Below are 115,343 nucleotides of genomic sequence, written 5' to 3'. Positions count from 1 at the left end.
AACCGAATATTCGGGCACCAAGGGGCCTAAAATTGTGTTTAAATCAATATGCTTTAATTGCGGTTGCATCGCGCCTTGTTCCATTTTCGCAATCGAAAGTAGGGCCGAGAGCAGGTGTTCAGTAGAATCAAGCGCATTATCAACTTTGTGCAGCAAGCCTTGATTCCTTGGCCCAAGCGTTTGTTGATCAACGGCAGAAAGGTATAAGCGAGCGGCGTTTAGTGGTTGCAGTATATCGTGGCTAGCCAACGCCAAAAAACGGGTTTTACTGGCATTGGCAAATTCTGCTTCGCCTTTTGCGGCTTGCAATGCGACTTCGATTTCACGGCGGCGCTCAATTTCTTCGGTAAGCTCGCGATTAATTTCACGTACTTCATCAGTGCGGCTACGAATCCGCGCTTCTAGATCAATATTCGCGTCTTCTAAGGCTTGTTGGGTTTCAATATGTTCGGTGACATCCGTAAAGCTGGTAACAAAGCCACCATTGGGTAACGGGTTCCCAATCATTTCAATTACCCGACCATCAGAACGGCGGCGTATAAAACGGTGTGCCGAACCTTGTTGCATGTAGCGTAAGCGTTTTTCTACGAGCTCATCAACGTCACCCACACCGCATTCGCCACGTTCGGCGTTATAGCGAATGAGATCGGCGATAGGTCTTCCAGGTTGCACCATGCCATCGGGGTATTCGAAAAGTTCGAGATAACGCCGGTTCCATACGACCAAGCGTAAATGTTTATCAACCACCGAAATCCCCTGAGCTAGGTTTTCCAGCGAGCTGAACATAATCGATTGTTGGTCTTGTAAGGCTTGGGTGGTGTCATCGAAAAAATGCACTACTTCTTCTAGATTGAGTTGCCGATTTTCTAGTGCTGCATTCACCAAAGAGCGCGCAGTAGCTGCGCCAAGCACGCCGCTAATGGCGCGTTCGGCGTAATCGGTAAACTGGATGTCGGCAACACCTTGGCGGTTTAACGGTTGGTGGCGCTCGTAGGCTTTTACAAGTTCTTCGCAGCGCTCATTCCCGAGGAACGTTTCCATCAGCAATACCAAATCCGCCACACGTGTTTCTTGAAGGTTGGTATTCGCGGAAACCGGTTCGCCATTTTTGCGTGGTTTTACAAATGCAGTTGCTTGAATTTTATCTACCAACGCAGGAACGGCGAGGTAACTAAACAGTGTATAAGCTGCTACGTTTAGCGCCACGCTAATCACGGTTCCACGGGTAATAATTTGCTCAGCGAGCGCAACTTCCGATTGGGATAAGGGCAGAAGTACCGCAAATAACCAGCCGAGTAGGCCAGCGATAAGGCCCATATACACGCCTTGAGCATGGCCTTTTCGCCAATACATGCCACCGATGATCGCCGGCAGCAATTGCAATACTAAGGAGAACGCCAGTAATCCAATACTCACTAAGTTTAACTGCGCCATCCAGAGGTGGTAACACGCCCAACCGAGCATCAACACAGCGATAATCGCTTGCCGGCGCACGCGAATTAATCGCCGTGAGAAGCGATGCGGTTGCGGCATTTGCCGACCTTCACGGGTGAGCCAAACTGGCATTACCACATCATTACTAATCATTGTGCTCAGGGTAAGCGTGGCAATAATAACCATAGCGGTGGCCGCAGATATACCACCGATATAGACCAGAATGGCTAACCACGTTTGTCCATACAGAAACGGGATCAGGAGAGGGTAAACCGAGCCATCACCAGCCAAGCCACTATTATTTCCCAGTAAACCAACGCCACTTATCGCTATTGCAGCGATCGCCAGCGAGGTAAGGAGAAGATAAAGCGGAAATAACCAACGTGCTGTTTTTAAATGTTTAATATCTACGTTATCAACAACACTGACATGGAACTGGCGTGGCAAACATAAAATGGCTCCGGCGGCCATGGCGAGTTGAATGAAAAATTCTGGGGTCATCGCGCCTTTGAAATGCCAGCCAGAATCGAGATCCAAGCTTTGGATATGATTAGCGAAACTAACATCGGAACCACTTCGAAAAATTATCCACGCGAAAATTGCGGTACCGCATAGGGCCACTAGCTTTACCGTGGATTCAAACGCGATGGCTAACATCATACCGCTGCGATATTCGGTTACTTCTAGGCGGCGGGTACCAAACACAATCGCAAATGCCGCCATAAGAATGGCGATGCCAAGCTCTTTATAGGAGTTGCTACTTGCTTCAGGGCTTAATTGGCTGAGCACATTAAAGCTAATACCAACGGCCTTCAACTGCAGAGCAATGTAGGGAATAACCGCTGCGGCTGCAATGATCGTTACGACTAGCGCCATCTTGTGGCTTTTGCCATAACGAGAGGCAATGAAATCAGCAATCGACGTAGTATTTTGTTGCTTGCTAATCGCCACTAACTTGCGCACCACGGGCATACCAAACATGTAAAGAAGAATTGGCCCGAGTAATATAGGTAAGAAGCTCCAGCCGCTATCAATCGCATTCCCAACCGCGCCGTAATATGTCCAGGTGGTGCAGTAAATCGCTAACGAGAGGCCATACACCCAAGGGTGCAAGCTTATTTTGTAACCCACACTATTTTTCTTTTCGCCCCACAATGCGATAAGAAATAAAAGCGCAATGTAGCCAACGGCGGAGATGATTAAAATCCAAGTCATGTTTTATTCTTCTTCTCGAATTGATGTATTCAGAGTACTTGTTTCTGCGCTTTTAGTTAAGCCTTGCTTTTGTGAAGGCGGTTGCGGCGTATCTTCTGCCACAGAAGCAAGTAAAGCACAGCGGCAAAATTCCGGTATTAGACTAATGTCCAATTTCGCAAAACCCCATCTTCTACGATGCTTGTTTCCGTACATTGGAAAGAACCACCTGCATATTAAAAATAATTGGGTGGCACCCATAACAACAACTGGAGGACACACGCATGGCATTTGAATCGCAAGATCATGCCAAAGCCTATTGGAAAGAGAACTTAGGGTTAATGCTCAAGCTATTAACCGTCTGGTTCGTGGTTTCTTTTGGGTTCGGTATCATATTGGTGGATGTGCTCAATAACATCACCTTCTTCGGCTTTAAGTTGGGCTTTTGGTTTGCACAACAGGGCGCAATTTATACCTTCATCGTATTGATCTTTGTTTATATCAGACAAATGAACAAGCTCGATAGAAAATACAAGGTTGAAGAGGAATAAACCATGGATATTAAAACACTTACATTTATCGTGGTTGGTGCAACTTTTGCCTTGTATATCGGTATTGCGATTTGGGCACGAGCAGGTTCTACCAACGATTTCTACGTAGCAGGCGGTGGTGTTCCTCCGGTTGCAAATGGTATGGCAACAGCAGCTGATTGGATGTCTGCGGCCTCCTTTATTTCAATGGCAGGTTTAATCTCGATACTTGGCTATGATGGTAGCGTTTACCTCATGGGCTGGACCGGTGGTTATGTTCTCCTTGCCCTTTGTTTAGCACCTTACTTGCGTAAGTTTGGTAAGTTTACGGTTCCCGACTTCATTGGTGATCGGTATTACTCACAAACTGCGCGTACGGTAGCTGTTATTTGTGCAATCTTGGTATCGTTCACTTACATCGCTGGGCAAATGCGTGGTGTTGGTGTGGTATTTAGCCGTTTCTTAGAGGTTGATATCACTACGGGCGTGCTTATCGGTATGGCGTTAGTATATTTCTATACTCTGTTAGGGGGTATGAAAGGGATCACCTATACGCAGGTAGCGCAATACTGTGTGTTAGCCTTCGCTTACACGGTACCTGCTGTGTTTATTACGATGCAAATGACAGGCCACATCTTGCCGCAAACAGGCTTCGGTGCAACATTAGCCGATGGCTCAGGGCTGTATTTGTTAGAGCGGCTTGATGGTTTATCTACCCAGCTTGGTTTTGCCGAATACACAGAAGGCACGAAATCCGGCATCGATGTATTTGCCATTACTATGGCATTAATGGTGGGTACGGCTGGTTTACCACACGTAATTATTCGCTTTTTCACCGTGCCAAAAGTAAGTGATGCGCGCCGTTCAGGCGGCTGGGCATTGGTATTTATTGCGGTCGTTTACACAACAGCGCCGGCTATTGCGTCGATTACCAAAGTGAATATCTTAAACACGCTAAATGGGCCAGATCAGCAAGGGGTACTCTATGAGAATGCGCCGAGCTGGGTGAATAACTGGGAGCAAACGGGCCTTATCGAGTGGAACGATAACAATGAAGATGGCCGTATGTTCTTCTCGAATGACGAGCGCAATGAAATGCGCGTTGATGCGGACATTATCGTGTTAGCGAGCCCGGAAATTGCAAGCCTTCCGAATTGGGTTGTGGCGTTGATTGCTGCCGGTGGTGTTGCCGCGGCGTTATCAACTTCAGCTGGCTTACTCTTGGTTATTTCGAGTTCGGTTTCTCACGATTTACTGAAACGAACCTTGATGCCTAATATTACGGATAGGCAAGAATTGCTCTACGCGCGAATTGCTGCGGGGGTAGCGGTATTAATCGGTGCATGGTTTGGTATTAACCCACCCGGATTCGTGGCGCAGGTGGTCGCCTTCGCGTTCGGTCTGGCGGCATCCTCGTTCTTCCCTGCGATTATTATGGGTATCTTCCATAAACGCATGAATAGCGCAGGTGCTGTAGCGGGTATGGTAGTTGGTATTGTGTTCACCTTGAGCTACATTATCTACTTCCGCTTCGTGAACCCAGCCGCCGATAATCCTGAAAACTGGTTGTTTGGAATTTCACCTGAGGGTATTGGTACAGTAGGTATGATTCTGAACTTTATCGTAGCTCTCGTCGTGTTGAAATTTACGAAAGATGCGCCAGAAGATATTCAGGAAATGGTTGAATCAATCCGTTATCCGAAAGGAGCCGGTGCGGCAACTAGCCATTAAGCCGACGCGTTAAAACATGTAATATGTTTTGTAGTAACCAAGCCCCGGCATCGCCGGGGCTTTTTTTCACGTAAACTGTAGGGAAAAGTTCCAGAGAAGATGGTGTCTGACACCACTTTCTATGGCACTTACATAAGGGGTACGAGAAAATGGTGTCAGACACCAACTTCTATGGCTCCCAAGGGGGGTTCGGTATGGCAAGTATAAGTGCAGATACACGCGAGTTTTTGGCGAACACGCCGCCGTTTGATAGTTTGAGCGCTGAGTTGTTGCAATATGCGGCTGAACAAATGCAGGCGATGTACGTGTGCCACGATAATCGCCAAGACATCATGCAGCCCGATTCACACCAGTTATACTTGGTGCGCTCAGGGGCCTATGATCTCGTGGATAAAGAAAACCAACATCTCGATCGTTTAGAGCCCGGTGATCTATTTGGCTTTCCTTCATTGTTAACCGGCAGAAAAATTACCAATAAACTGCAAGTAATCGCCGATGGTATTATTTGGATATGGCCGGAAGGCGCGTTCAACGAACTTCGCCGGCAAAGCCAAGCGTTTGAGCGTTATTTTGTGAATGCTCATGGTCAGCGGTTATTAGCTGAGCAAGGTAAAACGCAAGGTGCGGATTGGAGCGAGAAAAAAATAGCATCGGTAATTGATCGCAAACCCATTCAAATTAGCAGCACCGCCAGTATTCAAAGCGCCGCACAATTGATGTCGGCGGAGCGCGTATCTTGCTTGTTGGTTGTGGATGATCAGCAATTACGCGGTATTTTAACTGACCGTGATTTACGTAACCGCGTCGTAGCCGTGGGCGTAAGCTTCGATGTTTCAGTAGCGGCAGTAATGACGCCAATGCCGGCTATCATCTATGCCCGAGATAGCCTGTTCGATGCGCTTACGGTAATGGGGCAAGCGAATATTCATCACCTTCCCGTGCTCGATGATAATGAAATACCCATCGGCGTTCTCACTAACACGGATTTGATGCAACAACAACGCAGTGAACCTGTGCTACTCATTAACGCGTTGTTCAAAGCCAACAGCCGAGAAGCGCTGGTTGCGGAAGCAGCTAAAATTCCAGATTATCTGCGCAGTTTTGCAAGCCGGGTAAAAGATATCGGTATTGTTGGTAGGTTACTGACATCGCTTACTGATGGCATTACCCGCAAACTTATTCGCCTTTATGAACAAGAACAAGGTAGTGCACCATGTACTTATGTGTGGCTCGCGTTCGGTTCCCAGGCGCGCGGCGATCAAACCTTAGGTTCGGATCAGGATAACGCCTTGCTGTTGCCCGATGAAATTACTGATGGCCAGCGCCAATGGTTCGCGGAAGTGTCGGTTTATGTCTGTGAAGGTTTGGCGGATTGCGGTATTCGCTTATGCCCGGGCAATATCATGGCAATGAACCCCGATTTACAGAAGAATCGCCTTGAATGGCGTGAAAAATTCTTAAAGTGGATTCGTTCACCCACACCGAAAGCGATTATGCATTGCATGATCTTCTTTGATAGCCGCCCAGTTGCGGGAAGCCATCAGCTGTATCGGCAGCACCGCGAAGAAATCGCAAAGTTAGCGAAACAAGATATGTTTCTAGCGAATATCGCACGCCATATTGGTGAGCTGAATGTGCCTCTGGGCTTATTTAATCACTTTCGAACCAAAAGTGAAGGCGATTTCGAGTACATTGATATCAAAAAGCAGGCAGTAGCAATTCTTAACGATATTGTGCGTTTGTATAGTTTGGCTGCGGGGGTAACCGTGCCTTCAACGCCCGCTCGCTTGGAGCAGTTAAAGAGTGCAAGCTCCTTAAGCGATAAGGATAACCAAAACCTGCTCGAGGCTTGGCAGTTTCTTACCGGGTTACGTTTAACCGCACAGATGTACCGGAATGAAGATTCAAAGATACCTTCGAACTCGGTAGACCCCGAAACCTTAAGCACCATGCAGCGGCGACAATTAAAGGCGGCTTTTAAAGTAATTAAAGATGCCCAGCATGGTGTTGCATTTAAATTCGGGCGGAATATGTAATGTTCGAAAAAGTGGCGAGTTGGCATCATTTAAGAGCCCCTTGGCGAGAAGCAAAGTGGTTAGCTATCGATATTGAAACCAATGGCTTGGATGCCAAAGGCGATGCCATGCTGGCGCTGGCTTGGGTGCGCATCGCGCCGCCACGTATACTGCAGAATCAAGCAGAATATCGGGTAGTGAACACCAATTTAGAATTAACTCAAAGTGCAGTTATTCATCAGTTATCATTAAGTGATATTGCCGCTGGGTTGCCTTTGGAAGAGGTGCTGGCTGAATTTGTTAAGGCTGCGGAAGGTGCAATTATCGTGGCCCACAACGCACAATTCGATACCGTGGTATTACAACAAGCGCTAAAACAAACGGGCATGAAATGGCAACCTGATGGTGTTTATTGCACACTGCGCGCCGAACGCCGCCGATTAGAACGCCAATCGCAAACTCTAAAACCCGATTCCCTCACGCTCGCAGCTTGCCGAGAACGCTACGGCTTCGATGCATTCAGTGGCCACCACGCCCTAAACGATGCCATCGCCTGCGCTGAACTTTTTCTAGCGCAAGCCTTCCGCTTCAGTTCCGGCCACCATCCCAACGCTCGCTCGCTTCTTAAAGAAGGGCGCTAAACCCGAAAGCTAACGTTCTGAGCGCCGCTCCAACCCGCCCGGGGGGCCAAGCGGGGAAGCCGCAAATCAACATCGGCGCTTACCCCAGCTTCCGCCGATCCCATCTTGCCAATGCAGAACCGCTGCGAGCACATCCATGTGCGCTATGTTCCGCGCCATCCTTGGCGCGGACATTTCTGCATTGGCAAGATGGCGTCGGCTCGCGCTGGGGTAGTCGAGTATGCAGTTTTTGCGGCTTCCGAGCTTGGCCCCCGGGCGGGTTGGGGCGGCGCTCAGGGCTTCTCCGGAGCGTACCCAGTTAGCCTCGGACAAATTAGCTTGGGGCATCAGGCATAATTATTTATTTCACAGAAAATCAGGCTGTTCTGGTTATTAACTCGCAAAAATCTAGCGTTTTTCCGGAAATTTGCTGCAAATACATACAAAATCAGTATACTTGCACCATAATTTATACATAACTATAACAAATTTGTTACTAGGTGAGCCGAAAGAGGGCGTTGTGACCATTCGTGACTATCAATTAGAGGCACTCATCCGTGATGTAATGGATGAAGTTGCTGCCGAAACTGGCCGTGAAGAGCTAGGTGTAATCGAACAAAATACGGTACTGAGCGAGAGTGGTTTAGATTCGCTAAGTTTCGCTATTGTAGTTGCTCGGTTGGAAGAGCGACTTGGTTATGATCCGTTCTCGCGATTACCCAAAGATCAGTTTCCGCATACATTTTCGGAGTTGGTTGCCACTTATCGGCGCGAATTGTAGTAAAACATGAATTTTAGATACAAAAAAACCGCCATCGGCGGTTTTTTTCGTTTCAACTCAACAAAAAGTTGTGTGCTTAAGCGATGCTTATGCAGCTAACGATTTGATTTGAGCAGATAAACGGCTCTTATGACGAGCAGCTTTATTCTTGTGAATTAAGCCTTTGGCCGCGTAGCGGTCCATAACAGGAACAAGTGCAGCGAAAGTTTGCTGTGCCTGAGCCTGATCACCCGCAGCAATAGCTGCTTGTACTTTTTTAAGATAAGTGCGCATCATTGAGCGACGGCTGGCATTGTGGCGACGATTGTTTTCCGCTGTAACCGCGCGCTTTTTCGCAGACTTGATGTTAGCCAAGGTTAAACTCCTGATAATTCGTAAACTGTGCCGGACTTTTTAAGGCCGAGGATTTTCCCTCTTTTGCGTTTAAAAGTCAACGGATTCGATAAAAGATTGTGCGCGCATACTACGGATCTAGGCGCCATTACGCAACCACTATTTCGTATATTTTCGCTAATCTACTGACTTTGCGATTCCTTTGCTTCCGCGTAAGGTTGAGCTCGTGCTAATCTTTGCTTAAATACAGTTGATAAAAGCTGCCAACAAGGATTTCCAGCACTGTGAACAACGAACCTTCCGGTGGGCCACCGAAAAAATCGCCTGCACACGAACCTTCGCCAGAAGTAAAAGGCGCAGCAGGCGTGCCGCAGGCGCCGCGATTATTGCGTTCGGGCATGATCGTAAGCGTAATGACATTCCTTTCTCGTGTGATGGGTTTGGTGCGTGATATCGCGATTGCGGCGTTGATGGGTGCTGGCGCGGCGGCTGACGTGTTTTTGTTTGCCAATAAAATTCCAAACTTTCTCCGTCGTTTATTTGCCGAAGGTGCGTTTGCACAAGCATTTGTACCGGTGCTTACCGAATATCACCGTGGTAAATCATTAGATGAAACGCGGCTGTTACTCGCGCGCGTTTCCGGCACCTTGGGCACGCTCGTGGGTGTAATTACCTTGCTTGCCGTTATCCTTTCTCCGGTTGTTGCTGCACTTTTCGGTATGGGCTGGTTTAAAGAATGGTTGCAAGGTGGGCCCGACGGCGAAAAATTTGAAATGGCCAGTTTGTTGCTGCGCATCACCTTCCCGTATTTGTTTTTTATTACCCTAACGGCGTTATCGGGCGCTGCGTTGAATGTAATGGGGCGTTTTGGTGTGGCGGCGTTTACGCCGGTGCTGTTAAATGTTTCGATTATCGCGGCGGCTATTTGGTTAGCGCCGAATTTGGCGAATCCAGAAATCGGTTTGGCGATCGGCGTTTTCGTTGGTGGGGTCGTGCAGTTCTTGTTCCAGATTCCATTTTTGAAACAAGCAGGGCTACTGGTCATGCCGAAGTGGGGTTGGCGAGATCCGGGTGTGGTGAAAATCCGCACGCTGATGATTCCGGCTCTGTTTGGGGTATCGGTAAGCCAAATTAACTTGTTGCTGGATACGGTTATTGCCAGCTTTTTGGGCACCGGCCCTATTAGTTGGTTGTATTACGCTGATCGCATGTTGGAATTCCCTCTCGGTTTATTTGGTATTGCCATTGCTACGGTAATTTTACCGGCGTTATCGGCACGCCACGTGGATAAATCATTAGAGCACTTTCGTACCACACTAGATTGGGGGGTGCGCATGGTTGTGATGCTCGGGCTGCCCGCGATGGCGGGGCTTTTCGTGTTGGCCGAGCCTCTGATACTCGTGTTATTTCAACGCGGTTCGTTTACCCCAAATGCTGCGTTGCAATCGTCCTTTGCGCTGATGGCCTATGCCAGTGGCTTGCTTAGTTTCATGTTGGTCAAGGTGTTAGCAGCCGGTTTCTTCTCGCGCCAAGATACTAAACGCCCAGTGAAATACGGCATTATTGCCATGGCGGCGAACATGGTTTTAAACCTTATTCTAGTAATCCCATTTGGCTTCGTAGGCTTGGCGTTGGCTACGGCACTTTCAGGAACGATAAATGCTCTACTGCTGGGTGTTGTGCTTTACCGCGAGGGTGTATTGGTATTATCGCCGGAAACGCGGCGTTTCCTGTTGCAAGTAACCTTAGCCACCGGAGTCATGATTGCACTGTTATTATGGCTAGATCCGAGCCGTAGCGCTTGGGTTGCTTCTGGCCTTGGTGAACGCGTTCTTTGGTTATCCGGGCTTATTGCCGCAGGCGGTGGTGCGTTTATCGTGAGTTGGTTTGTGTTTGGTGGTCGACCACGGCAATTGCGAGCTCATTAGAGGCCATTTTTTATTTGGTGTGTTCAAACTACAGCATTATTGGTGTATAGCTCGCCAACGGGTAGTTACTCGATCGGTTACGTATTTTAGATCTGAATATTCAGTGGAGACCCCCCAATGCTTCGCAGACCGACAGTATTGTGCGCTTTTGCAGCTTTGTTCCTTGGATTAATATGGCTTTTCTATATTGAAATATTCTCTTTCGAATCTCCTCCAGAAAACGTTGAAGAAAATACCCTTTCTTTGCCAGATGTGCGCTTAGATGCTGTATCCCGAGAACGCTCATCAACGGAATTAGATCGTTTAGACCTCGTTGATAGTAACAATGTCGAAATTAATCTTGAGCAATTTAGAGGGCTTAGGAAAGGGGAACTCATGAAAAAACTAATCGAAACGAATAGCGTCACAACGGAGGTTCTAATCGGATTAGTTGAGAATGGTTTTATCGACATCAATGAAATACTAAGAGACGACCATCCGCAAGGGTCTGATCATTATACACCCTTGTATGCAGCACTTGTTGCAGGCACATCGACTGAAGAGCAATTAGAGCTGTTTTTGGACTATGGGGCACATATAGATCCATCACTAGAAGCTTGGCACTATATTATTTCCAAGCAAGAAGGGCCCACTGCAGATCTGTTGATTCGTAATGCCTATTATGATCACAAACAAATATGGCGTATTGCTGAACTTGCTTATGATTTTGGAAATATGGATCTGTTTACTCATCTACTTACTGATGACGTGTTACCAGCTGAAAAAATTGATTCGTTAATTGAATTAACCTTAGCAGATGTCAAAAGAAATCAAGCATTAGGTGCACCTTCGAGTCAAACTCTCAATCAAATACAGCATTTAAAAGCGCTGACATTGCTAAACTCGGAACAGTATTTAATGTTGCTTTCCCTTGAAGAGCAAATTATACAAGAACATAAGAGAGAATGACGGCTAGCGATATTCTTGTCTAAGTAAGAAGCATATTTTTAGTTGAACCGGAATTTTACATACCTCTAAAATCTTCATTCAAGCGATGCAGCTTGCTTCGCTTTAGCGTATAATCGCGCGTCTATGGAATTAATTCGTGGTTTACATAATATAGCAGCGCGGCATCGTGGCTGTGTGCTCACAATCGGCAACTTTGATGGCGTACATTTGGGCCATCAAGCTGTGTTGGCGCGTGTGCGCGAACAAGCCGAACGTTTGCGCGTGCCCGCGGCTGTAATGATTTTTGAACCGCAGCCGTTAGAATTATTTGCCCCGCATCGAGCACCCGCGCGCTTGAGCCGGTGGCAAGATAAGTGGCAAATGTTCTGCCAGTGCGGCATGGATAGAATGCTGCTCACACAATTCAATCAGCGTTTCGCGAGCTTAACCGCCGAGGCGTTTATTGAGCAGGTGTTAGTAGCACAACTTGGTGTGAAGCTATTGGTAGTGGGCGATGATTTTCGCTTTGGCAAAGGCCGCAGCGGCGATTTTGCTTTACTGCAAGATGCTGGTAAGCGTTTAGGTTTTAGCGTAATTGACACTAGAAGCTACCGCACCGAAGATATTCGTGTTTCTAGCACCGCGATTCGTAGTGCCTTAGAAACCACTGATTTTGCCGCAGCCGAGCGCATGCTGGGGCGGCCATTTTCGTTTACCGGCCGTGTTCGCCACGGTGCTAAACGAGGCCGCACTATAGGCTTTCCAACTGCGAATATCGCGTTGCAGAGGCAGCAATCACCGCTAAAGGGCGTGTTCGCGGTTACGGTTAATGTAAATAGCAAAATTTATGGTGGCGTAGCAAATATCGGCCGAAAGCCAACGGTAAATGGCGAACGGGAATTACTGGAAGTTCATTTGTTTGATTTTCAGCCAACCCCAGAGCTGCCCGACCTTTACGGCAAGGCCCTCACCGTGACACCATTAGTGTGGTTACGAGATGAGCACAAATTTAACTCGTTCCCGGAGTTACAGAAACAAATACAGCAAGATGCAGAAGCGGCGCGTGCTTACTTGGCAGCGAACGCAACCAATTTAACGAATAATGATGTAACCGAAGAGTGGACCTGACCGCATGAGTGATTATAAGCATACCTTAAACCTCCCGGACACGGCCTTCCCAATGCGTGGCAACTTAGCCCAACGCGAGCCGGAAATGCTGAAGAATTGGTATCAAGATAACCTTTACGGAAAAATTCGTGAAGCGCGCGCAGGCCGTGAAAAATTTATTCTGCACGATGGCCCTCCGTATGCGAACGGTTCGATTCACATTGGCCATGCGGTAAACAAAATTATTAAAGATATGGTGGTGAAATCGAAAACCTTAAGCGGTTTTGATTCGCCCTATGTTCCTGGTTGGGATTGCCACGGCCTTCCGATTGAGCTTGTGGTTGAAAAGAAATATGGCAAACCTGGCAAAAAATTAAACGACGCTGAGTTTCGGCAAAAATGCCGTGAATACGCGCTTACTCAAGTTGATGGCCAGCGTGAAGATTTCAAACGCCTAGGTGTATTTGGTGATTGGGATAACCCTTATCTCACCATGAACTTTGCCCAAGAAGCGAACATTATTCGTGCGTTGGGCGCTATCATTGAACGTGGCCATTTGCAGCAAGGCTTTAAGCCGGTGCATTGGTGTACTGATTGTGGCTCGGCACTAGCGGAAGCGGAAGTAGAATATAAAGACAAAGCTTCGCCTGCGATTGATGTGCGTTTCCCGGTAATTGATACCGATAAGGTAGCCGATATATTTGCGCATCCGGAAGGGCATGCGGGCAAAGGCCCTATCAGTATGCTGATTTGGACTACCACGCCGTGGACAATTCCGGCAAGCCAAGCGGTTACACTTGAACCGACGATCGAATATGCATTAGTACAGGTAGAAGGCGATAATCCAGAGCGGCTCATTCTAGCCACAGAGCTGGTTACCGAAGCTATGGAGCGTTATGGCGTTAACAAATACCATAAGCTGGGTTTCTGTACCGGTAAAGCGTTAGAGTTGGTTGCCTTAAAACACCCGCTGTATGAGCGCCAAGTGCCTGTGATTTTAGGTGATCACGTTACCACCGAATCGGGTACCGGTTGTGTGCACACAGCACCGGGCCATGGTGTTGACGATTTTAACGTTGGCCTTCAGTATAACCTTGAAGTATATAACCCAGTGAATGATCACGGGGTATATAAAGAAGATACACCGCTGTTCGCAGGCCAACACGTTTTTAAAGCGAATCCGGTTATTGTTGATGCGCTGCGTGATGCGGGCACACTAATGCATCACGAAAGTTTTGATCACAGCTATCCGCATTGCTGGCGCCATAAAACCCCTATTATTTTCCGAGCTACCCCACAGTGGTTTATTAGCATGGAAAAACAAGGGTTGCGTGCACAAGCATTGAGCGAAATTAAGCAAGTGCGTTGGGTTCCAGAGTGGGGCGAAAACCGCATTGCTGGTATGATCGATGGCCGCCCAGATTGGTGTATTTCTCGTCAACGTACGTGGGGTGTGCCGTTAACCTTATTTATTCACACCGAAACTGCCGAGCCGCACCCGAATTCGCTTGCGTTACTTGAACAAGTAGCGAAAAAAGTGGAAGCAGAAGGTATTCAGGCTTGGTTTGATTTAGAGGCTAGTGAATTACTCGGCGATGATGCCAAGCACTACCGCAAGCTCACCGATACTCTGGATGTGTGGTTTGATTCTGGTGTAACCCACCACTGTGTATTAGCGCAAGATGAGAAGCTACAGTGGCCGGCAGATTTGTATTTAGAAGGTTCAGATCAGCATCGTGGTTGGTTCCAATCATCATTGCTTACTGGTGTTGCGATTCGCGGGCAAGCGCCTTATAAACAAGTACTTACGCACGGATTTACGGTTGATCAGCACGGCCGCAAGATGTCGAAATCGCTGGGCAACGTAGTATCACCGCAAGATGTCATGAACAAACTCGGTGGTGATATTCTACGTTTGTGGGTGGCGAGTAACGATTACACCGCGGAAATGACCGTATCGGATGAAATTTTAAAACGTTCGGCTGATGCTTATCGCCGCATTCGCAATACTGCGCGCTTCTTGCTAGCGAATATTAACGGCTTTGAGCCAACCCAGCACCAAGTGCCAGTAGCGGAAATGGTTGAGCTGGATCGCTGGATCGTAGCTCGCGCAGAAGTGCTGCAAAACGAGATTCGCGAAGCGTATGATAACTACCAGTTCTTAGCTGTAGTGCAAAAACTTATGCATTTCTGCTCGATTGAATTAGGTAGTTTCTACCTCGATATCATTAAAGATCGTCAATACACCGCGAAGGCGAATAGTGTGGCGCATCGTTCATGTCAAACTGCGTTGTGGCATATCTCCGAGGCACTCGTGCGTTGGATTGCACCCATTTGTAGTTTTACTGCGCAAGAGCTTTGGGAGTTAATGCCAGCGCCAGTAAACGGTGAACGTGAAAAATATGTGTTTACTGCAGAGTGGTATGGCAATTGGCCAGCTCGTGCTGAAGGTAAAATAAGCGACAACCAATGGCAGCAACTTTTAGAAGTTCGTGATGCTGTAAATGGCGCCCTTGAGCAAGCGCGCCGTGATGAAATTATTGGTGGCGCGCTGCAAGCAGAAGTAACTCTGTTTGTTGATGAGGCGTTGCAAAGCACGCTAAATGTATTGGGTAATGAACTGCGGTTTGTATTACTAACTTCGGGTGTGCGTTTAGCACCGTTGAGCGAAGCGGGTGATGCGCGCGGAACGGAACTTGCGAACTTGAAAGTTGCCGTAGAACGTACAAGCCATAGTAAATGTGGCCGCTGTTGGCACCACACGGCAGATGTTGGCGCAGATGCGAATCATCCAGAGCTGTGTGGCCGCTGCGTAACGAACGTTGATGGCGCCGGTGAAACACGGGAATTTGCATAATGTCGGCCGCTGGTAATAAATCATCCATTCCGCAGCAGTGGCAACAAAGTGGTTGGCACTGGTGGTGGCTGGTGGCGTTACTGATTGTGGCTGATCAATTTAGCAAATGGCTTATTCTCGAAAATATGCCGTTGTATAGCCGTATTAATGTACTGCCCTTTTTTGACCTGGTGTACGTACGCAATTACGGCGCTGCATTTAGCTTCTTAAGTGATCAAAGTGGCTGGCAACGCTGGTTCTTTACTGCTATCGCTGTAGTAATCAGCGTTGTACTGATTGTGATGTTGCGGCGGCAGCCGAAATCAATGAAGGCCGCTAACCTTGGTTTTGGGCTTATTGTTGCTGGAGCTATTGGTAATGTTATTGACCGTATTAACTATGGTTATGTGGTTGATTTTCTCGATGTCTACGTAGGCACTTACCATTGGCCTGCATTTAATGTAGCCGATAGCTGCATTGTGATAGGCGCGGGTTTAATTATTTTCGATGGGTTCTTTAGTAATCGGCCTGATAAGTAGATATAAGCCTATTAATTGCCTTAAGAACTTAGGCAAGCAATAGCTAAAAACGTATTTTATATAAGAGTAGTAGTGTATGAGCGAGCAAGCGGTAGCAATAGGCCCAGGTAGCCATGTGGTGTTACATTTTTCCATCAAATTGGAAGATGGCTCTGCGGCGGATAGCACAAAAGTTCACGGCAAACCTGCACGCCTCACTATTGGCGATGGTAACCTAACGCAAAATTTTGAGAACTGCTTGCTAGGGCTTAAGGCTGGCGATAATGAAGAGTTTACCCTAGAGCCGGAAGATGCTTTTGGTAAACCGCTACCCGAAAACATTTATCATATTGAGCGGGTGCGCTTTTCTGGCGAAACACCCGCTGAAGTAGGCGCAATTATATCGTTTAGCCAACCGAACGGTCGTGAAATCCCCGGTATTGTGCGGGAAGTAACGGCTGATGTTGTTACGGTAGATTTCAATCACCCTTTAGCTGGGCAACGGGTAACCTTTGCGGTTGAAGTGCTCAGCGTGGAGGCTCCATGAAAATCATTCTAGCCAACCCAAGAGGATTTTGCGCTGGCGTAGATCGCGCAATTACCATTGTGGAACAGGCATTAGCCATGTTTTCACCACCTATTTATGTTCGACATGAAGTAGTGCATAACAAACACGTGGTTGATGGTTTACGCGAACGTGGTGCGGTATTTGTTGAAGAGCTTGATCAAGTGCCCGACGATAGCATTGTTATTTTTAGCGCCCACGGTGTTTCTCGAGCCGTGCGGGATACCGCTACCGCGCGTGGATTGAAAGTATTTGATGCAACGTGTCCGCTGGTAACCAAAGTGCATATGGAAGTCACAAGGGCAAGCCGCCGCCATCATGAATGTGTGTTGATTGGCCATGCTGGGCACCCAGAAGTAGAAGGCACCATGGGCCAATATAGTAGTGCCGAAGGTGGTATTTATTTAGTGGAATCGGTAGCGGATGTGGCTACACTCGCTGTGAAAAATCCAGATGAACTGCATTACATGAGCCAAACGACGTTATCAGTAGATGATACCGCCGATATTATTGATGCCTTGCGGGAACGCTTTCCAAACATTAACGGCCCGCGCAAAGACGATATTTGTTACGCCACGCAAAACCGTCAGGATGCAGTTCGTGATCTTGCCGATGAAGTGGATGTGCTGCTCGTAGTGGGCGCACGCAATAGCTCGAACTCGAATCGCTTGGCCGAGCTAGCAGAGAAAATGGGTACGCAGGCTTATCTGATTGATGACGCGAGTTGCATTGATGCGCAATGGTTAGCAGGTGCAGCAACCGTTGGCGTTACCGCTGGCGCTTCGGCACCCGAAGTGCTGGTGAAAAATGTGGTTGAATGGTTGCGAGCACACGGCGGTGAAGCCGATGTAGAAGAACGCTCTGGCCGTGAAGAGAACGTAACATTTTCAATTCCTCCTGAATTGCGCGTGGTTGAAGTCTAACTTCACCGCCGTAAAGTATACCGTTAAGCTGTAAGCAATAGCGGAGATTATTGGTAAGCCTCGCTTATAACGCCACACTAAAGGCATGTTCTTGGAATATGTGAAGGGGCGTTATGCGGGGCTTTTCTTTAATTGAAGTTATGCTGGTAACACTGTTGTTAACCGTACTTGGCGCTATGGGTTGGCCAGCGTTACAACGCAATTTGTGGCAGCAGCAATTGTATAGCAGCGCCGAGCAAATCTATGCCGCGATTCGTGATGCGCGGTTGCAGGCTATTGCCAGCGGTGAAGATCAATGGTTTGGCTTCAGCAAAAGCGGCGAATTATGTTTTTGGCAAACTGAGCGACCACCACAAAGCTGTGCGCCTGAGCATTTTGCCAGCGGTACCGCTTCTCAGCGTGTTATCCAACAGCCCCCAGAATTAATCAATATCGCAACAAACTTCAGCCCGATACCCGCCGTGCGTTTTAGTGCCTTAAATGGCATGGCGGGTTTTAGCGCGGGGCGCTTTCAAATTAGCCATTCAGAGCTCAGTGATCAAAGTATTCGCGTCATTATTTCAACGCTTGGGCGTATTCGCATTTGTATCGCGGGAACACATAACCACAGGTTTGCGAAATGTTAGGGTATCGGCTCGTGCAAACTACGTATCGGGCGCAACAAGGCTTCACCTTGCTTGAGCTATTGCTGGTTATCATGCTTACTGGCCCCATTATTTATGCGGGCCTGAGTACCCACAGTTATATTTGGGGGCAATCGTGGCAGGGCCAGCTAGCAGCTCGAGAAGCGCAAAATTTCTATGCATTAGGACATTGGCTCGCGAGAGATATCCGCCAAGAACTAGGTAAAGATAGTACAGTTTGGCAATGGCAGGAACAAAGCCAATGCTTGTTATTCGCTGATAAAGGGGTGCGTATACGCAACCAGCAACTGCAATGGAAGCCAACGGAAGGTAATTGTACGAGCAATGGTTGGCTCGGTTTGCATGATGCGAACGGCTTTAAAATAACGGATTTAACGATCACTGAAATAGCTGCCGGATACCGTCAACTTTGCCTAGTTGGCCGTGTCAGTAAAAATCAAAAGAGTGCTTCGGAATCGCTTAACTGGTGTTACGCCTGGCATGTACCGATTTATTCCGCGGTTTACTCGAAGGTTATTCAGGAGTTTGTCGTGTGATTGCCGTTGTTTTAGTGTTGATAAATCTTACTACCGCTATCTTGTTAAGTGGCATTGAAGATGGGATGCAAACCTGGCGTTTAAGCCAGCATGATGTACAACTTGCCCGTGCTCGGCGCGCGGCGGATAGCACTCAGTTCATGGCGTTGGCTCAGTTTCAGCAAGGTCTAGCAATCCCTGAAACTCTAAATTTACCGGCCAAACTCCAAGCCACGTTGCAGAAAACGCCACTAAATTGCTCAGAGATACCAAGTTTTGTGCCCAGAACTACCAGTGATACCTCAGCTGGGGCCAACTGCTGGCGCTTGCTTATCGAAGTTTCGCAAGCGGCTCATAATTTGCGTATACAGCAAACATTTTGGTTAATCGAATATGCGAATGGGGAGCGCGTATGGCAACACGAATGAATGGCTTTACCTTGCCTGAAACCATGATTTGCTTACTCATTCTTACACTGAGCTTACCGGCCGCGATGCATTTGCTTGCGCATTCAGCCACGTTTTGGCAACGCGCAAACGATGCTTATTTAGAAGATATGCAACTGCAAAACTGGCTTACCGATTGGCAGATGAAAAACGCAGCAGCCACCGGAACCGGCCAGTTTAGCGATGGCCGCAATTGGCGTATAGAAAACCATGGTGCCTTGCGTTATTGGTGGGTAGAAGCGTCTAACGTGAGTCCAGAAGAATACGGTTGGTATTTACCTCAGCCAGATTCTTGATATAGCGCAAATCCCCCCGCAGCAAGCCGCCGATTCATGCCTGAAAGTATCGCTTGCAAACCCATTTTTGTGTTAGCATAAGTGCAATTTATCGATGGGCAATAAGGTAGCTGTGCCGGTGCTTTTAGAAGCGAACGAACTAATGTCGATACGCGGTGAGCGGACGCTGTTTAGCGATTTGCAGCTTAGTGTAAAGGCAGGCGAAATTTGGCAAATAGAAGGGCCTAACGGTGCTGGGAAATCTAGCCTGTTGCGTATTCTTGCTGGCTTATTGGCGCCACAAGCCGGTTCCGTATGCTTCCAACATCAACCTATCAGCGAAGATCGCGAAAACTATTATCAGAGTTTATTATTTATTGGCCATAAAGCAGGTGTGAAACCGGAGCTAACGGCGATTGAAAACCTTGAGTTTTATGCCGCGGTTCAAGGCGTTGAGCTTGAAGAAGCACCTTATGCCTTATTGGCAAAAGTAGGCCTTGTAGGGCTCGAAGATATTCCGGCGCAAGGTTTATCAGCAGGGCAGCAGCGGCGCATTGCGCTCGCCCGACTATGGCTTACCCAAGCGCCACTTTGGATTCTAGATGAACCATTTACGGCGCTCGATGTTGAAGGTATTGCACTCCTACATGCGCGTTTCTCTGAACATTTAAAGGCCGGTGGCGCCATTATTCTTACTTCACATCAAGAGCTAATTACTGAGTTTTATCAGGTGCAAGCATTACGTTTGAGGTATCAACACTGATGTTGCAGGCAAACCCAGTATCCGCATGGAAAGTATTTAAACAGCTCATACGGCGTGATATTCGTGTGGCTTCGCGGCAACGCAGCGATTTGCTAAACCCACTGATATTTTTACTCATTGTGGTAACGCTTTTCCCTTTGGGTGTGGGGCCGGGGCCAGATATTCTGAGCCGCATTGCGCCGGGCGTTATTTGGGTATCGGCCCTGTTATCCAGTATGCTCGGGCTTGAGCGTCTGTTCCGCGATGATTTTCGCGATGGTGCACTCGAACAAATGTTGTTACTTCCGGTACCGATAGAAATTAGTGTTTTGGCGAAAATAGTAGTGCATTGGCTACTGACCGCTGTACCGGTGTTAGTGATTACGCCGTTGTTGGCTTTATTAATGAATTTGCCGATTCAAGCTTGGGGCGTTTTATGGCTGACCCTTTTACTCGGAACGCCCGTATTAAGTGCTGCAGGCGCAATAGGTGTAGCGCTAACGGTAAGCCTGAATAAAGGTGGCGCATTGTTGAGTTTGTTATTATTACCCCTGCTAATTCCGCTGCTGATTTTTGCAACAGCAGCTGTCGAAGCCGCGGTTGTTGGTGTGTCATCAGCAGGCCCGTTGGCGTTAATTGGAGCGTTCATGGTGATCAGCATCACCTTAGCCCCGTTCGCGGTGAAAGCCGGATTACGAGTGAGTGTAAATTAATATGTGGCGTTGGTTACACCCTTATGCAAAACCTGAAGCAACTTTTGCCTTAACGCAAAAGTTAATCCCTTGGTTCGCGGTGCCAGGCTTAGTGCTCGTGATCGTGAGTTTAGTTTGGGGCCTCGCATTCGCACCACCGGATTATCAACAAGGTGAAAGCTACCGGATAATCTTTGTGCATGTGCCTTCGGCTATGTGGGCGATGGGCTTTTATGTAGGGATGGCGATAGCAGGTGTGATTGCACTGGTGTGGCAAATTCGCACCGCCGAACTCGCGATATTGGCGATTGCGCCAGTGGGCGCCATGCTTACGTTTATTTCGCTATTTACCGGCGCTATTTGGGGCCAACCCATGTGGGGCACTTGGTGGGTGTGGGATGCGCGGTTAACGGCCCAGCTCATTTTATTGTTTTTGTATTTAGGCGTGATGGCGCTTTATGTTGCTTTTGAAGATGAAAGAGCAGGCGCAAAAGCCGCAAGTATTTTGGCGATTGTTGGGGTTATCAATATCCCAATCATTCATTACTCAGTTTATTGGTGGAACACCTTGCACCAGAAATCCACGGTAACTCGGGCGATTACTCGGTTAGAAGCACCCAGTATCGCGCCGGAAATGTTGTGGCCCTTGCTGGTGAGTATTTTGGCTATGTTGTTGGTATGCGCTGCGTTGGTGCTTATGCGCTTAAATAATGAAATTTTACGCCGCGAAATTCATCGGCCCTGGGCGTTGCAACATCTAGGTATTCACTTTGCTACTGCCGATAATAAGAAAGAGAAAGGAGATGCCGATGCAGTTTGATAGTTGGCAAGCATTCATCAATATGGGCGGCTACGGTATATACGTATGGTCGTCATTTGCTGGCACCTTCCTTTGCCTCGGATTGCTGGCATTAGAAGCCTCTTGGCGTCGCTCGGTATTGGCACGCGAAGCTACTAAGCAAGCGGCGCGCGCGGAACGTATTTTGCGTGCTAGAGCGGCTAAAAAACGAGCCGCAAAAGAAGAACCGAATTAAAGAAACTGAGAGATAGAATCAATGAATCCAAGACGTAAAAAGCGATTAATAATGACCAGTAGTATCCTGGTTGGCGCAGCATTTGCCACCGGATTGGTACTCTATGCACTCTCACAAAATATCGATTTGTTTTATACGCCTACTGAAATTGTTCAGGGTAAAGGTGATAACGAAGTAAAACCTGAGGTAGGGCAGCGCTTGCGAGTTGGTGGCTTGGTTGTACCGGGCTCCGTGCGCCGCGAGGGTTCGGGCTTAACCGTAGCCTTTAATCTTATTGATGTTGGCCCCGCTGAAATTACGGTGGAATACGAAGGTATTCTGCCGGATCTTTTCCGTGAAGGGCAAGGCATTGTAGCGCAAGGTATTTTGGTAGCGCCAAACCGTTTACAAGCGAGTGAAGTTTTAGCGCGGCACGATGAAGAATATATGCCGCCGGGCCTTGCTGAAGCCTTGAAAGGTATTGAGCACGTGCCGCCTTCGCAGCAAAACTATAACCAGAACAACGATAACCAGAGCAACGATAAAAACAACGGAGCCGAAGAAGAAGGCTCAGGTGGTGGATATGATCGGTGAAGTAGGCCATTTCGCACTCGCATTAGCATTTGCATTTTCTGCTTTACTGGCGGTTATTCCATTAATTGGTGTTGCCCGTAGCCACGGTGGCCAGATGGCCATTGCCCGGCCGCTAACCTATGGCATGTTCATATTTACCCTAATTTCATTTATCGCTTTGGTATGGGGCTTCCTTGCGAATGATTTTAGTATCGCTTATGTCGCGAATAACTCGAATACAGCTTTACCGGCCATTTACCGGTTCACCGCGGTTTGGGGCTCGCATGAAGGTTCCTTCTTGTTATGGATGTTGGTACAAGCTTCTTGGGCTGCTGCATTAGCAGTATTCTCAAAACGCTTACCTTTGGTGTTTGCAGCACGAGTGTTAGCGGTAATGGGTATGATTGGCGTAGGCTTTTACCTCTTCATGTTGCTCACTTCAAATCCATTTGAACGCACCATTCCGCTGATACCGGTTGATGGCCGCGATTTGAACCCACTGTTGCAAGACCCTGGCATGATTATTCACCCTCCGCTGCTTTATATGGGCTATGTAGGTATGTCGGTGGCGTTTGCTTTTGCCATTGCCGCTTTACTCGGTGGCCGCTTAGATTCAGCATGGGCGCGCTGGTCGCGGCCATGGACAATAGCCGCGTGGGTGTTTTTAACGCTCGGTATTATGGTTGGTAGTTGGTGGGCCTATTATGAGCTTGGCTGGGGTGGTTGGTGGTTCTGGGATCCAGTAGAAAACGCCAGTTTCTTGCCATGGCTCGCCGGTACGGCGTTAATGCACTCACTAGCCGTTACCGAAAAGCGTGGCACCTTTAAATCGTGGACAGTGCTGCTGGCTATTTCAGCGTTTAGTTTGAGTTTACTCGGAACCTTCCTAGTGCGCTCAGGCGTATTGGTGTCGGTACATGCCTTTGCTTCCGATCCTACTCGAGGCATGTTCCTGCTCAGTTTCCTGGGTGTGGTGATCGCGGGCTCATTATTACTGTATGCGATTCGGGCTGCCAAAGTACAAAGCCATAGCCGTTATGATTTGTTTTCTCGCGAAGTGTTGTTGTTAGGAAACAACTTATTATTGGTTACCGCAACTATGGTGGTATTGGTAGGTACTTTGTTGCCGCTCGTACACCAACAGTTAGGCCTAGGTAACATATCGATCGGTGAACCCTTCTTCGATGAAGTATTTATGTGGCTTACCATTCCATTCGCTATTTTGCTTGGTTTTGGTCCACTTACCCGTTGGAAGCGCCAGAAATTTGCAGAACTGCGCAATAGCTTATTGTTGGCAATGGCGTTAGCCGTCGGTATTGGTTTTGCATTGCCATGGATTTTCGCGGATGTTATCAGCGGTTTAGCGGTACTTGGCCTTATTTTGGCACTCTGGATTGTATTTACTACAGTGGCAGAATTACGCCTGCGTGTAGCTAGCCGTGAACATAAGTGGCCGGCGCTAGTAAAACTAGGGCGTAGCCATTGGGGGATGGTGCTTGGTCATCTTGGCTTTGCGGTAATGATTATTGGTATTGCTGTTGTTCAGAACTATGAAATTGAGCGTACCGTTCGCATGGGTGCCGGTGATACGGCAAACGTAGGTGGATACCAATTCCATTTCCGCGATATGCAAGAACGGCAAGGCCCTAACTTCATTAGCGATAGCGCCACTTTTGTGATTAGCCGTGAGAATGGTAAACATGTTGCCGACGTTGTAGCGGAAAAGCGTTTTTATACTGTAACGCGGCAAATTCAAACGCAAACAGCGCTGCAAGTGAACCCATTCCGTGATTTATACATTGCATTGGGTGAAGAGCTTGACGATGGTAGTTGGGCGGTGCGAATTCATGTGAAGCCATTTGTTCGCTGGATTTGGGCGGGTGCGATTTTAATGGCGATTGGCGGTGTATGTTCACTTACCGATAAGCGGTATCGCTTGCGCCGGCGGGAAGAAAAGAAAGCCCGTAAGCAAAATGCAGCGGAGGCCTCATGAGTGTTAAAACGCGCACGTTAGTGTTGTTAACGCCTTTGGTGTTGTTTCTATTGCTGGCGATATTTTTATTCAAAGGTCTCTTTTCCGATCCAACCAAGCTCGATTCAGCGTTGATAGGGCGAGAAGTACCGAGCTTTGAATTGCCGGATCTGTATCAACCCGACGTTACTCACAATCAAGAGATCGTGGGTGGACGACCAATGCTTATTAATGTTTGGGCTACTTGGTGCCCAACATGTTATGCCGAACATACATTTTTAAACCAGCTTTTAGCAGAAGAAGATGTATACATCATTGGCTTGAACTACAAAGATGATTCGCGCGGTGCCGCGGTGCGTTGGTTGCAAGACCTCGGTGACCCCTACGCGATTAATTTGTTCGATTTCACTGGGCTGTTAGCACTTGATTTAGGTGTTTACGGCGCACCAGAAACCTTTGTCGTTGATGCCGAGGGCATTATTCGTTATCGCCACGTCGGAGATTTAAACGAAAGGGTTTGGCGCACAGAAGTGGGGCCGGTCTATTATCGTGCGATGCAAGAATCAGGGTTAGAAATTCCAGAACATCGTATGGAGCTAGTTGAATGAGTAGCCGATTCGTCACCACTTTACTAGCCGTTAGCATATTTAGCTTTATGTTGGGCATGAATGCATGGGCAGACAACGAATTCTATGAATTCGAAACTGCGGCGCAAGAACGCCAGTTCAACACATTAGCTGGGGAGCTAAGGTGTCCAAAATGCCAAAACCAAACCATAGCTGATTCCGATGCGCCGTTAGCTCAAGATATGCGCGAGCGGGTGTATCAAATGATTATGGAAGGTAAGAGCAACGCCGAGATCATCGATTTTATGAAAGTGCGTTACGGTGATTTTGTGCACTACCGTCCTCCTATTAATAAGAGTACGCTTATTCTTTGGTTAGCTCCTTTAGCGGTCATTATTATTGGTGCTCTGGCTGTATGGTTCAATGTAAGGCATCAGCGTAGTGCCTCAGCAGAACTTACGCCAGAAGAAGAAGCGCGGATGGATGAAATGTTTGCGAAAACAGATAAAGCAGAGGAGCGAGACAAATAATGTGGTATGCAATGATCGCCCTTTTATTGGTGCTAGCTATATTCTTGCTTTGGTTGGCGCGTCGGCAGATATGGGAAAGCTGGACGTTAGAACAAGCGAACAAAGAGATTTATGAAAGCCGTTTGCTCGAGTTAGAGGAAGATTTGGGGCAGGGCCTGATCTCTGAAAAAGAGCTGATGCTCGCGAAGAAGGAATTGAAGAAAACCTTTGTAACTGATGTGCACGACCCCGATTCAGCAGTATCGATAAAACCCGTTGGGTTTATTGTTCCTTCTATTTTAATCGCTGTCTTGGCGGTAGGAATCTATGTATACGATGGTTCTTGGGTGCAGCAGCAACGTTCAGATGAAGCAACAGAAATATTACCGAAGTTAAGTGAATGGTTGCTCGGTGATATGGAAGCAGCGCCGGAAACCCGCGATGATATGTGGACCTATGCGCTAGGCTTGCGCCAACGCTTAATGGATAATCCGGACGCAAACGCATGGAGCCTTTACGGCCGCATGATGATGCAATTGGAACAGCTTGAGCAAGCGCTGGACGCGTTTTCTAAATCATACGAAATGGAACCGAATAACTACAGTAACTTGATGTCGTACAGCCAGGCTCTGATTGTTTCTGGGACGGATCAAGAGCTCAACAGAGCCGCACGTTTCTTGGGTAATGTATTACAAGAGAATCCACAGAACCCAGAAGCGCTGGGGTTACTCGGGATTGTAAATTTTGAGCGTGCTGATTTTGAACGCGCGGCGCAAGCATGGGAAATGGCATTAATGCTGATGGACGAAAATGATAGCCGTTATTCGTCTATTCAGAACTCGCTTGAGCAAGCCCGTGAACGCGCTGATGGTAGCGTGATGACATTAGTGGTCACCATTGATATCAGTGAAACCATGCGAAATGAACTAGCACCGGTAAACAATGTGTTTCTATTTGTGCGCGATCCAGATGGTGGTTCGGCACCGATTGCGGTAACGCGTCAGCGGGTAACTGATTTCCCGATAACCATCACGCTTACCGATTCTGATGCTATGCTAGATAATGTGAACTTATCGTCTGCGGAAAGCTGGTTAGTGCAGGCAAGGGTAACCACGGGCGATACTATGGATCGCCGTAGTGGTGATATGGAAGCACGCCCAGTGTTAGTTGAGAAAGAATCTGGGCGGCAAATGCGGATTGTAATTACTGAGATGATACCGTGAGATATGGATTTTTACATGGCTTAAAATTAAGTGTGGCGGCCGCCGCGCTTGCGCTTCTGGTTGCTTGTTCACAAACTCCGGAAGCAAGCGCAACACCACCGCCAAACGAAACGGCACCGGTGCAAGAAAATGAATTTGATTTTTCTGATCCTCGTGACCCGTTAGAAGATTTAAACCGGCAATCGTGGCAGCTAACGCGCGATGTTTTGGATCCCTATATTATTTCGCCGGCGGCTTCAGCCTACGGCACTACGCCAAAGCCAGTGCGCCGTGGCTTATATAATGTTACCGAAAACATCACAGAGCCGGCCTCAATCGTAAATAATTTACTGCAACGTAAACCCAAAGCTGCGGCAATTAGCGCTGGCCGCTTTGTTATGAATAGCACCTTCGGCGTTTTTGGTTTCTTCGATGTGGCTACTAAAATGGGTGTCGTGCAGGAAAAAGAAAGCTTCGGTGAAACACTGGCAGTGTATGGTGTGCCAGATGGCCCCTTCATCATGTTACCGGGTATTGGCCCTACGGTAATCATCGACCGCGGTGGCGATACCGTTGATGATTTAATATGGGTAGCTCGATTATTTAGTTTGCCAATGAGCGTTGCGCAATTAACGATTCGGGGATTGGAGCATCGGTTAGAGTTACGAGAACTTGAACCCATGCTTGAAAATAGTATCGATGAGTATGCGTTTGTTCGCGAAGCCTACTTCTCGTATTGGCTTGATAAAGTTTACGATGGTAACCCTCCGCTTGATTATCAATACGACGACTTAGATGATTGGGATGATGACTGGGATGACGGTTGGGACAACAATTCCGAACCCGCAGAAGACACCACAGAATCTGAAATTATTGAGTAAAGGAGTTGACGAATTGAGGATTGTGAACAATCCTCAATATTCGATGTAAGTTGGAGTAACCCTTGTGAGTAGACGAATACTCATCATTGAAGACGACCCTATTTATTCATCATTGCTTAGCAATTACCTTCTTGATCGGGGCTTTGATGTATTCAGTGCCGCAACTGGAAAAGAAGCGGTGGAAGGTTTAAGTAAAATTAAGCCAAACGTTGTCTTGTGCGATTTAGAGCTCCCTGACATTTCTGGCCTCACTATTCTTGAAAATATCTTGGCATCAGTAGATGCCGTTCCAGTTATTGTGATTTCTGCTTCTGATAACCTCCGCGATATACGCGCCGCTGTGCGCCTTGGTGCTGTGGATTACTTGGTAAAGCCGGTACAACAGCTTGATGTTCTTGAATACGCAATTGAAAACTGCCTCACCCGCAAAGATTTAGAAATAAGCTACGAACAAGAACGCTGGGAACTCGAAGATCATCTTGATGTTATCTTTCAGGATCATTCAATGGTATCGCGCTTGGCACAAGATTTGGCACCACACGAACACTTGCGTGCAGGGGCGGTGCTGGTTGACCATGAGCTTGGTTTAAATGACGGCGAGAAAGTTTGGATTGATTACTACCGTTTAGCGGATAACCAGATCATCATGTTGCTTGCCAGAGCACAAGCGATGACTGGTCAAGACGTAGTGGCGCTGCTGGTTTTGAAAACTTTGTTTAACCCAATTTTGCGCAGTGGCCTCTCGGGCAACATGCAGCTTTTGAGCAACCCTAACTTGCTGTTAACGCGCTTAAATAACGAACTATGTCACTCGCGCATTCGTGCGGCATTTGACGTGGTATGCGCTTCGATTAACACGAAAACAAAAGAAATTCGATGGAGCCAGGCGGGCGATAAAATTATGCTCAGCCATGAAGGCCACCCGGATCTCGCTATGGGCATCTGGGCAAAAGCCACCTACCGCTGCCATACCACCAAACTCGATCGCGCCGGCTTCTACATCGCCTGCGACAACACTTGGCTCCGGGCCAGCCTAAACTGAGCGCTATCCCAGCTTCCGTTGCCTGAGTACAACTCCTGCTTCCACTGATCCCCTTGTGCCGATTGAGAACCGCTGCTAACACATCCATGTGCGCTGTGTACCACGCCATCCTTGGCGTGGACACTTCTCCATCGGCCAGCCTAAACCGAGCGCTATCCCAGCTTCCGTTGCCTGAGTACAACTCTTGCTTCCACTGATCCCCTTGTGCCGATTGAGAACCGCTGCTAGCACATCCATGTGCGCTGTGTACCACGCCATCCTTGGCGTGGACACTTCTCAATCGGCACAAGGGGATCAGCTCGCGCAGGAGCCGCACTCAGGCGCAAATTGCATAGGGATAGCGCTCAGTTAAGGCTGGCGCTTTTAAGCTGGTTAATACGTTAGCCGGAAAAATCGCCACGTATCTCAATGCGGTAACTTGAGGCCTGCGCGAGTCGGAGCGTACTAGGCAATGGAGAGTTGTCCGCGCCATGGATGGCGCGGATCAAAGCGTCACATGGATGTGCTCGAGCGTCTCTTCATTGCCTAGTACGCTCCGGCGGAAGCAGGAATCAAGTTACCCGCCGCGCCGAACGTGGTTATTTCAGGCTCTCTTTTAGCCAAGCGGTGAATTCTTTGCCGAGATCGGGGTGGCGGCGGGCGTAGGTTACGAAGGTTTGTAGATAGCCCAATTTGTTGCCGCAATCGTGGCTTTGGCCTTGCATGTAGTAGGCGTTAACGGGCTCTTGTTCGAGCAGCATCGCGATGGCATCCGTTAATTGGATTTCGTTACCAGCGCCCACTGGTGTTTTTTGTAGCAACGGCCAAATGTTTTGCGAGAACACGTAGCGCCCAACTACAGCTAAATCAGAAGGGGCATCATTTACCGGTGGTTTTTCTACCAGTGCTTTAATTGGGGCCTGTTCGCGTGGCGCTAAATCGACGCCACCGATATCGGCAACCCCGTATTGATCCACCATGGCTTTTGGCACCTTTTCTACCATTACCTGGCTGGTGCCCGTAGCGGCGTAGTTCGCTACCATTTCCGCCATATTCTCAGTTTTGCTGTTGTAACTCACGTCGTCCATAAGTACATCGGGAAGTACAACGGCGAACGGTGCGTTACCAATCAATGATTTCGCACACAGTACTGCGTGGCCTAAACCTTTTGCCGCGCCTTGGCGCACATGCATGATAGTAACGCCTTTCGGGCAAATCGCTTGTACTTCATCAAGCAACTGGCGTTTTACGCGTTTTTCTAAAATAGATTCAAGCTCAAAACTGGTATCAAAGTGATTCTCAATCGAATTCTTACTGGAATGGGTTACTAGAATAATTTCTGCCAGGCCGGCGGCCGCACATTCATTCACAATGTATTGAATAAGCGGTTTATCAACCAAAGGTAGCATTTCCTTTGGAATTGCCTTGGTTGCCGGCAGCATCCGTGTGCCCAAGCCTGCAACAGGAATAATTACTTTGGTAACGGCTTGTCCTGATGTTGTCATGTGAAATCCTTGATTTTATTTTACGGTATTGTTTGCGCCAGGGGCGCTTATAAATATTTATGTTGCCAGTGTACAATAGGTTGCGGACAAACAGAAAGTATCTGCTGTGTTACAATGTTGTGAAGCAAATAATTAAAGGTAAGAAAGATGATTTACTTTTCCCCTCGAAATATTCCGGCGTTGCGCTCGTATTCTGCACTTGAGCGTATTCACATTGTATCGAATGCAGCGAAACTGATGCCTTTTGGCCGCAAAGCTGTGGCGAATGTTTTGAAATTGATATTGTTAATCGCGCTTTTTTGGTCGGTATTGTATGTGCAGGGTATCGCGCTGAAACTGATTACCTTGTTAGCTATTGGTTTGTTGTATCCATTGGTTTTACAGCCCATCACGATTTCGTTAGCCGTGCCTTATATTCCAGATGCGGTGCGCGAATTTGAACGCAGCCAAGCGTATGCAAAGAATGAACCTGGAAGTGATGCTGAGGATGAAGAAAGCCCTGAGTAATGATTTCAAAGTAGGCAGCATTATGCTACCTACTTTATCACGTGTTTTATTTCCGCTCGGCGATGATTACGGCGCGTTTTGGGGCCGGGTAGCCTTCAATAGTTTTGCTGCGATCGTTGGTGTCGAGAAAGTCAGCCAGCGATTGATTTTCCATCCAAGCGGTGGCTCGCTGCTCTTCTAAACTCGTTACGCACTCATCGACTACGCGTACGTTCACCATACCTAATCGTTCGAGCCAATGCACTAATGCAGCTGATGAAGGAATAAACCAAACATTTGGCATTTGCGCATAACGTTCACCCGGAACTAACACAGTATTAATACCACCATCCACCACTAAAGTTTCGAGCACGAGCTCACCGCCGGGGCGAAGTTGATCAATGCACTGCTGTAAGAAATCGATGGGGGAACGGCGGTGGTAGAGTACACCCATGCTAAATACGGTATCGAAAGCACTGAGCTTTGGCATTTGCTCAATGCCAAGGGGTAACAATTCAATATTCTGGGCTAATGTTTCCGGTACAAAACGACGAATAGCGCGAAATTGGCTGACAAACAATTGCCCCGGATCAATACCCACCGCTAATTCTGCTCCAGCACCTAACATGCGCCACAGGTGATAGCCACTTCCGCAACCGATATCCAGCACACTACGGCCTTGTAAATTGGCAAGGTGCGGGGCAACACGATCCCATTTCCAATCCGAGCGCCACTCGGTGTCGATATCTAAGCCGAACAACGAAAACGGCCCTTTTCGCCATGGCATCAGTTGCTTCAGTAATCCGTTCATGCGGGCACGATCGTTATCACTAGCTTCATCGATGGTGCCAATACGAACGGCGTTGGTAATATCAATATCGTTAGCGGTAAGCTCTGGCAGCAAAGCAATGGTGCGTTGCCATTTTTTAAAATCGCCGTGTTGGCTTTGCTGCTCCCATTCCCGCATTGCAGCCGGCAAAGTTTCCAGCCAATGAGATAATTTGGTTTGTGTTAAGCGGGCATAAAAGTTGTTGTAATCACTTACCGCCATTAGGTTTTCGCCTCGTCGTTTTTGATGGCAATCCACGAGGTAAAATTAAAGCAGCGGAACCATTCCTGAACGCTAGTAAAGCCGGCCTGGGTAAGGCGTTGAATATGTTCTTCAGGCGTGTTTAAACGCATTACATTTTCTAACGCGGCTCGCTTCTGGCTGATCTCCAAATCGCTGTAGCCGTTGTTGCGCTTAAATTCGTGATACAAATCGATAAGTAAGCTATCGGCTACAGGGTCCTGATGTTTTACTTTTTCAGAAATGACCAGCAACCCTCCGGGCATTAATTGATCATAGATTTTCTGGATGATTGCCTGGCGTTGTTCTTGAGGTACAAACTGCAGCGTGAAATTTAACACCACCATACTGCATGGCTGCATACTCAGCTCCGCAATATCAGCACATTGCACCTGCACAGGTATATCGCCACGGTAAGCATTTACATAGTTCTGGCAGCGCTCTACCATAGCCTCCGAATTGTCTACGGCGTAAATTTCAACGCCCTCGGCGCGGCAATGTTGCTTGATAGATAAACTCGCAGCACCCAAGGAACAGCCTAAGTCGTAAACCCGGCTATTTGGTTTAACATATCGTGTAGCAAGGCGGCCTATGGTATCAATGATAGTGGCATATCCGGGGATAGAGCGGCTGATCATATCAGGGAACACATCGGCTACTTTGGTATCAAACGCGAAATCACTTACTTTATTTAGTGGTTGCGCGTATACAGAATCACGCTGCGAAGATTGATTTGGTTTCATTTGTATTTTCTTACATTAAATGTGTGCTTTACCAGCTACACTAAGGGTGTAGAAATAACTGAGAATAATTAAATTGTACCTGAAACTGAAGTTTGCAACCATAGCCATCATCACTGGCCTCAGCTTGTTGAGTGCCAGCGCTTTTGCTACCAGTGTTTTGAGCTTCGAGCGCATATTCCTTGCTAGTTCTGTTAGTGGGTTGCAGCAGCCTAATCTATCTGCGATCACACAATCTTCGCCACTGCTCGCCGATACTACGGTTGAGCAACTTTGTTTAGCCGACCATTTACCCGCCTCGGAAGAGGCATTATCGGGTTTTGTGATCGGCGTTCCCGATAACACAACGCGATTTCGTTTATTACGGGCTTACCCGGAGTTAACTTTTCGAGTTTTTAGCACCGAGCAAGGCCTTATTGGTCGTTCATTGGCCGACATGATAGCCGCTGAGGCTATTTTTGTATGGTGGTGTAACGGCGAGCAAGCACTGCAGCATGCACAACAAAGCAAACCGGTATTGCAGCTTTCACGGCCTATCGTTAAATCGGTGGATGTGAGTGGCGAAACTTTAGATGATTACTTTTATTCGAATGCCGATCTAATTTCATTACGGCCAGAAGAACTTGAGCGCTTAGCTGCAGTAGGCACGATACGAATCGGCCTGCCTGATGATTCTTCGCCTATTATTTCAAGAAACCGAAGCGGTAATCCGGTTGGTCTTGATAATGATTTTATTACACTTATTTCCCGCCGGTTAAACCTTCAGGTCGAATGGACCGAATGTGGAAATTGGCAAGAGTGTGTGCAAGCGCTTGAGCATCGCAGTATAGATGCGTTGAGCTTTATGTCGCCAACGCCCAGCCGATTACTGTACACCGAATTTACCGTGCCCTATTGGGAAGTTGATTGGGCACTGATGAGTTTGGAATCAAGGCCTATTCGGCTCAATGACTTTACGACCGATAAAAAAGTAACCATTGCGGTTGTTACCAGCTACAGCATTTTAGAAACCGCAGAAAATGCTGAAAATATAACGGTATTGCCGGTAATGTCGCCGGAAGAAGGTTTAAATGCCGTGTTGGAAGGTGAAGCGGACGCCTATTTAGATAGTTTACCTTTATTAATGAACCGCGTGCGCGAGCTGAACCTCACTGGCGCTGTTGTGCATATTGCTCGAGATTTACCCGGCGATGAAGTGAGTATTGGTGTGCGCTCGGATTGGGAATCTATTGTGCCATTGCTGGATCGTGCAATTCTCGCAACCACCGATGGCGATGTACAAAAAATTGAAGAACGTTGGTTTGACCCTGAGCTGCTGCGCGAGGGCTTAGATCGCGATGCGGTGCAACGGTGGGCATTCATTGTGGCAATTTCAGTGCTGCTGTTACTTGCCGCTATATTAGCTTGGATGGCGCATTTACGCCGTGAAATTGAACGGCAGAAAGTCCTCGAAGCGGAAATCAGCTATAAAGCGTATCACGACGAATTAACCGGTTTGCCGAATCGTATGAATATCATTGAAAAAGCGCAGAAAGCGATCATCACGCACACCCAAAATCAGCGAAAATGCGCACTTTTATTCATCGATCTTGATGGCTTCAAAGCGATCAACGATAACGATGGGCATGATGCCGGCGATGAGTTATTGGTTGCGGTTTCTCAGCGGTTGCACCGAGTGGTTAGAAAAAACGATACCGTGGCACGTTATGGCGGTGATGAGTTCCTTATTCTGGTAACGAATTTAACTGAGGTACAGCAAGCACGAGCAATCGCAGAAAAAGTGCTCAGTAGGGTATCGATGCCTTACCGAATTGCTACGGGCGAAGCAAAAATTGGTGCCAGTATCGGTGTGGCCGTATTCCCCGATCATGGTAGCGAATACGATACACTGCTTACCGCCGCTGATGACGCAATGTACGCGGTAAAAGAATCGGGAAAAAACGGCGTTGTGTTAGCTGATGCTAAATCAGCGGATTAACTTCCAGCTAATAGCTTACGGCGGGTGACTTTACCTGCCGCTCTCCTTTATACTTACCGATTAAATAGACAATGCCCAAAACGCAAATTCTTGAATAACGGAAGTGGATAAACATGCGCAGTCATTATTGTGAGCAGGTAAACGAACAAGAGCTTGGAAACCAAGTAACCGTAGCCGGTTGGATTCATAAACGGCGTGATCTCGGCGGCCTAATTTTCGCCGATGTGCGTGATCGCACGGGTTTATTGCAAGTGGTGTTCGATCCTGATTTACAGGAAATGTTTGCCGAAGCTAATAAATTGCGCCAAGAATTTTGTGTGCAAATTAAAGGTGAAGTGCGGGCGCGTCCGGAAGGGCAGATTAATGAGCGCATGGCTACCGGTAAAGTTGAAATGCTGGCCAAAGAAATTACCATTCTGAATCGTTCTGCACCGCTTCCTATTGATTACAACCAGCAGGTAAGTGAAGAGCAACGCCTGCGTTATCGTTATCTTGATCTTCGTCGTCCAGAAATGAATGAAAAAATTCAGTTTCGGGCGCGAGTAGCGAGTGCTGTTCGCCGTTATATGGATAGCCGCGGCTTCCTCGATATTGAAACCCCCATGTTAACGCGCGCAACCCCCGAAGGCGCACGCGATTACCTAGTGCCAAGCCGCACGCATAAAGGCAAGTTCTTTGCGTTGCCACAATCGCCACAGTTGTTTAAGCAATTACTGATGATGTCGGGCTTCGATCGGTATTACCAAATCGTAAAATGCTTCCGTGATGAAGATTTACGTGCTGATCGGCAACCAGAATTTACCCAAATCGATATTGAAACCACCTTTATGTCGGCGAACGATGTGCGTGCGCTTACCGAAGATATGGTACGCAACTTGTTCCAAGAAATGCTGGATGTTGATTTAGGCGATTTCCCAATCATGCCATATAGCGAGGCTATGAGCCGCTATGGTAGTGATAAACCCGATCTACGTAACCCATTAGAGTTGGTTGATATTGCTGATCTGGTAAAAGATATTGAATTTAAAGTGTTCTCTGGCCCAGCCAATGATAGCAAAGGCCGCGTAGCCGTCATTAAAGTACCAGGTGGCGCGAGCTTGAGCCGTAAGCAAATCGATGAATACACCAACTTTGTAGGTATTTATGGTGCGAAAGGCCTGGCATGGATGAAAGTGAACGAACGCGCGAAAGGTATCGAAGGCTTGCAATCACCGGTATTGAAGTTCTTTCCAGAAAATGTGGTGAACGAGCTTTTGGCCCGGGTTGATGCTGCGGATGGCGATATTTTATTGTTCGGCGCTGATTCGCAAACTGTGGTAACCGAAGCGTTAGGCGCACTGCGCTTGAAGCTTGGCCAAGATTTCGATTTAGTAGAAGATAGCTGGAAACCGTTATGGGTAGTTGATTTCCCAATGTTTGAAGAAACCGAAGAAGGCTTCTTTGCATTGCATCACCCGTTCACGGCACCCATAGGTGTAACCGCTGAAGAACTTAAAGCGGACCCAGCAACCGCGCTTTCAAATGCCTACGATATGGTATTGAACGGTTGTGAAGTGGGCGGCGGTTCGGTGCGTATTCACGATAACGCTATGCAACAAGCCGTGTTTGGTATTTTGGGTATTGATGAAGCAGAAGCCCAAGAGAAGTTCGGCTTTTTACTCGAAGCATTAAAATACGGTGCGCCACCGCATGCAGGTTTGGCTTTTGGCCTTGATCGCTTGGTTATGCTGATGGTAGGTGCAAGTTCAATTCGTGATGTAATTGCGTTCCCGAAAACTACTACCGCGCAATGCCCACTAACGGACGCGCCAGGGTATGCGAACCCGGCTGCCTTAGCCGAGTTGGGCGTGGCGCTCGCTGAGCGAGAAGCAACGTCAACAGCGAAGGAGTAGCGCCCGCGGCGAGAAGGAACAGCCCGCAGCGAAGGAGGAGAAACTAAATGGCCGGTCATTCAAAATGGGCGAACATTAAACACCGCAAAGCCGCGCAAGATGCTAAGCGCGGCAAGATATTCACTAAACTCATTCGAGAAATAACAGTATCGGCCCGTGAAGGCGGCGCCGATGCTGATAGTAACCCACGCTTGCGTGCGGCTATTGATAAAGCGTTATCGAACAATATGAAGCGCGATACCGTTGATACCGCGATCAAACGCGGTGCCGGTGAGCTGGATGGTGATAACGTTGAAGAGATCACCTATGAAGGTTATGGCCCAAGCGGTGTTGCGGTAATGGTTGAATGCATGTCGGATAACCGTAACCGCACCGTTGCGGAAGTGCGCTTTGCGTTTTCCAAATGCAATGGCAACTTGGGCACCGATGGCAGTGTAGCGTTTATGTTTAATAAACGCGGCGTATTAAGTTTTGCCGCTACCGAAGAAGAACCTGCCCCGGAAGAAGATGCTCTTATGGAAGCAGCGCTCGAAGCTGGCGCGGAAGATGTGCTGGTGAACGATGATGGTAGCTTCGATGTGTATACCACACCCGCTGATTTTGGTGCGGTACTTGATGCTATGCGCGCCGCGGGTTTTAACCCAGTGAATGCCGAAGTAACCCAAGTTCCTGATAATTACAGCGCGGTTGATGAAGATACAGCGAAACAAGTAGTGAAGCTGATTGATATGTTGGAAGATTCTGATGATGTACAGAACGTCTATCATAACGCAGAACTACCTGAATCAGCCTGGGATTAATACATGACGCGAATTGTGCTTGGCATCGACCCCGGTTCGCGAATTACTGGCTATGGTGTGGTGCAATTGCACGCTGGTAAACTTACGTATTTGGGCAGTGGTTGTATAAAATTAGCCCGTGCAGGCGGTTCAACGGATATACCCTTAGCCAGCCGCCTGAAAATGATTCACGATGGTGTACAAGAGTTGGTGCAGCAATTTGAGCCTACTGAATTTGCCATCGAACAAGTATTTATATCGCGCAACCCTGATTCAGCGTTGAAGCTTGGGCAAGCCCGAGGCGCAGCAATTGTCGCCGCGGCTATCGCGGAGCTTCCCGTTCACGAATATGCCGCTCGAGCAATAAAGCAAGCAGTGGTGGGAACCGGTGGCGCAGCAAAAGAACAAGTGCAACACATGGTAAAGCATATATTGAAATTACCACGCATGCCGCAAGCCGATGCCGCCGATGCGTTGGCCGTAGCGATTTGCCATTTGAATACAAATCTACTTCTAACCAAACGCTAAGCTAAAGGCAATTCCATGATCGGACGATTACAAGGCACATTAATAGCAAAACAAGCTCCGGAACTTCTGATTGATGTTCATGGTGTTGGCTATGAAGTGCAAATGCCCATGACCTGCTTTTATGAACTTCCGGAAATTGGCCAACCTGCAACTTTATGGGTGCATTTTGTAGTACGCGAAGATGCGCAATTGCTGTTCGGTTTTAACACCCTAGATGAGCGAGCTTTGTTCCGCTTGCTTATTAAAGCGCAGGGCGTTGGTCCGAAAATGGCGCTTGGGATTATGTCGGGCATGAGTGCTCCGCAATTTATTCAAAGTGTGCGAACCGGTGATTTATCTACGTTGGTAAAAATTCCGGGGGTGGGTAAAAAAACAGCGGAACGTTTATTGGTAGAAATGCGCGATCGCTTAAAAGATTTCCGCGGGGCGGAGATGGACACCGGTTTACCGGGTTCGGCGGCGGCTGCGCCGTTGGACTACGCGGAGATGCCACCCTCCGCCCGAGAAGAAGCATTAAGCGCGTTATTGGCATTAGGGTATAAAGAAAATCAGGCCCAGCCGGTATTGAAAAAAGTTTTTGTTGAGGGTATGAACTCAGAAGAGTTGATTCGTGCCGCGCTAAAAGCAATGATGTAGTTATAAGCATTGCATTAATTCTTAACATGAACCATTAACTCGAAGAACTAAAATATTATGCATGGTGTGAATAATGATTGAAGCAGATTCGATGATGCCAGAACGGCCGGTACAGCCTAAAGCTACTGGCGATGATGAGATCATTGATCGCGCCATACGGCCAAAGCGGTTAGCTGATTACACAGGCCAAAAGCACGTTGTTGAGCAACTTAGTATCTACATTGAGGCAGCACGTGGCCGCAGTGACGCACTCGATCATGTGCTTATTTTTGGGCCTCCCGGCCTTGGTAAAACTACATTGGCGAATATTATCGCCAATGAAATGGGCGTTGGGATTAAAACCACTTCTGGCCCCGTGCTCGAGAAAGCGGGTGATTTAGCGGCGCTACTTACTAATTTAGAACCTCACGATGTATTGTTCATCGATGAAATTCATCGCTTAAGCCCAGTAGTTGAAGAAGTTTTATATCCTGCCTTGGAAGATTATCAACTCGACATCATGATTGGTGAAGGCCCGGCAGCGCGTTCAATTAAGCTCGATCTTCCACCCTTTACGCTTGTTGGCGCTACCACTCGAGCTGGCGCGTTAACGTCGCCGTTGCGTGATCGCTTTGGTATTGTGCAACGCCTAGAGTTTTATTCTATTCCTGAACTTACCTCAATTGTGCAGCGTTCGGCTGGCTTTTTAGAAATGGATTTAGTGCTTGATGCTGCCAAAGAAGTAGCGATGCGTTCGCGCGGCACACCGCGTATTGCGAATAGGTTGTTGCGCCGCGTGCGCGATTACGCGCAAGTGAAATCAAGTGGGCCAATTACCGCCGATGTAGCCTCGGCAGCACTTGATATGATTGATGTGGATAAAGCAGGCTTTGATTACATGGACCGTAAATTGCTGAAAGCTATTATCGAGAAATTCATGGGTGGCCCAGTAGGTTTAGAAAACCTTGCTGCGGCAATCGGCGAAGAAAAAGATACCATTGAAGATGTGTTGGAACCCTACCTGATTCAGCAAGGCTATATTCAACGTACACCGCGTGGCCGCATAGCAACGAATCATGCGTATACTCACTTTGGCTTAAGTAAAACCTAATTGTTGTTCTCTTTTTGTCTGCGGTATTGATATTGAACGCCAGGCAAAAAAAAGCCCACTCTAAAAAGAGTGGGCAAAGGTTGTAACAACAACAAGGAGGAAATCTTACATCAGGGAACTACTTTGAAACGTTTGCGTAAGTTTTCACTTACACGATAAGGGTCGCGACAATCGAACCTTAAATTTGGTTGCCAAGGGTTTGCCTTGAACACGAGGCGTATTATAAGGCTTATCCGACCACTATCAAACGAGAAAAACTATAGGTTCACATTAATATTTTTAATGTGTTAAAGGATTGTAACGGCTATTTTTACGCCAACATATTCATAACAATTGCATTAATTCCTTTTATAACAGCAACTTGCTAATGTCGGTTGTTTTTTGAGCGATAAGAAAAACTCTTGTGAAGTGAAATTGAAAAAAGTGAGCGAAGGCAAAACGCTTGGCGTCACGAAAATTATTTAAAATTACTTTACCTTAATTGCGCTTGGCTTAATTTCCGTTCATGGGTGAGGTATAGTACCTTTCAGCTTCGCCAAGCGTTAAAAATGTAATTGATAGCACTAAGTAGATCTTAATAAGGGCGAAAATGGCAGCAGAGAATGAGTTAGCGAGCGCGCAAATATTTTCTTGGCCTGTGCGCGTGTATTATGAAGATACAGATGCTGGCGGTATTGTTTATTACGCCAACTATTTGAAATTCAGTGAGCGCGCCCGTACTGAATGGTTGCGGTCGCTGGGCATTGATCAAGATGTGTGGCTGGATCTACAAATAGGTTTTGTTGTTCGCCATGTAGCACTTGATTTACGAGCGCCAGCTCGCTTTAATGATGCCTTATCGGTAACCGTTGAACCGCAGCGTATTCGCAAAGCTTCGCTTGAATGTGTGCAGAAAATTTTTAATCAGCAAGGCGAATTATTGTGTGTTGCCGAAGTCAAAGCAGCATGCGTGAATTTAGGTACTATGAAACCGGTAGCAATTCCCGGTCCAATATTAGAGGTAATCCGGCGTGGAAGCTGATATGTCCTTCATTGGCTTGTTTTTAGAAGCCAGCTTAGTTGTAAAAGCAGTAATGATCTTATTGGTTTTGATGTCTATTCTTTCGTGGGCACTCATTATTCAACGTCGAAAAATTTTAAACGGTGCGCAGCAAGATGCGTTGGAATTTGAAGAGCGTTTCTGGTCCGGTGTTGATCTTGCCAAACTGTATAAAGAAGTAAGCGCACGCGGCGGTAAAGCCACGGGTACCGAACATTTATTCCAATCTGGCTTTCGTGAGTTTGCTCGGTTACGGCAAGTGCGCAGCATGGATGCCGTTAGCGTTATGTCGGGTACTCAGCGGGCCATGCGCGTAGCACATAGTCGGGAAGTGGATAATCTCGAGAAGAACCTTTCTGTGTTAGCCACGGTTGGTTCAATTAGCCCATATATCGGCTTGTTCGGCACGGTTTGGGGCATCATGAATTCATTTATCGCCCTTGGCAGTGTACAACAAGCTACGCTGCAAATGGTTGCGCCGGGTATCGCCGAAGCGCTTATCGCCACAGCAATGGGCTTATTCGCGGCAATTCCAGCGGTAATTGCGTACAACAAATTTTCCAATCAAGTAGCCACTATCGATGGCAACTACATCAATTTTGCCGAAGAGTTCACGGGGATTCTGCAACGCCAAGCCGCTACGGCTGTAGGCCAAACTTCTGCGCGTGAGCAGGGTGCAACGCGGGAACAGGAGGCCTAATTATGGAAGCCTTCATTCCGCGCAAACGGCGTAAGCCGGTATCGGAAATAAACGTTGTGCCCTACATTGATGTTATGTTGGTGCTTCTTATTATCTTTATGGTAACCGCGCCCTTGATTACCCAAGGCGTAGAGGTTGATTTACCGCAAGCGCAATCGGAAGCGATTAGCGATGATAGCCGTCCACCTATTGTGGCTTCTGTTGATCGCGATGGTAATTACTTTTTGAACGTAGGTGGCAACGCAGAAGAAGCGATGTCGGCGGTTGATTTGGCAACCCTGGTAGCGGCTGAGTTAGTGGTTGACCCAGAGCGGCCTGTGGTTGTTCGTGGTGATGGTGCTGTTGCATACAATCAAGTGATTCAGTTAATGGTGTTATTGCAGCGTGCTGGTGCCACTCAGGTTGGCCTCATGACACGCCCGCCGGAGTAACCCAATGGTGAATTCTACAGAGAATGTAACTACAAATAAGGCACAAAAGCCGACGCGTAAGCCAGGTAATAAAGGCATTGGTAGTGATTTGCCGTGGCGGCCGATTGGTGTTTCTTTGCTGTTGCATTTGTTTTTAGGCACAGCCATTGTGATGAGTATGGAATATACGCCAACATTGCCGGAAGTGCAGGATCAACCCAGTATACAAAGTGCCGTTGATGATTCAGAATCAGCACCACCGCAAGAAATTGTAAATGCAGTGGCGGTAGATCAAGCGCAGGTTGAAGCGCAAGTGCAACGTATTCAAGAGCAACGCGCTGAGCAGCAACGCGCTGAAGAACAGCGCATAGCTGATTTAGAACGCCGTGCCCGCGAGGCTGAACAACAACGGCAACGAGAAGAACAAAGAGCGCGGCAAGTGGCTGCAGAACGTGAACAGGCTGCTGAGCGTACACGGCGTGCACGCGAAGAAGCGCAACAGGCCGAACGGGAACGCGCCGAAGCTGAGCAGCAACGCCAGCAAGCGGCAGAGCGTTTACGCCAACAACAAGAAGCGGAAGAACGCGCAGCTGCTGAGCGACAACGGCTCGAAGAAGAACGCCGAGCGCAAGAACAAGCGGCTCGGGAACGAGCAGAGCGAGAACGGCAATTACAAGAACGCTTAGAACGTGAGCAGGAACAACGAAATCGAGCGCGGCAACAGCGGGTGCTTACCGAGGTTGAGCGTTACCAAGCGCTGATTCGAGGGGCCATACAGCGTAACTGGTTAACCGATTCGAGCATGCGTGGGAAAACCTGTGTACTCACCATTAGCTTAGCCCGTGATGGCTTTGTAACCAACGTACAGATAGGCGAAGGTGATAGAGCAGTATGTGAATCAGCGCGCGCTGCAGTTTTACGAGCCGGGAACTTACCCGTATCTGATGATGCTGATGTTTATGAGCAGTTAAGAAATTTCCGATTGCGGGTAGAACCGCAAATTGATTAAGTGGAGAGGCAATGAAACGCGTACTGATTGGAATTTTAATAATTTGGGCATCAATAAGCGCCGCTTCTGCGCAAAGCACCCTCGAGATTGTGATTACGGAAGGGCAAAATAGCGCGCGGCCGGTAGCTATTGTACCGTTTCAGTGGCTTGGTGAAGGTGAAGCGCCTTATAACTTCGCAGAGATCGTGATGGCAGATTTACGCCGTAGCGGCCGTTTCAATCCCATTGATTCTGCACAGATGCCAGGCCAGCCAGGTAAAGATCTCGACGTTGAGGATTATGCCGCATGGGGGCGTTTGGGCGTGGAAGCTATGCTGGTAGGCGAAGTTAGCCCACTTTCGGGTAACCGCTTTCAAGTCACTTACGAGCTTATTGATCCGCTGCGCGGACAAATAACCGGCGGTACTGCGCAAGCTTTAGTCGATGGCGCTCTGATTAATAGTAACGATCATGTTATTGATGGCCGTAGTTCAGTGGTGAGCCCGAACCAGTTCCGCCAGTATTCGCATCGTATTTCTGATGTTGTTTACGAAGCCTTAACAGGGGAGCGGGGGGCATTTTTAACTAGAATCGCCTATATTTATGTAGATTTCGATGAAGAAAACCCGTATCACTTGATGGTGAGTGATTATGATGGCTACAACGAGCGTGTATTGTTGCGCTCTCCAGAGCCTTTGATGTCGCCAAGCTGGTCTCCAGAAGGGAATCGTTTGGCGTACGTAAGCTTTGAAAATGGCCGCCCGGAAATTTTTATTCAAGACATTTATACCACTCAGCGCGAAAAGTTAACGTCGTTTAGTGGGATTAACGGTTCGCCATCGTGGTCGCCTGATGGCACGAAAATGGCTATGGTGCTGTCAAAGAATGGCGCGCCGGATATTTACGTAATGGATATTGCCAGCCGGAATGTTGAGCAAATAACCGACCATTGGCGTATCGATACGGAACCCTACTGGACGCCAGATGGGAAATCGTTAACATTTACTTCCGAACGTGGCGGTCGGGCGCAAATTTATCGAGTTGATTTAGATTCAAAACGTATTCGCCGCGTTACCTTTGAAGGTGAAGCCAACTTAGGTGGCGTGGTAACTCCCGATGGTAAGGGAATGGTGGTAGTACACCGAGACAATGGGCAATTTCACATTGGTCGGCAGGATTACCCCAACGGGAATTTTCAAGTGCTTACGCAAACGACCTTGGATGAATCGCCAAGTGTGGCACCAAATGGCAGTATGATTATTTACAGCACCACGCACAACGGTAAACAAGTGCTGGCTCTGGTATCAATGGATGGACGTTTCCGAGCTCGCTTACCTTCCCGTGATGGCGAAGTTAAAGCACCGGCTTGGTCACCGTTCCTCTAACTTAAAAAACGTGATATTTTTAATTTGATGATTCACCTTCAACTTTGAGCAGGTTCGCAAAATGCAGTTAAATAAATTTTTAAAAACATTCGCAATTGTAGTATCAATCGCCACGTTGGCGGCATGTTCTAGTTCACCAGATGAAGATATGGATAGCTCTAGCTCAGGCACAACCGGCAGCGAACAAACTACCGATGGAAGCCGTGGTGGTGTAACAACGGGCTCTGCAGAACGTATGCAAACGCCTGAAGAGCAACGTCAAGAACGTTACGCGGAGTTACGCCAAGAACACATCATTTACTTTGATTTTGATGAGTCAACAGTGCGTGGTGAGTTCGCGGAATTACTAACTGCGCATGCTGATTACTTATCTCGGAACCCATCAGTAACGGTAGTTATTGAAGGCCATACCGATGAGCGCGGCACGCCAGAGTACAATATTGCACTAGGCGAGCGCCGGGGTAACGCCGTAGCTACTTACTTGCGTAATTTAGGTGTGCTTTCTTCGCAAATCGAAGTTGTATCATTCGGTGAAGAGAAGCCATTAGCGCGTGGCAGCAGTGAACGTGCTTGGTCACAAAATCGTCGTGCGGTTTTAGTTTACTAATTTTAGTAGATTTAAAACGGCTGTTACGATTAAAAAGCTACACGCCCGGTAAGCAGAGTTAAAGCTGCTTACCGGCATGTATAGGAAGATTAGAAAATATGCTGATGAAACTCTCAGGCTTAGTGATTGCATTTAGTTTTAGCACCATGGTGTTTGCCCAAGGTGCGCCCGTGGTCAATGCGGCAAATGCGCAAGGCAATGAAACAGTTCAAGAGCGTTTAGATCGACTTGAGCGGTTGTTGGCTGGGCGGAGCCAAGGCCAAGGCGAAATGCTCGAGCAATTGGGGCGGTTACAACGCGAGCTTAGTGAGCTACGCGGAGCTTCTGAAGAGCATGCGCATCAGCTTGAACAAATATTGCAGCGTCAACGTGATATTTACCAGGAGCTCGATAGGCTCTCGCAACAAATTCGGCAATCGGCGGAAACACCGGTAGCAACCTTACCGAATACTAATGTGAGTTTCTCAGAGAATGAAAGTGAGAATGAAGCTTATGATCGTGCGGTGGCGCTGGTGTTACAAGAGCGTCAGTACGAACGTGCGATACCGCAGTTCCAAGCATTTTTAGAGAACTACCCGGGTTCTTCTTACACCAATAATGCCCACTATTGGCTTGGCCAATTATTTTACGCGCAAGAAAACTACACGGAAGCGAAGAAGCACTTTTCTACCGTGGTGCGCGATTTTCCTGATTCCAATAAACGTGCTGATTGCTTACTTAAATTAGGCATGATCGCCGCAGCTGAGAATAATAGTAGCGAAGCACAACGTTACTTTAATCAGGTGCGTTCAGAATATGCTGATTCTACTGAGGCTGAAATGGCTGGCCGTCAGTTGGAGAATTTGTAATCAGCGGAAAGTTAAAGAAAAGTTAGAAAATCTACGTTTCGATTATAAATCGAGCGAAAGGGCCGTTAATTGCAAAAAAATGCAGATTAACGGCCGATTCTTTCTTGCATCACAGCGATATTTCAGTAAACTATGCCGCCGTTGCCACAGCAAAGTATAAACACTTTATATTTCGTTTTGGTGATGGAAAAGTTTGTAAGTGGGTCGTTAGCTCAGTTGGTAGAGCAGTTGACTTTTAATCAATTGGTCGCAGGTTCGAATCCTGCACGACCCACCACTTTTTCCACCCGCAGTTTGTGTAGCATCACGTGAAACATTCAAGCTCTGAATGTGCAACATCGATATACATCACCGCAAAGCTCCAGATGGGTCGTTAGCTCAGTTGGTAGAGCAGTTGACTTTTAATCAATTGGTCGCAGGTTCGAATCCTGCACGACCCACCATCTTTGATCTCCTATTGCACCAAATACGTAAATCTCTGCACACCGTTTTCAGATTTTGAACCGGAACATCTAGCTCACGATATGTAATCAATTTCGCGCCTTTGCCGTGAACAAAATCCGTACATGCGTTATAATAACGGCCCGGCAATTAGAGTATTGGTAGAGTATTAGCAGTACATTGGCTAAGTACAAATGGAACAAATATGACCCAAGCACAAGTGTTAGCGCCGTTGGAGTTTGATTTCCCAGCGAAGCCTAAACCGCTAAGTGAAGCGGAAAAAAATGCACACCGCGATCGCATCAAAGCATTGTTAAAAGCTAAGAATGCTGTGCTCGTGGCGCACTATTATACGGATCCTGAAATCCAAGCATTAGCGGAAGAAACCGGCGGCTGCGTGGCAGATTCACTAGAAATGGCCCGCTTCGGTGCGGAACATCCAGCCGATACTTTGATTGTGGCTGGTGTCCGTTTTATGGGTGAAACCGCGAAAATTCTTACCCCCGAGAAAACGGTTCTGATGCCAACACTTGAAGCTACTTGCTCACTCGATTTAGGTTGCCCCATCGAAGAGTTTTCAGCATTTTGCGATCAGTATCCAGATCATACCGTAGTGGTGTATGCCAACACGTCAGCTGCGGTAAAAGCGCGTGCTGATTGGGTGGTAACGTCGTCTATTGCAGTGGATTTGATTGAGCATCTCGATAGTGCTGGCGAACAAATATTATGGGCTCCAGATCGCCATTTAGGTGGTTATTTAGCGAAAAAAACCGGCGCCGATATGGTGCTATGGCAAGGTGCGTGCATTGTTCACGATGAATTTAAAGCCAACTCTTTGCGTCAGTTAAAACAACAGTATCCCGATGCCGCTATTTTAGTACACCCAGAGTCGCCCGATGCAATCGTTGAACTCGCTGACGCCGTAGGCTCAACATCACAGCTCATTAAAGCGAGCCAAGAATTACCTAATAAACGTTTTATCGTGGCTACTGATAAAGGCATTTTTTATAAAATGCAGCAGCTTTCGCCAGAAAAAGTGTTTATCGAAGCGCCAACAGGCGGTGAAGGTGCTACATGCCGAAGCTGCGCACATTGCCCATGGATGGCGATGAATGGCTTGGCCGCAATCGAAAATGCGCTGGAAAATAGTGGTGCCATGCATGAAATTCATGTTGATGCCGCGCTTGGCGAACGTGCTATGCAACCACTGAATCGCATGCTCGATTTTGCACGCTCGTTGCGTTAAACCAGCAACGTTCGATGAAACAAATAATCTAAGGGCTGAGATTTCTCGGCCCTTATTGTATGAGGTATACCATGGCGAATAATGATACACACGATGCGCATGATCATAACGACCATCATGAGCATGGCCCTGATTGCGGCCATGAACATGGGGAAATAACGGAAGCTGATGAACAGCCGCGGGCGTTGTTGATTGGCTATGGTGATATCGCCAGCCGCTTAGCACCGATGTTAATTGATATTGGTTTTGCCGTAACGGGGATTCGCCGCCGCCCTAATGATGCGAACGAAAATGATGGCATTCAGGTACGAGCAGGTGATGTGAGCCAAGCTGGTACGTGGGCTAAACTCATGCAGGAACCTTGGGATCTTATTGTAGTAACCCTAACACCTACGGAATATAGCGCTGAAGGCTACCATCAGGGCTATGTAGTGCCCATGCAGCATCTTGTGCAGCAGCTACCGGTAGAGAGCGATACACTGGTTTTGTATGTTTCCAGTACGAGTGTTTACGGGCAACGAAATGGCGAGTGGGTTGATGAAAGCTCAACTACCGAGCCGAGCTTAGCTACCGGCGAACAGTTGCTTGTTGCTGAGAACACACTGCGCGATGGTTTGCTGGCGAAAAAAGCACACGTAGCCATTGTGCGTGCGGCAGGTATTTATGGCCCGGGTCGTGAACGCATGTATCGAGCTATTCAAGAAGGCACGTACACCATTACTCCAGTGTGGCATAACCGTATTCACGCCGATGATTTAGCGGGCGCGCTTGAGCACTTAGCCTTGCAGCACTTTATGGGGGCTACACTTGATGAGGTGTATATCGCGTGTGAAGATGAGCCGCTGTTCGGTGAAGATTATGTGCGCCACGTAGCCGCCCAAATTGGCCTGGATGCCGCCGAAGTAATAGCGAAAGCACCCAAAAGTAATGACGTAGGTGCCCGAGGCAACAAGCGCCTGAGTAACAAGCGCCTACGCGAATCTGGTTGGCAATTACTGAGTGATTAAAGCGCTACTAGCCGTTTTTCTTCACTTTATAAATGAAGTAAATGGCGTAGAAAATGCAAATACCCAGCACAGTTGCTAAGCCAGTAAATGAAAAGAAAATCACTGGATCCCGAAAAAATTCTTGTAGTAAGTTCATGGCAAATGCTCCGCATTTATTGATATGGGGTTAGTATAGGAACTCCTTCGTTAGCTGAAGATGATGCAGATCAATAGTTCGCGCGATGATTTCCCGAATGTTTGTGGTTAGAATGCGGTATTGATTGAAGAAACAGCCTAAAAACGCATCAAGGAAGCTCATGGTAAATGAAGCAGTGAAAAAATGGCGGGTAGCACCTAGCCATATTATTCTCGGTCCGCTGATCGCTGTTATTGTTTTGGGCGCGGTAATGATGGCTGGAATGCCAACACCGGCAGCCTGGACACTTGCTGTAGTGGTTTGGGTAGCGTGGTGGTGGATAACCGAAGCATTACCATTGCCGGTAACATCGTTGCTGCCGTTTGTATTGTTGCCTATAGGCGGCATTTTGAGCTTTCAAGAATCGAGCCGAGCGCTTGGCGATCCCGTTATTATTTTATTCATGGGTGCCTTCATGCTCGCCAAAGCCGTTGAGGTAAGCGGCGTACACCGGCGTATGGCGCTAAATTTAGTGTCTTTTGTAGGTGCTTCCGATGGCCGCCGCTTGGTGCTCTCGTTTATGTTGGCCTCGGCGATTTTATCGATGTGGATATCCAATACCGCCGCTGTATTAGCGCTGTTGCCAGTGGCACTAGCACTTGCCGAAGCCAGCGATGATCATCGGTTTCAACGGGCATTACTATTAGGGTTGGCCTATTCCGCATCATTGGGTGGCGTAGCTACTTTAATTGGCACCCCGCCTAATCTAATCTTCGCTTCTATTTATGAACAAGTTTCTGGTGAATCTTTTGGCTTTGCCCGCTGGATGGGTATTGGCGTGCCTATGGTATTGCTCGGTTTACCGGTCATTGGCCTTTGGTTAACACGCGGCTTAACACTGAAAGTACCATTAGAACTTCCTAAGCTCGGCAGCATTAGTGCCTATGAAAAACGCGTACTCATGGTATTCGGCGCGGTTATTTTCTTGTGGGTTTTTCGCACCGAACCGTTTGGCGGCTGGACAGGCCTCACTGGCGCAACGTTGGTGGGTGATTCCACTATTGCGCTTGCCGGTGTAGTAGCCATGTTTATGGTCAGTAATGGCCGCGAAGGGCGCTTGTTAACCTGGGAGCAAGCGGTTGATATTCCTTGGGGGATTTTATTGTTATTCGCTGGTGGTATTTGTTTAGCCGCAGGCATTATGCAAAGTGGCTTGGGCGAAATCATCGGCAGCACGTTAGGTAACTTTGGTGGCATGCCAATTTGGCTGTTCGTGTTTATCCTCACGATCAGTGTATCGTTTTTAACCGAGGTAACCTCGAATACCGCTACCGCTACGTTGCTGATGCCAATATTAGCCGCTACCGCCATGGCAACGGGGTTACCCATTGAAGTGCTCATGATACCCGCCGCAATTGCTTGCAGCTGTGCGTTTTGTTTGCCGGTGGCTACACCGCCAAATTCGATTGTATTCGCGTCCGGCAAAGTAACCATAAAAGAGATGAGCCGTGAAGGTTTTGTGCTAAATGTAATGCTCGCGGTAATCACAACATTCGTCGTTATGATTCTTGTTTAAGTGCCATTTTTGGGTGCGAATTTTTTCGGGCTTGTGAGAGCAAATAAAGCTTGTTTCCTACCAGCGATTGCAATACGCTATCACAAATGTTGCATACGCCAACAAAACAATAACAACCACCGGACGATGGACGATGGACTATGTCTAAGCTCAAATTGATTGCTGTTGGCGGCGCCCTCCTAGCAAGCTTTCCCGCCCTTGCAGATGATGAACCCCGAAGTTATATGTCGTTTGCTGGCTACACAGGTATTTTCCATACGCCTACCGCCGAAGTCCTTGATAAAGGCTATTTCGATTTTAGCTATAACAACCAACTTGATTATCGTGGAAATTCATATCTAGATGGGCATAACTTTGTGTTCGCTGCAGGGTTGTTTGAAGGTTTAGAAATTAGTGGTGCTATTGCTTCAACGACGATGCATGACAATACCTTCGTACTGCGTAGACAGCGGGAACTTGGTTTAAGCGATGAACCGAGTAAACGAGATTTATCGTTTAATATCAAGTATCAACTTCCAGTGATTCCGAAAGAATGGTTTTCGGTAGCGGTTGGCGCAAAAGATTTTGGTGGTGCCGCAAATCAATACGAAACATTTTACCTTGCCGCCTCGAAAGAGTGGGGTAATTTTCGCTTTTCTACCGGTGTGGGTTCTAACAGCCGTCCTCATGGTCAAATGAATGGTGTATTTGCGGGCGTAGAGTGGCAGCCATGGGATTGGTTTGCTTTGCAAGTTGAGCATGATGCGGAAGCTGTTAATGCGGGCGCACGCGTTACTATTCCAGAGCGGTGGTTATTCGATATCGGCCGTATTACCTTAACCAGCCGGTTCTATAGCAACACTGAAATTGCCGAAAATGAAACATTTTGGGGCATTAATTTTACAATGCCTATTTCACGCCAAGCGCGCCGGCCGAATTCAGTATCACCGGCACCAAGCGCTGGCCGATATAGCGCCACCGCCGACGCACAAGAAGAGCAGACGCCAAGTTCAGCTACGCAACGCTCCGTCGAAAGCAATACGCATTCAGAGCATAATGCAACAAATTCCACGCAACACGAGTTTTCACCGCAGCAAAGAACAGTGCAAGATTCTGCGCAGCGCGCTCAAACTGAGCCAGCAGAACGTGGTAATAATGAATACCGAAGTGGATTAACGTTGCAGGCGCAGAACCTTCGGGCTGCGATTTTACGCGATGGCTTTGAGGGTGTGAGCGTTGGCTTTAATCAATCGGCGCATTTTGTGGTTCAATTTGAGAATTATGTATTTAAACGCAATGATTTAGATGCACTAGGCTTAGTAATGGGCCGAATTAGCGAAACGGTATATGAATCCGGTGCCGAGTTTACCGTGCAATTGGTAACTCGCGGCATGCCGATGCTAGCAATTAGCGGAAATGTTGAGAATTACCGCGCATTTATTTTGGGTGATGCAGCCCCAATGCTCGATATGCGTCGAGGAAAAATGCAACCGGTTAATGGGGTTGCTTGGGCAGGTATGCCAGATGCCAACAGCCCCTACTTTAAACCTCGGGTAACCCTTGGCCCTGCTTTATCAACGCGTTTAGCTACGGAACTCGGTGTTTATGATTACGCATTGGCGTTAAATGCATCGATCGATGTTCCTATGTGGCGCGGTGGTGGTTTGAGCGTAAGTGCGCAAACACCCGTAGTAAGAACTGAAGATTACGAGCGTGGTAAGGCTTTTGGCCGCTTCAATCCGGACAGTGGGCTTACCCAAGCGGCGCTATATCACACTATGGAATTGCCTTTCGGTATTTACTATCAGGGGCAGGTTGGCTTTTTCCAAGAGTTTAACGATTTTACTGGTATCAAAAATGAACTGATGTGGCTAGATCAAAGCGGCCGCCATCAAATAAGTACCGAGTTTGCATATCTGAATTATAATGATTACCGCGGCTACAACGATTATCAAACAGCTTCATATCGCTACAACTGGGTAGAGCGTGATATTAGTTTTCATGCCACGGCAGGCCGCTTTTTCTACGGTGATGAAGGCGCAAAACTTGAAGCGCGTTTTTGGTTTGGTGATGGTTATGTAGCGCTATTCGCGCAAGCTACCGATGTTAACGTAGCGGGCATTGCGTTTAGCATCCCACTCACACCGCGTAAAGAATTGTCAATTACTCGCACCCGTTATGGTCAAGTTTCTGGTAATGAAGCATGGCGTCATAGCGTGGGCACACGGATTGGTGAATCTGCAAATACACTTGCCGTGGGCCGGGCTCATCATCTTGAAACGCCGGTGAGTTTAGAGCGTACTTTCTTCAATCAAGGGCGGTTATCACCCCTGTATATTCAGAACAACACATTTAGGTTACGCGAGGTATATTTAACATATCGTTAAGATGTAAATAAAATGAAATAATCTTTGCGTACTATGCTAAGTTCAATCGTTGTAGAGATGTATATAAAAAGTTACTGAAAAGGTCGAAATGCACTAGACTTAAGCGTTTTGTTTACCTATAGTTAGTAGCAGTAGAAAAAAAACGCGCGCTGAGGGTATCTGCGGATACTTGCAAGTATGGAAACAATAATTAATCGTTAAACAGTAAGGTTAACCCATGACTACAAAGAATTTTAAATATCTCGCTATGCCAGCTGTTCTTGCGCTAGCGTTAACGGGTTGCTTCGGAAGCAGCAGCCCAGATGAACGAGTTGTTGTACCGCCAGATCCTGTTGTGGTTGGCCCAGAAGTACCAGATGCACTTGCGGTTGTGGTAAACGGCAACGTAGTTGATGTTGATAGTGTTGGTATTATCGAAACAGCGACTATTACTTTCCGTGAGAATGGTGCGGCGTCAGAAAGCATTGCTACTGTTGATGGCGACCCAATCACGCAATTGGTAACTGAAGATGGTAGCTTCAGCTTTACTTTACGTGATGGCGCGAGCCCAGATAGCGTGCGTTTGTTAGTTACTGCTGATGGTTACTTTACCAAACGTTTTGATATCGACTTCACCACTGATGAAGAAGAAATTGAAACTGAGCTTGGTTTGTTGGCGCGTGAAAGTGATGATACGGCTGATGCAGCGGTAGAAGACGACGTAGCAAATGCTTCAACAACAGATGCAATTACAGCTTCAGCGGAATCTGAAAATGCGGGTGGTGATGCATCAGTACCACAAGGTACGCAATTATTAACTGCTAGCGGCGATCCGATTACAGGTACATCAGTATCATTACGCGTTGGTGCGGTAAACCCGAATTCATCAGCAATGGGTTCTTCAGTGCCAGCAGGTTTGAATGCTGCAAACGCTACTGAAGTTGCGGTACCGGTAGGTGTGGTTGATGTAACTATGCGTGATAACACAGGTGTAAGTGTTAAACGTTTCAGCAACCCAATCACAGTTGGTGTTCGCTTACCTATTAGCACTGAGATTCCTGGTGGTGCACGCACTATCACGACAGGTGATGAGTTTGATGTGTCTTCGTTCGATGAAGATACCGGCGAATGGTCAAATGAAGATGCCAAAGCCGTGGTGGGTCAATTAAATGCAGCGGGTACAGCTTACCGTGCTTCGTTTGAAACCGATCACTTAACTTTCTTTGGTATCACAGGCAATGAGCCGGCATGTACGCAAGCGTTTACGATGTCGTTTTCTGGCGATAGTTTACCAAATTCAAGGTTATTTGTGATTGTTACGAGCCGAGATGGAAGCATTTCCGGTTCAGTTCCCGGTGACGCAACATCAGCTACTGTTATCCGAGCTAATTTTATGTCAATTGCTGGTATTAAGGCCAACGCTACGGCGCGCGTAGTAGTGCGTGCTCCAGGAAGCGGTGCTGTTTGGTATGATTCTGAAGAAGAAGTACCGATTTGTGGTAATTTACCTGAAGTTGAGCTTTCGAACCCAGTTCAAAACACGGTTAGCGAAGTAGGTTCTTTAATTGCGGTATGCTCTAACGATTCTACAGTAAGAACTGATGTTCCAGGCGCAGTTGTTAAGTTCCGTGAAACGGGTAGCCGTTCTGCATGGTCAACAGCTCGTGGTAATGGTGAAGGTGGTTACAACTTCGCTAACTTGAATGGTGATGCTGATAGTTATGATGTGAAAGTTAATCCTCGGATTGCTGATGAATTCACTACAACTATCACACCAGACGGCGACGACGAATCAATTGAATTTAACATTCAGTGTGAAGTTGTTACTGGTACTGGTAGCTAATCAAGCACCTCGAAGTAGTTAAAAATTTCTAAGCCCCCTTCATTGGGGGCTTTTTTATGGGCCAGATACAAAAAAACCGCCACAAGGGCGGTCTTTTTGCTTATTCGGTTCGGGATTGACTTGGGCCATCCATGGCCCTTCGCCCTGCGGGCGCACTCGCAATGCTCGCGCGTCCAAAACGGCAATCCTGCCGTTTTGTCGAACGAAGGGTTCGTACCAAATCCTCTCTCACCATCAGATACAAAAAAACCGCCACAAGGGCGGTCTTTTTGTATCTGGCGGAGAGAGAGGGATTCGAACCCTCGATACGGGGTTACCGTATACACACTTTCCAGGCGTGCGCCTTCAGCCGCTCGGCCACCTCTCCTGCAAGGCGCGTATGTTAAGGAATTCGGGCTTAGGAATCAAGGAAAAGCGGTTGAAATCTGCTTATTCGTGGAAAAAAGCAGCGGAGTACTGCTGCAAGGCTACCAATAAACCGTAACGCCTAGGTAGCCTTCGGTGTAATCCTCATGAGCAATACCTATTCGCATATCCCAGTTACTGCCATGTATAGCTCTGGCATCGCAGGTGTATGCCCAGCTATTTGTTCTATTGGCTTGAATGAAACGTGTTTCACATTGTACTTTGCTGCGTTCAAACTCGTAAGTAAAACCAACCCGAGGCATGATTGCGAATTTATTTCCCAGATCATCGCCGCCGGTTAATTGGCCGTCCAACATAGTGTATAAACGGGTGCTACCGAATTGCCATGCCTTGCCTATGCCCCCGCGTAAAAAGGTCTGTAAATCGTCTCCTGCTGCCGACACGTAATTGCGTTGCCATCCAGCTCGGAGTATCCAGGCTCGGCCACCATCGCCTGGCAAACCGGTTGGGTTTATATTCAAACTTTCAATATTCACAGCCCAAAGCTTAGCAAGCTCTAAACCTGTGTCTTGATGCCAACGAACACCTAACTCCCCCATGGAAAGCGCTGAATCGGGTGCTTTTCCGGCGTTTGGTGTGAGCATATCGTAGTAGGCAATGCGGTAGGTTAAATCAACACCTGCACCGAGCTCACTATTGTGTATTAGGCGAGGTTGCAACATAGAACCGCCTACGCCTTGATGCGGCGGTATCGCGTTTGCAGGTACAAAAGCTTCCGCTCCGGCTGGCAGCTGCATACGTGCAACAAGCACTTCATTCTTCCGTTGCTTTAGGTTCGAATCATTTCGTTGCTGGCTCAGCTGAAACTCGTAGTAATCCGCAAGCACATCAAGAACTCGGATACGGCTGCTTTGATTAAGTTCTAAAAAATCACTTTCGGAATCGCCCTCAGTTTCAACCCAACGCCTAGCAACGTGTTGTTCGCTATTTGATAGCTGTAAGAATTTGCGACGAAAACGGCTTTGCCGTGATTCAACATGGCGCACGCTGCGCACTGCAGGCTCGCCATTAATCGTGTTATTGAAAATCCGGTTTACTACCGCAATCGGAAATACAAAGGGCTCATGCGCGGGCATCATTGGCTGATCGGTAACGAGTTCAAGAGTGCGGCCCAGATGATATGCGCAATTTCGATGAGTAAAGTAGTAGGTATACGCGGTATTCAATAGTTCCCAATTGTGGGCGGCCAATAAATAAGCCTGTTCTACGGAAATATTTAACTCATAATTCCATAAATCACGCAGTTCTGCTTCAGCGTAGTTCAAATTGTATCGATAAAAATGGCTGGCACTGTAGGTTGCTTGATAGCCTCCAAACAAGCCTTTCAGAATATACACGATGGGGTTTTCATCATCGGATACTGCAGCACCAAAGTTCATGCTGTTATTGAGTAGCTCAGAACCAAACTCATCTGCCTGGGTGTTATTTTTTAATAGTAGGTGGCCATAAAATGATGCCGGATTCCCTAAAAAGCCATCGGCAAAAATTAGGCTCGACGATTCTAACTTTGCAACCTCAGCCCATTCACTAAAATCTGTGCAACGAGCACGTTCAACATCAACAAGTAACCCTTGCTGCTGAAGCCAGAAAAAACGGGCAGGATAAATACACTGTGGATGATCGTTGTTATCGACGTGCTCTTGTTGAAAGAGCGCGAGCGTGGCGCGGAGCTCGGCTTCGGCGTCGTTACGACCATTATCAGCAAGAAAGAAAGCTTGGTTTTCAATTTCGCTACGGTTGCTATGGCGCGGAATATGTAGCAAATTTCGCCAATCTTGTTGTTGGGAAACTTTTGCTAGATCTACATCGGCTGCGAATGTATTGAATGACGCCAGAAACGTGACGGACAACGTAAAACCAAAGAGCATGCGCATACAATACCTAAAGCTCAAGTGCTAATACCCGAGTAATAAAGCCGGGAGAATCGGGTTAGTTAATAGAAAGCGGCAACTGTGAGTGCCGCTTTCTAAAACTGATTAACTTAGCTTAACGTGCAAGCCGCTTCCGTAACATAGAACAAAGCTTCTGCTTTTTGTTCTTGCGCTAAAGTAGCGAATTCTTCAGCGCTCATCACGTGTGCAAAGTTACTACGAATTGCATTGATAGCCGCTGGTTGAGCAGAGGTTTCACACTGCATTAAGTTCAACATGGCTTGCAAATGTTTACCTTCACCTTGCGCAACTTCTTCTTCTAAATTTGCGTACGAATCAGTAACAAATTGTGCAGCTACTAAACGGTTACCGTTACAACTGCCGCGAGATGCAGAAGCTGAAGTTACTGCCGTGGTTCCTAAATCCCAAATAATATTAGAAATAGCGGCTACGGTTTCATGATCAGGAAATATTAACGCACCGATACCACAATCTAACCATGGATTAAGGCCACCAAAAGCATCGTCTTGTGCTGTTACTGGGGTAGGTGCTGCCGAAAGTGTAAATGCTAGCAAACTTGCTGTAATTAATGATTTTTTCATTCTTATGTTCTCTCATAAAACTAAAAAAACTGCTTGTGTAGCAGTTGGTGGCTTCACTAAAGATGAAGAAGCTTGCGTCGAATTTAGCACTCTTCAGGATTTAGTAAAGCCTCTTTTGGAAATAAAAATTGTTACCAAATATTATAGGGTTAGCGATGTTATAAACGGATTGATTTCCGACCTTTCAGGAAAGGATTTTTAAGCGATAGCACTTACAATAATTCAGCATGTGCCGCATGCGTAGTGGGCGCCCATACACTTTGTTGCACATAGCCAATGTGCGGCAATTGCATTACCCACATCACTAAACGCGATTGGCCAATACCGCCGCCTACAGTTTGTGGTAACTTTTCTGCGAGCAATAACTGATGCCATGGCTGCTCTGCCGAATCAGCGCGGCCAGTAATCTGCAACTGCTTTAAAAGTGCAGCACGATCAACACGAATTCCCATGGAACTCAATTCAAGAGATTTACCCAATACTGGATTCCATACCAAAATATCGCCGTTCAGCTGCCAATCATCATAATCAGGAGCACGCACATCGTGAGCCTTACCATCGCTAAGTGCGGCGCCAACACCTTGAATAAATACCGCACCGTACTTTTTGGCAATAGCATGCTCGCGCTCTTTCGGGCTTAGCGCAGGGTACAGCGCTAAGAGCGCTTCGGTAGTAACAAAGTGAATGTCGGTTGGTAGCGCAAGTGGCGGTTCGCGAGTAATAAATGTGTCGGTATAGCTTCGCACAGTTTGCTGCAGTGCCGCGTATATTTTTCGTACGGTGTCATGTAACTGCTTTTCTGTTCGCGCTTGCCTATCGATCACCTGTTCCCAATCCCATTGATCAACTAACACTGAATGAATTTCGGATAACGCCTCTTCATCAGGCCGCAACGCTTTCATCTGCGCAACAATTCCCTCGCCTTCGGCAAAACCGTAACGGCCAAGTACCGCGCGCTTCCACTTTGCCAGTGAGTGCACCACTTCATATTGTTGCTGTAATGAGCTCACAGACACCTGAACGGCCTTTTCGTAACCTGAAAGCGTATCTTGTGTGCCTTGGCTCGGATCTGTAAGCAGCGGAGCCTGCACTTCGGTGAGGTTCAATACATCACTAAGCGCTTCCGTGAAAGTTTCTTTAATGTAGCGAATTTCCTGCTGACGGCTGATAAATGTGGCTTTCATAGTTCTACTCCAATGCGTTATTTGTATTGTTAGTTTTATCGCTAAATGGAGCTTGTGTTCAATACTGAATCATAAATTGGCTATTGCGCTATAATTAAATTAAAGTAAAAGGCAAAAAATATAGATATTATCTAATTATCTATTAAAAATAGGGTAGGGTGTTAGATGATCGATAATTTAGATAAATGCATTTTGAACGCGCTATCGGAAAATGCGCGGCAATCGTATGCCGAAATAGCCAAAGAAAACGGAGTTTCACCGGCCACCATTCATGTTCGGGTAGAAAAACTCCGCAAAGCAGGCGTAATCACCGGCACCCGCCTAACGATCGACCCAAAGAAGCTAGGTTACGATATTACCTGCTTTATCGGCATCACTTTGCGGCAAGCAGGCGATTACCCATCCACATTAAAAAAGCTCGAAGCGTTACCTGAAGTAACCGAAGCTTATTACACCACCGGCCAATACAGCGTGCTAATTAAGGTGCTGGTACGAAACATCGAAGATTTGCAAAAACTACTGATCGAGCGCCTCCAAGTAATCGATGAAATCCAATCCACCGAAACCCTAATCTCCCTACAAACCCCAATTCAACGCAGTATTCGGGCTTAGATTGGCTGAGGGGAGCTGCTTTTTCGGGGTGCTTAGTGTTGAGCTGCGGTTCGGGGGGAGGATATTGCCTTCTCAGGGTGTCTGCCGCATGGATGCGGCAGCCAAGCCTACATGGATGTATTTACGGCGTCCCTGAGAAGGCAATACCTCCCCCCGAAAAAGCAGCTCACTCCGTAAGCATATCGAGGATACTTTCGGCGGCGGTGCGGCCTTGGGCTATGGCGGTAACTACGAGATCGGCGCCTAGTACCATATCGCCACCGGCAAAGATTTTCGGGTTTTCGGTTTGCAGCGGCAGTAACGAATGCTCATCGCTGGTTTGTACCAAACGCCAATCATTAAAGGTAACACCGTGCTCGGCTAACCATGCTGGTGGGTCCGCTTGATAGCCAAACGCCAGCACTACCGCATCGGCATCCATAATAAACTCTGAATCAGTAACCGGCTCTGGCCGGCGGCGTCCAGCCGCATCGGGTGGCCCGAGTGCTGTACGGACAAAGCGTACTCCGGTTACCGCGCCGTTATCATCGGCAACAATTTCCAACGGCTGCAAATTGTATTGAAAATCGACACCTTCCTCGCGTGCATTTTGCACCTCTTTACGCGAGCCCGGCATATTTTCGGCATCGCGCCGATAGGCACACACCACGGAAGTAGCTTGCTGGCGTACCGCTGTGCGCACGCAATCCATCGCTGTATCACCCCCACCGAGCACTATCACGCGTTGGTTTTCCAAGGAAATATGCGGGTATTCAGGCATGGGGTATTTCATGATTGCCGCAGTGTTGCCAATCAAGTAGCGCAGAGCGGGATGAACACCGGTCGCCGAAAGGCCCGGCAAGCCGCCATCAACGGCTTTATAGGTGCCAAGACCAAGAAAAACGGCATCGTAATCACGAAGTAAATCGGCAAAGGCGATATCAGTGCCCACCTCGCAGTTAAGCTCAAATTCTATGCCCATGCCGGTGAAAATCTCCCGGCGTTGGCTCATAACCGATTTTTCTAATTTAAATGCCGGAATACCAAAAGTAAGTAAGCCGCCAATTTCGGGGTAGCGATCAAATACGGTAACGCTTGCACCATTCCGGGCGAGTACATCTGCACAGGCTAGCCCTGCGGGGCCGGCACCCACAACCGCAACTTTTTTATCCAGTGCTTCAACTTGGGATAAATCAGGCCGCCAACCCATAGCAAAAGCGGTGTCGTTGATGTGTTTCTCGATCGCCCCAATGGTTACCGCGCCAAAATCATCATTGAGGGTGCAAGCGCCTTCGCAAAGCCTATCTTGCGGGCAAACACGGCCGCACACTTCTGGCAAACTGTTGGTTTGGTGCGAAAGTTCGGCAGCTTCAATAATTTTTCCGGCGGCGGCGAGCTCAAGCCATTGCGGAATGTAATTGTGAACCGGACACTTCCATTCACAGTATGGGTTGCCGCAATCTAGGCAACGATCGGCTTGGCCTTCAACTTGCACGTCGGCCATGGGTTGGTGAATTTCCACAAACTCTATTTGGCGTTCACGGAGTGCGCGCTTGGTTGGTTCTGCGCGGCCAACATCAACGAATTGGTAGATATTTTTCGCCATTACATTACCTCCACGCGAATAGAGCCCGTGGAACGCGCTCGGTGGCCGAGTAGATCACGAATATCGCGCGCTTTTGGTTTCACCAAACGGAACCGTGGTAGCCAGCTTTCGAAATCAGCCAGAATCTGCCGTGAACGTTCGCTGCCGGTGTGTTCAACATGATCGTGAATGTAACCGCGTAAATGTTCTTTTAAAATAGGCTCTTCGATGGCAAGTGCTTCCACGAGTTCGGGGTTAATGCGTTGAGCGAAATCGTCGTTTGAATCGAGTACATAAGCCATTCCACCGGTCATGCCAGCACCGAAATTAATACCGGTGCGGCCAAGTACCACCACCACGCCTCCGGTCATGTACTCGCAGCCGTGATCGCCAATGCCTTCAACCACTGCCGTGGCGCCGCTGTTGCGCACAGCAAAGCGTTCTCCGGCTACACCTGCGGCGAATAAACGGCCACCGGTGGCGCCATATAAACAGGTGTTGCCCATAATTGTGGATTCGTGGGATGCATGTTCAACGCCTTGCGCTGGTTTCACGGTAATGCGGCCGCCAGCCATGCCTTTGCCTACGTAATCATTGGCATCACCGGTTAAAAATAGGTGTAATCCGGGTGCGTTCCAGACGCCGAAGCTTTGCCCGGCGGTGCCGGTAAAGTGCAAGCGAATGGGGGAGCCTGCTAAACCTTGCAGCCCATGAGTTTTGGCGATTAATCCAGAGAGTGAGGCGCCTACCGACCGATCATCGTTTCGTATTGGGAAGTAGAATTCAGCACGCTGACGTTCGTGAATGGCGCTGGTGCATTCATTTAGTAAACGTTGATTCAGTTGTGCCTTATCGTGCGGGGCGTTCTTTTCGGTGCAGAATAATGGCTGTTTTGATTGCACGCCTGCTGATGCCAGTAATGGGCTCAAATCGATTTTGCTTTGTTTTTGGCTTAAACCTGTTTCTACTTTTTCAAGTAAATCGGTACGGCCAATGAGTTGCGTAATATCGCTAACACCAAGCTCGTGCAAGTAAGTGTTTACTTCGTCTTTGAGCAAGTGAAAATAGTTTTCTACTTTCTCGGGCAAGCCGCTGAAATATTGCTGGCGAAGCTTGGTATCTTGCGTGGCTACGCCGGTGGCGCAGTTGTTGAGGTGGCAAATTCGGAGATATTTACAGCCTAAGGCGATCATTGGGGCGGTGCCAAAACCGAAGCTTTCAGCACCTAGAATGGCGGCTTTAATAATATCTAGGCCGGTTTTTAATCCACCGTCCGCTTGCAGCCGAACTTTGTGGCGTAAGCCGTTAGTTACGAGTGCTTCGTGAACTTCGGCTAATCCGAGTTCCCAGGGCGAACCCGCATATTTTACCGATGTAAGCGGGCTTGCACCGGTGCCGCCATCGTAGCCAGAGATGGTAATTAAATCGGCGTATGCTTTGGCAACACCGGTGGCGATGGTGCCAATGCCGGGTTCAGAGACAAGTTTTACCGACACTAAGGCGTTGGGGTTCACTTGTTTTAAATCGAAGATTAGCTGAGCGAGATCTTCAATCGAATAAATATCATGGTGCGGCGGTGGCGAAATCAAGGTTACGCCGGGCACGGAATAGCGCAGCCGAGCGATTTCGGCGGTTACTTTCTCACCTGGTAGTTGCCCGCCTTCGCCGGGTTTCGCGCCTTGGGCTACTTTGATTTGTAGCACATCGGCGTTCACTAAGTAGTGTGGCGTTACCCCAAAACGTCCAGACGCTACTTGTTTAATACGAGAGTTTTTCAGCGTGCCGAAACGAGCGGGATCTTCGCCACCCTCGCCGGAGTTGGAATGGCCGCCTAATCGGTTCATCGCAATAGCCAGCGCTTCATGCGCCTCAGGGCTCAGCGCCCCAATCGACATCGCCGCCGTGTCAAACCGCTCAAACAAACCCTCCCCCCCAAGAAGATGGGGTCGTTGTCCCTGAGCTCTGGCACTTAAGATCTCTGATTCTGCTTGGCTTTGCGTATCGCCTTGCTCTCTTAAGTGCCATAGCTCGCCCTCACTGACCCCATTTTTTAGGTGGAGGAGGTCGCGGAGTGTGGCGATCGGGCGGTCGTTTACGGCTGTGGCGAAGCGGGCATAGGCTTCGGCGTCTCGATGTTCTACGGCCGCTTGTAAACTAGTTACCACATCAGGGTTATAGGCGTGATACTCGCCGTTATGCATATATTTAAGCAAGCCGCCATGCTCAATTTTTTTGCGCGGGAGCCAAGCGCGGTGGTGCAAACGCAATAAATCTTGAGTGAAATCCTCGTAACAAGCACCACTTATTCGTCGATGACAAACCGGAAAACACTCCTTTTGCAGCGTTTCTGAAATCCCCACTAACTCAAACAAACTCGCACCACGGTAGCTTGAAACTGAAGCGATGCCCATCTTCGACATAATCTTCAGTAAGCCTTTATTAATACCTTTCCGGTAATTCACCACCGCCTCACGCACGGGCAAATCCAAACGTCCTTGGTCAACCAATTGCTCAATCGTTTCATAAGCCATAAACGGATAAACCGCAGTAGCGCCCAAACCAATGAGCACAGCAATGTGATGAGAATCACGCGCCGAAGCCGTTTCTACAATAATATTCGTATCGCAACGCGCCTGGCTATTCACCAAGCGAGTTTGCACAGCGCCAGTTGCCATCGCCGCCGGAATTGGCAATCGGCCCTTAGCGATATCACGGTCCGAAAGAATAGCAATAACAATACTATCGTTCTCAACAGCAGCTTGAACATCATCGGCAAGTTGTTGCACCGCTTGCTGTAAACTTTGTTGTTCAGGGTTGTAATTCAGAGCAAAAGTACGCCACGCGTAATATTCGTCATCCAGCGCTTTAAGTTGATCTAAATCGGTGTACATCAATACCGGGCTCTCGAACAACACGCGGTTTGCGTAGCCCGAGGTTTCGTTGAACATATTCTGCTCGCGGCCAATACAAGTTGCCAGCGACATCACATGGCGCTCGCGAATTGGGTCGATAGCGGGGTTGGTTACTTGCGCAAACTGCTGGCGGAAGTAATCGTAAAGTAGCCGCGGCTGGGTAGAAAGCACCGCCACAGGGGTATCATCGCCCATGGAACCTGTAGCTTCCTGGGCATCATTGGCCAACACCTTAATAACCTGCTCAATTTCCTCTGTACTGTAGAAAAACTGCTTGTGGTAAACCGCCATGCGCGCATCATCAAACAAGCGCTCACCGAGTTCTTCACCTTTGCAATTCTCAAACGGCGTTAATCGCAAGATATGCTTATCGAGCCATTCACGATATGGGTGCCGGCCCTTCAAATCATCGTCAATTTCCTTGCTACGCCAAATTTTTCCATTGTAGGTATCCACCGCCAGCATTTCACCGGGCCCAAGGCGGCCTTTTTCAATAGCATCAGTAGCACTGTAATCCCAGGTGCCCACCTCTGAGGCCACAGTAATTGTGCGATCTTTAGTAACCACATAGCGGGCAGGGCGCAACCCATTTCTATCCAAACTGCACGCCACGTGGCGGCCGTTACTCATCACCACACCCGCCGGACCATCCCATGGCTCCATGTGCATGGAATTAAACTCATAGAACGCACGAAGCTCAGGGTCCATTGTCGGGTCGCCTTGCCAAGCGGGTGGTATCAGCAACCGCATAGCGCGGAACAGATCCATACCACCAGCAAGCAACATTTCCAGCATATTATCCAACGATGAGGAATCGGAACCACGATCACTCACAAAGGGCACGGCATCACTCAAATCAGGGAGCAAAGGCGAATGCATTTTGTAGCTGCGCGCTAATGCCCACTGACGGTTACCGGCAATCGTATTAATCTCACCATTGTGCGCGAGAAAACGAAATGGCTGCGCGAGCGGCCAGCGCGGCTGAGTATTCGTAGAAAATCGCTGATGAAAAACGCATATCGCCGATTTTAGCCGCTGATCGGCCAAATCTTTATAAAACTTCGGTAGATCACCAGGCATCATCAAGCCTTTATATACGGTAACCAAGCAAGATAAGGAGGGGACATAGAAATCGGTGTCAGACACCAACTTCTTTTCAGCGCGGCGGCGCGCCATATACAAGCGGCGCTCGAGATCTTTTTTGCGCCACCCAGGTTGTGCTGAAACGAACACTTGCTGAATATTCGGCATGCTGGAGGCCGCAATTTCACCAAGCACAGAGGTATCCACAGGCACTTCGCGCCATCCGTGAACAGTGAGAGTTTCTTTGTTGAGTTCTTCTTCGAGTACGGCTTTTGCTGCATTTCGTAACTTGGCATCGTTGCTTAAAAACACCTGGCCTACCGCGTATTTTTTCCCGAGCTGCCAGCCGTTTTCCGCAGCAATTTCACGGAAAAACGAATCCGGTAGTTGCATTTGAATGCCACAACCATCACCGGTTTTGCCATCAGCACCAATAGCCCCACGATGCATCATGCGATCGAGTGCGGTGATGGCCCTTTGCACCAAGGTATGGCTAGTTTCGCCATCGAGCTGCGCTATCAGGCCAAAGCCGCAGTTATCACGGACATCGTTGGCCTGAGTATCAGCTCCGTACAAAGAATCCTGCAACATAGACAACTCCTGAAGAAAGGTATAACAACTTCTTAACTTATCAGGAATCTCGCCACAACGGTATAACCGCGATGAATGGTGAGCATATTTGCCTTTCAGCTGAGGCTCGGTAGCTGGGTGGGTGGCTTTATCGTGGAGCCGTTTTAGTTAGTCTTGGCGTTGAAAAGGCATTATTGCGCTTCTAAGGGCTTCACAATAATCGCGCTGAGGGCCAGGAATAGGGCGGAAATGAGTAAGCAGGCAACAAATCCCGCCATTTGAAACACCAACCCTGAAAGCACAGTACCAATTAACCGGCCCATGGCGTTGGCCATGTAGTAGAAGCCGACATCGAGCGATACGCCGTCGGCGCTGGCGATACGAATAATTAAGTAGCTGTGCAGCGATGAATTGATAGCAAACAGCATGGCGAAGAGCAGCAGGCCAATCACAATACTTAATTGCGGGCTCACACCCCAAGCGCTGCCAAACTGTAACAACACCGCTATGGTAAGTGGTACTAGCGTAAGCAATCCAGCCCACAAAAATGCGGAAGCATCAGCTTTGGCTATTTTCGGAGCAATGGCTTGGATAAAACCGTAAAAAATAACCCAAATCGCTAAAAATGCGCCCACTTGCCAATGATCCCAGCCAAATACTTGGCTCAAGGTTACCGGCAAGGCAATCACAAACCACACGTCGCGCGCCCCGAAAAGGAACATGCGTGCCGCGGAAAGTATATTAATGGCACGGCTTTTTGAGAGTATTTCTTTGAATTTGGGTTTCGCCTTTGCAACCCCCAATTCACCCTGCAACAGAAACAAGCTCGCTATCCACACTACGGCAAGCAACCCAATCATAGCGTAAAGCGCGCCCACAAAACCGAGCAGGGTGAGCAACAAGCCCCCAAGAAAAAAGCCCACGCCCTTCAGCGCATTCTTCGAACCCGTAAGTATCGCCACCCACTTATATAAAGTGCCGTGCGCATCGCCCGGAACCAGCATTTTAATGGCGCTTTTCGCGCTCATTTTATTTAAATCTTTGGCAATGCCGGATATCGCTTGTGCGAACATCACCCAAACAATACTCAAAAATTCTGTGGGTACGGTAAGAGCGGCCAGCGCGATGATTTGCAGCACTAAGCCTATTTGCATGGTCCTATTGAGCCCAATGCGTGCGCCCAAATAACCGCCAACCAAGTTGGTTACTACGCCAAAAAATTCATAAAACACAAACAACATGGCAATTTCGAGCGGGCTATAACCAAGCTGATGGAAAAACAGCACCACGAGCATCCGCAGTGCACCATCGGTAAGCGTAAACGCCCAGTAATTGCCGGTAATCACTAAATATTGCTTTATGTTCATGTTGAGGCTCTACTATTTATTAATTGATTGCCGAAACAAGTATTCTGGGTGTTTTCTTAAAAACCATTATTAAACAATGTTTTAGCGCAAGTTTAGCTTTCACGTAAGAGGCTTGATGAATAGTGTTTCGGAGTAGGGAATATGCGTTCGCAGGGTGTCTGCCGCATGGATGCGGCAGCCAAGCCTACATGGACGTATTTACGGCGTCCCTGAGAACGCATTTCCCTGCCCCGAATTCGCTATTCACGCACCAAGCCTTTGAAAGCCGTGCTTGTGCCTGAGCGCAGTTCACGCCTGAAATTATTGCGCGATACGCTTCACTAAATCGATAGTGCGGTTTGAATAGCCCCATTCGTTGTCGTACCACGCGTAGATTTTTACGTGCGTGCCGTTGATTACTAAAGTTGATAACGCATCTACGATGGATGAGCGCGGATCAGTTTTGTAATCTATCGATACTAGTGGGCGCTCTTCAAAGCCAAGAATGCCCTCTAATTCTCCTTCAGCGGCTGCTTTTAATGCTGCATTTACTTCTTCAGCGGTGGTGCTTTTTTCCACTTCGAAAACCATATCAGTTAGCGAAGGGCAATCGATAGGAACTCGCACCGCGTGGCCATTAATTTTGCCTTCAAGCTCAGGGAAAATAACAGTAATAGCTTTCGCAGAACCGGTAGTGGTTGGAATCAGAGAACCCAAAGCACGCGCACGGCGCATATCTTTGTGCGGTGCATCAAGAATACTCTGGGTGTTGGTAAGCGCATGAATCGTTGTCATTGAGGCATGCTTAATGCCAAAGCTCTCTTTAATAACCTTAACCACCGGGCCCAAGCAGTTGGTGGTGCATGAGGCGGCGCTTACAATCGAGTGTTCGTGCGGATCAAATTCTTCATCATTCACACCCACAACAATATTCGGAACGCCTTTGCTTTTTACTGGTGCCGTAACCACAACATGATCAACGCCTTGATCAAGCAACGGTTGCAATGCTTCCGCGGTTTTGAAAACGCCTGCTGCCTCAATAACCACATCACAGCCAGACCAATCAACTTTACTAAGTTCTTTTTCCCGCGTGAATTTCAGCTTTTTACCATCAATAATGATGTTATCGCCCTTGGCGCTTACATCATGTGGCCAGCGGCCGTGGGTGGAATCGAATTCAAGTAGGTGTGCCATCATCGTGGCATCAGCACCTGGATCATTAATCATCACAAACTCAAGCGCTTCGCTGGTATAGCCAGCGCGCAATGCCAAACGGCCAATACGCCCGAAACCATTAATACCTACACGTAATTTTTTACTGCTCATATCGGTTTCCTTATGTGCTACAAAATCATGCTTTTAAATTAGCAAACATGCTATCAAGCATAGTTGATGTTTCATTTTTTCGTGTATCAATTCGGCGAAAATATCGTTTTAAATTGGGTGTTTATATATTACGCAATGTGAAGCATTTGAGTTTGCTTAACAACACCGAGGAGGCCGTGAATCCATGCCCGATAGGCGCTCGTTCGCGCGCATTAGCGCAGGGCCAAACTGCGTTTGTTCGTTTTGCAATAATGCATCAACCCAGGACGGAACCGAGCTGGCAATTCGATAAAACATCCACTGCCCACGGCGTTCCGATTCCACCAAACCTGCCCCGCGAAGAATATTAATGTGTCGCGATATTTTTGGCTGCGAGAGATCGAGCGCAGCCGTAAGCTCGCAAACACAAAGCTCTTCAGCACTGAAAAGCATCAACATAATTTGCATTCGGGTTTCGTCACCAAATGCCTTACAAATCGAAATAGCATTCTGCATCGCTAGTTCCTCACATAAAAATCTATGAGTTCAGTATATATGGATATGCGTATATATCAATAACCAGATTTAAATTCCGCTAACTGGCGCAAATCACACTCCACACCTACACTGAAGGTAAGCACATGAAGATAACAAGGGGGCCTTATGAATTGGCTAACCAAAATGTTGTTAGTAATGGCTGTAGCCGCACTGGTGGGCTGTACACCAGAAAATGAAAACCAACCTGACGTAACAACCGAAGAAGAAGCACCAGAAGCAGAAACTTACACTACCGATACGATGATGCGAGAAGAGGTTCCGGAATGTAATCTAATTCTGGGCTTTGAAAGCTGGGAACCTTATCAGTATACCAGTGTAAACGGTGAGGTAGGTGGCGTGGATATTGATATCGCAAAGAGCGCCGCTTCGCACATAAATTGCGTACTCGAAGCTCGCCAAGGCACATGGCGCGAGTTACTGGAGTGGATGCAAGATGGCGATATCGATCTTATCATGGGTGCATCAATGACACCGGCACGCCAAGATTATGCATGGTTCTCAATTCCATATAGAAACGAGCAGTTCAGCTTATTTATTCGTAGCGAAGAAGCGCCGCGTTACCCTATGGAAGATGTTGAGGGGTTCCTCGAAGAAGGCCTTCGCGTTGGGGTTGTGAATGAGTATTTCTATGGAGAAGAGCTGCAAATGCTGATGTACGGGAGTGAATATTCCGATCAATTTGTAGGTGCGCGTTTAAACGAACTCAACCTTGCGCGTTTACTTGATGGTGATATTGATGGTTTCCTGGAAGATAATCTCGTGGCGGCTTCAATTATTCGTCGCCGAGGCTTGGGAGATTCCATTCAGCGTCATCATATTGGCCTGCCAGCTTCGGAGGTATACGTAATGTTCTCGAAGAGCGCTGTTACCGAAGAAGAAGTAATGGCATTCAATTCTGCTTTACGCGAGCTCATGAACAACGGCTACATCAACGAGCTCATACGCCGCTACGGAGGCTGAATCTAATCAATTCAAGGGCTGTTCTTTTCTGAGCGGTTTGAGGCGATTTCAAGGGCGGAATGCGGTGCGTTTCGGGAGTAAAGTATTACTTTCTCAGGGTGTTGGGTGAGTGACTTTTTCGTGGGGGAGGTATTGCTTTCTCAGGGACGCCGCAAGTACTTCCATGTAGGCTTGAGCTGCCGCATCCATGCGGCAGACACCCCGAGAATACAATACCTTCCCCACGAAGCGCCACTCACCATCATCTGCAAAGCACGCCCCCGAAAAAAGCAACACACCCCGAGCATGCATTGCAATAGCGAGGCTGATATAATCCGCGCACTTTCAACTTCGCTGGAAAGGAACTATGAGCGAATTTTTTGCTGCCCTTGTTGCCGTAAGTGCTGCTGAGCTTGGCGATAAAACTCAATTTTTAGCATTGCTACTCGCCGCTCGCTACGCCAACCAACGTGGCGCGGTGATCGCAGGCATGTTGCTCGGAATGATTGTAATGCACGGCATAGCCAGCGTTATCGGCTATTACCTTGGCGATTTTCTTGCGGCCGATTGGCTTTCGTATGCCGTAGGTGCCCTATTTATTCTGATGGGCATCGCCGTGTTAGTGCCAGAAAAAGATGAACAAGTAGAAACCAACAGTAAATTTTTCAAACTCGGTGCTTTTCTGGCCGCATTTCTATTGCTAAGTGTGGCTGAAATTGGTGATAAATCACAAATTGTTACCATGATGCTCGCTGCGCATTATCAAAGCATGTTTTCAGTAGCTGCCGGTGCGGTAGTGGGTATGAATTTATTGCTCATTCCAGTTATATTCTTTGGTGCATGGATTACCAATCGTATTCCCATGCGGGCCATTCGTATATTCGGTTGCCTAGTATTCGTGAGCCTCGGTGTCATCGCGATTTTTAGTGCATAGCACATAACATAGCGCAGCACATAAATGGATTAATAACACGGGAGCGGCATTTGCATGTTATTCATGACACTCGGCGGCATCGGTTTATTATTGCTTGGCATGGCCATGATGACAGAAGGCCTAAAAGCCGCGGCTGGTAACGCGCTAAGCGGGTTGCTTGAGCGCTCAACTAAAACGCGCTTACGGGCAGCATTTACCGGGTTTGGTATCACCGCCATCGTGCAATCGTCTAGCGCGGTAATCGTAACCACGTTAGGTTTTACCAACGCGGGTATGCTGAAACTGCGGCAGGCGGCGTGGGTGGTTTTCGGTAGCAATCTCGGCACCACCATGACAGCCTGGATCGTGGCGGTTATTGGTTTGAAGCTGAACGTACAAGTAATTGCGCTTCCGTTGATTGGCGTAGGCATGCTGTTGAAGTTATTTTTTAGCAAAGGCCGGGCGCCCCACATTGGTTTTGCGCTTGCTGGGTTCGGTGTGCTTTTTCTCGGCCTGGGTATCCTGCGTGATGCCTTTATTGATGTGGCCGATTACTTACCCTTGGAACAGCTTGGCAGCACAGGCGCACTCGGCATTGTGCTCGGCGTGTTGGTGGGGGCGTTGCTTACCGCACTTATTCAATCATCATCAGCGGCACTTGCTATTATTCTCACCGCTTCGGTTACGGGCGTGCTCACGCCGTTGCTAGGCGCAGCATTAGTTATTGGAGCGAACGTTGGCACCACAGCCACGAGTTTGTTGGCATCAATTGGCGCCACGGCGAATGCGCGGCGGTTGGCACTGATTCATGTTACCGAAAAGGTATTTACGGCGATTATTGCACTTATCTTGTTGGTGCCGTTATGGTGGGTTTCTGAGTGGCTTGCCGGCGGGGAATCGGGGCAGAATATAAGTATGGGCCTGGCGTTATTCCACACCATGTTTAATCTTTTGAGCTTGGTTTTAATGTGGTTCTTGGCCGATTCCTTAATTCGTCGTGTAGAACGCTTTATCAAGCAGCCGGCACTTACTTCCGAAAAGCCCCGCTATCTCGATGACACCGTATTATCCATGCCTGCGATGGGGGTTGCTGCAATGCACTCAGAGCTAAAGCGTGTATTCAAACAACTGCTGGGGCGTGGGCGTAAAATTCTGAATGCTGAAGCGGAAGCGGCACCTGAACCTGATTTTCACACTACCGCTTTGCTAGAATCGATTCAAGAGTTCGGGAATAAACTTAGCGCCCAGAGTTCTATGGCAGAGCATGCCGACGTGTTCTTGAACCTCAATTGGGCCAGTGAAGAAAGTGTGCAGTTAAAAGCCTTATTGCATGAATTAGCCACGGTTAACCAACAGCAATTGCACACGGCTACAGCCGGGGCATTAGATGAGAATTTTCAGCGCTTGATGCGTTCAAGTACCTTGAAAGATATGTCGGCAGAAGAGCGGCACGCGGTCATTGCGGATATCGAACGAGCTCGGCGCACGCGGCGCTCTGAGCTATTGGCGAATGTTCAATCTGGTGAGAGCAATGCGCCGGATGTAACCACGCAATTACGCATTATTAGCTTGCTAGAAGAATGCGCGAAGCGAATAATGCGTATCTCAGCGGTGATTTACCCGGCAGTAGAAAAAGATAATATATTCAATGAATCTAATCAGGCGGAGAAAAACTAAATGTTGTTAGCAAGTGTTGCAGTAATTTTAGGATTAGTGCTGTTAATTTGGTCCGCCGATCGTTTTATTGAAGGCGCTGCGGTTACCGCTAAACACTTCGGTATGTCGCCGCTGCTGATTGGTATGTTAATTATTGGTTTTGGTACCTCGGCACCCGAAATGGTGGTTTCGGCATTTGCGGCTGCGCAGGGGAATCCGGGCTTGGCGCTGGGGAATGCGTTTGGTTCGAACACGGCGAACATTGGTATGGTGCTGGGCTTTACCGCCTTAATTGCGCCCATAACCGTAAAATCGAGCGTATTGCGCAAAGAAATGCCGATTTTAATCGCGATAACCTTGCTCGCGGGTTGGCTGATTCTGGATAATTTTATTAGCGGTTGGGATGCTGTCATTCTCCTCGTGGTCTTTTTCGCAGTGATGGGCTGGTCGATCAAACAAGGCCTGAACGGCGAGGATACCCTTGGCTTGGAAACCGATGCGGATTTAAGCAGCCATCGAATGCCGATAGCGCGTGCCTTGATGTGGCTATTTGTTGGGCTGTTCCTGTTAATCGCCAGCTCCCGCGTGTTGGTCTGGGGGGCGGTAGAAATCGCCATGGCCTTTGGTGTCAGCGATTTAATCATTGGCCTTACTATTGTCGCTATCGGTACGTCTTTGCCCGAGTTGGCCAGTGCCATTGCCGCAATTCGCAAAAATGAACACGATTTAGCGCTCGGTAATATTATTGGTTCAAACTTATTTAACACTCTGGCCGTAGTAGGTATTGCTGGCGCGATTCATCCGTTTGGTATTGATGCCGAAGTACTAAGCCGCGATTACCTCATCATGGCGCTATTTACTCTGCTAATTGTCGTGTTTGCGTTTCGTTTCAAGAAAGCAAAGCGGCCAGGGCGTATTAATAGGCTCGAAGGTGGCTTGTTTGTAGCCGGCTACTTTGGCTATTTGCTGTGGGTTATCCTTTAAGAGATGTGCTCTGCAAAACTGGCAAAAAACTAGCTTAAAATTCAAGTAAGAAGAGGTGCTCGATGTCGAATAAGCAAATGAATGAAGCTACCGAACTCACAGCCACGCGGCTTATGTGGGCGGGGTTAATTCCGTTCATTGGCACTGCGATCCTCGGTGCCATTGGTTTTTGGCAGGCGCCTTTGGCACAAGCCTTCCTGATTTATAGCGCTGTAATATTATCGTTTTTAGGCGGTATTCATTGGGGGTTAACTATGGCCAAAGGCCTCGATAACCCGCAAGGCACCTTGATTATTTGTATGCTGCCTTCTATTGTGGCTTGGGTTTCGGTGGCATTTTTGCCTACCCTTTGGGCTGTTGGTGTGCTCGCAATCGTGTATATGCTTTGGCTGAAATATGATGTGAAACGCGTAAGCCAAGCGTGGTATGAAAAAGTGCGTCAGCCGGTAACCTTCGTGGTAGCCGGGTGTCATTTCTTGTGGTTTATCACTATCGCCACTGAATTGCGTGTCGGCTAACTGGGGTAGGGCAATGGATATTCGCGTGCTTGGTTGCTCCGGGGGTTTGAGCGATACACAGGGCAGCACCTGTATCCAAATTGGTGATTATGCGCTCATCGATGCAGGTACGGGCTTAAGCTCGCTTTCCATCGAAGCGATGCGCAAAATTCGCTATATTGTGCTTACCCATTCGCACATGGATCATATTGCGGCGTTACCGTTATTCCTCAGCAATATGTTCGATGACGTGGAGCATCGCGTACAGGTTTTTGCCCAAGCGCACACGATCGAAACGCTGAAAACGAATATTTTCAACGATAATATTTGGCCCGATTTTACCTTATTGCCTACGCCTGAAGCCCCAATCGTAGAATTTATTGAAATTACTCCCGGCGATACCTTCACACTAGCAAGCCCTGAAAAGGAAAATGCACAAATTCATGTGTTTGCCGTTGACCATACGGTGCCTACCGTTGGCGTAAGCGTGCGCATGCAAAACCAACATTTTGTGTTTAGTGCCGATACCATGGAAGGCCCAACACTGGATAACGCACTCAGTTCATTAACGAAGCTGGCGCCTATTGATACGTTCATGCTGGAATGCTCGTTTACCAATAATAAGCGCGAACTCGCCGTGCGTACTAAACACATGACACCAGCCATGGTGGCGAACACACTCTCGCGTATGCCCGAGCTTCCGAAAAAATTATGGGTTTCGCACTTGAAGCCGAGCAGCGGTAATGCGCTGGTAGCTGAAGTGCTCGCGTTAGCGAGAAAATTTGAGAACGAAATAAATGTGGTGCTGTTACAAGAAAGCTCAATCAGATAAATGCGTTTCGGGCACTTAACTGATTGAGCAAACGGTATTGACTCTGGTTAAAATCTAAAACGAGTAATTGATACCAAAAGTTGCGCTATTCCAGCTCGCTGAAACATTATCGTCAGGTGCGAAATCTGGGAGAACTTGGTAATCAATAAATAGATTAAAATTTTTGCTTAATTTGTAATTGATACCAATACCATACGCAAACCCATCGTAGGAAACGCTTCCTTTTACAGGTGCGTAGCCTATGAGATTATCGTCACTGTCATAAGAGCCTGTGTAACTGTTGTATTCGAGGTCTGTTGTCGAGTAGCCGGCTAATGCATATACGCTAAAAGCTTCAAACACGGGATAAGATGCTTTAAACATTAGTGACGCTTGGCTACTGATATCCTCTTTGTATTCAACGCTAGCGTCGTTTGGCAGAACCGTAAAATCTGAATACCCTGATGTACCGCCAGCATATCTAGCTTCGAGCGCAAGGTGTTCCGTAAATCGATAGCCTGCTATAACACCCGCCGTATTAAAATCTCGATTAAATTGCGAAATTTCTTGTGCGTTATATGATGCGCCGACATACCACGTGTCATTTGCCTGCGCTGCTGTTATCGAAGTAGATAGGAGAATTGCGAGAGAGATAGGTAATAGCTTTTTCATTTTATGTCCTTATATATTTAATCAGCAAAGCTACCGTACCCTGTAATATTTTTCGCTACAATAGGTGAAAACCCCACTCATCGTTTAAAATATGCACATTAACTGAACGTGGGCGCAAAAACGCGCGGGCGAAAAATATAGATTAACAAAGGGGTTGTTGGGTTTCGTAAAATGATATTTGTACGCAGTGGCGTTGGGGATGGTCTGCGAAGGAGAGGTTTGCTTTAGGATAAGCTCCGCACGGGCGCGTAAAAACGCACCATGTCACTAGGTGCCTGGATGCAATAAACTTAGCGTAGCTTTAGTGCTTTCATCTGGCAACGAAACCAACCGTCCATCGCGTAAATCTCAATTTCATCTCCATTCAACCCACGCACTTTGGCGTGTGTTGCGGTAGATACGTGCTTTAGTTCGTTACGCGCTATCTCAATCACATGCAGAGCTTTGCGGTTCGCAGGTACACCCAATTTATTGATAACTTGGTCGCCCATGCAGATCTCTATCCTATAACGATCAAAGGTGCTATCAGCAGGGGGCGCAGCGCTATCGTTTGAAGTCATCATTTGATTAATTCCATTTGGTAAATGATTTTGTAAACTTAATGTAAATTTACTTGGAAATTCTAAGCTACTACTGCTTGCCTGTGTATATGAGGTATAGCATATAGTTCAAAATTTAATCAATGCGCAACAAAAGAAAAAAACTTTTCAAAAATGAGATTGATTCTCATTTGATATTAAGTATACTCTCCGTCATCTAATTAAGAATCATTACTATTTAGATTTGAAGTTGCAGCTCACGCGCGCAGTGTTCGCGCGCCTTGTCGCTAACAACATCATTTAATTAATTGATTTAAAACTGTAAATGTTGGAGAGATAGCTAGATGTCAATTCAAGTGTGTGCACGATCGGTGCAATCTAACTCAGGTTCAACGGTTAAAAAAACGCGAGCTTCCTTGTTAAGCATGGCAGTTACTGCCGCAATCGCAGCTAATATTGCAGCAGGTAGTGCAATAGCTGAAGAAGCTGAATCAAAGCAAAATATTGAGCGTATCAATATCTTAGGTTCAGCCGCAGCGGTAAATGAAACGCCAGGCTCTGCTTACTACATGAGCGAAGAAGAGCTAAAAGAGTTTGAATACACCGATATTATGCGGGCTCTAGGCAACGTGCCGGGCGTATATGTGCTTGAAGAAGATGGTTGGGGATTACGCCCGAACATTGGTATGCGCGGCACAGGCGTGAATCGCTCAGACAAAATTACGGTAATGGAAGATGGCATTCTTTCTGCTCCGGCTCCTTACGCAGCACCAGCAGCTTATTATTTCCCTACATTTGCGCGTATTGAAGCGATGGAAGTATTGAAAGGTTCTTCTTCTATTCAATATGGTCCACGCACCACAGGTGGTGTTCTGAATTTAGTGTCGCGCAGCATCCCGAACGACGACTTCGCCGGCTTTGTGGATATCGGTGCGGGTGAGCACGGTTTTGGTAAGTTCCACACCTATATGGGTGGCAGCGGTGAACGTGCCGGCGGTGTGTTTGAAGTGTTACGTTACCAAGCGGATGGCTTCAAAGATGTTGCGAACAGCGAAAGTGGCTTTTACCGCAACGATATCATGAGCAAAGTTCGGGTGAACCTTGATGATGCAGGCCGCCATCAAGTTGAATTCAAGTTTAAATATTCTGATGAAGTGAGTGATGATACTTACATGGGTATTACCGATGCGGATTATCAATCGAACCCGTATGGCCGGTATGCTGCTTCTCAGCTTGATGAAATGACAACTGAGCACACGCTAATGCAAGCCACTCACCAGTGGGCGTTGGCGAATGGTGGTGTGCTTACTTCCTCGATTTATCGCAATGAATTCGCGCGCAATTGGTATAAAGCTGACCAAGTGGGCGGTGTTTCGTTATCAGGTGGTGGGCTGGAACTCGCCTCTGCATTTGAAACGGGCGCGGAAACGGGTGATACCTTGAGTGTTCGTTTGAAAAATAACAACCGCGAATATTTGAGCCAAGGTGTGCAAACTCAATATGATTTTGCCATCAACGGAAATGAATATGTGCTGGGTGCGCGTTATCACGAAGATGAAGAAGATCGCTTCCAGTGGGTTGATTTATATGAAATGGATGCGGCGTTAAACATGGCGTTAGCAGACGCCGGTGTTCCTGGCACAGATGCGAACCGAGTGGCCAGTGCGGAAGCGTTTGCTGCATTTGCAAAAGCGCGCATGTATTTTGATGATTTAACCGTAGATTTTGGTGCGCGTTTTGAAGATATCACGGTAAAACGTGAGAACTTTGGCAGCGATTTACAGCGCCTAAATACGCCAGAATTACGGGAAAATAGCACCACTGCGTTTTTACCAGCGGCAGGTATTACCTACCGTTTAAATGATTCATGGGTTGCGTTAGCGGGTGTCCAGAAAGGTTTTGCACCTGCGGCTCCGGGCAATAATGAGCAAGAAAACGAAGAAAGCTGGAACTACGAAGCGGGTATTCGCTACGCCGGAACAGTTGATTACGGCTATGTGAGTGGCGATGCACGGTTTGAAGTAATCGGTTTTTACAGTGATTACAGCAATATGCATGGTAATTGTACGGCGGCACAGGGCTGTGATCTGAACAACATTGGCGCGCAAGTAAATGCCGGTGAAGTTGAAGTGATGGGTGCAGAAGTTTTAGGTGCCTATACGTATGCCTTGAACGACGCTATCGATGTGGCGCTAGATGCAGCCTATACCTTCACAAAAGCAGAGTTCCAAAATAGCTTCAATTCAAACATCGGTATTTGGGGCAACGTTACCGCTGGTGATGAAGTGCCGTATCAGCCGGAGCAGCAGCTGCGCACCGGTATTGCACTTAAAGGCAGCGTTTGGAGCTTAGCATTTAACGCTCGTTACTTGGGTGAAATGCGTACGGTTGCTGGCGCAGGTACCGTGGCAGCAGACGAAAAAATTGCCGCGCGCACTATTTTCGACATGGCGGCTCGCTATCAGTTAGCCGAGAACCAATCGGTGTATGTAAGTGTTGATAACTTGGCTGACAAAACCTACACAACCACACGCATGCACGGTGGGGTAATGGTAGGTAAACCACGGCAAATCAACGTGGGCTTCCAAGCCCGGTTTTAAATGATAACCATTGTCATTCACATGCAGGGCATTTACAATGCCCTGCATATTCGCAAGGAGATTTTCCTATGTTGAAAACGAAAATGGGGTCAGTGACGCGTTTCTCTGGCACTTTAAAGATGGTGTCAGTGATGATGTTCTCTGGCACTTTACTGTTAGGTTGCAGCCCAGCCAGTGAAAATACGGGTTCTGAAGGCGCTAACTCCGAAAGTGCTAACAGCGGCGAAGTAAACCTTTACTCTTCACGAAACGAAGGCTTGATTAAGCCACTACTTGACGAATTTACTGCTGAAACAGGCATTCAAGTGAACTTGCTTACCGGTTCTGGTAGCGGTTTATTATCGCGCTTGCAAAGCGAAGGCGCGAATACGCCAGCGGATTTGTTCCTTACCGTTGATGCCGGTTCACTGCACCGCGCAAAGGAAGCCGATTTATTCCAGCCGGTAACCAGCGCAACACTAAATGATGCTATTCCTGATCACCTGCGCGATTCTGACCGTCATTGGTATGGCCTAAGTATGCGTGCGCGCCCCGTGTTTTACTCACTGGAGCGGGTGAACCCAGAAGAAATTACTGATTATCTGAGCCTTGCAGATGAAAAATGGCGCGGCCGTATTTGCGTGCGTTCATCGGATAATATTTACAACCAATCAATGGTTGCGGCCATGATAGCGCACCACGGCGAAGCGGCTACCGAAGAGTGGGCGCGCGGTTTAGTGGCTAATTTTGCTCGTAATCCAGTAGGTGGCGATCGCGATCAAATTCATGCCGTAGCCTCAGGGCAGTGCGATATCGCGATAGCGAACACTTACTATTTTGGCGGCATGAGCTTAAGCGATGATGCCACCAACCAAGATACCGTAAGCAAAGTAGCTATTGCATGGCCGGCGCAAGATACAACGGGCGTTCATGTAAATGTTTCTGGTATTGGCTTACTAAAAAATGCCAGCAATGAAGAAAACGCACTACGGTTAATTGAATTCCTAGCACAAACCAGCTCGCAAACGTGGTACGCAGAAGCAAACTCTGAGTATCCAGTGAATCCAGCGGCGCCTTGGAGCGAAACCTTGGAATCATGGGGCGAGTTCACAGCTGATGATATCTCTATGAGCGTGTTAGGCGAAAACAATGCAATTGCTGTGCGCTTGATGGATAGAGCAGGCTGGCGCTAAATACATCGCGCTCGCGCTAAAATAGCCAGCAGAGCGCTTAAGTTGGAAGCAGATGGTTAAAACAATTGGCAGGGCAGGCAAGCAGCTATTTCGGCGGGTGTGGCGCAGATGGCACGATATTTCGTTGCCGTTGGTTGCAATCGTTATCTGCTTGCCGCTGATTGTTGTTGCTGCAAGTTTTTTTATTGGCCTAGGTGGTGAAGAACAACGCGCAACCTTGAGTCATTTGTTTCAGAATGTCATTGGCGAATACGTTTGGCATAGCTTAATTTTGCTCGTTGGCGTTGGGCTGTTGGTGATGCTCATGGGCGTTACTGCCGCGTGGCTCACCACAGCCTGCGAATTCCCCGGCGTACGCTGGTTGCGTTGGGCATTGCTACTGCCACTCGCCATGCCAGCTTACATTACCGCTTACACCTACAGCGGCATGCTCAGCTTCGAAGGCCCGGTGCAACGCACCTTGCGTTCGCTTACCGGCTGGGGCTTAGGCGATTACACTTTCCCTGAAATTCGTTCACTCACCGGCGCTGTGCTGGTGATGGGCTTTGTATTATTCCCCTATGTGTATCTGGTAACTCGCGCGGCATTTATTGAACAATCGCGCGCCGCCATTGAAGCTGGCCGTACCTTGGGGCTTGGCCCGTGGCAGAGTTTCTACCGCATTGCGTTGCCGATGGCGAGGCCGGCGATCGCAACCGGCGTTACTTTGGCGCTCATGGAAACCCTAGCCGATTACGGCACGGTGCACTTTTATGGTGTAACTACCTTTACTACCGGCATTTTCCGGACTTGGTATGGTATGGGCGACCAAGTGGGGGCTTTGCAATTAGCCAGTTTGTTGTTGAGTGCGGTAGTTGTGCTGATGCTGGTGGAGCGCATATCGCGGAAGCAATCGCGCTACCACCATGCTGGGCGTAATAATCAAGCGACACGGCCCATGGCGCTGAAAGGTGTTAAAGCATTTTTGGCCTTTAGCGCGTGTTTCGTACCGGTTCTGTTTGGTTTTTTATTACCCGCGTTGCAATTATTGAGTTGGTCCGCCGATAGGCTGGATGTGTGGGGCGATGCGGCATTTTGGCGCTTGGTGAGCAATAGCTTAGTGCTCGCGGCGCTGGCGGCGTTTATCACGGTGGCGGTTGCGTTATGGCTCTGTTACGGCAAGCGCGTGGCGAGCAAACGCCGACAGAATAAGCGCACGCGCATTACCCAAGCCTCGGTGAGCTTTGCCTCGTTGGGGTATGCGATTCCGGGTGTGGTGATTGCCGTTGGGGTGATGGTGCCGCTGAGCTGGTTGGATAACCGTATTATTGGTTTTAGTGAGAATGTGTTTGGTATCAACCCTGGGCTGATTTTATCGGGCACCATTGTGGCGCTGTTGTTTGCGTATACGGTGCGGTTTTTATCGATTTCGATTCAAACGGTTGAAAGTGGGCTCACGCAAATTAGCCACGCGATGGATGAATCGGGTAGAATTTTAGGTTTGAAATCGCGCGAAGTGCTTACGCGTATTCATTTCCCGTTGCTGCGCACAAGTTTGATTACGGCCGGTATTCTGGTGTTTGTGGATGTATTGAAGGAATTGCCAGCTACCTTGGTGTTGCGGCCGTTTAACTTTAATACTTTGGCGGTTCGAGCATACGAGATGGCGGGTGATGAGCGTTTAGCCGATGCCGGGCCTGCGGCGATTATGATTGTGTTGGCAGGTTTGATTCCGGTTATTTTATTGAGCCGGGCGATGAATCGGCGGCAGCATTTGAATACTGAAGAGGCGCGAACGGTTGAGCCGAAACCGGGTGATTTGCGTTTTGGTGAGCCAAGCCCGGGTAAAATTTACGAGCCGCTGTAGTAGTTTAAGAGCACTCACGTGAGAGCGCGGTTATAGCTGAAGGAAAATCATGAGCCAGTTAAAGCTAAATAATGTAGAAGTTGGATTTGGTCGGCAAACTATTGTCGATGGCGTAGGCTTTTACCTTGGCGAAGGCGAAATCGGCTGCTTGTTGGGGCCTAGTGGCTGTGGCAAAACCACGTTATTGCGCGCTATTGCCGGGTTTGAGCCGGTAACTTCTGGCCGTATTGAGCTGAATAAACAGTTGGTGAGCTCACCGGGCCAGCACATTCCGCCAGAGAAGCGCGGTATTGGCATGGTGTTCCAAGATTTTGCGCTGTTTCCGCATCTTACTGTGTTTGAAAATGTGGCGTTTGGTATCCGTAATCAGAGCGCGGAAGAGCAACGCCAACGGGTTAACTTATTGCTGAGCCATGTTGGGCTGGCGGGTTATGGCCCACGCTATCCGCATCAGTTATCAGGCGGTCAGCAGCAGCGCATTGCCTTGGCGCGGGCGTTGGCGCCGAAACCGCGGTTGTTGTTAATGGATGAGCCGTTTTCTTCGTTGGATGCTGAGCTACGCGAATCGTTGGCGGCGGAAGTTCGGAATTTGCTAAAAGAAGAGGGCATTACGGCGCTCTTGGTCACCCACGATCAGCAAGAAGCCTTTGCCATGGCGGATAGAGCGGGGGTGATGTATCACGGCCGGTTGCTGCAATGGGATACGCCGTATGGTTTGTACCATCGGCCGGCGCACCATTTGGTGGCTGATTTTATCGGTGTAGGAGTGTTGCTGCACGGCACGGTAACGGATGAGCTGAAGGTAGAAACGGCGCTGGGCTTGCTGCATGGCGATGAGGTGGTGCGCGGTACCGAAGGGGAAGCGGTTGATGTACTGATTCGTCCGGACGATATTGTGATTGATGAAACGGCTGATCGGCGTGCAAAAATAGTGGCTCGGGGCTTTCGCGGGGCGCACTTTTTGTATACGGCGGAGCTAGCCGATGGCAGCCATTTATTGTGCATGGCGCCTTCTCACCATCAATATGATATCGGCCAAGAAGTAGGGCTGCGCTTGAACCTTGATCACCTAGTGTTGTTTCCTTCCGGCTTCTGCGACACCTAAGAAGTTGGGGTCGTTGTCCGTGTACTATGGCACTTAAGCCAACTCCTAAATCCTACTCCCCGCGTTTTTATTGGCCAGAAGATGGGGTCGTTGTCCCTGTTCTATGGCACTTAAGTTCGTGTTGAGAATAAATTTTTTTAAGTGCCATAGCTTTGCCTCACTGACCCCAATTTATTGGTCGCAGGCGCAATCTATCTTCATGTTTGGGAAGCGATGTTGCAAAACACCACGAAACTCCCGTTGTACATTGGCATCGCCGTGAACTAAGCGCACGTGCTTTACTTGCTCTGCGTTAGCGATGAAATCAATGAGTTCTTGCTGATCCGCATGAGCAGAGTAGCCACCCAATGTATGAATTTGGGCTTTTATCCAGATGCGCTGGCCTTCGAGTTCAACGTAACCGCCCCCAGGCCCGTATGTTTGAATATCGCGGCCGGGCGTGCCAGCGGCTTGATAGCCAACGAAAAGCACATCGGTGCGCGGATCTGGAAGCAATGCGCGAAGGTAATTTACCATGCGCCCGCCGGTGCACATGCCGCTCGCGGCGATTACAATGCAGGGCTCTCCCGTGCTCTTCAGATAGTTTACCAAGCGGTGGTGCTCAGCATGTGTATCAACAATATGCATACGTTTGAAATTGAGAGGGTGGCGATCGTCGGCAACGCGGCCTAGCGCTTCGGCATCCCATAAATCGCGCATCTTTCTGTATTGTCGCGTAAATTCCGCAGCCATGGGGGAATCGACAATAACGATAATGTCCTGCCAGATATTACCTTCTCTGGCGCCTTCCCTAGATTTACATTCGAAAATAATATCTTCGAGTTCATAAAGCAGTTCTTGCGTGCGCCCAATGCTAAAAGCAGGAATAAGCACGGCACCACGATCTTTAACACAGCGCTCAACAACCCGCTTTAAGCGTGCTTGGCGCTCACTACGATTTTCATGATTCTTATCGCCATAAGTGGATTCAAGTACCAACATGTCGGCACGTTCGAGTGGCGTTGGGTCAGGCAGCAGCGGCGAGTTCTTACACCCTAAATCTCCGGAAAACACCACCAAGAAGTTGGGGTCAGTGAGGTGAAGCTCTGGCACCTTATTTACTTCTGGGTAATCAATGGCTTTTGTAGGGAGAGCACTCGCTAAAGTGCCAGAGCTTCGGGACAACGACCCCATTTTCTGGCATTCAACGTAGGCGGAACCAAGTATGTGGCCGGCTTGGCGGAAGCGCACTTTTAGCTCTGGCAGTACTTGCACCCAATCATCGAAATCAGCCGGTGTAAGCATGCTCGCTAAAGTGCCAAGCACACCTTGAATGACCTCGCGATTGCGCGTCATGCCAACTTTTAGCGCATCTTCGATCACCATCGGTAACAAATGCGCAGTAGCTCGGGTACAAAATATCGGCCCACGAAAGCCAGCAATCAGTAACCACGGCAAGCGGCCAACATGGTCGATGTGGCAGTGAGTGATAATCAATGCTTTCACACGCTCAATAGAAAAATCGATAGCCTGATTGTTTTCGTTAGAACCGCCACGAGCCCCCTCAGAACCCGATGTTTCCGCTCCTTGAAATAAACCAATATCAATCAGAACCGAAACATCTTCAGAAACCACCAGTTCATGGCACGAACCAGTAACACCGCTGGCCGCCCCGTGGTGAATGATTTCGATCTTAGCGCTTTTCGAATTATCCATGTCAGGATTCAGCCGCTCACCAACCCATGTATCCGCCATTCCATTCTCATCGTGTGCTACCTTGCCGGCTAGATCCACGCTTCCGTTACCCATGTCGATTCCCTCATTATCTTCATGATTCAATTAGGTTTTTAAAGTACAACAACAAAATTTATGGAAGACGAAGAATAAAATCAATAGAAGATATCGCTGAATTTTTGTCAGCAATTGCGTACATGCTTTGGCAGAGCGCAAATCCCAAACAAATGAAAGCGCTCATCGGTAGTACATGTATTTCCAATATATCGGTGGAAAATACCCATATTTTCTCACGTGTTTCAAACGAAAGTACCCACCTCAGAGCACTGTATATTACAATAAATTTAATAGCTGGTTATGACAAACAGTACCCGAATGCGCTACACTCTGCTGCTAATTCTGTGGGGCACAATTCAAAAAATAAAAACGAAATTAATTGCAGTATAAAAGCAATAATGAGGATACTGAGTAAGCTTGTCTCCGTGGCCAGTATCCGCAAACCACAAGCCTCAAATCGCATAATTATCAATGTTGAGTTACAGCAGGGATGTAGGGCCCAGAACCTAGGGGCGGTAGCGTGCTTAATAGCAGCAAGCTAAAAGCATAGCGCAAAAATAAAGAGAGAAAGTGTCATTATGAGCCAACATCAACAAGCAAATAAAGCTTCTGGCAATGAAATCGATTTGCGGGAACTATTTCGAATTATTTGGGCTGGGAAATGGATAATAATCGCGGTTACATTTGTATTTGCGGTTATTTCGGTTATGTATGCCCTTAGTTTACCGAATGTTTATCAAGCCGAAGCAAAGCTAGCCCCAACAAAGGAAAGCCAAGGCAACAGCTTAAGTGCTATGTCAGGGCAACTTGGTGGATTAGCATCTCTGGCAGGCTTCAGTATGCCTGTAGGCGAAGTGGATAACGCCCAAATGGCGCAAGAAATTCTAAAATCCCGCGCATTTATTACAGAGTTCGTACAAAGACGAGATGTGTTAAAGGATTTGATGGCTGTTCAAGAATGGGTATATCACACCGGCGAACTGCGCTACGACCCTGAAATCTACGATACCAGCACAGGAGAATGGGTGCGGGAAGTTGAGCCACCACAACAATCCGTTCCTTCGGCTTGGGAGTATGTGAAGGCCTTTCGCGATCTACTCAGTGTTACCCAAGATACAACAACAGGAATCGTTTCAGTAAGAATCGAACACCAATCGCCAGTGATCGCAAAACAATGGATAGAATGGTTGATCGAAGATATCAATAATGAAATGCGTAGAAGAGATATTGAAGAAGCTCAACGCAGCATTTCATATATTGAGCGAGAACTGGAACGTGCTCGATTAACAAATACCCAGCAGGTATATTCAGCATTACTCGAGCAACAAACGCAAACTATCATGCTCGCCAACGTGCGGCCTGAATATGTATTTAGAGTTATTGATCCAGCAGTAGCTCCAGAAGAGAAAGCACGCCCTTCAAGAGCGATTATCGCGATTGTTGGTACCTTCTTTGGTGGTCTTTTATCCCTGTTCATTGTGTTAATTCGTAACGCATTTCGAACAAAAGAAGAAACGCTCTCTAAATAAAAATTTGATAACGCGGATTAGATTAAAATGAAAATTTTAGTTACAGGTGGCGCCGGTTTTATCGGTTCGGCAGTTGTTCGAGAAATAATTCAACACTCCAATGATACAGTGATCAACGTTGATAAACTCACTTATGCTGGAAATCTAGAAAATGTATCTGACATCGCCGATAGCGAACGATATATTTTTGAACAGGTTGATATTTGTGATCACTCGGCACTCGAACACGTATTCGAGCTGCATCAACCGGATGCGGTAATGCATTTAGCAGCCGAAAGCCATGTGGATCGTTCAATCGATGGTCCGGCAGCGTTTATTCATACCAATATTGTTGGCACCTATACCTTGCTGGAAGTAGCACGCAAGTACTGGAAAGGCTTGAATGAAACGAAACAAGCAGCATTTCGCTTTCATCACATATCAACCGATGAAGTTTTCGGTGATTTAGAAGGTACGGATAGCTTATTCACGGAAACCACGCCTTATGCGCCAAGCTCGCCCTATTCGGCAAGCAAAGCAAGCTCAGATCATCTGGTGAGAGCGTGGCAACGAACATATAACCTGCCAACTATCGTCACCAATTGCTCGAATAATTACGGCCCCTACCATTTCCCTGAGAAACTTGTGCCCTTAATGATTTTGAATGCGCTCGAAGGCAAATCATTACCTGTATATGGTCAAGGCACTCAAATTAGAGATTGGTTGTACGTAGAAGATCACGCCCGTGCCCTCCTTAAAGTAATAAAAGAAGGGAAAGTAGGCGAAACCTACAACATCGGCGGACACAATGAGAAGCAGAATATTGAAGTAGTAAAAACCATTTGCCTCTTGTTGGAAGAGCTGGTTCCGCAGAAGCCGCAAAACATATCGCACTATGAAGAGCTGATTACGTTTGTGCAGGATAGGCCTGGCCATGATGTTCGCTACGCGATCGATGCTGGAAAAATTGAGCGCGAACTTGGCTGGGTACCTGAAGAAAGCTTTGAAACTGGATTAAAGAAAACCGTTCAGTGGTACCTCGAGAATCAAGAGTGGTGTAAACGAGTACAAGATGGCAGTTATCAACGAGAGCGTTTAGGAGCAAGTTCATGAAGGGAATTGTATTAGCAGGTGGCTCGGGTACACGTTTATACCCTATTACTATGGGTGTATCGAAACAGTTACTACCAATCTATGATAAACCCATGATTTATTACCCACTATCGGTTTTAATGCTAGCGGGTATTCATGAAATTTTAATTATCTCTACGCCCGACGACCTTCCAAACTTTCAGAAATTGCTCGGTGATGGCTCCCGGTTTGGTATTCAGCTCACGTATGCTGAGCAACCAAGCCCTGATGGGTTGGCACAAGCGTTTATTATTGGTGAAGATTTTATCGGTGATGATAGTGTTTGCTTAGTTTTAGGCGATAACATTTATTATGGGCCAGGCTTTACCTCCAAGCTTGTAGAAGCCGTGAAGAGAACGGAAAAGCAGGGCGGCGCAACCGTTTTTGGTTATCAAGTGAAAGACCCTGAACGCTTTGGCGTTGTTGAATTCGATGCGAACCACAAAGTAATTTCTATCGAAGAGAAGCCGCAGAAACCGAAATCGCATTATGCGGTTACTGGGCTATATTTCTACGATAATTCGGTAGTTAAAATAGCCAAAGGTGTCGAGCCTTCAGAACGCGGCGAGCTTGAAATTACCGATGTGAACCGAGCCTACCTCGAACAAGGTAACTTAAACGTAGAATTGCTTGGCCGCGGCTTTGCGTGGCTCGATACGGGAACACACGAAAGCCTTTTAGAAGCAGCGCAATTCGTAGAAACCATAGAAAAAAGGCAAGGCTACAAAATAGCATGCTTAGAAGAAATTGCTTTTTATAAAGGTTGGCTAACTAGTACAAAACTTCTAGAACAAGCAAACGAGTTAAAGAAAAATGGTTATGGCCGCTACTTATTAGAGATATTGGAAGATTCAAAATGATACCTGTATCAAAGCCTTATTTACCGAATCGTGAAAAGCTACAAAAGTACATTGATAGTATTTATGAAAATGCGTGGTTAACAAATAATGGCCCGTTGATGCAGGAGCTTACGCGCCGGTTAGAAGCCTACTTAGGTGTGGAAAATCTGCTTCTTGTATCCAATGGTACGTTAGCACTGCAAGTAGCTTACCGTGCGCTGGGTATTAACGAACCTATAAACGGTGAGCCGGCAGAAGCTATTTCTACGCCCTTTACGTTCATTGCAACGGCAAGTTCGCTGAAGTGGGATAATATCGAACCGGTGCTGGTGGATATCGATGCGAAAACATGGTGCCTCGATCCAACATTAGTGGAAGCCGCAATCACCCCACGCACTCGCGCCATCGTTCCCGTGCATGTATTTGGTAATACGTGTGAAGTAGAAGCCATTGATGCGATAGCTGAGAAGCACTCGTTGAAAGTGATTTACGATGCCTCGCATGCATTCGGCGTAAAACACAAAGGCCAAAGTGTTTTAAATTATGGTGATGCCGCAACATTGAGTTTTCACGCGACAAAACTTTTCCATACAGTGGAAGGTGGCGCTATCGTTTTCAAGCATAAAGCTGATCTCGAACGTGCGAAGAAAATGATTAATTTTGGTATTGCTAGCCCAGAAGTAATTGATGAGCAGGGCATTAATGCCAAGATGAACGAGTTCCAAGCGGCTATGGGCTTGTGTGTACTTGATGAAATGGAAAGAAATATCAGCTCACGAAAAGAAATTTGGCATCGTTACGAGAGTGCGTTGGCTGATAAGTATCAACTACAAGCGCTAAATAGTGATATTTCCTATAACTATGCTTATTTCCCTACCGTTTTTGAAAGCGAGGAAAAAGCGCTCGCCTTTCAAGATTCGTTGAAAGCAAACGGTGTTGTTGCGCGAAGATACTTTTATCCATCATTAGATCAAGTTAGTAACCAGAACTTCAAGGTATCTGGAGAAACCAAGAACTCGCAAAGCATCGCAAAACGAATTTTATGTCTGCCACTGTATTGCGATCTAGATATCGATGAGCATGTATTACCGTTCTTGAATGAGTAAATTATGAATATAGTTATCTTTGGTGAACTACCACTAGCCACTAAGATTCTGCAGTTTTTGCAATCTTTTGAATCGATAAATGTTCCGTTTGTAGTTTGTGAAAACTACAACGCTAAAAATCTCGATCCTTGGCCAGAAACTCCGATGCTGTACGAGTACGCAGCATCGCAAAATATTCCCGTAATCAAGCTAAATGAATTGGAAGCTTATTGCGCAAAGCTCTCCGAGAAACCGGTTGTTGGCATCACGGCAAGGTTTTCACGGATTCTTAAAGAAAATCATTTATCAGTGTTTGAGAACGGAATAATAAACCTTCATGGCGGTCTTTTACCCGATTTTGGCGGCCTGTATAGCGTGAATCACATGTTGCTCTCAGGCAACAAGATCGGGGGTGGTTCAATTCACTGGATCGATTTAGGTATAGATACCGGGGCACTTATTAAGCGCTGTATTTGCGATATTGCGGCAGAAGATAATGCATTCTCACTCCACCAAAAAGTTCAGGCGTCACTATTGGATGGCCTCAAGAGCGTGGTGTCTGAAGGCCTCGAGCGGGGCTTTGATAAGATATCCCATGAAGTAGCCCCCGCTGATGCAAAGCCAGCTTACTATTCCAAAGGCAGCCTCGAGGGGCTTCGTGAAGTAGCATTTTCTGAACTTGGCAGCGAGAAAGCGTTACGCACCATTCGAGCTTTCGATTTCCCTGGCTACGAACCCGCCTATACCATGATTGCCGGTCAAAAGGTTTTTCTACGAGTAACGATATGAAGATGGATTTTTCATACGCAGATGTGAGCATCCGTGCAGTATTTGATGCCAGTTACGATGCCGGTGGCAGTAAACGCCGTAAGTTCAGCTATTTCCTCAAAGATGCCATCGAACAGAACGCGAACGCAATTGTCACCGCCGGCGCAGCCAATAGTAACCATGCAAAAGTGGCGGCATTAGCGTGTGCAGAGCAAGGCTGGGAATGCACAATCGTTGTGCACGACAACGAAGATTATTCGAAAGGCAATTTACTGCTCATGAAAATGTCGGGCGCACGCTTAGTGTTTACCACATTGGAGCAAGTGGGCCCGGTGATGGACGCCGAAATGCAGAGGTTTCGAACAGAAGGTAAGCACCCATACTACGTTTATGGTGGTGGGCACGGCTTGCCTGGATACCTCGCATACTACGATGCCGCACATGAATTTGTACAAGCGAACAGAGATTTTCAGCCTGATTTTATTGTGCACGCATCGGGTACTGGTGGAACGCAGGCAGGTTTAATTGTCGGGTTCAATCAACTTTTACCGCATTCGCAAGTGTTGGGCGTTTCCGTAGCCAGGCAGCGAGCACGCGGTGAACAGGTGCTACGAGAAAGCTGCGATAGTTTAAGTCAGTATCTCGGCTTCGAGGTAGTTGGTGATGATAAAATAGAGTTTGCAGACGACTGGATAGGCGATGGCTACGGCTCTACATCGCCAGAGTTATTCGCGACTATTAAATACTTTGCCCGCAAGCACGGGTTAATCACCGACCCTACTTATACCGGAAAAGCACTCCACGGCTTAAAACAAATGATTGATAACGGCCGAATTGCCCCAGGCAGCAAAGTTTTATTTTGGCATACAGGGGGATTAATTAACCTCTTTGAGCACACTCAGGAACTAATTAAATGAACGTACTTCTTACCAGCGTTGGGCGCCGAAGCTATTTAGTCGATTATTTTAAAAATGCACTCCCAGACGGGGGCAAAGTAATAGCTGCCAATAGCGAATCGCTTACCAGTGGAATGATTTCCGCAGATAAGGGTTATACCGTCCCTCGAGTTGATTCGGAAGAATACATTCCTCGCATTCTCGAGATCTGCAAATTAGAAAACGTTACCTTGGTAGTTTCTCTTTTTGATATAGATTTACCCTATCTATCCGAGGCAAAAAGCCAGTTTACTGCAGCGGGTATCAACTTAGTGGTGAGCGAACCGTGGGTTATTGATGTTAGCAACGATAAATGGAAAACCTGGCAGTTTCTTACTAGCAAGAACATAAATACGCCGCGTACCTTTAATGAGCTTGGTGCTGTAATCGCGGAATTAGAAGCCGGTACTTTGAGTTTCCCACTGATTATCAAACCACGTTGGGGAATGGGCTCGCTATCTATTTTTAAAGTAGATACCCGCAAAGATTTAGAGTTTTTCTATGAGTATGGTAAACGGCAAATAGAGCAAAGCTATTTAAGTATTCTGAGCCGTGAAGAGATTGCAAAAGCGATTGTGATTCAAGAGTTTATTGCGGGTAAAGAGTTCGGCCTCGATATATTTAATGATCTTGCCGGGAACCACCTCCAAACCATAGCAAAACAAAAAGAAGCCATGCGCTCTGGCGAAACTGATATGGCAACCATAGTGGATGATGCTCGGCTTGAGCAATTAGGAAGCACCCTAGCTTCGCACTTTAAGCACGTAGGCAATATGGATGTTGATGTTTTAGAAAATAGTAAGGGTGAACTATTTGTTTTAGAAATGAACGCTCGCTTTGGTGGCGGTTATCCCTTTAGTCATCTTGCCGGCGCTGATTTCCCTGCGGCGCTAATTGCCATGGCGTTAGGGAAAACGCCACATTTGCCCGCTGTGGAATTCGGTTGCACTGGTGTTAAAAGCATAAGCCTTCTTAAAGCGCCAAATTAATGTCCCTCAGCCTAAAAACGTCCACGGGAATTTTATGGAACCTCTGTGAGCAATTTGCTCGCCGAGGAATAGGCATACTCGTAACGCTATTGCTTGCGAGGTTTCTGGTTCCCGAGGATTTTGGGCTCGTAGCGATGATGGCGGTTTTCATCGCGCTGGGCAGCTCACTCATGGAATCGGGGTTTCGGGAAGCGCTTATCCGCCTCGAAAAAATCACGCAAGAAGATTACACAACTGCTTTCTATGCTAATTTAGCGCTGGGATTATTTTCCTACATAATCCTAGCACTCGTAGCCCCTTCCATTGCTTCGTTCTACGATGAACCTAGGCTGGTTGAACTAATAAGAGTAGCCTCGCTTTCGGTTATCATCATGTCGTTCCAGGTTGTGCAAGTTGCCAGCCTATCTAGAAAGCTGAATTTCAAAGCCCAATTAAAAGCAAGTTTCCCAGCTAGTATCATCTCGGGCGCGATTGCTATTTACCTCGCCTATTTAGGTTGGGGTGTTTGGGCACTCGTTGGGCATACGCTATTAAACGCATTTCTTCACACTGCATTACTGTGGAGAATTGAAGCCTGGCGCCCCACCATGCAGTTCAGCTGGAAATCAGCGAAGGCTATGTATAACTTCGGATATAAGCTTTTTTTATCCGGAATGCTCGATACCGTTTTCCAGAACCTATATGTAATCGTAATTGCTAAAGCATTCTCAGCATCGGCCGCGGGCTTATATTTTTTCGCAACAAAGATTAGAGATCTAATTGTTCAGCAATTGATTGTTGCCATTCAATCCGTTACTTATCCAGCGCTTTCCTCAGTACAAAATGATGCGCCACGATTGAAACTCGCGTACAAGAAAATTGTTATCCTCATGACGTTAGCCATGTTTCCGATGGTTATCTTTATCGCCGCGTTTGCGCAGCACATCTTTGAGCTGATACTACCTGCGAAATGGTGGCCGGCGGTTCCATACTTTCAGTTGCTTTGTGCGGCTGCGTTAATGATGCCTCTGCATTCAATTAACTTAAATATTTTAAAAGTTAAAGGCCGTTCCGATCTATTTTTATACCTAGAAATAATTAAGAAATTAGTGAATGGGGCCGTGCTGCTAGCAACCTATCAATACGGGATTCACGCCATTATTATCGGTCAAATTGCCACCTCTGTAGTAAATTACATACCGAACAGCTATTTCTCGAGTAAGCTTTTAGGGTATGGGATAATTGAGCAAGTTAAAGATTTTCTACCAACACTTTTGATTGCACTGGTGGCGGTAGCCGTGAGCTATCAAACGGTACAGAGTTTGAACATGAGCGGCATATTACTTCTGATTTCTGCGGCGCTTATTGCTTGCGTGATGTATGTCGCTTTGCTCTTTATTTTAAAAAGATCCGCCTTCAACGTGCTGGTAAACTATGTTCAACAAACTCGCAGTAGCGCGAAATAAGCGCTCGGTTGGTTTTGCGCTTGCAAGTGAAAATGAAGCGAAAATCGCCGCACTTAGCTGTGCTTTTGTGTTAGAACAACAATGAATTCAAGGCTGTAAAATTAATATGAACGTGAACATGCTCTCAGCACCAAAAAGTGAAAGCGATGTAACATCATTTTGGAAGTACTCTGATAAAATCTATGTCAGTTTTATTTGTATTTCCTTTAATCAGGTTGAGTATATCGCTGGCGCCTTAGAGAGCCTTTTAGCGCAAAAATGTAAGTATCGATTTGAGATCCTTGTGCATGATGATTGCTCTACAGATGGTACAAAAGCGATTATTGAGGGCTATAAAGCTCGGTTCCCAAGCATCATTAATTTTATATCGCAGAACGAGAATCAATTTAGTAAAGGTAAAAAAATATTCCCAATCGCAATAGAGCATTGCAATGGCGAATTTGTAGCGTTTTGTGAAGCTGATGATTATTGGGTTGACGAGTTCAAGGCAGAGAAGCAGCTCGAAGCCTGCCTAGCGCAGAAAGCGTCGTTGTGTGTAACGAAATCACTTGAGCTCAATGAAGATACAGGTGAACAGCTAACGCTATTAGATAATGTGAGCGGCAGCAGTATTCGTTTAAACGATATTATCCGGTTAAGGGGAGCTGGCGTTGCCACCGCCTCTATGATGTGCAGAAAATCGAGCCTAGATGTGTACATGGCGCACTCTGATCGTTTCATAGTGAGTGATTACTTCATTCAAGTGCTATGTTCAGTAGATGCAAACTGCGCTTTTGTTCCAGAAGTTACCAGTGTTTATCGAAGAAATGCGGCTGGTTCGTGGACACAATCACAAAAATCTAATCGGCAGAAAATCTATCGATATCAGATCGAAATGGTTAAATCGGTAGCATTTTTAAGTGAGTTAATTCTGCAAAAAGAAACGAGAGGTGCGCTTACCTCCATCTTTTATTTCTATTATCTACCTGCTGCGAAAGGCGCGTTAAAGTTTGGTTCGCTGAACGATTTTATACAGTTATTAAAATTACCTATAAAGATGATGTTGTTGAATATTAAACGGAAAAAATATGAACTTTAGAACGTATGCGGATATGGCGAGTGTAGTTTCTGCGAATCTGAACAGAATCCATGAGCAAAAATTTGATTTGATAGTTGGCCTTCCCAGAAGTGGGATGATTCCTGCCTATATGATTGCACTTAGATTGAATTTACCTTGCACCGATCTGCTCTCATTTGTGAACAATACCCCACTTAAATCTGGGTACACCCGCAATGTTTCTAAGGCCATTAAACTACCTCAAGAAGCAAATAGAATTCTTGTTGTTGATGATAGTATCGCTTCCGGGCAATCACTGAAGAAAGATTTGGCGCTCGTGCCTGAAGCGCTGCGTTCTCGAATACAAACGTGCGCGATATATTCAGATATTAAACGAAGAAGCGACGTGTCATTCTTTTTTGAAACCGTGCCTTTTCCTCGGGTATTTGAGTGGAATATTTTCCATCACGAGGTGATTACCAATTCATGTTTCGATATTGATGGCGTGTTGTGTCTCGATCCTGATAACGAAGCAAACGATGATGGTGAAAAATACTTATCCTTCATTAACTCAGCTCTGCCGTTGAATATACCTTCGCGAAAAGTACATGCAGTTGTAACGAGCCGTTTAGAGAAATATCGCGGAGAAACAGAAAAATGGCTGGAAAAGGTAGGTGTCCAGTATGATCATTTGATTATGTTGGATTTGCCAAATATGCAAGTAAGGCAAGAACAGAATAATCACGCTGAGCACAAAGGCTTATTTTATAAAAACTCAGCAACCGAGCTCTTTATCGAGAGCGATTATCGGCAAAGTATCGAAATCGCAAAAATAGCGAATAAGCCAGTTTATTGCGTGGACACAAATGAAATGATCCAACCAGGAGTGACTTATCAAATGAGGGTTGGGTCAGTAAATGTTATTAAAACAACGATAAAAAGAATAGTTCCAAATAAGCTACTCGTGCCACTACGAAAGCTTATCAACAAGTAAGCCCACATTATGTTGTGCATATTCCGGTTTCGTACCAATAAAATCATTCAGCAGCATCAGGCCATCAGGTTTTTTAATGGAAAATGATTTTTCGCGAAAATACATACTCGCGTTGTATGTGTTTTTTAATGTCTACTGCGGCGTCCTCTTTATAAGTTTGGGCGGCGTACTAGGTGGCGATTTCGGCTACGAATATTCCGCTAGTATCAGTAGTATTTTTGTGGCTATTCTATTGGTTTTGTTTACATTTTTCTTCACATTGAAGGTATTGTATCCACTTATCAATAGTATCAAGATACCTTCGATTTCACTCGATTATCAGAAACTATCGTACCCCGCATTATTGGTTTTAGCGTTTGGATTTTATAGCGCCATTTTTTATCAAATCGGTGTTGCCGGCTTGGGTGATTTGGCAAATAACAATGAAAATCAAAGCGCCCGGCAGCTCTACGCACTCCTGCAGCCTGCAGTACTGGTTTTGGCCTATATTTTTATTTACTCAAATATCCGAGGCCCGCTGTATTATCTAATCGTGGCATTCTATGTTGCCTACTGCCTGATCGCAGGGCAAACGGGCCAACTGCTCACCTTATTTGTTCTCTATATTTACTGTAGTAGTAACCGCGAACAGTTATCTTTTAAGCTCAAAGTCATTTTCCTAACGGCCCTCGGGCTGGCGGTATATCCGTTTGTTCGGATCCTCAAAAATGCTGTGATTATGCAGTATGTATCGGGGACCAGTTTTTTTGAAAGTGTGAAATCGCTATTAGGATCGAACCTCTTAAATACATACCACACATACCTTATTCAATCGTTTGAGCGGTTTCAGGTTGTTGCCAACCTGAGCTACTTAATGGAGAATTTTAGAAGCTTATACGTATCAACAGAGCTTCACGTAATTGATTTCTTCAATACAAACTGGATTTTCAACACTATAGGTTCGCGAACCATCGTTACTCGTGATCTTGTTGATTCGCCACAATCAATGCTGGCGTTTCACATCAATAATGTAGAGGGCTGGAATTCGCACATTGGCTTGTTTGGCTATGCCTTTGCATACGGTGTTTCCGGTTTTCTCATCGTTATTTTCTCGATTCTGCTGATGGTTATTGCCATTTTGCTTTCGAATTTCATTGACCCGTCCGGAAAGTTACGATTATTAACATGGATTTCAATCTTAAAACTGATTTGCTTCGGTTGGATAAATGCTTTTATAAATTATATTCAGGCTTTACTTATCTTAGCTATCATTATGTTTTGTATGCATATTCTTATGTCGCTATTGCCATCAAAGCAAGCGGATACCGCATGAGCATTCCGAAGAGTTCACTATGAAGATTTTAGTATTCGCACCATACTTTGTTCCCGGTTTTAAAGGGGGCGGGCCAATTAAATCGATTAAGAACTTGGTTCACAGATCAAGTTCTCCTGAACTCGAATACCACATCATTACTAGTGATCGCGATTTGGGTGATACCCAACCGTACGAATCGGTTGAAATAGGCGCGTGGAATCAAGTGGATGGGATGAACGTATTTTATTGCGCTAACGGCATGCAGGGCTGGCTACAGATATTCAGAACGCTACGCAGTTCGGATTGGGATGTAATTTACATTAATTCATTTTTTGCCGCTAGGTTCGCAATTTTTCCGGTATTACTCTCGAAATTGTTTGGTAAACGGGTGATTTTGGCGCCAAGGGGAGAGTTTTCTGAAGGTGCGCTCAAAATTAAAGCGGCCAAAAAGAATTTTTTTATTAAAGCTTCCCGATTTTTGCGTATTCACAGCAAGGTTAACTGGCAGGCAACATCGCCTTCTGAGCGTGATGATATCGCTAAGGTAATTGGCAAGAAGGCCGATGTAGTGTTAGCTGGGAATATTTCCGATAACCGCTTCGGCGAAGCGCACGGCACGGCCAATGATGGTAATTTGCGGATCGTATTTTTATCCCGGATTTCGGAAAAAAAGAATTTACTGGGGGCGTTGAAGCTACTGGCGTTATCGCAAAAGAGTATTGTTTTCGATATTTATGGGCCAATTGAAGACAAGGCATATTGGTCTGAATGTTGTGCTGCGATAGAGCAAATGCCGAAACAGATTAAGGTGAAGCATTGCGGGAACTTAAACCCTGAGCAGGTGGTGGCTACACTTAGCGGCTATGATTTGTTCTTCTTTCCTACATTCGGCGAGAACTACGGGCATGTTATTGTTGAGGCACTTTCCGCAGGGTTACCGATTCTTGTTTCCGATTGCACACCATGGAGAAACCTTGAATCCTTGGGCCTCGGCTGGGATATACCGCTCCATGAAGAGAACAAATACGTACAGATTATTGATGAATTAGCCGAAATGCCCCCGGCACAACGCTTGGCTATGCGAGCGGGTGTTTTGAACTGGGCAAAAGAAAAGTTTTCCAATGAAGACGCAATTCTGGATAATGTGAATATGTTTACTAATAAGCGCCATGAAAGATAGAGAGGACAGATGAATTTTCTTGGAAAAACTCTGATGATAACGGGGGGCACAGGCTCCTTCGGTAATGCCGTACTGAAGCGATTCCTAGATACGGACATTAGCGAAATCCGAATTTTTAGCCGTGATGAAAAAAAGCAAGATGATATGCGTAAGGCTTACAATCATCCGAAATTAAAGTTCTATCTAGGTGATGTGCGCGATTTCTCAAGTGTATTAACAGCTACTCGCGGTGTTGATTTTATCTACCACGCAGCCGCACTTAAGCAAGTGCCTTCGTGCGAGTTTCACCCCATGGAAGCAGTAAAAACTAATGTGCTAGGCACGGAAAACGTTTTAGAAGCGGCTATCCGTAACGGTGTTAAGCGCGTTGTGTGCTTAAGCACCGATAAAGCTGTGTACCCAATCAATGCCATGGGTATTTCGAAAGCCATGATGGAAAAAGTTATGGTGGCTAAATCTCGAAATATCGATGAAAACAACACCATTATTTGCGGTACGCGGTATGGCAATGTAATGGCATCTCGTGGCTCTGTTATTCCGCTTTTTGTAGATCAGATTCGCGCTGGTAAGCCGATTACCATTACCGATCCGAACATGACTCGATTCATGATGACCTTAGACGACGCCGTGGATCTCGTGCTCTACGCATTCGAGCACGGTACCAATGGCGATATATTTGTGCAAAAAGCGCCCGCCGCCACTATCGAAACGCTCACCAAAGCTATTTTGGAAATGGTCGATAAACAAGATTACCCAGTTCAGGTGATGGGTACGCGCCATGGCGAAAAGCTATATGAAGCGTTACTATCACGCGAAGAAATGGTGTGTGCCGAAGATATGGGTGAGTATTACCGAATTCCGCCAGATCTCCGCGATTTGAACTACGCCAAGTTTGTTGAGGAAGGCGATATATCAATTTCTAGCGTTGAAGATTACAACTCACACAATACTGAGCGTTTAGATATCGAAGGTATGAAAAAGCTTCTCCTGAAACTTGAGTTTATGCGGGCTTTTGCCGCTGGTGATTATATTCACCCAGAAGGTTAACAAAGGTTTATTGAATGAAATTATTAGTTACCGGTGCAAATGGATTTGTAGGCAAGAATCTCTTAGTTTACCTGGGTGAACTCGATAACGTAGAGGTTACTACGTTTACGCGAGATAACGATATCCAGGAGCTGCAGGGTCTTGTGAGCGAAGCCGACGCAGTGATACATCTTGCCGGGGTTAATCGCCCACAGCATGACGATGAGTTCACTGAAGGCAATACAGAATTAACGCAATCATTGGTTGCGGCCGTTCGCGCCATCGTAGAAAAAAATGGCAAGCAAATTCCCATTTTATATAGCTCTTCAATTCAGGCCGAGCGCGCCAATCCATACGGCGAGAGTAAGAAGGCCGCCGAAGATATATTACTAAAGCTACAGGCAGAAACCGGATCGCCGGTATACGTTTATCGATTGGCGAATGTATTCGGAAAATGGTGTAAGCCAAATTATAACTCGATGGTGGCTACGTTTTGCCACAATATCATTCGCGATATCCCGATAGAAATTCATAACACCGAAGCGGAAGTGAAACTCGTTTATGTTGACGATGTTGTTGCTGAGCTAGTGAACACGGCGAAAGCAGCCTTAGAATCGGTTTCAGGGGTAGGCGCGCTACCGGCAACCGGCGTTCAATCAATTGAGCCTGTGTATCAAGCAACGGTAGGCAGCATTGCGGAAGAGCTGCGTGGGTTTAAAGAAAGCCGAAATACGCTGATTAGTGCGCGAGTAGGAACAGGCTTTACCCGCAAGCTATACTCAACTTATATCAGCTATTTACCTCCGGAATTGTTCACTTACACAGTTCCCAAGTACGGTGATGAGCGCGGTGTGTTTGTGGAAATGCTGAAAACACCAGATGCAGGGCAGTTTTCATTTTTTACCGCGCATCCGGGGATTACCCGAGGTGGCCACTACCATCACAGTAAAACCGAGAAGTTCCTAGTCATCAAAGGGAAGGCATGTTTCCGATTCCGCCACATGGTTACCGGTGAATTCTATGAGCTGTTCACGGATGGTGATAGCCCCGAGATTGTTGAAACCGCTCCGGGCTGGAGCCACGATATAACCAACGTAGGCGATCAAGAAATGATTGTTATGTTGTGGGCAAATGAAATATTTGATCGAGAAAAGCCCGATACCTATACATCTCCAGTGGGAACAGAATGAAAAAATTAAAAGTAATGACAATTCTGGGCACGCGTCCAGAAATTATTCGTTTATCACGCGTAATGGCAGCTCTTGATCAGGTTGTAGATCATAAAATTGTGCATACTGGGCAGAACTACGATTACGAATTAAATGATGTGTTTTTTGAAGAGCTGGGTGTGCGTCAGCCCGATCACTTTTTGAATGTTGATACCTCCAGCCTAGGCAGAAGTTTAGGTGAAATATTAATTAAAACTGAGCAGGTGATTCTAGAAGAAAAGCCAGATGCCGTTTTAGTTTTGGGTGATACCAACAGCGCTACAGCCACTATTATGGCCAAGCGCATGAAGATTCCTACCTATCACATGGAAGCCGGAAATCGCAGTTTCGATGCCAATGTACCGGAAGAAATCAACCGGAAACTGGTCGATCACCTAGCCGATTTCAACTTGGTTTACACCGAACATGCTCGCCGCCATTTGATTAGTGAAGGGCTATCACACCGATTTATTTATCTTACCGGTTCACCAATGCGTGAAGTGTTGGAGCATGTTCTGCCATCAATTCATGCTTCCAAAGTACTGGAAGAGTTGCAGCTTGAAGCGGGTAAATTCTTCATCGTGAGCGTGCATCGCGAAGAAAACGTAGATAGTAAAGAAAACTTAGGAAAAGTAGTTGAAGCGCTGAATGCCTTACATGAAGCCTATGGCTATCCGGTAGTAGTATCAACCCATCCGCGCACCCGTAATCGGTTAGAGAAGCTTGGGTTAGATAAAGTTAGCGATGGTATTCGCTTCTTAAAGCCATTCGGCTTCTTTGATTACAATAAACTACAGATGGATGCGTTCTGCGCTATTTCCGATAGCGGCACTATTAGTGAAGAATCATCTATTCTAGATTTCCCTGCGGTTACATTACGCCGTTCGATTGAGCGTCCTGAGGCTCTGGATACCGGTGCAATAGCGTTAACGGGCCTAGATAAAGATACTTTAATCGAGGGTGTGCGCATTGCCACAGCTTCACGTGAGGTATTTTCTGGAACCGAACGCGAAATCCCAGCGGAATATAAAATTCGAAACACATCCGAACGAGTAGTGCGCCTGATTACAGGCACCGCGAAACTTACAAATCATTGGAAAAACATGGATTCATTTAGTCGTTATGATTGGTAAATCGAACAGTGACGTAGCAAATAAACAGCGAATATTGCTTCTGGTCGATGATTATCTCCCATCAAGTTCTAAAGTAGCGGCGAAAATGTGCCATGAGTTAGCACAAGAGCTCATTCGCATGGGCCATAACGTTATTGTGGTAACACCAGAGCCTTCCTTGAATACCGCTTCTACGCTTGAAGTTTTTGAGGGCGTACAAGTTCTGCGCTTTAAAACGGGTAAATTGAAAGGTGCCGGAAAAGTGCGCAGAGCACTGAACGAAACGGTGCTTTCATGGCGGGCTTGGCGTGGCATAAACTCAAAGTTAAAAAAGCAAGATATTGATGCGGTTGTTTATTATTCGCCTTCGATATTTTGGGGGCCTTTAGTTAAAAAGCTGAAAGCGCAGCACAAGTGCAAAACTTACCTAATTTTGCGTGATTTTTTCCCGCAGTGGGCGATTGATGAAAAGATAATTCGGGCCGGCTCTCCGATTGAAAAGTATTTTCGTTATTTTGAAGCGCAAACGTATCGAGCAGCCGATACCATCGGAGTAATGTCGGAAAACAACTTGGCGCTTTTCAAAGCATCCCATAACACATCGGCTACGGTAGAAGTTCTGCGGAACTGGGCGGCTATTGGTGAAAAAATAGCGCCTGAAAAGCATGTTAGTGTTCGTGCCAAGTTGAACTTAGAAAACAAAGTGATTTTCTTTTACGGCGGCAACATTGGCGTTGCTCAGGATATGGCGAATCTAATGCGGCTGGCACGAAGCCTAAGGCACCGCAGTGAAGCGCATTTTCTCTTTGTTGGTGCCGGTGATGAAGTGGAATTGGTTAAAAAACTTGCCCGAGATTGGGATTTGCAGAATTTCACCTACCTCCCATCTATTCAACAGGCAGCGTTCGATAGCTTATTAAGCGAAGTAGATGTTGGGTTGTTTACCTTATCGAAGAACCACACCACGCATAACTTCCCGGGCAAGCTCTTAGGCTATATGGCTCATGCGAAGCCGATTTTGGGTAGCGTGAATAAGGATAATGATTTAATGCCGCTATTAAATGGCATGGGTGCAGGCTTTGTGCGCTTAAATGGCGATGATGAAGAACTTTACCGTGCGGCAGAGCAATTATTAGATAGTTCCGAACTCAGAAAAGAGCAGGGCATCAATGGGCTACAGCTTTTACGCGATGAGTTTTCGGTAGAATCAATTGCACAACAGATTTTAGCGCGAACGGGAGGCTGAGCGACAACTATATACGCTAAAATTTACGCTTAATTTAATTCCAGCAAACAACAATTGTGATAGGATAATGATCATATTCTGAATACTAAAAATTAGCGTAGCGCTTGAGTTACGTATTTCTTAACTTTTTAGTTTATAATCATGCTGTTTCGGTTTCTGTTACCTGCTGTGAATTTGCAGCGCCGAGGCCACAGGGATCGTTGGCTGAGTTATCGTTTTTAGGAGTTGTTTGTGGAAATAATGGTGCTTGGGCTTGTCACTGCCATGTTGTTTGGTGTGGTGAGTTCAGTAATGATACCGGTTGCAAGATCGGTTGGCCTCACTGATAAACCTTGTTCGCGCAAAGCGCACATGGGTGAAGTGCCATTAACTGGCGGTTTAAGCATTTACATCACGGTTTTTATCGTCTGGTGCTTTGGCGTGGCCTTTAGCGGGGTTTTACTCGCCACCATGCTGGCAACATCCATTATTGTTGCTACTGGCATCATCGACGACCGCTTCGATCTCCCCGTTCTCACTCGCATTGTTGTGCAGATTATTGCGTCCGGTATCCTTGTAGTAGGGGCTGGCGTTGAAATTAATTCGTTAGGCAACTTACTCAACTTGGGCGAAGTTGAGTTAGGCGTATTCTCGGTTCCCTTCACTATTTTCGCGATCATGGTGGCAATGAACGCCTACAACATGATCGATGGTATCGATGGATTACTAGGTAGTATTGCACTTGTTACCTTTGGTGGTATCGCGGTACTTTCAGTGATCTATGGTCACCCCGAAGCATTATTCTTCTCGCTCGTAGCGGTTTTCGCGCTCATACCATTCCTGTATCGAAACTTACAAAAAACCGGCTCGCGCGTAGATCAAATTTTTATGGGCGATGCGGGCTCAATGTTTATTGGTTTGCTATCAATATGGTTGATCGCCATCATGCTCTCGCCAGAAATGAGCAAAGAATACGTTTTAAAATTCGGCAACATGTTCACTATTAGCGATACGCGTGAGCCCATTCGTGCTGTAACCGCGCTTTGGTTGGTAACCATCCCAATTATGGATATGGTAGGCATTATGGTGCGTCGCATGATGAAAGGGCAAAGCCCGTTGCGGCCGGATAGAAATCATTTACATCATATATTTATGCGTGCAGGTTTTAGCCCCCGCGAAGCGTTGGTAATCATTTTTGCATCGGCGTGTTTTTGGGCCGCGGTGGGTATTCTGTTAGAGTACTTTAAAGTGGCAGATGTGGTTATTCTGCTTATCTATCTTTCAGTTTTCGTTCTCTACTTATTCTGCCTAAAATTCTCGTGGCGGTTAGTGGTTTGGTTTCGCAGATGGATGCAAATCGAAAAAAAGCTTAAACACCGAGAATAATCGGGCTACTGCCAGAACAGTAAACTGCCAAAATAATTAAAAAATAGTAAGCGGGGATAATTTAGTGAAACAGGGCATTATATCTACAGGAATCGCGATTTTACTGGCTACCAGTATTTTTACCTCATTCTCAGCGCCTGTTTATTCACAAGAGCTTACTGAAGCCCAAATCGAACAGTTCAAACGGCTCCCTCGTGCGCAACAAGAAGCGTTAGCGCGCCAATATGGCATCGATCTCAGCATGCTGGAGCGCCAAGGTGCTTCGGCTCGAGCCAGTCAGCCAGAGCCAGAAACGTTACGTCCGCGCGATGGCATGCAGCAAGATGCGAATGGTCGTGAGGAAGAAGAAGATGAAGAAAAAGCAAAGAAAGATAAAGAACTGAAGCCTTTTGGTTATTCTATCTTTGCCGCTCAACCCACCACCTTTGCACCAGTAAACAATGCCCCAGTGCCCGGCAACTATCGAATCGGTGCCGGCGATTCAATTTTAGTGCAGTTGTATGGCCAAGAATCGCTATCGCATAACTTAATTGTAGATCGTGAAGGCCGGTTAACTATCCCACGCTTAGGCCCGCTCACAGTAGCGGGTTTAACCTATGATGAATTGAAAGAAATTGTTCGCAACGAAGTAAACACCCGCATGATTGGTATGCAGGCGGCTGTTTCTATGGGCGAATTGCGCAGCATGCAGATTTTTGTGCTGGGTGAAGCACACCAGCCCGGTGCTTATACCGTAAGCTCATTAACCACAATCAGCCAAGCCTTGTTGGCTAGCGGCGGTGTAAGTGATATTGCTTCGTTACGAAACGTGCAGTTAAAGCGTGCTGGCGAAACTATTGTTGAATTCGATTTATATGATTTATTAATTAATGGTGATGCCAGTAAAGATAGATTGTTGCAGCCGGGCGATGCCGTGTTTATTCCAAGCCGAGGCCCGCTCGTAACTATTGATGGCGAAGTAATTCGGCCGGCACTTTATGAATTAAAATCTGGCGAAACCTTAACCGATGCGGTTCGTTATGCTGGTGGCACAACAGCTTCCGCGCACATGGCGTCATTGCGTATCCAAGGGGTTCGCGAAGGTGTGCGCCAGGTAATGAGTTTAAATGCCGAACGCCAAGCCGATTACCAGCTTCGCGATGGTGATATGGTTTATGTTCCGCGTATTGCCGAAGTGTTTGATAATGCGGTTTCCGTAACAGGCGCGGTGTCACGTAAAGGCGCTGTAGAATGGCAACGTGGCATGCGAGTAAATGATATTTTACGCAGCCCAACGCAAGATGTTTTGCCAGATGCTGATTTAAATTATGCGCTAATCGTGCGTGAAGATACCGAAACCTTTGAAGTGAACCTTTACCAAATTGATTTAGCTTCGGCTATGCGCGGTGATCCCGAACACAATCTACTATTGCAAGCGCGCGATGAGCTTATTGTTTTTGGGCGTTTTCAAGAAAGTAGCCAGCGCGTTCAAGCTGGGTTTGCTTCCGACGAGGAAATTGCTGCATTAGAAGAAGAGCGGGAAGAGCTTGAGCTTGAAAATAGCTTGAAGCCGGAGAATCAGCGGGAACAAGCAGATGAATTGAAAATTTATCATGAGAACTCCCGTAAAATGATTCTCGATCGGGTTTTGGCTCGGGTTCGTACTCAAGGCCAAGTAGATGGAACAGGCCGCACTGTGCGGGTGTCGGGTGAAGTGCGCTTCCCTGGTGAATATCCAATGACAGAAAATGCTTCGGTTGCGGGTTATGTGGCTGCGGCTGGTGGTTTGCGTGATTCTGCACATTTAGCGCGCGCTGAGATTACCCGTACGGTAATGCAAGATGGGTTGGCGAATACAGATTATGTAGCGTTTAACCTTTACGATGCGCTGATGGGTAATGCCAATATTGAAGTTCGCGCTCGCGATCAATTGAATATTTTCCGAATCCCAGAATGGTACAACACGGTTGAAGTTGAGCTTGAGGGTGAAGTTCGTTTCCCGGGTACTTATGCGGTGCGCCGTGGCGAAACACTACAGAACGTGGTTGAGCGTGCAGGTGGGCTTACCGAATATGCGTTTGTTGAAGGTGCAGTGCTTACGCGAGAAGAAATTCGCGAGCAAGAGCGCGCCCGTTTAGCGGCACTTAGCCAAGAATTGCGTCAAGAAATGGCGAGCATTAGCTTAACCGAGGGTGGGGTTACCAATTACGGCGAGCTGAACCAGTTACTAAATGATTTAGGTGGCGCTGAACCGGTAGGCCGTTTGGTTGTTGATCTTAAACAGATTTTAAGTGGTGATACTTCGCGGGATATCGAATTACGCGATGGCGATCGTTTAGTAGTGCCCGGCCAGCGCCGCACCGTTTCTATTATTGGTGAAGTGCAAATGCCTTCAACCTATCGTTTCGATGATAGCTTGAGCGTGATTGATTATATCGAGCGCACGGGTGGTATTAAGCGCCGAGGTGATGATAAGCGCATTTTCGTTGTGCGCGCCGATGGCTCGGTGATGCCGTATTCGCAACGCCGGGGTTGGTTTAGTAGCTCAAACGAGGTTGCTTTACGGCCAGGTGATACGATTGTAGTGCCACTGAATACATCATATAAAGATAATCTCGATTTATGGGCTACCAGTACGCAAATTCTGTATCAAATGGCGGTTGCCTTTGCTGCGGTTAACAGCATTTAATATGGCATCTGGGAATAGAATCGGCTGGTACATTGGTTTCTTAAGTTTGCTTGTGGCAAACGTTTTAGCGCCTGCGCAAGCAACACCATGGGCTGATTCTGATGATTTACAGGTTCGCCACAACCTACAAATTTTGGCCGATGCGGGCGTTGTTAATCTTTCGGTAAGTACTTACCCACTGATGTGGGGTGCATTGCTTGAAGTGTTGAACGATGTGGATATTCGTTCGCTTCGCGAACATGAGCGAAATGCTTATCTGCAGGTAATGGCCGTGATGAATTTTCATCGTCAAGGCGGCTACACCGGCGGGCAAATCAGCGGGCAAAGCAATAACGGCGCGGAACGTGGTTTTGGCCAACGCCAGCATGAAAAAGGCGCGCTGGAAATTACCCAAGAACTGAAAAGTGAACATTCTGCCTTTCGGCTGCAAATGGCTTGGCGTACGGGTTTAGAAACGCGCTTTGGCCGCAAAGATAAACAAGATTTAAGTTTTGCCGGCACCTACCTTGCAACTGTAGTTACCACGGAAACCTTTGGTAGTTGGGTGCTCTCGGTGGATCAATTATATACTTGGTGGTCGCCGAGCTACGAAAACGATGGCATGCACACGCGCTCAACGCGGCCATTGCAATCGTTGCGTATTACTCGTGCTGGTGCGGCACCGAGTAACTTGCCTATTTTGAGTTGGTTAGGGCCATGGAGTGCCACGGCATACGTCGGCCGTAGCGAGCGCTTGATTGGTGTGCCGGATTTGTTGCAACAGGGCGATGCCGAACTGATTGCAGATGCCTATGCAAACTCAACATATCTGGGGAGCTTAGTTCCCGGCCATCGAGAAGAAGCGTTTGGAATCCGGGTTACCGCAAATCCTTATAAAAATCTGCAATTGGGAGCGCGTTTTACGGGTTCTCATCTTGAAGGCGCGAACGCTATTTCTGGGCGTGCCACGCCGAAAAATGCGGCCATTGATGCGCGGTTTGTTGTGCCTAGCTATTTGAACCTATTTGATGCGAATGGGCAATTGGCGTTGTATGGCGAGCTGATTACTCACCAAAGTAGTAATGATGAAACCTTTCATACGCTGGGTGCGGATTATAGTTTTGCTTTTGGCGCCAATACCCAGGGCTCCAGCAACCAAGGCTCGCGGATTACTAATGCGCGGGTATATGCCGAACATCTAGTGCATCAACAAAAAGAAACTTTGGCACTGGGTTATAGCCAATTTACCAATAGTGGGTTTGGTATTGATGTGCGTTTGCGCAGCATTAATTATGAACCTGGCTATTATCAGAGCATGTATTTCCATGAGCCACATGTGCAAGGCATGTTGGCTGATTTGGTAAGCCAACAGCGATTTGGTGAGTTTTTTGCTCATACTGCAAAGCGGCAACAGGCCGATGTAAGTGTTTACTTACCCTTTCGAAGCGGGCGCCTTACCGCTGGCGTTCAGGCTTGGGAAGATACCTACCGCAACAACCGCAACGAATCTGATATCAACCTCTTCCTAAACTGGGAAATCCGCTGGTAGAAATTGGGCCCAAGAAGATGGGGTCAGTGAGGTGTTTCTCTGGCACTTAAGCGTTCCCAACATACAAGAAAGCCCCCTAGCTGGGGGCTTCTTAAGTGCCAGAGCTTCACCTCACTGACCCCAACTTCTAAAGCATCGAGATGATTTTGTCGGTGGAAGCATCGAAGTGTTCGTCGCTTTCGCCTTTGATGCGGCGTAAGGTCGAAACGGCCACTTTCTTGCCTTGCTCTACGCCAGGTTGGTCAAACGAATTCAAACCCCATATAACGCCCTGCACGAAAACCTTATGTTCGTAAGCCGCAATAATTGCACCAAAGGTTTCCGGCGTTAACTCACTTAACGCAAACAACGAAGTAGGGTGTCCGCCCGGATAATGCTTTTCCGCCTCATCGCTTTGTTCACCAAACGCCATCAACCGGCGATGTGCCAAACAATTCGCTACCGAAAGTTTCTGTTGTTCCGCCAACGCAGCCACCACACCCTCCGAAAAATTCGGCGCATTCCGATTCAACACACACACAAAATCAGCCGCAAACTTATCGTGCCCCTGATGCAAATGCTGAAAAAACGCATGCTGTCCATTCGGCCCAAAACCACCCCAAACAATCGGCGCCGTAGGCGTATTAATCGGCTCACCGCTCGCCGTGTATTGCTTTCCATTCGATTCCATATCCAACTGCTGTAAATAAGAAGGCAAATGCCGGAACCGCCCATCGTAAGGCAAAATCGCCAGGTTATTAATCCCGCGCTCTTCACGGTTGTACACACCCAACAACGCCATCAACATCGGAATATTCTCAGTAATCGGCGCCTCCGCAAAATGCTCGTCCATCATCGCCGCACCCGCCAACAAATGCCGGAACACCTGTACGCCACATGTGGTAGCAATCGCCAACCCAATCGAACTCCACATCGAAAACCGTCCGCCAACCGATTCCTCAAACACCAACTGGTGCGCCGGCGGAATACCGTAGTCCGTCATCTTTTGCACATTCGCGGAAACACCAATCACATGATGCTCAAACCACGCAGCTTCCCACTGATTGGCAAGCTCCCCGCCCAAACGGGCAAAATGCTCCTGCACCCACACCTTCACCGTTTCCACATTGGCAAAGGTATCGCTAGTGCCAAAAGATTTCGAAGCAATAATAAAAAGCGTCGTCTCTGGATCGCAAATCGGCAGCACCGCATAAAGCTGGCCACCATCCATCGAAGAAACAAAATGCGTGCTCAACTGATGCTGCTGAATATCCTGCGCAAACTCACGCAAAGCAAAACTCGTCATCAACGGCCCCAAATCAGAGCCGCCCACACCAATATTCACTACGCTCTTAATCGGCTTACCCGAAGCCCCCAGCCACTTACCCGAACGCAACCGGCGCACAGTACGCGCAAACTTCGATTCGTCACCATTATTCGAAACCGCACCCGTACAACGCAACACCGAATTGCGGCTGCGAGAAAGCGCGTGGCTCACCTCACGCCCCTCCGATACATTCATATAACTACCATTCAGCAACGCATCGCGCTGCTTATCAAAATCCGCAGGCAAACGCTTCCGAGCAAACTCTGCAATAGTCTCTGGGCTAGTAAACTGGTAGCTCCAATCGAAAATCAAACCATTGCAGGCAACTTGTAGAAGAGGGCTTTGTGCTTTCATGGCAGCCGATATCCTTTCGTAATAATTACGGTGGTAAAGCTTCAATACTTACATTTCGCAAAGAATTGATAAATAAAGCTTACATAAACAAACAAGTGCAATGAATTTATCACATAAACATGACAAAATGCAGCGCCTTGCTTTAGAATTCAGTATTGATTCGAACCGCACACGCGGGAAAGTAGAAAAATAGCAACAATCGAGAACAAACAAGGAACGCAGATGAAAATCGCCGTAGCAGGAACTGGTTATGTTGGGCTATCGAATGCCGTGTTGCTCGCTCAACACCACCACGTTACCGCAGTAGATATTGTTGAAGCCAAAGTAAATTTGCTTAACAACAAAAAATCGCCTATTGCTGATAAGGAAATTCAGGATTTTCTCAAAAACAAACCGCTTTATATAAATGCCACCACCAATGGCGATGAAGCGTATAAAGATGCTGATTTCGTTATCATTGCCACACCTACCGATTATGATCCGCAAACCAACTACTTTAATACCAAATCGGTGGAATCGGTGATTCAGCAAGTAATAGCGGCGAACCCAAATGCAGTAATGATTATCAAATCAACTATTCCTGTGGGCTACACCCAAGAACTCCGCGAAAAATTTAATACCGAAAACTTAATTTTCTCACCGGAATTCCTGCGCGAAGGCAAAGCGCTTTACGATAACCTTTACCCCAGCCGCATTATTGTTGGCGAGCGCTCTGAACGCGCCGAAACCTTTGCTAACTTGCTTCGAGAAGGCGCCATAAAACAAGATATCGATGTACTCTTTACCGATAGCACCGAAGCCGAAGCAATTAAACTCTTTGCCAACACCTATTTAGCGATGCGTGTCGCTTTCTTTAATGAACTCGATACCTATGCTGAAGCGCACGGTTTAAATTCGAAGCAAATTATTCAAGGCGTCAGTTTAGATCCGCGCATTGGTAATCACTATAACAACCCAAGCTTTGGCTATGGTGGCTATTGCCTACCCAAAGATACCAAGCAGTTGTTAGCAAACTATGAAGAAGTGCCGCAAAACATCATGCGCGCTATTGTCGATGCCAACCGTACCCGTAAAGATTTCGTCGCCGATGCCATTATCGCAAAGCAACCGAATATTGTTGGTATATATCGTTTAGTCATGAAAACCGGGTCGGATAATTTTCGCGCTTCGGCGATTCAAGGCGTTATGAAACGCATCAAAGCGAAAGGCATTGAAGTAGTGGTATATGAGCCGGAGCTGCAGGAAGATAAATTCTACAATAGCCGAGTGATTCGCGACCTCGAAGAATTCAAACGTATGAGTGATGTTATTGTATCTAATCGAAATGCACCTGAACTTTCCGATGTTGTTGCAAAAGTGTATACTCGAGATCTATTTAATACTGATTAAATGCAATGGTTTGCAATAGTGATGTAATAAAAGTTCGATGAAATGGCTTTACAGGGAAAGCTCCTCACGTACAATGAGGGCGTAAAGTCCATAGCGATAAGAACGTGTAAAGTAGGTGCTAAAAAAGCACCTAAAAAACGAATAAAAATAGCGAATAAGCAAGAAAATAAGAATAACAAAGAACGCAGAAGAATAGGGATTATTAAGATTTATGGAATCTTGGTATTTATTGCATTGCAAAGCGCAAGAAGTAACACGCGCCGAATGGCACCTTGCGAACCAAGGTTTCGATACATTCTGCCCGCGCTGGAAAATACAAAAGCGTTTACGTGGAAAAAAGCAAGCCGTTCTGGAACCACTGTTTCCAAACTACCTTTTTATTCACATCGACCTCGCACACGATAACTACACAGCACTGCGTAGCACACGCGGTGTGAGTGGTTTTGTGCGTTTCGGCGGTTATCCCGCAAAAGTACCTGCAAGTGTGGTAGCGCTGCTAAAAGAGCGCACTCAATGCTATGAGGATGCTCAGGGTGTTTCCAACTGCGAAAGCCTGTATAAAACAGGTACAAAAGTAGAAATTACCACAGGCCCATTTTCGGGCCTGCAAGCAGTTTATGATATTGCCGATAGCGAAACACGGTGTTTTGTATTAATCGATATGCTAGGGAAACAGCAACGAATATCAGTTGATGAAATGGATATTTTAAAAGTTTCCTAGTTGTCGCTTTCGCTGCTCTCACTATACAGAAACGTGAAAAAGCAGCTTGAACGCAACACACGAGCTTGAATTTGCGATAAGAAAAGGGCAATTGGGGCCCGTAACCCATGGGCGGTAGCGTGCCTTAAGCGCGTTTTTTTGAACCTACAGGTAACTAATATGCTTTCTCATTTTTCTAATTCTTCGTTGCAAGCTACCCGCCGAGCCAATGGCATCAAAAATATCTTAGCGCTCGCAACCAGCGTTATTATGTTGTCGGGCTGTGTGTTTGCACCAGGCAGCCACATGGGCGGGCAAATGATGCCTGATTCGGCAAACGAAAGCTTAGAAGATCAAGTTGTATTACACTCGATCAACCCCGAATTAATAGCCCGTTTACGCGCACCACGGCAAGCGCCAGAAGCCAATGCAGCATTAGATCGTGAACGCGCCAACTACGATTATCGCGTAGGCCGTGGTGATGTACTCACCATTACCGTTTGGAATCACCCAGAGCTTACCATTCCCGCTGGTTCACAACGTAGTGCCGCAGAAGCCGGCAACTGGGTGCACAACGATGGCACCATTTTTTACCCTTACATTGGCCGTATTCATGTTGATGGTTTGCGCGTAACCGAAATCCAGCAACTTATTATTGAGCGGTTAGCAGAATATATTGAAGATCCGCAAGTGGATGTAACCGTAGCGGCTTTCCGCAGTAAACGTGTATATGTAACGGGCGAAGTAAAACAGCCAGGTACGCAGCCGGTAACGAACGTGCCCATGACACTACTCGATGCGATTAATAGTTCGGGTGGTATTACAGAAATGGCCGATTGGCGTAACGTGGTTTTAAGCCGCGATGGCGAAGAACATCGTTATTCACTGCAAGATTTATATACCCGTGGTGATACTACCCAGAATGCGTTACTGCAACACGGCGATGTGGTGCATGTTGAGCGCAACGATGTGAACAAAGTTTTTGTACTCGGTGAAGTAAACCGAGCGGGTTCAGTGCCAGTGAATCGTTCGCGCATGACACTCGCCGAAGCATTGTCCGAAGCCGGTGGTGTTGCTGAGCAACGAGCCGATGCCAGCGGAATATTCGTGTTTCGTGAGGCACCAGAAGGTTCGAGTTACGTTGTGGATGTATACCGGTTAAATGTAAAGGAAGCCACTTCGTATATTCTAGCCGATCAGTTTGAACTACAATCACGTGATATCGTGTTTGTAACGGCAGCGCCAGTAGCGCGCTGGAACCGCGTTATTAGTTTAATTATGCCTACGGTAACCGGTTTGTATCAGGTATCGCGTACTAGTAATGAAGTGGGCAACTAAATGATACACACTAACCATGTTTGATAAGATTCTAATCGTATGCATTGGTAACATTTGCCGCTCACCCACAGCGCAGTTTTTGTTGCAACGAGAATTACCGCATAAGCATATTCGGTCTGCTGGGCTGTATGCCATGGTAAATACCGATGAAAACGGCAATGAGCGTGGCCAAGAAATGAATAGCCAGGCACGGGAAATTGCCGAAAAACATGGATTAATTTGCGGTGCTCACGAAGCAACGCAGTTCACATCAGAATTGGGCCGTAATCATGATTTAATTCTCGTGATGGAAAAGCGGCACCGCGATGATATTGCCAAACGTTTCCCCGAGGCGCTCGCGAAAACCATGCTGCTGGGCGAATGGGATGCTCAGCGCGAAGGTAATAAAGATATTCCAGATCCTTATCGCAAAAGCGATGAGGTATTCGAACAAATATATAAATTGATTGAACGCAACACCATGTTGTGGGCAAATAAACTTAAATAGAATTTAGAAGTTAGCCGGAAGAGATAAATGTCTGAACAAAATCAGGTGCAAAACCAACCGCAAAGCCAAGTAGGAAGCCCATCGGGTACTACGAGGCGGCAAATGATGAACCAAGCCACAAACGCAAACAACGATGAAATAGATTTAAGCCGTTTATTTGCCACGTTAATGGATTTCAAATGGTGGGTGGTAGGTTGTACAGCTGCTGCAGCTATTTTGGGGTTGGCCTATGGTACATTGGCAACCCCTACTTATCAGGCCGATGCACTGGTTCAAATTGAAGCGAAAAATAGTGGCTTCCCAGGTTTGGGCGAACTCGGTGAAATGTTTGAGCAGGGCTCAACCGCGCCTACGGAAATCGAAATTTTGCGCTCGCGCATGGTATTGGGAACAGTAGTAGAGCAACTGCGCCTCGATATTAGTGTGCAACCGAATTATTTTCCAATCGTTGGCGAATGGGTGGCGCGGCGCTATCGCGGCAGTGAGCCGAATGATGCTAGCATTTTTACCGCCAATGCGTGGGGTGGTGAACGGTTACAGTTCGCGGAGATGCGGCTACCGCAATCGTTACTTGGCCAGCAACTTACTTTTGTGGTGGGCGATACAACAAGCCACGGCGCGAAGTTTTCGGTTTGGCTTGAAAATGAGCTCGTGCTTGAAGGTGAAAGTGGCGCCAACATAGATACCGAAACAGCATTTGGCCGAGTAGTCATGCGCGTAAGCGATTTACATGCACGCCCCGATACCGAATTTTTTGTAGCGCAGCGTACTCAATTGAGTGCGATAAATAGCTTAAGAAATGCACTAACCGTGAGTGAACGCGGCCGACAAACTGGTATTCTTGATTTACGCATGGTAGGCACTAGCCGCCAAGAAATTCAGCGAGCGTTAAGTGCAGTAGCCAACGAATATTTATTGCAGAATGTTCGCCGCAATGCAGCAGAAATTGAGCGTAGCCAGGAATTTATCGAAGCGCAATTGCCGCGTATTCAACAAGAGCTACAAGCGGCAGAAAATGAACTGAATGCCTACCGCCTAGCGAATGAATCGGTTGATATTCAATTTGATACCCAGCGGGTATTGCAGCAAATGGTGGAAATCGACCAGCGCTTAAATGAACTTTCCATTCGTGAAATTGAATTATCGCGCTTGTATACCACCAACCACCCGAACTACCGTGCACTTACCGAACAGCGCGAGCAGCTTCAGGAAGAACGAGAAGCACTGCGCGGTGAAATTGGTGAACTGCCGGAAGCGCAACAGCAAATACTGCGCTTAACTCGTGATGTAGAAGTAAGCCAGCAGGTTTATTTGCAACTCCTAAACCGTAACCAAGAAATGAATATTTTGCGGGCCGGTACGGTAGGGAATGTGCGTATTATTGATGATGCCAGTGTAGCGCCAAATGCAGTGGCACCGCGAAAGCTTCTTATTCTAGCGTTAGCTGTTATTTTGGGTGGCATGCTAGGTGTTGGTGTAGCATTTGTTTTGGGCTTCGTGCGCCGTGGTATTGAAACGCCGAAAGAACTAGAAGATGTAGGTATCTCGGTATATGCATCGGTGCCGCTTTCTGAGCAGCAGCTTAAAATTGAAGAGAAGATGAAGCTGGCCATTAAGCGCAGCCGTGGTAAAGCTTTTAAACAAGCACAGAAGCAAAAATACAATACTTTATTGCTTGCTCGGGATAACCCAGAAGATAATGCGATAGAGGCACTACGCTCACTGCGCACTAGCTTGCACTTCGCTATGTTAGAGGCTAAAAATAAAACAGTAATGATTTCTGGCCCAAGCCCTGAAGTAGGCAAAACCTTTGTTACTTCCAACTTAGCGGTAGTTCTAGCGCAAGCGGGTATGAAAGTGCTGTTAATCGATGCCGATTTACGCCGTGGCTACATGCACACCACTTTCAATTTGCCAAACGAACAAGGCCTTTCTGATTTATTAGCAGGGCGCAGTAAACGCGAGCAAGTGATAGCGGCGAGTGGTATAGAGCACCTTGATTTTCTTTGCCGTGGCACAGTACCGCCAAATCCTTCTGAATTACTCATGCATAAGCGTTTTTCTGAGTTACTCGATTGGGCCAATGAGCACTACGATATGGTGCTCATTGATACTCCACCGATATTGGCGGTAACCGATCCCGCCATTGTAGGCCGTTATGCAGGTACAAACTTGATTGTAGCGCGTTTTATGAAAAACCAAGTAAAAGAAGTAGAGTTCACCATTGAACGCTTTGAAAAAGCGGGTATTGAGATTAAAGGCGTTATTTTGAACGGCATCGAAAAAACGGCTCGAAGCTCTTATGGTTATGGTAGCTATGGTTACTATTCGTACGGGTATGAGAGTACGAAATCATAATTAGGAAAGCTAGATGAAAGGAATTATATTAGCGGGTGGTTCTGGTACACGTTTGTATCCAATAACCATGGGCGTATCAAAGCAACTGTTACCTATTTATGATAAGCCCATGATTTATTATCCACTATCAGTTTTAATGTTGGCTGGTATTCGCGAAATCCTAATCATTTCTACTCCCGAAGATTTGCCGAACTTTAAAAAGCTTTTAAAATGCGGTGCTCAATTTGGTATTGAAATAAGCTATGCAGAGCAACCAAGCCCCGATGGATTAGCCCAGGCTTTCATAATCGGTGAAGATTTTATTGGTGAAGATAGCGTTTGCTTGGTACTTGGCGATAATATTTTTTATGGGCAAGGGTTTAGCCCAAAATTGAAGAAAGCCTCATCAATACATACCGGAGCTACAGTTTTTGGCTATCAAGTAAAAGATCCTGAACGATTTGGAGTCGTTGAATTTGATAGTGATCAAAAGGCAATATCTATTGAAGAAAAACCTAGTAGTCCAAAATCAAATTATGCGGTTACTGGGCTATATTTTTATGACAATGACGTTATTCAAATAGCTAAACAAGTAGAGCCTTCAGAGAGAGGCGAGCTTGAGATCACTTCAATAAACCAAGCTTATTTGGAACGTGGTGATCTGAAAGTTGAACAACTTGGTCGAGGATTTGCGTGGCTTGATACAGGTACTCACGAAAGCTTATTAGAGGCTGCACAATTCGTGGAAACTATAGAAAAAAGGCAAGGCTATAAGATTGCATGCTTGGAAGA

The 115,343-nt window shown here is 47.1% G+C and carries 101 protein-coding genes and 3 tRNA genes (2 of these 104 running past the window's edge); 85 read left to right on the top strand and 19 right to left on the bottom strand.

Annotation, left to right across the window (positions count from 1 at the left end; genetic code table 11):
• Positions 1-2,649, bottom strand: partial view of a PAS domain-containing hybrid sensor histidine kinase/response regulator gene (locus tag CWE13_RS05390; protein WP_126806606.1) — the 5' portion only. Its footprint begins 816 nt before the window's first position; 2,649 of the gene's 3,465 nt are visible here — the first part of the coding sequence; its start codon is at positions 2,647-2,649; its stop codon lies beyond the left edge, outside the window.
• A gap of 263 nt (positions 2,650-2,912) precedes the next feature.
• Between CWE13_RS05390 and CWE13_RS05385 the strand changes: the two genes are divergently transcribed.
• The 6 genes from CWE13_RS05385 to CWE13_RS05360 all read left to right on the top strand — a co-directional run bounded on the left by CWE13_RS05385 (position 2,913) and on the right by CWE13_RS05360 (position 8,305).
• On the top strand, positions 2,913-3,179 hold the full coding sequence (locus CWE13_RS05385) for a DUF4212 domain-containing protein (protein WP_126806604.1): 267 nt from the start codon (positions 2,913-2,915) through the stop codon (positions 3,177-3,179).
• A 3-nt stretch (positions 3,180-3,182) separates the two neighbouring features.
• Positions 3,183-4,889 (top strand): sodium:solute symporter family protein, encoded by a 1,707-nt coding sequence (locus CWE13_RS05380; RefSeq protein WP_126806602.1) that lies wholly within the window; start codon positions 3,183-3,185, stop codon positions 4,887-4,889.
• A 194-nt stretch (positions 4,890-5,083) separates the two neighbouring features.
• Positions 5,084-6,925 carry a DUF294 nucleotidyltransferase-like domain-containing protein gene (locus tag CWE13_RS05375; RefSeq protein ID WP_126806600.1) on the top strand — a complete coding sequence of 614 codons (1,842 nt, stop codon included), beginning with the start codon at positions 5,084-5,086 and terminating at the stop codon, positions 6,923-6,925.
• On the top strand, positions 6,925-7,545 hold the full coding sequence (locus CWE13_RS05370) for a 3'-5' exonuclease (protein ID WP_126806598.1): 621 nt from the start codon (positions 6,925-6,927) through the stop codon (positions 7,543-7,545). The genes CWE13_RS05375 and CWE13_RS05370 overlap by 1 nt, the downstream gene beginning before the upstream one ends.
• A gap of 105 nt (positions 7,546-7,650) precedes the next feature.
• The gene (locus CWE13_RS05365) at positions 7,651-7,881 is read left to right on the top strand and encodes a hypothetical protein (protein ID WP_126806597.1); all 231 of its coding nucleotides are present in this window, start codon (positions 7,651-7,653) and stop codon (positions 7,879-7,881) included.
• 163 nt (positions 7,882-8,044) lie between these two features.
• Positions 8,045-8,305 carry an acyl carrier protein gene (locus CWE13_RS05360; RefSeq protein WP_241973641.1) on the top strand — a complete coding sequence of 87 codons (261 nt, stop codon included), beginning with the start codon at positions 8,045-8,047 and terminating at the stop codon, positions 8,303-8,305.
• Positions 8,306-8,392: 87 nt separating this feature from the next.
• Here the strand turns inward: CWE13_RS05360 and rpsT are convergent, their stop codons facing one another.
• Positions 8,393-8,659: a 30S ribosomal protein S20 gene (gene rpsT, locus CWE13_RS05355; protein WP_126806595.1), complete on the bottom strand. Its 267-nt coding sequence runs from the start codon at positions 8,657-8,659 to the stop codon at positions 8,393-8,395.
• A gap of 344 nt (positions 8,660-9,003) precedes the next feature.
• On the opposite strand from rpsT, the gene murJ reads away from it, so the two are divergent.
• The 22 genes from murJ to CWE13_RS05245 all read left to right on the top strand — a co-directional run bounded on the left by murJ (position 9,004) and on the right by CWE13_RS05245 (position 28,514).
• Entirely contained in the window at positions 9,004-10,566 is a 1,563-nt protein-coding gene (gene murJ / locus CWE13_RS05350; RefSeq protein ID WP_275540861.1) for a murein biosynthesis integral membrane protein MurJ, read from the top strand.
• 117 nt (positions 10,567-10,683) lie between these two features.
• Positions 10,684-11,514: a hypothetical protein gene (locus CWE13_RS05345; RefSeq protein WP_126806594.1), complete on the top strand. Its 831-nt coding sequence runs from the start codon at positions 10,684-10,686 to the stop codon at positions 11,512-11,514.
• A 123-nt stretch (positions 11,515-11,637) separates the two neighbouring features.
• Complete coding sequence (gene ribF / locus CWE13_RS05340) at positions 11,638-12,621, top strand: bifunctional riboflavin kinase/FAD synthetase (protein WP_126806592.1); 984 nt, start codon at positions 11,638-11,640, stop codon at positions 12,619-12,621.
• 4 nt (positions 12,622-12,625) lie between these two features.
• Positions 12,626-15,457, top strand: a complete 2,832-nt coding sequence (gene ileS / locus CWE13_RS05335; protein ID WP_126806590.1) for an isoleucine--tRNA ligase — start codon at positions 12,626-12,628, stop codon at positions 15,455-15,457.
• A gap of 26 nt (positions 15,458-15,483) precedes the next feature.
• Entirely contained in the window at positions 15,484-15,975 is a 492-nt protein-coding gene (gene lspA / locus CWE13_RS05330; RefSeq protein WP_198677911.1) for a signal peptidase II, read from the top strand.
• Positions 15,976-16,051: 76 nt separating this feature from the next.
• Complete coding sequence (fkpB, locus tag CWE13_RS05325; protein ID WP_126806587.1) at positions 16,052-16,501, top strand: FKBP-type peptidyl-prolyl cis-trans isomerase; 450 nt, start codon at positions 16,052-16,054, stop codon at positions 16,499-16,501.
• The gene (ispH, locus tag CWE13_RS05320) at positions 16,498-17,442 is read left to right on the top strand and encodes a 4-hydroxy-3-methylbut-2-enyl diphosphate reductase (RefSeq protein ID WP_126806585.1); all 945 of its coding nucleotides are present in this window, start codon (positions 16,498-16,500) and stop codon (positions 17,440-17,442) included. Before fkpB ends, ispH begins: the two co-directional genes overlap by 4 nt.
• A 113-nt stretch (positions 17,443-17,555) precedes the next feature.
• Positions 17,556-18,068, top strand: a complete 513-nt coding sequence (locus CWE13_RS05315) for a GspH/FimT family pseudopilin (RefSeq protein ID WP_126806583.1) — start codon at positions 17,556-17,558, stop codon at positions 18,066-18,068.
• Positions 18,062-18,622, top strand: coding sequence for a prepilin-type N-terminal cleavage/methylation domain-containing protein (locus tag CWE13_RS05310; RefSeq protein ID WP_126806581.1), 561 nt, complete (start codon positions 18,062-18,064; stop codon positions 18,620-18,622). The genes CWE13_RS05315 and CWE13_RS05310 overlap by 7 nt, the downstream gene beginning before the upstream one ends.
• Complete coding sequence (locus CWE13_RS05305; RefSeq protein ID WP_126806579.1) at positions 18,619-19,029, top strand: hypothetical protein; 411 nt, start codon at positions 18,619-18,621, stop codon at positions 19,027-19,029. The genes CWE13_RS05310 and CWE13_RS05305 overlap by 4 nt, the downstream gene beginning before the upstream one ends.
• Positions 19,014-19,343: a type IV pilus modification PilV family protein gene (locus CWE13_RS05300; RefSeq protein ID WP_126806577.1), complete on the top strand. Its 330-nt coding sequence runs from the start codon at positions 19,014-19,016 to the stop codon at positions 19,341-19,343. Before CWE13_RS05305 ends, CWE13_RS05300 begins: the two co-directional genes overlap by 16 nt.
• Positions 19,344-19,437: 94 nt before the next feature.
• Entirely contained in the window at positions 19,438-20,085 is a 648-nt protein-coding gene (gene ccmA / locus CWE13_RS05295) for a cytochrome c biogenesis heme-transporting ATPase CcmA (protein WP_126806575.1), read from the top strand.
• Positions 20,085-20,777: a heme exporter protein CcmB gene (gene ccmB / locus CWE13_RS05290; protein WP_126806573.1), complete on the top strand. Its 693-nt coding sequence runs from the start codon at positions 20,085-20,087 to the stop codon at positions 20,775-20,777. Before ccmA ends, ccmB begins: the two co-directional genes overlap by 1 nt.
• Position 20,778: 1 nt before the next feature.
• Positions 20,779-21,576: a heme ABC transporter permease gene (locus CWE13_RS05285; protein ID WP_126806571.1), complete on the top strand. Its 798-nt coding sequence runs from the start codon at positions 20,779-20,781 to the stop codon at positions 21,574-21,576.
• Positions 21,566-21,790 carry a heme exporter protein CcmD gene (ccmD, locus tag CWE13_RS05280; RefSeq protein WP_126806569.1) on the top strand — a complete coding sequence of 75 codons (225 nt, stop codon included), beginning with the start codon at positions 21,566-21,568 and terminating at the stop codon, positions 21,788-21,790. The genes CWE13_RS05285 and ccmD overlap by 11 nt, the downstream gene beginning before the upstream one ends.
• Before the next feature lie 21 nt (positions 21,791-21,811).
• Entirely contained in the window at positions 21,812-22,363 is a 552-nt protein-coding gene (ccmE, locus tag CWE13_RS05275) for a cytochrome c maturation protein CcmE (protein WP_126806568.1), read from the top strand.
• Positions 22,353-24,335 carry a heme lyase CcmF/NrfE family subunit gene (locus CWE13_RS05270; RefSeq protein WP_126806566.1) on the top strand — a complete coding sequence of 661 codons (1,983 nt, stop codon included), beginning with the start codon at positions 22,353-22,355 and terminating at the stop codon, positions 24,333-24,335. The genes ccmE and CWE13_RS05270 overlap by 11 nt, the downstream gene beginning before the upstream one ends.
• Positions 24,332-24,922, top strand: a complete 591-nt coding sequence (locus tag CWE13_RS05265) for a DsbE family thiol:disulfide interchange protein (protein WP_126806564.1) — start codon at positions 24,332-24,334, stop codon at positions 24,920-24,922. Before CWE13_RS05270 ends, CWE13_RS05265 begins: the two co-directional genes overlap by 4 nt.
• Positions 24,919-25,410, top strand: a complete 492-nt coding sequence (locus CWE13_RS05260) for a cytochrome c-type biogenesis protein (protein WP_126806562.1) — start codon at positions 24,919-24,921, stop codon at positions 25,408-25,410. Before CWE13_RS05265 ends, CWE13_RS05260 begins: the two co-directional genes overlap by 4 nt.
• Entirely contained in the window at positions 25,410-26,612 is a 1,203-nt protein-coding gene (ccmI, locus tag CWE13_RS05255; protein ID WP_126806560.1) for a c-type cytochrome biogenesis protein CcmI, read from the top strand. The genes CWE13_RS05260 and ccmI overlap by 1 nt, the downstream gene beginning before the upstream one ends.
• Positions 26,609-27,472: an MlaA family lipoprotein gene (locus tag CWE13_RS05250; RefSeq protein ID WP_126806558.1), complete on the top strand. Its 864-nt coding sequence runs from the start codon at positions 26,609-26,611 to the stop codon at positions 27,470-27,472. Before ccmI ends, CWE13_RS05250 begins: the two co-directional genes overlap by 4 nt.
• 64 nt (positions 27,473-27,536) lie before the next feature.
• The gene (locus tag CWE13_RS05245) at positions 27,537-28,514 is read left to right on the top strand and encodes a response regulator (protein WP_126806556.1); all 978 of its coding nucleotides are present in this window, start codon (positions 27,537-27,539) and stop codon (positions 28,512-28,514) included.
• 578 nt (positions 28,515-29,092) lie between these two features.
• On the opposite strand, the gene galU is transcribed toward CWE13_RS05245, so the two are convergent.
• On the bottom strand, positions 29,093-29,998 hold the full coding sequence (gene galU, locus CWE13_RS05240) for a UTP--glucose-1-phosphate uridylyltransferase GalU (protein ID WP_126806554.1): 906 nt from the start codon (positions 29,996-29,998) through the stop codon (positions 29,093-29,095).
• Positions 29,999-30,145: 147 nt separating this feature from the next.
• Between galU and CWE13_RS05235 the strand changes: the two genes are divergently transcribed.
• The gene (locus CWE13_RS05235) at positions 30,146-30,505 is read left to right on the top strand and encodes a DUF6170 family protein (RefSeq protein WP_126806552.1); all 360 of its coding nucleotides are present in this window, start codon (positions 30,146-30,148) and stop codon (positions 30,503-30,505) included.
• A 46-nt stretch (positions 30,506-30,551) separates the two neighbouring features.
• Here CWE13_RS05235 and cmoB read toward each other — a convergent pair whose 3' ends face one another.
• Positions 30,552-31,535, bottom strand: coding sequence for a tRNA 5-methoxyuridine(34)/uridine 5-oxyacetic acid(34) synthase CmoB (gene cmoB / locus CWE13_RS05230; RefSeq protein ID WP_126806550.1), 984 nt, complete (start codon positions 31,533-31,535; stop codon positions 30,552-30,554).
• Complete coding sequence (gene cmoA, locus CWE13_RS05225; RefSeq protein ID WP_126806548.1) at positions 31,535-32,296, bottom strand: carboxy-S-adenosyl-L-methionine synthase CmoA; 762 nt, start codon at positions 32,294-32,296, stop codon at positions 31,535-31,537. The genes cmoB and cmoA overlap by 1 nt, the downstream gene beginning before the upstream one ends.
• A 73-nt stretch (positions 32,297-32,369) precedes the next feature.
• On the opposite strand from cmoA, the gene CWE13_RS05220 reads away from it, so the two are divergent.
• The 17 genes from CWE13_RS05220 to CWE13_RS05140 all read left to right on the top strand — a co-directional run bounded on the left by CWE13_RS05220 (position 32,370) and on the right by CWE13_RS05140 (position 47,867).
• Complete coding sequence (locus CWE13_RS05220) at positions 32,370-34,271, top strand: diguanylate cyclase domain-containing protein (protein WP_126806546.1); 1,902 nt, start codon at positions 32,370-32,372, stop codon at positions 34,269-34,271.
• 113 nt (positions 34,272-34,384) lie between these two features.
• Positions 34,385-36,163, top strand: coding sequence for an aspartate--tRNA ligase (gene aspS / locus CWE13_RS05215; protein WP_126806545.1), 1,779 nt, complete (start codon positions 34,385-34,387; stop codon positions 36,161-36,163).
• A 47-nt stretch (positions 36,164-36,210) separates the two neighbouring features.
• Positions 36,211-36,963 carry a YebC/PmpR family DNA-binding transcriptional regulator gene (locus tag CWE13_RS05210; protein WP_126806543.1) on the top strand — a complete coding sequence of 251 codons (753 nt, stop codon included), beginning with the start codon at positions 36,211-36,213 and terminating at the stop codon, positions 36,961-36,963.
• A gap of 3 nt (positions 36,964-36,966) precedes the next feature.
• Positions 36,967-37,470 carry a crossover junction endodeoxyribonuclease RuvC gene (gene ruvC / locus CWE13_RS05205; protein ID WP_126806541.1) on the top strand — a complete coding sequence of 168 codons (504 nt, stop codon included), beginning with the start codon at positions 36,967-36,969 and terminating at the stop codon, positions 37,468-37,470.
• 15 nt (positions 37,471-37,485) lie between these two features.
• The gene (gene ruvA, locus CWE13_RS05200; RefSeq protein WP_126806539.1) at positions 37,486-38,106 is read left to right on the top strand and encodes a Holliday junction branch migration protein RuvA; all 621 of its coding nucleotides are present in this window, start codon (positions 37,486-37,488) and stop codon (positions 38,104-38,106) included.
• Between the two features lie 73 nt (positions 38,107-38,179).
• Positions 38,180-39,196: a Holliday junction branch migration DNA helicase RuvB gene (ruvB, locus tag CWE13_RS05195; protein WP_126806537.1), complete on the top strand. Its 1,017-nt coding sequence runs from the start codon at positions 38,180-38,182 to the stop codon at positions 39,194-39,196.
• A gap of 589 nt (positions 39,197-39,785) precedes the next feature.
• Positions 39,786-40,217, top strand: coding sequence for a tol-pal system-associated acyl-CoA thioesterase (gene ybgC / locus CWE13_RS05190; protein WP_126806535.1), 432 nt, complete (start codon positions 39,786-39,788; stop codon positions 40,215-40,217).
• A complete protein-coding gene (gene tolQ, locus CWE13_RS05185; protein ID WP_126806533.1) occupies positions 40,207-40,935 on the top strand; it encodes a protein TolQ in 729 nt (242 codons plus the stop codon). Before ybgC ends, tolQ begins: the two co-directional genes overlap by 11 nt.
• 2 nt (positions 40,936-40,937) lie before the next feature.
• Positions 40,938-41,366: a protein TolR gene (gene tolR, locus CWE13_RS05180; RefSeq protein WP_126806531.1), complete on the top strand. Its 429-nt coding sequence runs from the start codon at positions 40,938-40,940 to the stop codon at positions 41,364-41,366.
• Between the two features lie 4 nt (positions 41,367-41,370).
• Positions 41,371-42,354, top strand: a complete 984-nt coding sequence (gene tolA, locus CWE13_RS05175; protein ID WP_241973640.1) for a cell envelope integrity protein TolA — start codon at positions 41,371-41,373, stop codon at positions 42,352-42,354.
• An 11-nt stretch (positions 42,355-42,365) separates the two neighbouring features.
• Positions 42,366-43,718 (top strand): Tol-Pal system beta propeller repeat protein TolB, encoded by a 1,353-nt coding sequence (gene tolB, locus CWE13_RS05170; RefSeq protein WP_126806529.1) that lies wholly within the window; start codon positions 42,366-42,368, stop codon positions 43,716-43,718.
• Positions 43,719-43,779: 61 nt separating this feature from the next.
• The gene (pal, locus tag CWE13_RS05165; protein WP_126806527.1) at positions 43,780-44,325 is read left to right on the top strand and encodes a peptidoglycan-associated lipoprotein Pal; all 546 of its coding nucleotides are present in this window, start codon (positions 43,780-43,782) and stop codon (positions 44,323-44,325) included.
• A gap of 98 nt (positions 44,326-44,423) precedes the next feature.
• The gene (gene ybgF / locus CWE13_RS05160) at positions 44,424-45,173 is read left to right on the top strand and encodes a tol-pal system protein YbgF (protein WP_241973639.1); all 750 of its coding nucleotides are present in this window, start codon (positions 44,424-44,426) and stop codon (positions 45,171-45,173) included.
• 201 nt (positions 45,174-45,374) lie between these two features.
• A tRNA-Lys gene (locus tag CWE13_RS05155) sits at positions 45,375-45,450 on the top strand.
• A gap of 90 nt (positions 45,451-45,540) precedes the next feature.
• Positions 45,541-45,616 (top strand) — tRNA-Lys (locus tag CWE13_RS05150).
• A gap of 203 nt (positions 45,617-45,819) precedes the next feature.
• Positions 45,820-46,860 carry a quinolinate synthase NadA gene (gene nadA / locus CWE13_RS05145; protein ID WP_126806525.1) on the top strand — a complete coding sequence of 347 codons (1,041 nt, stop codon included), beginning with the start codon at positions 45,820-45,822 and terminating at the stop codon, positions 46,858-46,860.
• Positions 46,861-46,931: 71 nt separating this feature from the next.
• On the top strand, positions 46,932-47,867 hold the full coding sequence (locus CWE13_RS05140) for an NAD-dependent epimerase/dehydratase family protein (protein WP_157980933.1): 936 nt from the start codon (positions 46,932-46,934) through the stop codon (positions 47,865-47,867).
• A gap of 7 nt (positions 47,868-47,874) precedes the next feature.
• On the opposite strand, the gene CWE13_RS05135 is transcribed toward CWE13_RS05140, so the two are convergent.
• Entirely contained in the window at positions 47,875-48,003 is a 129-nt protein-coding gene (locus tag CWE13_RS05135; RefSeq protein WP_126806522.1) for a DUF3149 domain-containing protein, read from the bottom strand.
• A 160-nt stretch (positions 48,004-48,163) separates the two neighbouring features.
• Here CWE13_RS05135 and CWE13_RS05130 point away from each other — a divergent pair, with 160 nt between their 5' ends.
• From CWE13_RS05130 to CWE13_RS05120, 3 genes are all read left to right on the top strand, one after another.
• Positions 48,164-49,558: an SLC13 family permease gene (locus tag CWE13_RS05130; RefSeq protein WP_126806520.1), complete on the top strand. Its 1,395-nt coding sequence runs from the start codon at positions 48,164-48,166 to the stop codon at positions 49,556-49,558.
• A 140-nt stretch (positions 49,559-49,698) separates the two neighbouring features.
• A complete protein-coding gene (locus CWE13_RS05125) occupies positions 49,699-51,924 on the top strand; it encodes a YjbH domain-containing protein (protein ID WP_126806518.1) in 2,226 nt (741 codons plus the stop codon).
• Positions 51,925-52,141: 217 nt separating this feature from the next.
• Positions 52,142-53,746: a hypothetical protein gene (locus CWE13_RS05120; protein ID WP_126806516.1), complete on the top strand. Its 1,605-nt coding sequence runs from the start codon at positions 52,142-52,144 to the stop codon at positions 53,744-53,746.
• Positions 53,747-54,022: 276 nt separating this feature from the next.
• Here the strand turns inward: CWE13_RS05120 and CWE13_RS05115 are convergent.
• From CWE13_RS05115 to asnA, 4 genes are all read right to left on the bottom strand, one after another.
• A tRNA-Ser gene (locus CWE13_RS05115) sits at positions 54,023-54,113 on the bottom strand.
• Positions 54,114-54,213: 100 nt separating this feature from the next.
• Positions 54,214-56,046, bottom strand: a complete 1,833-nt coding sequence (locus CWE13_RS05110; protein ID WP_126806515.1) for an Lnb N-terminal periplasmic domain-containing protein — start codon at positions 56,044-56,046, stop codon at positions 54,214-54,216.
• 107 nt (positions 56,047-56,153) lie between these two features.
• Positions 56,154-56,645: a DUF3015 family protein gene (locus CWE13_RS05105; RefSeq protein ID WP_126806513.1), complete on the bottom strand. Its 492-nt coding sequence runs from the start codon at positions 56,643-56,645 to the stop codon at positions 56,154-56,156.
• A 212-nt stretch (positions 56,646-56,857) separates the two neighbouring features.
• A complete protein-coding gene (gene asnA, locus CWE13_RS05100) occupies positions 56,858-57,829 on the bottom strand; it encodes an aspartate--ammonia ligase (protein WP_126806511.1) in 972 nt (323 codons plus the stop codon).
• Between the two features lie 165 nt (positions 57,830-57,994).
• Here asnA and asnC point away from each other — a divergent pair, with 165 nt between their 5' ends.
• The gene (asnC, locus tag CWE13_RS05095) at positions 57,995-58,441 is read left to right on the top strand and encodes a transcriptional regulator AsnC (protein ID WP_126806510.1); all 447 of its coding nucleotides are present in this window, start codon (positions 57,995-57,997) and stop codon (positions 58,439-58,441) included.
• A gap of 166 nt (positions 58,442-58,607) precedes the next feature.
• Here asnC and CWE13_RS05090 read toward each other — a convergent pair whose 3' ends face one another.
• From CWE13_RS05090 to CWE13_RS05070, 5 genes are all read right to left on the bottom strand, one after another.
• Positions 58,608-60,026, bottom strand: a complete 1,419-nt coding sequence (locus CWE13_RS05090) for an FAD-dependent oxidoreductase (RefSeq protein ID WP_126806508.1) — start codon at positions 60,024-60,026, stop codon at positions 58,608-58,610.
• Positions 60,026-64,591 carry a glutamate synthase large subunit gene (gene gltB / locus CWE13_RS05085; protein ID WP_126806506.1) on the bottom strand — a complete coding sequence of 1,522 codons (4,566 nt, stop codon included), beginning with the start codon at positions 64,589-64,591 and terminating at the stop codon, positions 60,026-60,028. Before gltB ends, CWE13_RS05090 begins: the two co-directional genes overlap by 1 nt.
• A 170-nt stretch (positions 64,592-64,761) precedes the next feature.
• A complete protein-coding gene (gene arsJ / locus CWE13_RS05080; protein ID WP_126806504.1) occupies positions 64,762-65,937 on the bottom strand; it encodes an organoarsenical effux MFS transporter ArsJ in 1,176 nt (391 codons plus the stop codon).
• 300 nt (positions 65,938-66,237) lie between these two features.
• Positions 66,238-67,242: an ArsJ-associated glyceraldehyde-3-phosphate dehydrogenase gene (locus CWE13_RS05075; protein WP_126806503.1), complete on the bottom strand. Its 1,005-nt coding sequence runs from the start codon at positions 67,240-67,242 to the stop codon at positions 66,238-66,240.
• A gap of 156 nt (positions 67,243-67,398) precedes the next feature.
• Positions 67,399-67,737 (bottom strand): ArsR/SmtB family transcription factor, encoded by a 339-nt coding sequence (locus CWE13_RS05070; protein WP_126806501.1) that lies wholly within the window; start codon positions 67,735-67,737, stop codon positions 67,399-67,401.
• Between the two features lie 147 nt (positions 67,738-67,884).
• Here CWE13_RS05070 and CWE13_RS05065 point away from each other — a divergent pair, with 147 nt between their 5' ends.
• The 6 genes from CWE13_RS05065 (at position 67,885) to CWE13_RS05040 (ending at position 73,600) form a co-directional block, all read left to right on the top strand.
• Entirely contained in the window at positions 67,885-68,739 is an 855-nt protein-coding gene (locus CWE13_RS05065) for a substrate-binding periplasmic protein (protein WP_126806499.1), read from the top strand.
• A gap of 346 nt (positions 68,740-69,085) precedes the next feature.
• Positions 69,086-69,652, top strand: a complete 567-nt coding sequence (locus CWE13_RS05060; RefSeq protein ID WP_126806497.1) for a TMEM165/GDT1 family protein — start codon at positions 69,086-69,088, stop codon at positions 69,650-69,652.
• A gap of 54 nt (positions 69,653-69,706) precedes the next feature.
• The gene (locus CWE13_RS05055) at positions 69,707-71,308 is read left to right on the top strand and encodes a Na/Pi cotransporter family protein (protein ID WP_126806496.1); all 1,602 of its coding nucleotides are present in this window, start codon (positions 69,707-69,709) and stop codon (positions 71,306-71,308) included.
• Positions 71,309-72,271, top strand: a complete 963-nt coding sequence (locus CWE13_RS05050; RefSeq protein ID WP_126806494.1) for a calcium/sodium antiporter — start codon at positions 71,309-71,311, stop codon at positions 72,269-72,271.
• 62 nt (positions 72,272-72,333) lie between these two features.
• Entirely contained in the window at positions 72,334-72,789 is a 456-nt protein-coding gene (locus tag CWE13_RS05045; protein ID WP_126806492.1) for a DUF3429 domain-containing protein, read from the top strand.
• A 13-nt stretch (positions 72,790-72,802) separates the two neighbouring features.
• On the top strand, positions 72,803-73,600 hold the full coding sequence (locus tag CWE13_RS05040) for a 3',5'-cyclic-nucleotide phosphodiesterase (RefSeq protein ID WP_126806490.1): 798 nt from the start codon (positions 72,803-72,805) through the stop codon (positions 73,598-73,600).
• A 54-nt stretch (positions 73,601-73,654) separates the two neighbouring features.
• Here the strand turns inward: CWE13_RS05040 and CWE13_RS05035 are convergent, their stop codons facing one another.
• Positions 73,655-74,251 carry a porin family protein gene (locus tag CWE13_RS05035; protein ID WP_126806488.1) on the bottom strand — a complete coding sequence of 199 codons (597 nt, stop codon included), beginning with the start codon at positions 74,249-74,251 and terminating at the stop codon, positions 73,655-73,657.
• A gap of 290 nt (positions 74,252-74,541) precedes the next feature.
• A complete protein-coding gene (locus tag CWE13_RS05030; RefSeq protein ID WP_126806486.1) occupies positions 74,542-74,814 on the bottom strand; it encodes a hypothetical protein in 273 nt (90 codons plus the stop codon).
• 320 nt (positions 74,815-75,134) lie between these two features.
• Here CWE13_RS05030 and CWE13_RS05025 point away from each other — a divergent pair, with 320 nt between their 5' ends.
• The 4 genes from CWE13_RS05025 to CWE13_RS05010 all read left to right on the top strand — a co-directional run bounded on the left by CWE13_RS05025 (position 75,135) and on the right by CWE13_RS05010 (position 81,513).
• Positions 75,135-77,390 carry a TonB-dependent receptor family protein gene (locus tag CWE13_RS05025; RefSeq protein WP_126806485.1) on the top strand — a complete coding sequence of 752 codons (2,256 nt, stop codon included), beginning with the start codon at positions 75,135-75,137 and terminating at the stop codon, positions 77,388-77,390.
• A gap of 68 nt (positions 77,391-77,458) precedes the next feature.
• Positions 77,459-78,562 carry a Fe(3+) ABC transporter substrate-binding protein gene (locus tag CWE13_RS05020; protein ID WP_241973638.1) on the top strand — a complete coding sequence of 368 codons (1,104 nt, stop codon included), beginning with the start codon at positions 77,459-77,461 and terminating at the stop codon, positions 78,560-78,562.
• 52 nt (positions 78,563-78,614) lie between these two features.
• Complete coding sequence (locus CWE13_RS05015) at positions 78,615-80,408, top strand: ABC transporter permease (RefSeq protein ID WP_126806483.1); 1,794 nt, start codon at positions 78,615-78,617, stop codon at positions 80,406-80,408.
• 49 nt (positions 80,409-80,457) lie between these two features.
• A complete protein-coding gene (locus tag CWE13_RS05010; RefSeq protein WP_126806481.1) occupies positions 80,458-81,513 on the top strand; it encodes an ABC transporter ATP-binding protein in 1,056 nt (351 codons plus the stop codon).
• Positions 81,514-81,684: 171 nt separating this feature from the next.
• Here CWE13_RS05010 and CWE13_RS05005 read toward each other — a convergent pair whose 3' ends face one another.
• Entirely contained in the window at positions 81,685-83,184 is a 1,500-nt protein-coding gene (locus CWE13_RS05005) for an MBL fold metallo-hydrolase RNA specificity domain-containing protein (RefSeq protein WP_126807318.1), read from the bottom strand.
• A 677-nt stretch (positions 83,185-83,861) separates the two neighbouring features.
• On the opposite strand from CWE13_RS05005, the gene CWE13_RS05000 reads away from it, so the two are divergent.
• The 19 genes from CWE13_RS05000 (at position 83,862) to CWE13_RS04910 (ending at position 106,640) form a co-directional block, all read left to right on the top strand.
• Positions 83,862-84,812 (top strand): Wzz/FepE/Etk N-terminal domain-containing protein, encoded by a 951-nt coding sequence (locus CWE13_RS05000; RefSeq protein ID WP_126806480.1) that lies wholly within the window; start codon positions 83,862-83,864, stop codon positions 84,810-84,812.
• Positions 84,813-84,839: 27 nt separating this feature from the next.
• Positions 84,840-85,904 carry a dTDP-glucose 4,6-dehydratase gene (gene rfbB / locus CWE13_RS04995; RefSeq protein WP_126806478.1) on the top strand — a complete coding sequence of 355 codons (1,065 nt, stop codon included), beginning with the start codon at positions 84,840-84,842 and terminating at the stop codon, positions 85,902-85,904.
• Entirely contained in the window at positions 85,901-86,782 is an 882-nt protein-coding gene (rfbA, locus tag CWE13_RS04990) for a glucose-1-phosphate thymidylyltransferase RfbA (RefSeq protein WP_126806476.1), read from the top strand. The genes rfbB and rfbA (CWE13_RS04990) overlap by 4 nt, the downstream gene beginning before the upstream one ends.
• The gene (locus CWE13_RS04985) at positions 86,779-87,867 is read left to right on the top strand and encodes a DegT/DnrJ/EryC1/StrS family aminotransferase (protein WP_126806474.1); all 1,089 of its coding nucleotides are present in this window, start codon (positions 86,779-86,781) and stop codon (positions 87,865-87,867) included. Before rfbA (CWE13_RS04990) ends, CWE13_RS04985 begins: the two co-directional genes overlap by 4 nt.
• A 3-nt stretch (positions 87,868-87,870) precedes the next feature.
• Entirely contained in the window at positions 87,871-88,635 is a 765-nt protein-coding gene (locus CWE13_RS04980) for a formyltransferase family protein (protein ID WP_126806473.1), read from the top strand.
• A gap of 2 nt (positions 88,636-88,637) precedes the next feature.
• On the top strand, positions 88,638-89,531 hold the full coding sequence (locus CWE13_RS04975) for a 1-aminocyclopropane-1-carboxylate deaminase/D-cysteine desulfhydrase (protein ID WP_157980932.1): 894 nt from the start codon (positions 88,638-88,640) through the stop codon (positions 89,529-89,531).
• On the top strand, positions 89,528-90,538 hold the full coding sequence (locus CWE13_RS04970) for an ATP-grasp domain-containing protein (protein WP_126806469.1): 1,011 nt from the start codon (positions 89,528-89,530) through the stop codon (positions 90,536-90,538). Before CWE13_RS04975 ends, CWE13_RS04970 begins: the two co-directional genes overlap by 4 nt.
• The gene (locus CWE13_RS04965; RefSeq protein WP_126806467.1) at positions 90,538-91,983 is read left to right on the top strand and encodes a lipopolysaccharide biosynthesis protein; all 1,446 of its coding nucleotides are present in this window, start codon (positions 90,538-90,540) and stop codon (positions 91,981-91,983) included. The genes CWE13_RS04970 and CWE13_RS04965 overlap by 1 nt, the downstream gene beginning before the upstream one ends.
• A 106-nt stretch (positions 91,984-92,089) precedes the next feature.
• Positions 92,090-93,061, top strand: coding sequence for a glycosyltransferase family 2 protein (locus CWE13_RS04960; protein WP_126806465.1), 972 nt, complete (start codon positions 92,090-92,092; stop codon positions 93,059-93,061).
• 13 nt (positions 93,062-93,074) lie between these two features.
• Positions 93,075-94,013 carry a phosphoribosyltransferase family protein gene (locus CWE13_RS04955; protein ID WP_157980931.1) on the top strand — a complete coding sequence of 313 codons (939 nt, stop codon included), beginning with the start codon at positions 93,075-93,077 and terminating at the stop codon, positions 94,011-94,013.
• Positions 94,014-94,089: 76 nt separating this feature from the next.
• Positions 94,090-95,325 carry an oligosaccharide repeat unit polymerase gene (wzy, locus tag CWE13_RS04950; protein WP_126806461.1) on the top strand — a complete coding sequence of 412 codons (1,236 nt, stop codon included), beginning with the start codon at positions 94,090-94,092 and terminating at the stop codon, positions 95,323-95,325.
• A gap of 19 nt (positions 95,326-95,344) precedes the next feature.
• On the top strand, positions 95,345-96,487 hold the full coding sequence (locus CWE13_RS04945; RefSeq protein WP_126806460.1) for a glycosyltransferase: 1,143 nt from the start codon (positions 95,345-95,347) through the stop codon (positions 96,485-96,487).
• Positions 96,488-96,520: 33 nt separating this feature from the next.
• Positions 96,521-97,534: a polysaccharide biosynthesis protein gene (locus tag CWE13_RS04940; protein WP_275540845.1), complete on the top strand. Its 1,014-nt coding sequence runs from the start codon at positions 96,521-96,523 to the stop codon at positions 97,532-97,534.
• Positions 97,535-97,548: 14 nt separating this feature from the next.
• Entirely contained in the window at positions 97,549-98,703 is a 1,155-nt protein-coding gene (wbjC, locus tag CWE13_RS04935) for a UDP-2-acetamido-2,6-beta-L-arabino-hexul-4-ose reductase (protein WP_126806456.1), read from the top strand.
• Positions 98,700-99,854: a non-hydrolyzing UDP-N-acetylglucosamine 2-epimerase gene (gene wecB, locus CWE13_RS04930; protein ID WP_126806454.1), complete on the top strand. Its 1,155-nt coding sequence runs from the start codon at positions 98,700-98,702 to the stop codon at positions 99,852-99,854. The genes wbjC and wecB overlap by 4 nt, the downstream gene beginning before the upstream one ends.
• Positions 99,844-101,079, top strand: coding sequence for a glycosyltransferase family 4 protein (locus CWE13_RS04925; protein ID WP_198677896.1), 1,236 nt, complete (start codon positions 99,844-99,846; stop codon positions 101,077-101,079). Before wecB ends, CWE13_RS04925 begins: the two co-directional genes overlap by 11 nt.
• A gap of 240 nt (positions 101,080-101,319) precedes the next feature.
• Positions 101,320-102,444: an undecaprenyl-phosphate alpha-N-acetylglucosaminyl 1-phosphate transferase gene (locus CWE13_RS04920; RefSeq protein WP_241973651.1), complete on the top strand. Its 1,125-nt coding sequence runs from the start codon at positions 101,320-101,322 to the stop codon at positions 102,442-102,444.
• A gap of 64 nt (positions 102,445-102,508) precedes the next feature.
• The gene (locus CWE13_RS04915) at positions 102,509-105,112 is read left to right on the top strand and encodes an SLBB domain-containing protein (protein ID WP_241973636.1); all 2,604 of its coding nucleotides are present in this window, start codon (positions 102,509-102,511) and stop codon (positions 105,110-105,112) included.
• A gap of 1 nt (position 105,113) precedes the next feature.
• Entirely contained in the window at positions 105,114-106,640 is a 1,527-nt protein-coding gene (locus tag CWE13_RS04910; RefSeq protein WP_198677895.1) for a capsule assembly Wzi family protein, read from the top strand.
• A 127-nt stretch (positions 106,641-106,767) separates the two neighbouring features.
• Here CWE13_RS04910 and pgi read toward each other — a convergent pair whose 3' ends face one another.
• A complete protein-coding gene (gene pgi, locus CWE13_RS04905) occupies positions 106,768-108,300 on the bottom strand; it encodes a glucose-6-phosphate isomerase (protein WP_126806447.1) in 1,533 nt (510 codons plus the stop codon).
• A gap of 222 nt (positions 108,301-108,522) precedes the next feature.
• Here pgi and CWE13_RS04900 point away from each other — a divergent pair, with 222 nt between their 5' ends.
• From CWE13_RS04900 to rfbA (CWE13_RS04875), 6 genes are all read left to right on the top strand, one after another.
• The gene (locus tag CWE13_RS04900) at positions 108,523-109,689 is read left to right on the top strand and encodes a nucleotide sugar dehydrogenase (protein WP_126806445.1); all 1,167 of its coding nucleotides are present in this window, start codon (positions 108,523-108,525) and stop codon (positions 109,687-109,689) included.
• Positions 109,690-109,900: 211 nt separating this feature from the next.
• Entirely contained in the window at positions 109,901-110,410 is a 510-nt protein-coding gene (rfaH, locus tag CWE13_RS04895; RefSeq protein WP_126806444.1) for a transcription/translation regulatory transformer protein RfaH, read from the top strand.
• Between the two features lie 159 nt (positions 110,411-110,569).
• Positions 110,570-111,727 carry a polysaccharide export protein gene (locus CWE13_RS04890; RefSeq protein WP_126806442.1) on the top strand — a complete coding sequence of 386 codons (1,158 nt, stop codon included), beginning with the start codon at positions 110,570-110,572 and terminating at the stop codon, positions 111,725-111,727.
• Positions 111,728-111,743: 16 nt separating this feature from the next.
• The gene (locus CWE13_RS04885; RefSeq protein ID WP_126806440.1) at positions 111,744-112,214 is read left to right on the top strand and encodes a low molecular weight protein-tyrosine-phosphatase; all 471 of its coding nucleotides are present in this window, start codon (positions 111,744-111,746) and stop codon (positions 112,212-112,214) included.
• A gap of 27 nt (positions 112,215-112,241) precedes the next feature.
• Complete coding sequence (locus CWE13_RS04880; protein WP_198677894.1) at positions 112,242-114,572, top strand: polysaccharide biosynthesis tyrosine autokinase; 2,331 nt, start codon at positions 112,242-112,244, stop codon at positions 114,570-114,572.
• Between the two features lie 13 nt (positions 114,573-114,585).
• Positions 114,586-115,343, top strand: the 5' portion of a protein-coding gene (gene rfbA / locus CWE13_RS04875) for a glucose-1-phosphate thymidylyltransferase RfbA (RefSeq protein WP_126806439.1). Its footprint extends 112 nt past the window's final position; the window shows 758 of its 870 coding nt (coding positions 1-758); the start codon lies at positions 114,586-114,588; the stop codon falls past the right edge of the window.

Origin of the sequence: Aliidiomarina shirensis (genome assembly GCF_003987345.1) — a bacterium.
GTDB lineage: Bacteria > Pseudomonadota > Gammaproteobacteria > Enterobacterales > Alteromonadaceae > Aliidiomarina > Aliidiomarina shirensis.
This window is presented reverse-complemented; position numbering and strand designations above follow the sequence as displayed.

Coding starts and splice junctions, on each gene's coding strand:
- CWE13_RS05385 (WP_126806604.1), top strand. CDS start 2,913: ATGGCATTTGAATCGCAAGATCATGCCAAAGCCTATTGGAAAGAGAAC.
- CWE13_RS05380 (WP_126806602.1), top strand. CDS start 3,183: ATGGATATTAAAACACTTACATTTATCGTGGTTGGTGCAACTTTTGCC.
- CWE13_RS05375 (WP_126806600.1), top strand. CDS start 5,084: ATGGCAAGTATAAGTGCAGATACACGCGAGTTTTTGGCGAACACGCCG.
- CWE13_RS05370 (WP_126806598.1), top strand. CDS start 6,925: ATGTTCGAAAAAGTGGCGAGTTGGCATCATTTAAGAGCCCCTTGGCGA.
- CWE13_RS05345 (WP_126806594.1), top strand. CDS start 10,684: ATGCTTCGCAGACCGACAGTATTGTGCGCTTTTGCAGCTTTGTTCCTT.
- ribF (WP_126806592.1), top strand. CDS start 11,638: ATGGAATTAATTCGTGGTTTACATAATATAGCAGCGCGGCATCGTGGC.
- ileS (WP_126806590.1), top strand. CDS start 12,626: ATGAGTGATTATAAGCATACCTTAAACCTCCCGGACACGGCCTTCCCA.
- fkpB (WP_126806587.1), top strand. CDS start 16,052: ATGAGCGAGCAAGCGGTAGCAATAGGCCCAGGTAGCCATGTGGTGTTA.
- ispH (WP_126806585.1), top strand. CDS start 16,498: ATGAAAATCATTCTAGCCAACCCAAGAGGATTTTGCGCTGGCGTAGAT.
- CWE13_RS05315 (WP_126806583.1), top strand. CDS start 17,556: ATGCGGGGCTTTTCTTTAATTGAAGTTATGCTGGTAACACTGTTGTTA.
- CWE13_RS05310 (WP_126806581.1), top strand. CDS start 18,062: ATGTTAGGGTATCGGCTCGTGCAAACTACGTATCGGGCGCAACAAGGC.
- CWE13_RS05300 (WP_126806577.1), top strand. CDS start 19,014: ATGGCAACACGAATGAATGGCTTTACCTTGCCTGAAACCATGATTTGC.
- ccmA (WP_126806575.1), top strand. CDS start 19,438: ATGGGCAATAAGGTAGCTGTGCCGGTGCTTTTAGAAGCGAACGAACTA.
- ccmB (WP_126806573.1), top strand. CDS start 20,085: ATGTTGCAGGCAAACCCAGTATCCGCATGGAAAGTATTTAAACAGCTC.
- CWE13_RS05285 (WP_126806571.1), top strand. CDS start 20,779: ATGTGGCGTTGGTTACACCCTTATGCAAAACCTGAAGCAACTTTTGCC.
- ccmD (WP_126806569.1), top strand. CDS start 21,566: ATGCAGTTTGATAGTTGGCAAGCATTCATCAATATGGGCGGCTACGGT.
- ccmE (WP_126806568.1), top strand. CDS start 21,812: ATGAATCCAAGACGTAAAAAGCGATTAATAATGACCAGTAGTATCCTG.
- CWE13_RS05270 (WP_126806566.1), top strand. CDS start 22,353: ATGATCGGTGAAGTAGGCCATTTCGCACTCGCATTAGCATTTGCATTT.
- CWE13_RS05265 (WP_126806564.1), top strand. CDS start 24,332: ATGAGTGTTAAAACGCGCACGTTAGTGTTGTTAACGCCTTTGGTGTTG.
- CWE13_RS05260 (WP_126806562.1), top strand. CDS start 24,919: ATGAGTAGCCGATTCGTCACCACTTTACTAGCCGTTAGCATATTTAGC.
- ccmI (WP_126806560.1), top strand. CDS start 25,410: ATGTGGTATGCAATGATCGCCCTTTTATTGGTGCTAGCTATATTCTTG.
- galU (WP_126806554.1), bottom strand. CDS start 29,998: ATGACAACATCAGGACAAGCCGTTACCAAAGTAATTATTCCTGTTGCA.
- CWE13_RS05235 (WP_126806552.1), top strand. CDS start 30,146: ATGATTTACTTTTCCCCTCGAAATATTCCGGCGTTGCGCTCGTATTCT.
- cmoB (WP_126806550.1), bottom strand. CDS start 31,535: ATGGCGGTAAGTGATTACAACAACTTTTATGCCCGCTTAACACAAACC.
- cmoA (WP_126806548.1), bottom strand. CDS start 32,296: ATGAAACCAAATCAATCTTCGCAGCGTGATTCTGTATACGCGCAACCA.
- aspS (WP_126806545.1), top strand. CDS start 34,385: ATGCGCAGTCATTATTGTGAGCAGGTAAACGAACAAGAGCTTGGAAAC.
- CWE13_RS05210 (WP_126806543.1), top strand. CDS start 36,211: ATGGCCGGTCATTCAAAATGGGCGAACATTAAACACCGCAAAGCCGCG.
- ruvC (WP_126806541.1), top strand. CDS start 36,967: ATGACGCGAATTGTGCTTGGCATCGACCCCGGTTCGCGAATTACTGGC.
- ruvA (WP_126806539.1), top strand. CDS start 37,486: ATGATCGGACGATTACAAGGCACATTAATAGCAAAACAAGCTCCGGAA.
- ruvB (WP_126806537.1), top strand. CDS start 38,180: ATGATTGAAGCAGATTCGATGATGCCAGAACGGCCGGTACAGCCTAAA.
- ybgC (WP_126806535.1), top strand. CDS start 39,786: ATGGCAGCAGAGAATGAGTTAGCGAGCGCGCAAATATTTTCTTGGCCT.
- tolR (WP_126806531.1), top strand. CDS start 40,938: ATGGAAGCCTTCATTCCGCGCAAACGGCGTAAGCCGGTATCGGAAATA.
- tolA (WP_241973640.1), top strand. CDS start 41,371: ATGGTGAATTCTACAGAGAATGTAACTACAAATAAGGCACAAAAGCCG.
- tolB (WP_126806529.1), top strand. CDS start 42,366: ATGAAACGCGTACTGATTGGAATTTTAATAATTTGGGCATCAATAAGC.
- pal (WP_126806527.1), top strand. CDS start 43,780: ATGCAGTTAAATAAATTTTTAAAAACATTCGCAATTGTAGTATCAATC.
- ybgF (WP_241973639.1), top strand. CDS start 44,424: ATGCTGATGAAACTCTCAGGCTTAGTGATTGCATTTAGTTTTAGCACC.
- nadA (WP_126806525.1), top strand. CDS start 45,820: ATGACCCAAGCACAAGTGTTAGCGCCGTTGGAGTTTGATTTCCCAGCG.
- CWE13_RS05140 (WP_157980933.1), top strand. CDS start 46,932: ATGGCGAATAATGATACACACGATGCGCATGATCATAACGACCATCAT.
- CWE13_RS05135 (WP_126806522.1), bottom strand. CDS start 48,003: ATGAACTTACTACAAGAATTTTTTCGGGATCCAGTGATTTTCTTTTCA.
- CWE13_RS05130 (WP_126806520.1), top strand. CDS start 48,164: ATGGTAAATGAAGCAGTGAAAAAATGGCGGGTAGCACCTAGCCATATT.
- CWE13_RS05125 (WP_126806518.1), top strand. CDS start 49,699: ATGTCTAAGCTCAAATTGATTGCTGTTGGCGGCGCCCTCCTAGCAAGC.
- CWE13_RS05120 (WP_126806516.1), top strand. CDS start 52,142: ATGACTACAAAGAATTTTAAATATCTCGCTATGCCAGCTGTTCTTGCG.
- CWE13_RS05110 (WP_126806515.1), bottom strand. CDS start 56,046: ATGCGCATGCTCTTTGGTTTTACGTTGTCCGTCACGTTTCTGGCGTCA.
- CWE13_RS05105 (WP_126806513.1), bottom strand. CDS start 56,645: ATGAAAAAATCATTAATTACAGCAAGTTTGCTAGCATTTACACTTTCG.
- asnA (WP_126806511.1), bottom strand. CDS start 57,829: ATGAAAGCCACATTTATCAGCCGTCAGCAGGAAATTCGCTACATTAAA.
- asnC (WP_126806510.1), top strand. CDS start 57,995: ATGATCGATAATTTAGATAAATGCATTTTGAACGCGCTATCGGAAAAT.
- CWE13_RS05090 (WP_126806508.1), bottom strand. CDS start 60,026: ATGGCGAAAAATATCTACCAATTCGTTGATGTTGGCCGCGCAGAACCA.
- gltB (WP_126806506.1), bottom strand. CDS start 64,591: ATGTTGCAGGATTCTTTGTACGGAGCTGATACTCAGGCCAACGATGTC.
- arsJ (WP_126806504.1), bottom strand. CDS start 65,937: ATGAACATAAAGCAATATTTAGTGATTACCGGCAATTACTGGGCGTTT.
- CWE13_RS05075 (WP_126806503.1), bottom strand. CDS start 67,242: ATGAGCAGTAAAAAATTACGTGTAGGTATTAATGGTTTCGGGCGTATT.
- CWE13_RS05070 (WP_126806501.1), bottom strand. CDS start 67,737: ATGCAGAATGCTATTTCGATTTGTAAGGCATTTGGTGACGAAACCCGA.
- CWE13_RS05065 (WP_126806499.1), top strand. CDS start 67,885: ATGAATTGGCTAACCAAAATGTTGTTAGTAATGGCTGTAGCCGCACTG.
- CWE13_RS05060 (WP_126806497.1), top strand. CDS start 69,086: ATGAGCGAATTTTTTGCTGCCCTTGTTGCCGTAAGTGCTGCTGAGCTT.
- CWE13_RS05055 (WP_126806496.1), top strand. CDS start 69,707: ATGTTATTCATGACACTCGGCGGCATCGGTTTATTATTGCTTGGCATG.
- CWE13_RS05050 (WP_126806494.1), top strand. CDS start 71,309: ATGTTGTTAGCAAGTGTTGCAGTAATTTTAGGATTAGTGCTGTTAATT.
- CWE13_RS05045 (WP_126806492.1), top strand. CDS start 72,334: ATGTCGAATAAGCAAATGAATGAAGCTACCGAACTCACAGCCACGCGG.
- CWE13_RS05040 (WP_126806490.1), top strand. CDS start 72,803: ATGGATATTCGCGTGCTTGGTTGCTCCGGGGGTTTGAGCGATACACAG.
- CWE13_RS05035 (WP_126806488.1), bottom strand. CDS start 74,251: ATGAAAAAGCTATTACCTATCTCTCTCGCAATTCTCCTATCTACTTCG.
- CWE13_RS05030 (WP_126806486.1), bottom strand. CDS start 74,814: ATGATGACTTCAAACGATAGCGCTGCGCCCCCTGCTGATAGCACCTTT.
- CWE13_RS05025 (WP_126806485.1), top strand. CDS start 75,135: ATGTCAATTCAAGTGTGTGCACGATCGGTGCAATCTAACTCAGGTTCA.
- CWE13_RS05020 (WP_241973638.1), top strand. CDS start 77,459: ATGTTGAAAACGAAAATGGGGTCAGTGACGCGTTTCTCTGGCACTTTA.
- CWE13_RS05015 (WP_126806483.1), top strand. CDS start 78,615: ATGGTTAAAACAATTGGCAGGGCAGGCAAGCAGCTATTTCGGCGGGTG.
- CWE13_RS05010 (WP_126806481.1), top strand. CDS start 80,458: ATGAGCCAGTTAAAGCTAAATAATGTAGAAGTTGGATTTGGTCGGCAA.
- CWE13_RS05000 (WP_126806480.1), top strand. CDS start 83,862: ATGAGCCAACATCAACAAGCAAATAAAGCTTCTGGCAATGAAATCGAT.
- rfbB (WP_126806478.1), top strand. CDS start 84,840: ATGAAAATTTTAGTTACAGGTGGCGCCGGTTTTATCGGTTCGGCAGTT.
- rfbA (WP_126806476.1), top strand. CDS start 85,901: ATGAAGGGAATTGTATTAGCAGGTGGCTCGGGTACACGTTTATACCCT.
- CWE13_RS04985 (WP_126806474.1), top strand. CDS start 86,779: ATGATACCTGTATCAAAGCCTTATTTACCGAATCGTGAAAAGCTACAA.
- CWE13_RS04980 (WP_126806473.1), top strand. CDS start 87,871: ATGAATATAGTTATCTTTGGTGAACTACCACTAGCCACTAAGATTCTG.
- CWE13_RS04975 (WP_157980932.1), top strand. CDS start 88,638: ATGGATTTTTCATACGCAGATGTGAGCATCCGTGCAGTATTTGATGCC.
- CWE13_RS04970 (WP_126806469.1), top strand. CDS start 89,528: ATGAACGTACTTCTTACCAGCGTTGGGCGCCGAAGCTATTTAGTCGAT.
- CWE13_RS04965 (WP_126806467.1), top strand. CDS start 90,538: ATGTCCCTCAGCCTAAAAACGTCCACGGGAATTTTATGGAACCTCTGT.
- CWE13_RS04960 (WP_126806465.1), top strand. CDS start 92,090: ATGAACGTGAACATGCTCTCAGCACCAAAAAGTGAAAGCGATGTAACA.
- CWE13_RS04955 (WP_157980931.1), top strand. CDS start 93,075: ATGGCGAGTGTAGTTTCTGCGAATCTGAACAGAATCCATGAGCAAAAA.
- wzy (WP_126806461.1), top strand. CDS start 94,090: ATGGAAAATGATTTTTCGCGAAAATACATACTCGCGTTGTATGTGTTT.
- CWE13_RS04945 (WP_126806460.1), top strand. CDS start 95,345: ATGAAGATTTTAGTATTCGCACCATACTTTGTTCCCGGTTTTAAAGGG.
- CWE13_RS04940 (WP_275540845.1), top strand. CDS start 96,521: ATGATAACGGGGGGCACAGGCTCCTTCGGTAATGCCGTACTGAAGCGA.
- wbjC (WP_126806456.1), top strand. CDS start 97,549: ATGAAATTATTAGTTACCGGTGCAAATGGATTTGTAGGCAAGAATCTC.
- wecB (WP_126806454.1), top strand. CDS start 98,700: ATGAAAAAATTAAAAGTAATGACAATTCTGGGCACGCGTCCAGAAATT.
- CWE13_RS04925 (WP_198677896.1), top strand. CDS start 99,844: ATGATTGGTAAATCGAACAGTGACGTAGCAAATAAACAGCGAATATTG.
- CWE13_RS04920 (WP_241973651.1), top strand. CDS start 101,320: ATGGTGCTTGGGCTTGTCACTGCCATGTTGTTTGGTGTGGTGAGTTCA.
- CWE13_RS04910 (WP_198677895.1), top strand. CDS start 105,114: ATGGCATCTGGGAATAGAATCGGCTGGTACATTGGTTTCTTAAGTTTG.
- pgi (WP_126806447.1), bottom strand. CDS start 108,300: ATGAAAGCACAAAGCCCTCTTCTACAAGTTGCCTGCAATGGTTTGATT.
- CWE13_RS04900 (WP_126806445.1), top strand. CDS start 108,523: ATGAAAATCGCCGTAGCAGGAACTGGTTATGTTGGGCTATCGAATGCC.
- rfaH (WP_126806444.1), top strand. CDS start 109,901: ATGGAATCTTGGTATTTATTGCATTGCAAAGCGCAAGAAGTAACACGC.
- CWE13_RS04890 (WP_126806442.1), top strand. CDS start 110,570: ATGCTTTCTCATTTTTCTAATTCTTCGTTGCAAGCTACCCGCCGAGCC.
- CWE13_RS04885 (WP_126806440.1), top strand. CDS start 111,744: ATGTTTGATAAGATTCTAATCGTATGCATTGGTAACATTTGCCGCTCA.
- CWE13_RS04880 (WP_198677894.1), top strand. CDS start 112,242: ATGTCTGAACAAAATCAGGTGCAAAACCAACCGCAAAGCCAAGTAGGA.